Annotated in this window: 106 protein-coding genes and 1 riboswitch (2 of these 107 only partly in view); of the genes, 52 read left to right on the top strand and 54 right to left on the bottom strand. The window is 65.6% G+C overall.

The window, feature by feature from the left end; all coding sequences use genetic code 11:
* From pqqD to pqqA, 4 genes are all read right to left on the bottom strand, one after another.
* On the bottom strand, nucleotides 1-125 hold the beginning of the coding sequence (pqqD, locus tag BBTA_RS29525) for a pyrroloquinoline quinone biosynthesis peptide chaperone PqqD (protein ID WP_012046167.1). 184 nt of this gene lie to the left of the window's left edge; 125 of the gene's 309 nt are visible here — the first part of the coding sequence; the start codon lies at nucleotides 123-125; its stop codon lies off the left edge, out of view.
* A gap of 245 nt (nucleotides 126-370) precedes the next feature.
* A complete protein-coding gene (gene pqqC, locus BBTA_RS29520) occupies nucleotides 371-1126 on the bottom strand; it encodes a pyrroloquinoline-quinone synthase PqqC (RefSeq protein WP_012046166.1) in 756 nt (251 codons plus the stop codon).
* Nucleotides 1127-1146: 20 nt separating this feature from the next.
* Complete coding sequence (gene pqqB / locus BBTA_RS29515; RefSeq protein WP_012046165.1) at nucleotides 1147-2076, bottom strand: pyrroloquinoline quinone biosynthesis protein PqqB; 930 nt, start codon at nucleotides 2074-2076, stop codon at nucleotides 1147-1149.
* Nucleotides 2077-2366: 290 nt separating this feature from the next.
* Nucleotides 2367-2447: a pyrroloquinoline quinone precursor peptide PqqA gene (gene pqqA, locus BBTA_RS39215; protein WP_012029362.1), complete on the bottom strand. Its 81-nt coding sequence runs from the start codon at nucleotides 2445-2447 to the stop codon at nucleotides 2367-2369.
* Nucleotides 2448-2752: 305 nt separating this feature from the next.
* Between pqqA and BBTA_RS29510 the strand changes: the two genes are divergently transcribed.
* On the top strand, nucleotides 2753-3010 hold the full coding sequence (locus BBTA_RS29510; RefSeq protein WP_006614239.1) for a hypothetical protein: 258 nt from the start codon (nucleotides 2753-2755) through the stop codon (nucleotides 3008-3010).
* Nucleotides 3011-3107: 97 nt separating this feature from the next.
* On the opposite strand, the gene BBTA_RS29505 is transcribed toward BBTA_RS29510, so the two are convergent.
* Nucleotides 3108-3542, bottom strand: coding sequence for a group III truncated hemoglobin (locus BBTA_RS29505; RefSeq protein ID WP_012046164.1), 435 nt, complete (start codon nucleotides 3540-3542; stop codon nucleotides 3108-3110).
* Between the two features lie 250 nt (nucleotides 3543-3792).
* Nucleotides 3793-4896 carry a beta-propeller fold lactonase family protein gene (locus BBTA_RS29500; protein ID WP_012046163.1) on the bottom strand — a complete coding sequence of 368 codons (1104 nt, stop codon included), beginning with the start codon at nucleotides 4894-4896 and terminating at the stop codon, nucleotides 3793-3795.
* Between the two features lie 366 nt (nucleotides 4897-5262).
* On the opposite strand from BBTA_RS29500, the gene BBTA_RS29495 reads away from it, so the two are divergent.
* From BBTA_RS29495 to BBTA_RS29470, 6 genes are all read left to right on the top strand, one after another.
* Nucleotides 5263-6657: an amidase family protein gene (locus BBTA_RS29495; RefSeq protein WP_012046162.1), complete on the top strand. Its 1395-nt coding sequence runs from the start codon at nucleotides 5263-5265 to the stop codon at nucleotides 6655-6657.
* A 3-nt stretch (nucleotides 6658-6660) separates the two neighbouring features.
* A complete protein-coding gene (locus BBTA_RS29490; RefSeq protein WP_012046161.1) occupies nucleotides 6661-7149 on the top strand; it encodes a glutathione peroxidase in 489 nt (162 codons plus the stop codon).
* Nucleotides 7146-7394, top strand: a complete 249-nt coding sequence (locus BBTA_RS29485) for a DUF3297 family protein (RefSeq protein WP_012046160.1) — start codon at nucleotides 7146-7148, stop codon at nucleotides 7392-7394. The genes BBTA_RS29490 and BBTA_RS29485 overlap by 4 nt, the downstream gene beginning before the upstream one ends.
* Nucleotides 7395-7886: 492 nt before the next feature.
* Nucleotides 7887-8942 (top strand): hypothetical protein, encoded by a 1056-nt coding sequence (locus tag BBTA_RS29480; protein ID WP_012046159.1) that lies wholly within the window; start codon nucleotides 7887-7889, stop codon nucleotides 8940-8942.
* 217 nt (nucleotides 8943-9159) lie between these two features.
* Complete coding sequence (locus BBTA_RS29475; protein ID WP_244424196.1) at nucleotides 9160-9687, top strand: DUF2269 domain-containing protein; 528 nt, start codon at nucleotides 9160-9162, stop codon at nucleotides 9685-9687.
* Nucleotides 9688-10197: 510 nt separating this feature from the next.
* The gene (locus BBTA_RS29470; protein WP_012046157.1) at nucleotides 10198-10608 is read left to right on the top strand and encodes an SRPBCC family protein; all 411 of its coding nucleotides are present in this window, start codon (nucleotides 10198-10200) and stop codon (nucleotides 10606-10608) included.
* Nucleotides 10609-11505: 897 nt separating this feature from the next.
* Here BBTA_RS29470 and BBTA_RS29465 read toward each other — a convergent pair.
* Nucleotides 11506-12855 (bottom strand): malonyl-CoA decarboxylase, encoded by a 1350-nt coding sequence (locus BBTA_RS29465; RefSeq protein WP_012046156.1) that lies wholly within the window; start codon nucleotides 12853-12855, stop codon nucleotides 11506-11508.
* Nucleotides 12856-12988: 133 nt separating this feature from the next.
* Nucleotides 12989-13795, bottom strand: coding sequence for a helix-turn-helix transcriptional regulator (locus BBTA_RS29460; protein WP_012046155.1), 807 nt, complete (start codon nucleotides 13793-13795; stop codon nucleotides 12989-12991).
* A 62-nt stretch (nucleotides 13796-13857) separates the two neighbouring features.
* Here BBTA_RS29460 and BBTA_RS29455 point away from each other — a divergent pair, with 62 nt between their 5' ends.
* The 4 genes from BBTA_RS29455 to BBTA_RS29440 all read left to right on the top strand — a co-directional run bounded on the left by BBTA_RS29455 (nucleotide 13858) and on the right by BBTA_RS29440 (nucleotide 17466).
* The gene (locus BBTA_RS29455; RefSeq protein WP_012046154.1) at nucleotides 13858-15051 is read left to right on the top strand and encodes an MFS transporter; all 1194 of its coding nucleotides are present in this window, start codon (nucleotides 13858-13860) and stop codon (nucleotides 15049-15051) included.
* A gap of 328 nt (nucleotides 15052-15379) precedes the next feature.
* Nucleotides 15380-16117, top strand: coding sequence for a hypothetical protein (locus tag BBTA_RS29450; RefSeq protein WP_012046153.1), 738 nt, complete (start codon nucleotides 15380-15382; stop codon nucleotides 16115-16117).
* Nucleotides 16118-16268: 151 nt separating this feature from the next.
* Nucleotides 16269-16502, top strand: coding sequence for a hypothetical protein (locus BBTA_RS29445; protein ID WP_012046152.1), 234 nt, complete (start codon nucleotides 16269-16271; stop codon nucleotides 16500-16502).
* 166 nt (nucleotides 16503-16668) lie between these two features.
* Entirely contained in the window at nucleotides 16669-17466 is a 798-nt protein-coding gene (locus BBTA_RS29440; RefSeq protein ID WP_012046151.1) for a transporter substrate-binding domain-containing protein, read from the top strand.
* A gap of 77 nt (nucleotides 17467-17543) precedes the next feature.
* Here the strand turns inward: BBTA_RS29440 and BBTA_RS29435 are convergent, their stop codons facing one another.
* From BBTA_RS29435 to BBTA_RS29425, 3 genes are all read right to left on the bottom strand, one after another.
* Nucleotides 17544-18338, bottom strand: a complete 795-nt coding sequence (locus tag BBTA_RS29435) for a substrate-binding domain-containing protein (protein ID WP_012046150.1) — start codon at nucleotides 18336-18338, stop codon at nucleotides 17544-17546.
* A gap of 203 nt (nucleotides 18339-18541) precedes the next feature.
* On the bottom strand, nucleotides 18542-20029 hold the full coding sequence (locus BBTA_RS29430; RefSeq protein WP_012046149.1) for an NAD(P)/FAD-dependent oxidoreductase: 1488 nt from the start codon (nucleotides 20027-20029) through the stop codon (nucleotides 18542-18544).
* Nucleotides 20030-20338: 309 nt separating this feature from the next.
* A complete protein-coding gene (locus BBTA_RS29425) occupies nucleotides 20339-20788 on the bottom strand; it encodes a cupin domain-containing protein (RefSeq protein WP_012046148.1) in 450 nt (149 codons plus the stop codon).
* Nucleotides 20789-20920: 132 nt separating this feature from the next.
* Between BBTA_RS29425 and BBTA_RS29420 the strand changes: the two genes are divergently transcribed.
* Nucleotides 20921-21964 (top strand): AraC family transcriptional regulator, encoded by a 1044-nt coding sequence (locus BBTA_RS29420; RefSeq protein ID WP_012046147.1) that lies wholly within the window; start codon nucleotides 20921-20923, stop codon nucleotides 21962-21964.
* Here BBTA_RS29420 and BBTA_RS29415 read toward each other — a convergent pair.
* Nucleotides 21954-23174 (bottom strand): polyhydroxyalkanoate depolymerase, encoded by a 1221-nt coding sequence (locus BBTA_RS29415; RefSeq protein WP_012046146.1) that lies wholly within the window; start codon nucleotides 23172-23174, stop codon nucleotides 21954-21956. The two genes, BBTA_RS29420 and BBTA_RS29415, sit on opposite strands and share 11 nt — an antisense overlap.
* 207 nt (nucleotides 23175-23381) lie before the next feature.
* Here BBTA_RS29415 and BBTA_RS29410 point away from each other — a divergent pair, with 207 nt between their 5' ends.
* Nucleotides 23382-24035, top strand: coding sequence for a glutathione S-transferase family protein (locus BBTA_RS29410; RefSeq protein ID WP_012046145.1), 654 nt, complete (start codon nucleotides 23382-23384; stop codon nucleotides 24033-24035).
* 506 nt (nucleotides 24036-24541) lie between these two features.
* Here BBTA_RS29410 and BBTA_RS29405 read toward each other — a convergent pair.
* Nucleotides 24542-24823: a hypothetical protein gene (locus tag BBTA_RS29405; protein ID WP_012046144.1), complete on the bottom strand. Its 282-nt coding sequence runs from the start codon at nucleotides 24821-24823 to the stop codon at nucleotides 24542-24544.
* Between the two features lie 135 nt (nucleotides 24824-24958).
* Between BBTA_RS29405 and BBTA_RS29400 the strand changes: the two genes are divergently transcribed.
* The 5 genes from BBTA_RS29400 (at nucleotide 24959) to BBTA_RS29380 (ending at nucleotide 29780) form a co-directional block, all read left to right on the top strand.
* The gene (locus BBTA_RS29400) at nucleotides 24959-25321 is read left to right on the top strand and encodes a hypothetical protein (protein WP_012046143.1); all 363 of its coding nucleotides are present in this window, start codon (nucleotides 24959-24961) and stop codon (nucleotides 25319-25321) included.
* Nucleotides 25322-25400: 79 nt separating this feature from the next.
* Entirely contained in the window at nucleotides 25401-26240 is an 840-nt protein-coding gene (locus BBTA_RS29395; RefSeq protein ID WP_012046142.1) for an AraC family transcriptional regulator, read from the top strand.
* Nucleotides 26241-26413: 173 nt separating this feature from the next.
* A complete protein-coding gene (locus BBTA_RS29390; protein ID WP_012046141.1) occupies nucleotides 26414-27340 on the top strand; it encodes an SMP-30/gluconolactonase/LRE family protein in 927 nt (308 codons plus the stop codon).
* Between the two features lie 148 nt (nucleotides 27341-27488).
* Nucleotides 27489-28082 (top strand): GNAT family N-acetyltransferase, encoded by a 594-nt coding sequence (locus BBTA_RS29385; RefSeq protein WP_012046140.1) that lies wholly within the window; start codon nucleotides 27489-27491, stop codon nucleotides 28080-28082.
* A 63-nt stretch (nucleotides 28083-28145) separates the two neighbouring features.
* Nucleotides 28146-29780, top strand: coding sequence for a GMC family oxidoreductase (locus tag BBTA_RS29380; RefSeq protein WP_012046139.1), 1635 nt, complete (start codon nucleotides 28146-28148; stop codon nucleotides 29778-29780).
* Nucleotides 29781-29863: 83 nt separating this feature from the next.
* On the opposite strand, the gene BBTA_RS29375 is transcribed toward BBTA_RS29380, so the two are convergent.
* A complete protein-coding gene (locus BBTA_RS29375; RefSeq protein ID WP_012046138.1) occupies nucleotides 29864-31009 on the bottom strand; it encodes an ABC transporter substrate-binding protein in 1146 nt (381 codons plus the stop codon).
* Between the two features lie 177 nt (nucleotides 31010-31186).
* On the opposite strand from BBTA_RS29375, the gene BBTA_RS29370 reads away from it, so the two are divergent.
* Together BBTA_RS29370 and BBTA_RS29365 are read left to right on the top strand one after the other, a co-directional pair.
* Nucleotides 31187-31975 carry a helix-turn-helix transcriptional regulator gene (locus BBTA_RS29370; RefSeq protein WP_012046137.1) on the top strand — a complete coding sequence of 263 codons (789 nt, stop codon included), beginning with the start codon at nucleotides 31187-31189 and terminating at the stop codon, nucleotides 31973-31975.
* Nucleotides 31976-32061: 86 nt separating this feature from the next.
* A complete protein-coding gene (locus BBTA_RS29365; RefSeq protein WP_012046136.1) occupies nucleotides 32062-33240 on the top strand; it encodes a cytochrome P450 in 1179 nt (392 codons plus the stop codon).
* 44 nt (nucleotides 33241-33284) lie between these two features.
* On the opposite strand, the gene BBTA_RS29360 is transcribed toward BBTA_RS29365, so the two are convergent.
* Nucleotides 33285-34964 (bottom strand): PAS domain-containing methyl-accepting chemotaxis protein, encoded by a 1680-nt coding sequence (locus BBTA_RS29360; RefSeq protein WP_012046135.1) that lies wholly within the window; start codon nucleotides 34962-34964, stop codon nucleotides 33285-33287.
* Between the two features lie 322 nt (nucleotides 34965-35286).
* On the opposite strand from BBTA_RS29360, the gene BBTA_RS29355 reads away from it, so the two are divergent.
* The gene (locus BBTA_RS29355; protein ID WP_041751662.1) at nucleotides 35287-36402 is read left to right on the top strand and encodes a helix-turn-helix transcriptional regulator; all 1116 of its coding nucleotides are present in this window, start codon (nucleotides 35287-35289) and stop codon (nucleotides 36400-36402) included.
* 848 nt (nucleotides 36403-37250) lie between these two features.
* On the opposite strand, the gene BBTA_RS29350 is transcribed toward BBTA_RS29355, so the two are convergent.
* The gene (locus tag BBTA_RS29350; RefSeq protein WP_012046133.1) at nucleotides 37251-38723 is read right to left on the bottom strand and encodes an ATP-binding protein; all 1473 of its coding nucleotides are present in this window, start codon (nucleotides 38721-38723) and stop codon (nucleotides 37251-37253) included.
* Nucleotides 38724-39119: 396 nt separating this feature from the next.
* On the opposite strand from BBTA_RS29350, the gene BBTA_RS29345 reads away from it, so the two are divergent.
* Nucleotides 39120-41249 carry a phosphocholine-specific phospholipase C gene (locus BBTA_RS29345; RefSeq protein WP_012046132.1) on the top strand — a complete coding sequence of 710 codons (2130 nt, stop codon included), beginning with the start codon at nucleotides 39120-39122 and terminating at the stop codon, nucleotides 41247-41249.
* A 45-nt stretch (nucleotides 41250-41294) separates the two neighbouring features.
* Here BBTA_RS29345 and BBTA_RS29340 read toward each other — a convergent pair whose 3' ends face one another.
* Complete coding sequence (locus BBTA_RS29340; RefSeq protein ID WP_012046131.1) at nucleotides 41295-42809, bottom strand: ATP-binding protein; 1515 nt, start codon at nucleotides 42807-42809, stop codon at nucleotides 41295-41297.
* Between the two features lie 233 nt (nucleotides 42810-43042).
* Here BBTA_RS29340 and BBTA_RS29335 point away from each other — a divergent pair, with 233 nt between their 5' ends.
* Entirely contained in the window at nucleotides 43043-46732 is a 3690-nt protein-coding gene (locus tag BBTA_RS29335) for a PAS domain-containing protein (protein WP_049795409.1), read from the top strand.
* Complete coding sequence (locus BBTA_RS29330) at nucleotides 46725-47090, top strand: response regulator (RefSeq protein WP_012046129.1); 366 nt, start codon at nucleotides 46725-46727, stop codon at nucleotides 47088-47090. The genes BBTA_RS29335 and BBTA_RS29330 overlap by 8 nt, the downstream gene beginning before the upstream one ends.
* A 62-nt stretch (nucleotides 47091-47152) precedes the next feature.
* Here the strand turns inward: BBTA_RS29330 and BBTA_RS29325 are convergent, their stop codons facing one another.
* The gene (locus tag BBTA_RS29325) at nucleotides 47153-47995 is read right to left on the bottom strand and encodes a MoxR family ATPase (RefSeq protein WP_012046128.1); all 843 of its coding nucleotides are present in this window, start codon (nucleotides 47993-47995) and stop codon (nucleotides 47153-47155) included.
* Nucleotides 47996-48104: 109 nt separating this feature from the next.
* A complete protein-coding gene (locus BBTA_RS29320) occupies nucleotides 48105-48350 on the bottom strand; it encodes a GlsB/YeaQ/YmgE family stress response membrane protein (protein WP_012046127.1) in 246 nt (81 codons plus the stop codon).
* Between the two features lie 117 nt (nucleotides 48351-48467).
* Here BBTA_RS29320 and BBTA_RS29315 point away from each other — a divergent pair, with 117 nt between their 5' ends.
* The 3 genes from BBTA_RS29315 to sseA all read left to right on the top strand — a co-directional run bounded on the left by BBTA_RS29315 (nucleotide 48468) and on the right by sseA (nucleotide 51129).
* Nucleotides 48468-49643 carry a VWA domain-containing protein gene (locus BBTA_RS29315; RefSeq protein WP_012046126.1) on the top strand — a complete coding sequence of 392 codons (1176 nt, stop codon included), beginning with the start codon at nucleotides 48468-48470 and terminating at the stop codon, nucleotides 49641-49643.
* Between the two features lie 91 nt (nucleotides 49644-49734).
* Complete coding sequence (locus BBTA_RS29310; protein ID WP_012046125.1) at nucleotides 49735-50148, top strand: rhodanese-like domain-containing protein; 414 nt, start codon at nucleotides 49735-49737, stop codon at nucleotides 50146-50148.
* Nucleotides 50149-50271: 123 nt separating this feature from the next.
* Complete coding sequence (sseA, locus tag BBTA_RS29305) at nucleotides 50272-51129, top strand: 3-mercaptopyruvate sulfurtransferase (protein ID WP_012046124.1); 858 nt, start codon at nucleotides 50272-50274, stop codon at nucleotides 51127-51129.
* A gap of 6 nt (nucleotides 51130-51135) precedes the next feature.
* Here the strand turns inward: sseA and BBTA_RS29300 are convergent, their stop codons facing one another.
* Nucleotides 51136-52143, bottom strand: a complete 1008-nt coding sequence (locus BBTA_RS29300) for a hypothetical protein (protein WP_012046123.1) — start codon at nucleotides 52141-52143, stop codon at nucleotides 51136-51138.
* Nucleotides 52144-52507: 364 nt separating this feature from the next.
* On the opposite strand from BBTA_RS29300, the gene BBTA_RS29295 reads away from it, so the two are divergent.
* Nucleotides 52508-53728, top strand: coding sequence for a L,D-transpeptidase (locus tag BBTA_RS29295; RefSeq protein WP_041750962.1), 1221 nt, complete (start codon nucleotides 52508-52510; stop codon nucleotides 53726-53728).
* Between the two features lie 75 nt (nucleotides 53729-53803).
* On the opposite strand, the gene BBTA_RS29290 is transcribed toward BBTA_RS29295, so the two are convergent.
* Together BBTA_RS29290 and BBTA_RS29285 are read right to left on the bottom strand one after the other, a co-directional pair.
* Nucleotides 53804-54766 (bottom strand): D-2-hydroxyacid dehydrogenase family protein, encoded by a 963-nt coding sequence (locus BBTA_RS29290; RefSeq protein ID WP_012046121.1) that lies wholly within the window; start codon nucleotides 54764-54766, stop codon nucleotides 53804-53806.
* Nucleotides 54767-54882: 116 nt separating this feature from the next.
* Entirely contained in the window at nucleotides 54883-55101 is a 219-nt protein-coding gene (locus BBTA_RS29285; protein WP_012046120.1) for a hypothetical protein, read from the bottom strand.
* Between the two features lie 304 nt (nucleotides 55102-55405).
* Between BBTA_RS29285 and ettA the strand changes: the two genes are divergently transcribed.
* Both ettA and BBTA_RS29275 read left to right on the top strand, forming a co-directional pair.
* Nucleotides 55406-57055 (top strand): energy-dependent translational throttle protein EttA, encoded by a 1650-nt coding sequence (gene ettA, locus BBTA_RS29280; protein ID WP_012046119.1) that lies wholly within the window; start codon nucleotides 55406-55408, stop codon nucleotides 57053-57055.
* 140 nt (nucleotides 57056-57195) lie between these two features.
* The gene (locus BBTA_RS29275; protein ID WP_012046118.1) at nucleotides 57196-57777 is read left to right on the top strand and encodes a TIGR00645 family protein; all 582 of its coding nucleotides are present in this window, start codon (nucleotides 57196-57198) and stop codon (nucleotides 57775-57777) included.
* On the opposite strand, the gene BBTA_RS41455 is transcribed toward BBTA_RS29275, so the two are convergent.
* Complete coding sequence (locus BBTA_RS41455) at nucleotides 57774-58076, bottom strand: hypothetical protein (protein ID WP_244424189.1); 303 nt, start codon at nucleotides 58074-58076, stop codon at nucleotides 57774-57776. The genes BBTA_RS29275 and BBTA_RS41455 overlap by 4 nt on opposite strands.
* Nucleotides 58077-58332: 256 nt before the next feature.
* On the opposite strand from BBTA_RS41455, the gene BBTA_RS29265 reads away from it, so the two are divergent.
* Nucleotides 58333-59559, top strand: coding sequence for a lytic murein transglycosylase (locus tag BBTA_RS29265; protein ID WP_201767740.1), 1227 nt, complete (start codon nucleotides 58333-58335; stop codon nucleotides 59557-59559).
* A gap of 101 nt (nucleotides 59560-59660) precedes the next feature.
* On the opposite strand, the gene BBTA_RS29260 is transcribed toward BBTA_RS29265, so the two are convergent.
* Nucleotides 59661-59942 (bottom strand): hypothetical protein, encoded by a 282-nt coding sequence (locus BBTA_RS29260; RefSeq protein WP_012046116.1) that lies wholly within the window; start codon nucleotides 59940-59942, stop codon nucleotides 59661-59663.
* A 219-nt stretch (nucleotides 59943-60161) separates the two neighbouring features.
* Nucleotides 60162-60500, bottom strand: coding sequence for a hypothetical protein (locus BBTA_RS29255; RefSeq protein WP_012046115.1), 339 nt, complete (start codon nucleotides 60498-60500; stop codon nucleotides 60162-60164).
* 166 nt (nucleotides 60501-60666) lie between these two features.
* On the opposite strand from BBTA_RS29255, the gene BBTA_RS29250 reads away from it, so the two are divergent.
* From BBTA_RS29250 to bfr, 3 genes are all read left to right on the top strand, one after another.
* A complete protein-coding gene (locus BBTA_RS29250) occupies nucleotides 60667-60939 on the top strand; it encodes a hypothetical protein (RefSeq protein ID WP_012046114.1) in 273 nt (90 codons plus the stop codon).
* Nucleotides 60940-61118: 179 nt separating this feature from the next.
* Nucleotides 61119-61397: a bacterioferritin-associated ferredoxin gene (locus tag BBTA_RS29245; RefSeq protein WP_012046113.1), complete on the top strand. Its 279-nt coding sequence runs from the start codon at nucleotides 61119-61121 to the stop codon at nucleotides 61395-61397.
* Nucleotides 61398-61516: 119 nt separating this feature from the next.
* Entirely contained in the window at nucleotides 61517-62002 is a 486-nt protein-coding gene (gene bfr, locus BBTA_RS29240) for a bacterioferritin (protein WP_008964970.1), read from the top strand.
* A 94-nt stretch (nucleotides 62003-62096) separates the two neighbouring features.
* On the opposite strand, the gene BBTA_RS29235 is transcribed toward bfr, so the two are convergent.
* From BBTA_RS29235 to BBTA_RS29210, 6 genes are all read right to left on the bottom strand, one after another.
* On the bottom strand, nucleotides 62097-62408 hold the full coding sequence (locus tag BBTA_RS29235; protein WP_012046112.1) for a DUF3240 family protein: 312 nt from the start codon (nucleotides 62406-62408) through the stop codon (nucleotides 62097-62099).
* On the bottom strand, nucleotides 62405-65482 hold the full coding sequence (locus BBTA_RS29230; protein WP_012046111.1) for an efflux RND transporter permease subunit: 3078 nt from the start codon (nucleotides 65480-65482) through the stop codon (nucleotides 62405-62407). The genes BBTA_RS29235 and BBTA_RS29230 overlap by 4 nt, the downstream gene beginning before the upstream one ends.
* Nucleotides 65479-66606, bottom strand: coding sequence for an efflux RND transporter periplasmic adaptor subunit (locus tag BBTA_RS29225; RefSeq protein WP_012046110.1), 1128 nt, complete (start codon nucleotides 66604-66606; stop codon nucleotides 65479-65481). The genes BBTA_RS29230 and BBTA_RS29225 overlap by 4 nt, the downstream gene beginning before the upstream one ends.
* Nucleotides 66607-66772: 166 nt before the next feature.
* Nucleotides 66773-67378: a pyridoxamine 5'-phosphate oxidase family protein gene (locus tag BBTA_RS29220; RefSeq protein WP_012046109.1), complete on the bottom strand. Its 606-nt coding sequence runs from the start codon at nucleotides 67376-67378 to the stop codon at nucleotides 66773-66775.
* 30 nt (nucleotides 67379-67408) lie between these two features.
* Nucleotides 67409-67762: a hypothetical protein gene (locus BBTA_RS29215; protein WP_012046108.1), complete on the bottom strand. Its 354-nt coding sequence runs from the start codon at nucleotides 67760-67762 to the stop codon at nucleotides 67409-67411.
* Nucleotides 67763-67781: 19 nt separating this feature from the next.
* A complete protein-coding gene (locus BBTA_RS29210) occupies nucleotides 67782-68873 on the bottom strand; it encodes an alpha/beta fold hydrolase (RefSeq protein ID WP_012046107.1) in 1092 nt (363 codons plus the stop codon).
* A gap of 97 nt (nucleotides 68874-68970) precedes the next feature.
* Between BBTA_RS29210 and BBTA_RS29205 the strand changes: the two genes are divergently transcribed.
* A complete protein-coding gene (locus BBTA_RS29205) occupies nucleotides 68971-69240 on the top strand; it encodes a DUF2277 domain-containing protein (protein WP_012046106.1) in 270 nt (89 codons plus the stop codon).
* Between the two features lie 44 nt (nucleotides 69241-69284).
* On the opposite strand, the gene BBTA_RS29200 is transcribed toward BBTA_RS29205, so the two are convergent.
* Both BBTA_RS29200 and BBTA_RS29195 read right to left on the bottom strand, forming a co-directional pair.
* Nucleotides 69285-69827: a collagen-like protein gene (locus BBTA_RS29200; RefSeq protein ID WP_012046105.1), complete on the bottom strand. Its 543-nt coding sequence runs from the start codon at nucleotides 69825-69827 to the stop codon at nucleotides 69285-69287.
* A gap of 162 nt (nucleotides 69828-69989) precedes the next feature.
* The gene (locus BBTA_RS29195; RefSeq protein WP_041750961.1) at nucleotides 69990-70259 is read right to left on the bottom strand and encodes a helix-turn-helix domain-containing protein; all 270 of its coding nucleotides are present in this window, start codon (nucleotides 70257-70259) and stop codon (nucleotides 69990-69992) included.
* A gap of 407 nt (nucleotides 70260-70666) precedes the next feature.
* Here BBTA_RS29195 and BBTA_RS29190 point away from each other — a divergent pair, with 407 nt between their 5' ends.
* Nucleotides 70667-71107 carry a hypothetical protein gene (locus BBTA_RS29190; protein WP_012046104.1) on the top strand — a complete coding sequence of 147 codons (441 nt, stop codon included), beginning with the start codon at nucleotides 70667-70669 and terminating at the stop codon, nucleotides 71105-71107.
* Between the two features lie 165 nt (nucleotides 71108-71272).
* Here BBTA_RS29190 and BBTA_RS29185 read toward each other — a convergent pair whose 3' ends face one another.
* Nucleotides 71273-71773, bottom strand: coding sequence for a mismatch-specific DNA-glycosylase (locus BBTA_RS29185; protein WP_012046103.1), 501 nt, complete (start codon nucleotides 71771-71773; stop codon nucleotides 71273-71275).
* 113 nt (nucleotides 71774-71886) lie between these two features.
* On the opposite strand from BBTA_RS29185, the gene BBTA_RS29180 reads away from it, so the two are divergent.
* The gene (locus BBTA_RS29180) at nucleotides 71887-72510 is read left to right on the top strand and encodes a glutathione S-transferase family protein (protein ID WP_012046102.1); all 624 of its coding nucleotides are present in this window, start codon (nucleotides 71887-71889) and stop codon (nucleotides 72508-72510) included.
* A gap of 30 nt (nucleotides 72511-72540) precedes the next feature.
* Here BBTA_RS29180 and BBTA_RS29175 read toward each other — a convergent pair whose 3' ends face one another.
* The 9 genes from BBTA_RS29175 to BBTA_RS40945 form a co-directional block, all read right to left on the bottom strand.
* Nucleotides 72541-72810, bottom strand: coding sequence for a hypothetical protein (locus BBTA_RS29175; protein ID WP_012046101.1), 270 nt, complete (start codon nucleotides 72808-72810; stop codon nucleotides 72541-72543).
* Nucleotides 72811-73008: 198 nt separating this feature from the next.
* Nucleotides 73009-73266 (bottom strand): hypothetical protein, encoded by a 258-nt coding sequence (locus BBTA_RS29170; RefSeq protein WP_012046100.1) that lies wholly within the window; start codon nucleotides 73264-73266, stop codon nucleotides 73009-73011.
* A gap of 367 nt (nucleotides 73267-73633) precedes the next feature.
* The gene (locus BBTA_RS29165) at nucleotides 73634-74020 is read right to left on the bottom strand and encodes a RidA family protein (protein WP_012046099.1); all 387 of its coding nucleotides are present in this window, start codon (nucleotides 74018-74020) and stop codon (nucleotides 73634-73636) included.
* A gap of 169 nt (nucleotides 74021-74189) precedes the next feature.
* On the bottom strand, nucleotides 74190-76091 hold the full coding sequence (gene thiC, locus BBTA_RS29160; RefSeq protein ID WP_012046098.1) for a phosphomethylpyrimidine synthase ThiC: 1902 nt from the start codon (nucleotides 76089-76091) through the stop codon (nucleotides 74190-74192).
* 143 nt (nucleotides 76092-76234) lie between these two features.
* On the bottom strand, nucleotides 76235-76843 hold the full coding sequence (locus BBTA_RS29155) for a thiamine phosphate synthase (RefSeq protein ID WP_012046097.1): 609 nt from the start codon (nucleotides 76841-76843) through the stop codon (nucleotides 76235-76237).
* Nucleotides 76830-77612 carry a thiazole synthase gene (locus BBTA_RS29150; RefSeq protein WP_012046096.1) on the bottom strand — a complete coding sequence of 261 codons (783 nt, stop codon included), beginning with the start codon at nucleotides 77610-77612 and terminating at the stop codon, nucleotides 76830-76832. Before BBTA_RS29150 ends, BBTA_RS29155 begins: the two co-directional genes overlap by 14 nt.
* Nucleotides 77613-77946: 334 nt before the next feature.
* On the bottom strand, nucleotides 77947-78144 hold the full coding sequence (thiS, locus tag BBTA_RS29145; RefSeq protein ID WP_012046095.1) for a sulfur carrier protein ThiS: 198 nt from the start codon (nucleotides 78142-78144) through the stop codon (nucleotides 77947-77949).
* A complete protein-coding gene (locus BBTA_RS29140) occupies nucleotides 78135-79151 on the bottom strand; it encodes an FAD-dependent oxidoreductase (RefSeq protein ID WP_012046094.1) in 1017 nt (338 codons plus the stop codon). The genes thiS and BBTA_RS29140 overlap by 10 nt, the downstream gene beginning before the upstream one ends.
* Nucleotides 79139-79249: riboswitch (TPP riboswitch) on the bottom strand. (Overlaps the previous gene by 13 nt.)
* A gap of 78 nt (nucleotides 79250-79327) precedes the next feature.
* Nucleotides 79328-80161, bottom strand: coding sequence for a transglycosylase SLT domain-containing protein (locus BBTA_RS40945; protein WP_012046093.1), 834 nt, complete (start codon nucleotides 80159-80161; stop codon nucleotides 79328-79330).
* 207 nt (nucleotides 80162-80368) lie between these two features.
* Here BBTA_RS40945 and BBTA_RS29130 point away from each other — a divergent pair, with 207 nt between their 5' ends.
* From BBTA_RS29130 to BBTA_RS29120, 3 genes are all read left to right on the top strand, one after another.
* Nucleotides 80369-81850: a hypothetical protein gene (locus BBTA_RS29130; protein ID WP_012046092.1), complete on the top strand. Its 1482-nt coding sequence runs from the start codon at nucleotides 80369-80371 to the stop codon at nucleotides 81848-81850.
* Between the two features lie 145 nt (nucleotides 81851-81995).
* Entirely contained in the window at nucleotides 81996-82247 is a 252-nt protein-coding gene (locus BBTA_RS29125; RefSeq protein ID WP_012046091.1) for a hypothetical protein, read from the top strand.
* A 325-nt stretch (nucleotides 82248-82572) separates the two neighbouring features.
* Entirely contained in the window at nucleotides 82573-83109 is a 537-nt protein-coding gene (locus BBTA_RS29120) for a PRC-barrel domain-containing protein (RefSeq protein ID WP_012046090.1), read from the top strand.
* Between the two features lie 63 nt (nucleotides 83110-83172).
* On the opposite strand, the gene BBTA_RS29115 is transcribed toward BBTA_RS29120, so the two are convergent.
* From BBTA_RS29115 to BBTA_RS29095, 5 genes are all read right to left on the bottom strand, one after another.
* The gene (locus BBTA_RS29115; RefSeq protein WP_012046089.1) at nucleotides 83173-84576 is read right to left on the bottom strand and encodes an ATP-binding protein; all 1404 of its coding nucleotides are present in this window, start codon (nucleotides 84574-84576) and stop codon (nucleotides 83173-83175) included.
* A 23-nt stretch (nucleotides 84577-84599) separates the two neighbouring features.
* Nucleotides 84600-85340, bottom strand: a complete 741-nt coding sequence (locus BBTA_RS29110) for a response regulator (RefSeq protein WP_012046088.1) — start codon at nucleotides 85338-85340, stop codon at nucleotides 84600-84602.
* Between the two features lie 424 nt (nucleotides 85341-85764).
* Nucleotides 85765-86976 (bottom strand): ABC transporter substrate-binding protein, encoded by a 1212-nt coding sequence (locus BBTA_RS29105; RefSeq protein ID WP_012046087.1) that lies wholly within the window; start codon nucleotides 86974-86976, stop codon nucleotides 85765-85767.
* Between the two features lie 104 nt (nucleotides 86977-87080).
* Nucleotides 87081-88715, bottom strand: coding sequence for a DUF4403 family protein (locus BBTA_RS29100; RefSeq protein WP_012046086.1), 1635 nt, complete (start codon nucleotides 88713-88715; stop codon nucleotides 87081-87083).
* A 283-nt stretch (nucleotides 88716-88998) separates the two neighbouring features.
* A complete protein-coding gene (locus BBTA_RS29095) occupies nucleotides 88999-89694 on the bottom strand; it encodes a L,D-transpeptidase (RefSeq protein ID WP_012046085.1) in 696 nt (231 codons plus the stop codon).
* A gap of 355 nt (nucleotides 89695-90049) precedes the next feature.
* Here BBTA_RS29095 and BBTA_RS29090 point away from each other — a divergent pair, with 355 nt between their 5' ends.
* The 3 genes from BBTA_RS29090 to BBTA_RS29080 all read left to right on the top strand — a co-directional run bounded on the left by BBTA_RS29090 (nucleotide 90050) and on the right by BBTA_RS29080 (nucleotide 92622).
* Nucleotides 90050-91105, top strand: coding sequence for a glycosyltransferase family 1 protein (locus BBTA_RS29090; RefSeq protein ID WP_012046084.1), 1056 nt, complete (start codon nucleotides 90050-90052; stop codon nucleotides 91103-91105).
* A 51-nt stretch (nucleotides 91106-91156) separates the two neighbouring features.
* Entirely contained in the window at nucleotides 91157-91846 is a 690-nt protein-coding gene (locus tag BBTA_RS29085; RefSeq protein ID WP_085972643.1) for a class I SAM-dependent methyltransferase, read from the top strand.
* Nucleotides 91847-91989: 143 nt separating this feature from the next.
* Nucleotides 91990-92622, top strand: a complete 633-nt coding sequence (locus tag BBTA_RS29080) for a hypothetical protein (RefSeq protein ID WP_012046082.1) — start codon at nucleotides 91990-91992, stop codon at nucleotides 92620-92622.
* A gap of 458 nt (nucleotides 92623-93080) precedes the next feature.
* Here the strand turns inward: BBTA_RS29080 and BBTA_RS29075 are convergent, their stop codons facing one another.
* Nucleotides 93081-94745: an aminotransferase class III-fold pyridoxal phosphate-dependent enzyme gene (locus BBTA_RS29075; RefSeq protein ID WP_012046081.1), complete on the bottom strand. Its 1665-nt coding sequence runs from the start codon at nucleotides 94743-94745 to the stop codon at nucleotides 93081-93083.
* Nucleotides 94746-94780: 35 nt separating this feature from the next.
* On the opposite strand from BBTA_RS29075, the gene asd reads away from it, so the two are divergent.
* From asd to BBTA_RS29045, 6 genes are all read left to right on the top strand, one after another.
* Nucleotides 94781-95662, top strand: coding sequence for an archaetidylserine decarboxylase (asd, locus tag BBTA_RS29070; RefSeq protein WP_012046080.1), 882 nt, complete (start codon nucleotides 94781-94783; stop codon nucleotides 95660-95662).
* Nucleotides 95663-95770: 108 nt separating this feature from the next.
* Nucleotides 95771-96757 carry an NUDIX hydrolase gene (locus BBTA_RS29065; protein ID WP_041750960.1) on the top strand — a complete coding sequence of 329 codons (987 nt, stop codon included), beginning with the start codon at nucleotides 95771-95773 and terminating at the stop codon, nucleotides 96755-96757.
* 154 nt (nucleotides 96758-96911) lie between these two features.
* Complete coding sequence (locus BBTA_RS29060) at nucleotides 96912-97421, top strand: (2Fe-2S)-binding protein (RefSeq protein WP_012046078.1); 510 nt, start codon at nucleotides 96912-96914, stop codon at nucleotides 97419-97421.
* The gene (locus BBTA_RS29055; RefSeq protein ID WP_012046077.1) at nucleotides 97418-98434 is read left to right on the top strand and encodes a xanthine dehydrogenase family protein subunit M; all 1017 of its coding nucleotides are present in this window, start codon (nucleotides 97418-97420) and stop codon (nucleotides 98432-98434) included. The genes BBTA_RS29060 and BBTA_RS29055 overlap by 4 nt, the downstream gene beginning before the upstream one ends.
* A gap of 4 nt (nucleotides 98435-98438) precedes the next feature.
* The gene (locus tag BBTA_RS29050) at nucleotides 98439-100643 is read left to right on the top strand and encodes a xanthine dehydrogenase family protein molybdopterin-binding subunit (protein WP_012046076.1); all 2205 of its coding nucleotides are present in this window, start codon (nucleotides 98439-98441) and stop codon (nucleotides 100641-100643) included.
* A 386-nt stretch (nucleotides 100644-101029) separates the two neighbouring features.
* On the top strand, nucleotides 101030-101926 hold the full coding sequence (locus tag BBTA_RS29045) for a DUF3313 domain-containing protein (protein WP_012046075.1): 897 nt from the start codon (nucleotides 101030-101032) through the stop codon (nucleotides 101924-101926).
* 98 nt (nucleotides 101927-102024) lie between these two features.
* On the opposite strand, the gene BBTA_RS29040 is transcribed toward BBTA_RS29045, so the two are convergent.
* Genes BBTA_RS29040 through BBTA_RS29030 form a run of 3 tightly spaced genes read right to left on the bottom strand, consistent with a single transcriptional unit; the run spans nucleotide 102025 to nucleotide 106789 of the window.
* Nucleotides 102025-103986, bottom strand: a complete 1962-nt coding sequence (locus BBTA_RS29040; protein ID WP_172241538.1) for a MacB family efflux pump subunit — start codon at nucleotides 103984-103986, stop codon at nucleotides 102025-102027.
* The gene (locus tag BBTA_RS29035) at nucleotides 103986-105278 is read right to left on the bottom strand and encodes an efflux RND transporter periplasmic adaptor subunit (RefSeq protein WP_012046073.1); all 1293 of its coding nucleotides are present in this window, start codon (nucleotides 105276-105278) and stop codon (nucleotides 103986-103988) included. Before BBTA_RS29035 ends, BBTA_RS29040 begins: the two co-directional genes overlap by 1 nt.
* Entirely contained in the window at nucleotides 105275-106789 is a 1515-nt protein-coding gene (locus BBTA_RS29030; RefSeq protein WP_012046072.1) for an efflux transporter outer membrane subunit, read from the bottom strand. Before BBTA_RS29030 ends, BBTA_RS29035 begins: the two co-directional genes overlap by 4 nt.
* A gap of 229 nt (nucleotides 106790-107018) precedes the next feature.
* On the opposite strand from BBTA_RS29030, the gene BBTA_RS29025 reads away from it, so the two are divergent.
* Together BBTA_RS29025 and BBTA_RS29020 are read left to right on the top strand one after the other, a co-directional pair.
* Nucleotides 107019-107786 (top strand): response regulator, encoded by a 768-nt coding sequence (locus BBTA_RS29025; RefSeq protein ID WP_012046071.1) that lies wholly within the window; start codon nucleotides 107019-107021, stop codon nucleotides 107784-107786.
* Nucleotides 107776-109152, top strand: coding sequence for an ATP-binding protein (locus BBTA_RS29020; RefSeq protein WP_012046070.1), 1377 nt, complete (start codon nucleotides 107776-107778; stop codon nucleotides 109150-109152). Before BBTA_RS29025 ends, BBTA_RS29020 begins: the two co-directional genes overlap by 11 nt.
* Before the next feature lie 124 nt (nucleotides 109153-109276).
* Here the strand turns inward: BBTA_RS29020 and BBTA_RS29015 are convergent, their stop codons facing one another.
* Both BBTA_RS29015 and BBTA_RS29010 read right to left on the bottom strand, forming a co-directional pair.
* The gene (locus BBTA_RS29015) at nucleotides 109277-110065 is read right to left on the bottom strand and encodes a DUF2147 domain-containing protein (protein WP_012046069.1); all 789 of its coding nucleotides are present in this window, start codon (nucleotides 110063-110065) and stop codon (nucleotides 109277-109279) included.
* A 172-nt stretch (nucleotides 110066-110237) separates the two neighbouring features.
* A complete protein-coding gene (locus BBTA_RS29010; RefSeq protein WP_041750959.1) occupies nucleotides 110238-110447 on the bottom strand; it encodes a hypothetical protein in 210 nt (69 codons plus the stop codon).
* A gap of 65 nt (nucleotides 110448-110512) precedes the next feature.
* Between BBTA_RS29010 and BBTA_RS29005 the strand changes: the two genes are divergently transcribed.
* Nucleotides 110513-111655, top strand: partial view of an extensin family protein gene (locus BBTA_RS29005; RefSeq protein ID WP_041750958.1) — the 5' portion only. It continues 51 nt past the right edge of the window; the window shows 1143 of its 1194 coding nt (coding positions 1-1143); it begins with the start codon at nucleotides 110513-110515; its stop codon lies beyond the right edge, outside the window.

Raw genomic sequence — 111655 nt, 5'->3', positions numbered from 1 at the left:
GGCGCCAGCACCCGCTCCGGCGCCAGGATCACCCAGACCTGGCGCGTCTCGTCGAATTTCAGCTTGGTATGCCGCGGCAGTACCACGCGGCTGGTCTCGGCAACTTGGATGTGACGCGGGGCCATGGCGGGTCTCTAGCCGATAACGGTTGCGTTCTGTCCGATGCTGCAGCATCGGCGGTGCCCACTCTCCCCTGGACGGGGAGGGTCGCCGCGCATCGCTCGCGATGCGCGGCGGGGTGGGGTGATCTCTCCATTCACACCGCGGCTGGTGGCTTCACCCCACCCCGCCTCGCGCTTCGCGCGAGCCGACCCTCCCCCTCCAGGGGAGGGTGGCACCGGTGCTGTTGAGAGAGCCGCGAAGACCACGATCACCCCTCCTTCGGCACGAAGGCGCCGGGCGGGATGTGGCCTTCGACATAGGCGTGATACAGCGCGTCGAGCTGCACCCACAGCACGTTGGTCTTGAAGATCAGCGCGTTGCACACCGCGGCGCGCTGCTCCGGCGTGGTCGCATGCTCCTTGACGTAATGCAGTGCGAAATTCGCATCGCGCGGCGCCTGGGTGAGGCGGCGCTTGAAGTAGCTCATCGTGTCGTGATTGACGAAGCTGTAATGCTCCAACATCCCGGAGATGCGCTCCTCGTGGATGCTCGGGGCGAACAGCTCGGTCAGCGATGAGGCGATCGCCTCCAGCGGCGAGCGGTCGCGGCAGAAATGCACATAGGCCTCCACCGCGAAGCGCGTCGCCGGCAGGATGCCTTCGGTGGATTCCACATAGGCCGTGTCGAGGCCGAGGCCCTCGGTCAGCTTCAGCCAGCGCTCGATGCCGCCCTCGCTGCCGACATCGCCGTCATGATCCTCGATGCGGTGCCGCCATTCCAGCCGCGTGGCGCGGTCGCGGAAGCGGGTCATGACCATCGCGTCCTTCAGCGGGATCGTCGATTGGTAGTAGTAGCGATTGAGCGCCCAGGCCTGCACCTGGCCCTTGTTCAGCTTGCCGCTGTGCAGCAGCTTATGGAACGGGTGGTGATTGTGATAGCGCGTTGCGCCGATGTGGCGCAGCGCCGCTTCCAGTTCCGCAGCATTGTTCAGCGTCACGCCGCGTCCGATCGACAGCGCCGTCATTCCGCTCAGATTGACCTCACTCACAATACGATCTCCATCCCTTCAGCGGGGATTTCCCATCCCTCGCGTTCCAACGTTTGCCGCTCGGGTGAGGCGTGCAGCCACGCCGGATTGGAGTTGTTGATGTGCAGGAAGATCTTCCTGCCGATCCCGAGGTCCGCCAGCTGCTTGATCGCGCCGCTTTCTCCGGACATCGCGATATGTCCCATGCTCTGCCCGGTCTTGTTGCCGAGTCCGGCCTGGATCATCTCGTCGTCGCGCCACACCGTGCCATCGAACAGCACCAGCGGCGCGCCCTTCAATTTCATTCTCAGCTCATGGTCGACGTCGGCGCAGGCGGCAATGACGTAGCAATATTGCCCGCTGTCGAGGTCGGCGATCCTCAGCCCCAGCGTGTCGCCGGCCGATGCGCTGCCGCCCGGGTGCTGCTTGTCACGCAGATACCAGGCGCTGGTGCCGGACACCGCGAAGGCGGTGACCTCGAGGCCGGACGGCGCGCCGTCCTGCAGCAGCGGCCGGAACGGAACATCGATGACGATCGGAACGCGCTTGACCGTCTCGTCCTTCAGCACATCGAAGATGTTGTTCGAACGCAGGATCGCAAGCACCTTGGGGTGCGCATGGATCGAGAAAGGTGAGCTTTCGCGCATCGACAGCAGCCCGGTGATCGCGTCGATCTCGCCATTGGTCAGGATCACGCCGGCGATCGGGCTGTGGCGCAGCGCGCCCGGCTTCGGATGCAGCTGCGGCGTCGAGGTGACCTGCTGGCGCAGGTCGGGCGAGGCGTTGATCAGGAACCAGTTGGCGCCATCGGCGCTGACGGCGACTGACGCCTGGCTGTTGCGGATCTCGGGATGTGAGGTGCGCGCGGCACGGCACACCGCGCAGCCACAATTCCATTGCGGGACTCCGCCGCCCGCGGCGGCGCCCAGGACGACGAGGCGAAGCATGAGCCGTCTCCTGGATCTCAGCTCTGGTGACGCACGCGATTACCAGCGGCAGGACGACCAGCAGTCAAAGTGACGCAAGTCTGGGTGAAGCGGGGCACGACGCAGCAAGCAAAGCGCGAGCAGGTGGATAGCGTAGCAAGCGACACAGCAAAGCCAGCTGGCGAAGCAGCAAAGGAGCGACGAGGGTGGACATCGGACCTGCGTAGGGGCTGGCTCATACGCGATCACGGATGCCCACCCTCTGGCGCCGACGTCCTGGTCGGGCGGGACCTGGACGTCACACCCGCGAATTATTTGCGAGCCGCGCAGGCATACATGTTGATTTCCATGCCAACCGGCACTTCAACGATCTTCGGTGCTTTCCAGGCCATTGTCCTCTCCTTCAAGACGGGACGGTTATCGTCCTCAGATTTAAACTACCGTGCCACGAAAAGTTCGCCAGTGGAATTTTCTGTTTTGAGCCTTTCAGGCCTGTTTATTGCAGTGCGAAGCCGCAGATGCGAATTGCAACCGTTTTCACCGCAACGGGTCGTGAAAACAACGGATTCGTGATCGATGGCTTCGCAATGCGGTTCAGTTCAGCCCCTAGCTTCAAGGGTCTGAGCTGCCTGGATAAAGCAGATGTGAGACGTTCGAGCCTTCAAAATCCCAGCGCGCGCCCCATTGGAAACTGACGATGCCTAGATATTTCTTCAACACACGGATCGGCGAGGAACTGGTCTCCGACACCGACGGTGAAGTGCTACGCAATCCCGACCGCGCCTGGGAAGTGGCGCGCGACATGATCAAGGAACTGCTCCGCACCGAAGGTGGCAATGCTGCCCTGATGACGGCGGTCATCGAGGTCACCGATGAGGATGGCGAGATCGTGCTGGAGTTTCCGTTCTCCGAGGCCATCTTCAACATGACCGCGCAATCGATGACGCGGCATTGAGCGCCGATGGACCTGCGCCAGGCGTGGCATTGCCTGCCGTCGGTCGCTCATATGGATGTCGGTCACATGGATGACGGCGTGCGGCAGCCGGGCCGCGTCAGACCGAATGACGGGGCCGCATCAGCTCGCCGCGCGTGCTGGCGATCCCCATCTCGAAACTGTCGGCGATCCGCCGCGCGCGGATGATGAAGAGGTCGGCGAGATCCGGCGCGAACAGCTCGCGCGCCGTCGCCTCGAACAGCTGCAGCCAGCGATCGAAATGCGCGCCTTGCAGTGACAAGGCCAGATGCGGCCGCATCGGTGCGCCATTGTAGCGGCCGGTCTTCAAGAACATCGACGACCAGAAATCGCTGATCCGGTCGATATGCTCGTCCCAGTCCGCCACCGCGCGGTTGAAGATCGGCCCGATCAGCGCGTCCTCGCGCGCGCGGCCGTAGAAGGTCTCGACCAGCAGCCGGATGGAGGCGTCGTCGAGTTCCGGATGTTGAACCGCGAGAGGATGGCGGTCGGTCTGGGCAGCAGGGCTATTCATGTCGCTGGATATAGGCGCTAACCGCGCCGATGGGAATGTCGGGGCTTGCCCGGCCTCATGGGTCTCCCGGCGATGCGAAGCGTCGTCCGGAGACGCGCCGAGGACGGCGCTCCTCACCATGAGGGTGAACATCCGCGATGCGGCCAATGAATATCGCTGCGAACTCCGCCCTCATCCTGAGGAGCCCGCCCTAGGCGGGCGTCTCGAAGGATGGCCGCGGTGAAGGTGTCGCTTCAATAGCTGTCGCCGATTACGGCAGGCTGACGAACTCCACCCAATTCGGCTTCTTGCCGACGGCATATGATTTGATCTTCTCCAGCGCGCCGCTGGCGGCATCGATGCGATAGACGGTCATGCCGTTCGACACCTCGCCCACGGCGGCAAGATAGCGCCCGCCGGGATCGATGGCGAAGCCGCGCGGCTGCGTCTCCGTCGGCACGCTGCCGATCGAGGTCAGCCGGCCGCTGGCCGCATCGACCTTGAAGGCGGCGAGCGTGTTCGAGCCGCGCTCGGAGGCGTACAGGAACTGGCCGTCAGGCGTGAGGTGAAGATCGGCCGCCCAGGGCTTGCCGGTGAAGCCGGCGGGCAGGGTGGAGAGCCGCTGCTGCTCGCTCCAAAGGCCCTTGTCGGCGTCATAGCCATAGACCGCGAGATCGGCGTTGAGCTCGTGCAGCAGATAGATGAACTTGCCGTTCGGGTGGAAGATGAAGTGGCGCGGTCCCGACTTCTCCGGCGTCCTGACCGTCAGCGCCTCCTTGGCCGTCAGCGTGCCCGTGGCCGCATCGAAGGCGAAGCCGAGCACTTGGTCGGAGCCCAGATTGGTCGCGAACACGAAGCGGTTGTCGGGCGAGGGCAGGAAGGCGTGGGCGTTGAGCCCGGTCGGGATCACCTGGCTCGGCGCCGCCACGACCCCGCTGGCCTGGACCGGATTCACCGCCACCTTGTTGCCGCCATAGGAGGCGCTGAACAGCACCTTGCCGGTGCGGTCGAAGGCGATGTTGGCCATGCTGTCGGCGAGCGGTCCGTTGCCGAGATGGCTGAGCTGGCCGGTCTTGGCGTCGATCGCAAAGCTCTCCGCGAGGTAAGGCTGCGCGCGCACGCCGGCGATCAGCACCGTCTTGTCCGGGCTGACCGCGAGCGGGGTCGACGACCCCGGCTTCTCGACGCCGACGAAGGCGGCCGTCTGCACCGGCACCATCTCGCCGGTCATCGCGTCGAACTTGAAGACGCTGATGTCGTTGCTGTCGGCATTGCCGACATAGGCGTAGGTCTCGGCGGAGGCCGCGCGCGGCGCCAGCGTTGCTGCAGCGGCGAGAACGAACGTTGCGGCCATGATGGTGCCCGATCTGATCATCTGGTTTCCTCCGTTTATGATGTTGTTGCTTGAGGTCTTAAAGTCGTTTGCGAAGCTTGGCCAAGCTTGTTTCCGGATCGATCGATGCAGGATCGGTATTGATCGCCGGCGCGACTTTCGCCTTTGAATGCGACGCCAACTCATGTCTCCGTCATGCCCGGGCTCCGTCCCGGGCATCCACGTCGGTCAGCGAGCGCGGCTCAACGTGGATGGCGGGGACAGGCCCGGCCATGACGAGGGGGAGAGAGCGAGCAGCAACCAGACCTATGCGCTTTGCCGCATAGGCTGTCCCGGAGTGCCGCGCCGCGACGGCTTTCTCCCCGCCGTTCCGCGCGCTAAGAACGCGGGGTCACCACGGAGTTCCCCATGACCGATCTCTGGCGCCTGCCGGCTGCCGATCTCGCCGCCCTCATCAAGTCGAAACAGGTTTCCGCCCGCGATGCCGCGACCGCGGCGCTGGCGCGGCTCGACCAGGTCAATCATCAGATCAACGCCGTGATCGACCATCGTCCTGAGGACGTCCTGCAGCAGGCCGACGCGATCGACGCACGGCTCGCGCGCGGCGAGGATCCGGGGCCGCTCGCCGGCGTGCCGGTGACGATCAAGGTCAATGTCGACCAGACAGGCTACGCCACCACCAACGGCCTCAATCTGCAGAAGGACGCGATCGCGTCCGCGCACAATCCGGTCGTCAACAACTTCGTCAAGGCCGGCGCCGTGCTGCTCGGCCGCACCAACACGCCGGCGGTGTCCTATCGCTGGTTCACCAGCAATCTCATCCATGGCCACACCAAGAACCCGCGCGATCCCGGCATCACCCCGGGCGGCTCCTCGGGGGGCGCAGGCTCCGCGACGGCCGCCGGCATCGGCCATATCGGCCACGGCACGGATATCGCCGGCTCGGTGCGCTATCCGGCCTATGCCTGCGGCATCCACGGCCTGCGTCCGACCGTCGGCCGCATCCCCGCCTTCAATACCTGTCTCCCCGAGCGCCCGATCGGCCCCCAGATCAGCGCCGTCTCCGGCCCGCTCGCCCGCACCATCAACGACGTCAGGATCGCGCTTGCGGCGATGTCGGCGCGCGACGTCCGCGATATCTGGTGGATGCCGGTGCCGCTGGAAGGCCCTGATCTGCCGAAGCGCGTCACGCTCTGCGTCAACCCGGACGGGCTGAATCCGGTGCCGGAGGTCGTCGCCGCGCTGCGCGATGCTGCCAAGCGCCTGGAGGTCGCCGGCTGGACCGTGGACGAAATCAAGGACACGCCGCCGATGCAGGAGGCCGCGCTGCTGCAAACCCGGTTGTGGCTCGGCGACGGCTACGAGGCCCAGCTCGCGGCGGCCGAGAAGGAGGGCGATCCCGGCGCGCTGGCCTGCCTGCGCGGAGTCAGTGACAAGGTGCATCCGTTCGACCTGTCGCAGACGCTCGCGCGCCGCGCCGCGCTGACCCGGCAGTGGCTGACGTTCATGGAGCAGCATCCGCTGCTGCTGATGCCGGTCTCCGGCATGCTGCCCTTCGCCGATCAGCTCGACCGCAAGGACGAGGAGTCGTTCAAGCAGGTCTGGCACGCGCAGCTGACGCAGATCGCGATTCCGTTCTTCGGCCTGCCGGGCCTGACGGTCTCGACCGGCATGGTCGGCCGCGTGCCCGTCGGCGTGCAGCTCGTCGGCCAGCGCTTTCGCGAGGACATGTGCCTCGCCGCCGGCGAAGCCATCGAGGCGGGCGGCACGCCGCCATCGCCGATCGATCCGGTGGCAGCCTGAGCCATGGCGAGTCCAACGGCCAGCATCTACGATTTCACCGCCGCCTCGCTCACGGGCGAGGAGGTGCCGCTGAAGCGCTTCGCGGGACAGGTGCTCCTGATCGTCAACACCGCGAGCGCGTGCGGCTTCACGCCGCAATATCGCGGCCTGGAGGCGTTGCACCGCGCCTATGCGGACAGGGGCTTTGCCGTGCTCGGATTTCCCTGTAACCAGTTCGGCGCCCAGGAGCCCGGCACGGCCGAGGAGATCGGTGCGTTCTGCTCGACGAAGTACGATGTCACCTTCCCGCTGTTTGCGAAGATCGACGTCAACGGCGCGGAGGCGCATCCGCTCTACAAGTTCCTGAAGGGCGAGAAGACCGGCCTCTTGGGCTCGGCGATCAAATGGAATTTCACCAAATTCCTGGTCGATCGCCAAGGCAATGTGGTGTCGCGCCATGCGCCGACCACCACGCCCGAGGCGTTGAAGAAAGAGATCGAGGCACTGCTGTGAGCGACAACGAGACCTTCACCTTCCCCGACCGCCTCTCGGTCGATCCGAAGAGCCCCTATTACAATGCGGAGATCCTGTCGCGCGACGTCGGCATCCGCTTCAAGGGCGCCGAGAAGACCAATGTCGAGGAATACTGCATCAGCGAAGGCTGGATCCGCGTCGCCGCCGGCGCCGCCAAGGACCGCCACGGCAACCCGCTGACCATCAAGGTGCACGGCCCGGTGGAGCCGTATTTCAAGGATTGAGGGGCGGGGCGTGTCCGCCGCCTGTCTGATTGTTTCGGAAGCCTGCTTCTCCACACCGTCATCGCGAGCGAAGCGACGCGTTCCAGGGCCGCACAAGGCCTCTGGATTGCTTCATTCCGCTCGCAATGACGCGGAAGGAGCCCGTTCCACCCCAACTGTCATCGTCCGCGAAAGCGAAAGCGGACGATCCAGTATTCCAGAGACGGCAGTGACGGATCGCGAGGCCGCAGCGTACTGGATTCGCCGCTTTCGCGAGGAATGACGGCGGAGGGTGGGGCAGGCCGCTGTGCCATGCTGGTCTTGGCAGGTTACCCCACGTCCAGCCACCGCAAACAACTTTGAGCGTTGTTCATAATTATCTTGAACGTCGCTCAAGCTCCGCTACACTCACCCTTATCCGCCACGTCGGCACCGGTTCGCGACGCGCAGCGCCCCAGGCGTTGCCGCGACAGACCGCGCGTACGTCAGGCGGAGTGGCAAAGGATGATGACGATGTCCTATTCGGAACGAGATCTGCGCGCCGCCGCCGGAGCCGGCGTGATCGCACCTGACGAGTTGCAGCGGTTGCTGACCTACCTCGAGCAACAGGCGAAGGCGGGTCCCACGCCCCGCGCCACATTCGATGCCGCGCATCTGCTCTGGTACGCGGGCGCGCTGATCGTGATCGGCGCCATGGGCCTGTTCTCGACGGTGGCGTTCTCGCAGATGGGCGGCCGCGCGCTGACCGCCTGCGCGCTCGCTTATGCCGCAGCCTTCGGCTTCGCCGGCAACCACCTCTGGCGCCGCGATCTGCGCGTCCCCGGCGGCCTGCTGATCGCGATTGCGGTGTCGATGGCGCCGCTCGCCGTCTACGGCGTGCAGGAGGAGTTCGGCTGGTGGGGCAAATTCGGCAAGCCCGGCACGGTCCAGGACTTCTACGTCTGGATCAAGGGCAGCTGGCTGTTCATGGAAATCGCGACTATCGCGGCCGGCAGCATCGCGCTGCGCTTCTACCGCGTGCCCTTCATCGTCGCGATTATCTCGGTCGCGCTGTGGTTCATGTCGATGGACCTCTCGCCCTGGATCTTCAACCTTGGCCATATCGACTGGGAGATGCGCCGCATCGTGTCGATCTGGTTCGGCCTCGGCATGCTCGTTCTCGCCTGGATCGTCGACACCACCAGCGACCGCCGCGACCTCGGCTTCTGGCTGCACCTGTTCGGCCTGCTGGCCTTCTGGGGCGGCATCAGCGCCACCGAAGGCGCCACCGAGCTCGGCAAGGCGATCTACTGCCTGATGAACGTCGGCCTGCTGCTAATCGCCGTCATCATCGTCCGCCGCGCCTACGCCGTGTTCGGCACCATCGGCATCACCATGTATCTCGGCCATCTCGCCGACGTCGTCTTCAAGAACTCGCTGCTGTTCCCGTTCGCGCTGTCGCTGATCGGCGTCGCGGTGGTCGCGGCCGGGCTGGCGTATCACCGGAAGCAGAAGGCGATTGCGGAGTGGCTGGCCGCGAAGCTGCCGGCGGCGGTGCTGCGGCTGCGGCCGCAGGGCGGAGCCGGGTAAGGAAGCGGTGCGACAACCGGTGCGGTCGTCCTCGCATGCGCCTCTTGATGACGCCCGCATCCGCAAGGCTCTGCTGGAGCCCTCACGAGGCGCGCGCCCGCTGCGCGTCTCGAACCATCAGGTGCAAGCCATGGGCTGCGGCGATCGAGGGGCGGGGCACGCATCGCTCAGCCCGTCCGGGAGCTCCGCAATCTTGTCATTCCCTCATGGCCATTGCATGTTCGCCCGCCTGGGCAAGCTGGCCGCAACACGCGATCGAACATGGGGTCAACGCCGGGTCATGCTTTATGAAACGCTGACACTGATCCACATCATCAGCTCTACGGTTCTGTTCGGCGGGGGTGTTTTCGCCGGCGTGCTCGGGACGATCGTCTATGGTTCTCACAAGACCAGATGGATCGCGGAATTCGGGCCTGCTATCGTCAAGGTCGAGCTCTATCTGACCGTCTTCGCGGCGCTGACTCAGGTGGTCACGGGATTTTGGATGGCCTCGATCGCGGACTACCCGCTTTCAAGCGGCTGGCTCGGTTGGGCTTTGATGCTGCTCTGCATCGCGGGCGTCTGCTGGATCTTTGGCGCGTGGCTGCAGCACCGCATGGTCGCTCTTTCGAGCAAGGCCGTTGAGACGAACTCGGGATTGCCCACTGAGTATCACAAGCTGTTCAAGGGCTGGACCTTCCTTGGCCTTCCCTCGACGACGGCCATGATCGGCATCTTCTATCTGATGGTGTTCAAGCCGGCTTGATCGCTTTGAATCCCGGAGGTGATGGTCGATCTCTGTGGCGTGCCGAAGCCCGCGTATCGCGGGTGGAGGTGAGCGGTAAGAGGCTGTGCTTTCGCGACAGCCACTGGCCGATGCTATCGCATTTCAGTGCACCAAACCTTACGTGTGATGAGGTGGCCAAAGGGAGTCTATGCAGTGTGCGAATCGCGAATTTAGTTTAGCCGCCTCTCGAGCATGCCCCAGTCGCTGTGAATGCTTCCCGGCGTGAAACTGAGGCCAAGGAAGCCGAGCGCCAGCGCTGCGTAGCCAGGGGACGGCAGCGCCCAGCGCGCCGCCCGCCAGGGCTGCGACGGCGATCACGGATGCGCGTGCCGCGTCCCCCACCGAAGATCCTCCCACCTGGAACTCTCACCGCCTGCAAGATTTGTCAGGTCCGTTTGTCGGGGTCCGCCAATCTGTATCGTCCTTGGATCGCCGCCGCCGCTTGCACACAGGCAGTGAGCCCTCACAATCGAACCAGGAGCAACATCCATGCGGATTACCGTCCAAACCACCGTCGCAGCCCCCATCGCCCAGGTCTGGCGAGCCTATACGACGCCGGCCGACATCGTGAAGTGGAACGCCGCGTCCGACGACTGGCATACGACCAAGGCCACGGTCGATCTCAGAGAAGGCGGCGCTTTCTCGTCGCGCATGGAGGCCAAGGACGGCAGCATGGGCTTCGACTTCGCCGGCACCTACACGAAGATCGTGGAACACAAGCTAATCGCCTACGCCTTCGGCGACCGCAAGGCCGAGGTTCATTTTGAGCCCGGCTCGAACGGCGTCGTCGTTCGCGTGGTCTTCGATCCGGAAACGATGCACCCGGTCGAGCAGCAGCAGCAAGGCTGGCAGGCCATTCTCGACAATTTCAAACGGCACGTGGAGGCGAAGACGTCGTGAATTTGCTGTTGCACGGCGTCTCGATGGGGCGTCGTGAACGGCCTGAATCTTCGGCTTGACAAATTCTGAAAATCAGCAATACTGCGCGCGTCCTGCCTCATCACACAAGGGGCGTACGCGTCGTCACGAACGTCGGGGCAGGGATGCGGTGGCCGTGAGGATGTCGGCAGACGACCGGCGTCGGCACGGACGGAGAAGTCGTGTGGTCCTGACCTCTCGACGCTGAGGTCAAGCCCGTGGTCGTTGCTTGACGGCACGCGCGGGCGATGGGGGCAAAAGAGCCGATCCCCAGGGAGAGCACGAAGGACACCGTTCAAACCATCGCGCAGGGAAGGCCGGATGCACCGGTCGTACCTGTGGTTCCTGCCCCGTGCATTTTCTCACGCACGGGGGCCATGGGTTGCGGCCAGCACCCGGTCTTCCCTGCGCCCTCTGTTTCGATCGGAGGGACATGAGTGATGCAGCACTCGGGCGTGAAGCGCCGCGAGAGCGCGGTCGCACGTCCCCCAGCTGTTTGAGATGTGAAAGCGGTTCCCCCACAGTGTCGTCCCGGGCAAGCCGTGCCGCGCTGCGCGCGTCACAGCGCCGGCCCGGGACCCATATGCCGCGGCGGATGTGGCGTGCGAGCAGGTCATGACGAGCCTGCCTCGAATGACTTCCGGGGGGTATGGATCCCGGCGTTCGCCGGGGATGACGACGGTGTTCTTGGCGTCGGCACAGTCTCTCACCAGCGTCATTGCGAGCGAAGCAATCCAGAGTCGCGCACGTAACTCTGGATTGCTTCGTCGCTTCGCTCCTCGCAATGACGGAGTTTGGAGCGGGCGGCTTGCCCCGGAGGCAATAGGCTTGAAGTCGACGCGACGATGACGGGCGCGATTGATAGCGCCCGCGCTTCACCTACGACGACAACCTCATGTCCAGCAGTCGCCGGCCCTCGCCGCGCAGCAGCTTCTTCACGGCGCTGGAGGCGACAACCTCGCCGTCATTGGCATAGGCCTCGTGGTTCTTCTCGATGTCCTCGAGACGATAGAGGTAGTTCACCATGACAGTCGCCGACTCGCGCTGGCCCTTGGCGGAGAGGTCGCCGAGCCAGTTGATGCGCTCGAGGCGCGCGCCGTTGCCGAGATGGAAGCGGGCGACGGGATCGATCAGCCTGCCCTTCGCCGTGCGCGCCTTGAGGAAGTAATGCGCGGCAAGCGGCTCGATCACGGTGCGCAGCTCGGCGGTCATCTCGGCGTCTTCGATCCAGCGCGGCTCGTTCAGGAGCTTGAGCACGTTGCGATCCTCTTCGGTCGCATCGCTGGTGGATTTCAGCCAGCCCATGAAGCCCGGCACCGGCGACAAGGTGACGAAGGTGTCGAGCTTCGGCAGCTCGCGGCGCAGCTCCTCGACGACCTGCTTGATCAGGAAGTTGCCGAACGAGATGCCGCCGAGGCCGCGCTGGGTGTTGGAGATCGAATAGAACACCGCGGTGCGGGCGCGATCGGCCGGCACCGGCGGGCGGTCGACCGCGAGCAGCGGCGCGATCGCGCCGGGGATGGCTTCCGTCAGCGCGATCTCGACGAAGATCAGCGGCGCATCCGGCATCGCCGGATGGAAGAACGCGTAGCAGCGGCGATCGACCGGATCGATGCGGCGGCGCAGATCATCCCAGTCATGGATTTCGTGCACCGCCTCGTAGCGGATGATCTGCTCCAAGATGTTCGCCGGCGTCGACCAGTCGATCTTGCGCAGCACGAGAAACCCCCTGTTGAACCACGAACTCAAGAGATGCACGATGTCGCGATCGAGCGCGGCGAGTTCCGGATTCGCCTTCAGGATATCCAGGAGATCGGTGCGCATCGCGACCAGTTCGGGCGTGCCGCCCGGCGCGCGGTTGAGGCGGCGGATCAGCTCCTGCCGCCGCGGCTCCGAGGCGAAATGCAGCGCGCTCGCGCCTTCGTCCGAGGGCGCCGCGCGCCAATCCTCGATCGCCTTGGCGAGCCTGGTCTTGTCGGGACCGAAATCGTGCACCAAAGCGGTGAAGAACGCCTTGCGACCCTCGGCATCGAGATCGTGATAGCCGTCGAGCACGTCGCGGGCCATCGCCGTGCCCGAGGCTTCGCCGGCGCCGGACACCAGCGCCTCGCACAGCTCCGCGAGACTCGTCGCATCGTGCTTGTCGACCGGGGCGCTGCCGCCGCGCAGCAGCGTCCGGCCGCGCTCGGAAATCGTGGTGATCAGGTCAGTGAAAAACGCGTTGGCCATCTGGTCTCAGTCGAATCCCCGCACAGCGATGGCGGTCATGTTACATGGATTTATGGCAAAGATGGCGACATTCAACCATAACAAATCGTCAACGCCGTCGTCACCGCGCGCATGCGCCCATGATGCGCGCAGGTCATGCGCCGGACTGCTCGGCGAAGTCTGTCGGCGTCCGGCCGGTCACCTGCCGGAACGCATGCGAGAACGCCGGCACGCTGGCATAGCCGAGATCGGCGGCGAGCTGCTTGACGGACAGATGACGGTCGGTCGACAGGCGCTCGATCGCGGCGGCGATCCGGGCGCGCTGGCACCACGCCTTGAAACTCAGCCGCGTCTCCGCCGCGAACAGCCGCGACAGAGTGCGGGCCGAGCTCCCGACCATGCTCGCCAGGGTCGCGAGATCCTCCTCGGTCGCGGGCGAGGCGAGGACGAGCAGGGCGGCACGCCGCGCGCGCGGATCCTGCGGCAGGGGGATGAAGGTCGAGGAATCCTCGGCGCGGCGCAGTTCGAGCAGCGCCAGCCGCACCAGCAGCGCGGCGCGCTCGGCGCCGCCGTCGGGAGCGAACAGCGCCAGGATCGCCTGATGCAGCAGCGGCGACACCTGCACCACGAACTCGCGGTCGAGCCGCAGACCGCGTGCCGCCTGCCTGAGCCAGTCGAGCTCGAAATAGAGCGTGCGCATCTGGCTGTCGGCCAGCATATCGATGGCGTGGGCATGGCGTGCGGGAACCCAGACCGCGCGATCGGGCGGCACCAGCCAGCGGCCCTGCGGCGTCGTCACCTGCATCGTGCCGCGCGATGCGTAGATCAGCTGCGACTCGCGGTGCATGTGCGGATCGAGCCGCGCGCCCTTGTGATAGAGGCGTGCGATCAGGTGGACGCCGGGCTCGGTCGTCATTCGGTCGGCGCCGAGCGCCTTCAATGGCGTGTCCACGATGGTCATTGGCGCCTTCTCGTTGGGGCGAGCCAGTATAACCGATTTGTCCGGGAATCGAGGATCTGCGCATGAACAACCCCCGCCGCGTGATCGGCTTCGTCAACGCCGCCCATTTCGTCGACCATTACGCGATGCTGATCTTCGCGGCTGCAGTCATCATCATGGGGCCGGCGCTCGGCATGGCCTATGCGGAGCTGCTGCCCTATGCGACGCCCGGCTTTGTCGCCTTCGGCGCCGGCGCGCTTCTCACCGGCTGGCTCGGCGACCGCTGGAGCCGGCGGCACATGATGCTGATCTTCTATCTCGGCATCGGCCTGTCGATGATCTCGGTCGGCCTGGTACAGACGCCCTGGCAGCTCGGCGCGGCGCTGTTCGCCATCGGCCTGTTCGCCTCGATCTATCATCCGGTGGGAACCGCGATGCTCGTCTCGTATGCCGACCGGCTCGGCCGCGACATGGGGCTGAACGGCGTTTTCGGCAATCTCGGCGTGGCGTCGTCGGCGCTGGTCACGGGTGTCGTGGGGCAATATCTCGGCTGGCGCTTCGCGTTCATCGTGCCCGGAGTCATCACGGTCGGCCTCGGCATGGCCTTTGCGATGCTGGTCGCGCATGAGGACCGCAGGGGTTCGAAGCAGGCGGCGGCGCAGGCCCGCGTCGCGCGCGATCAGATGTGGCGCGTGGTGCTGGCGCTGTTGCTGGTGGTGGTGGCGATCTCCACGACCTTCAACGCGATCACCGTGGCGCTGCCAAAGCTGTTTGCGGAACGGCTGGCTGGGCTGACGCAGAGCCCGGCGCTGCTCGGATTGATCGCGGCTTGCGTCTACGTGTTCGGCGCGCTGACGCAGTATACGATCGGGCGATTGCTCGATCGTCACACGTTGAAGGCTGTCGCGCTGCCGCTGTCGCTGGTGCTGGCGCCGCTGCTGTATCTCGCCGCCGATGCCCGCGACTGGACGCTGATCCTGGCCTCGATCGGTATCGTGATGGGCGCGTTCGGCCAGGTCACCGTCAACGACGCGATGGTCGGCAAATACACTGCGGAAGAGTGGCGTTCGCGCGCTTATGCTGTGCGCTATTTCGTCGGCTTCACCGCGGCCGGCGCCTCGGTCGGCCTGGTCGCCTGGCTGTATGAGCGCGGCGGCTTCGTCACCATGCTGCAGGCCTTCGCCGCGCTGGCCCTGGTCGCGATCGTCGCCGCCCTGATCCTGCCGCCGGAGCTTCCGGCGGCGCAGCCGGCCTTGCGCGTGTCGCCGGCGGAATGAGGATGCGGTGCGGCACTGGGCTCACTCCGCAGGCTGCACGGTGATCGCCTGGCCTCGCGCCGGTCGTAAGCCGCTAAGCAGCAACGGCAGCGCAACACGCATGTGCCCCGAGAAAGCAGGGCTGGTGCCGATCCGCCCAAAATGTCACAATTGCCATGCGCCCGTCGCCGCCGCAGCTTGCGCCACCGGTGGGGCGGGTACCTGTCAGAACAGACGCGCATACTAACATCATTATTAGTCGCAGGCCTGCCCGTTTAGTCGTGACCTAAGGATTAAACCCAATGTCATTGAGGATCGACGGATGATCAATCGTCACGGATGGACTCGCGTGCTCGGCCTGGCGGCCGCAGCGGGCGTTGTCGCGACGCCGGCGCTCGCGCAGACCGACGCGCAGCGCAGCGCGATCAAATCGGCTTGCCGCTCGGACTACATGGCGAAATGCGCGAGCGTTCCGCCCGGTGGCGCCGCGGCCTTCCAATGCCTGCAGAAGAACATCGCGGGTCTGTCGGGCCCTTGTCAGACCGCCGTCAAGGCGCTCGAACCCGCCGCGGAGGCGAAGCCTCCTGCCGACGTCAAGCCTGCTGCCGAGGCCAAGCCGGCGTCCGCGCCGGTCGTGAGCAAGCCGTCGGAAACCGAAGCAAGCAGGCCCGCTGTCGAAACGGCCAGACCTGTCACGCAACCGGTGACGCCGGCCCAGCCCGCGCAGCCCGTCACGGCCACCAGATCCGAGCCGCCGTCGAAGCCCGCCGCAAAGCCAGAGCCGACCACGCCCGGCGGATCGGCGGCGAAGCCCACGGCGACCGCGCCCGGGAATACACGCCCGGCGGCGGTGCCGCCAGCGACGACTCCCGCCGCCGCGGCAGCCGTACCGGCCATGGTGCTGCGGCCGCTTCGGCCGCTGGAGGAATTGCGGATCATGAGGGCGGCGTGTGGCGCGGATGCGCGCGCATTTTGCAGTGGTATTGCGGCTGGCGGCGGCCGCGTTGCGCAGTGCCTGGCCGCCAATGCCGGCGCGCTATCGGCCGGGTGCCGGGGGATGCTGGCCGAATTCGCCGCCAACCGGTAGCGGAGGAGGTCGCCGGCAGCGCGGTTGACCCATGCGCAACACCATCCAGCCGTTTCGATCCACCCAATTTGTTACAGTTGCCAAGCCCCGCCACCCCGGCAAATCTCCGGCGGATATTTGACCTATCAATGACGACGATCGGGAGTTCGACATGCGCACCATTTTCTCACGTATCGCTTTTTCCAGTCTGTGCGGCCTGTTCGTCCTGACATTGCTGCCGTTCGTATCAATGTCGGATGCCCATGCCGTGGTGTGCGCGCGCGGCGTCGTCCGTGCCGGCTGTGCCGGTGCGGCCGGCGCCGTTGTCGTGCGGAAGCCGCCGGTTGCCGCCGTTGCTTGCCGGACCGTGGTGGTGAACGGCGTCAGGGTTCGGCGCTGCGTTTAAGCCGGGTTTAATCGGTTTTCGATATGGGCTAATTCGAAACGGACATGACGACGCGCAAGTTTTGCGCGTCGCGTGATGCTTTGCCTAAGCAAAGTAAGCTGTATTTAACATTGCTCCCCGCAAGGTGCCGCCCGGATCCACCTATGCAATTCGATGGGAGAGGGCCATGTTGAAGTGGCACTGGCTGCGCAATGCAGCGCTGATCGCTGCGGTATTTGCGTTGTTCAGCAACGGCGCTGATGCGGCCAGTTTGAAGGAGGAGATCGCGCCGACCGGCAAGCTGCGCGTGGCTGTGGCGGTGGGCCCGGCGGGCGGGGCGTTCTGGTGCGTCAAATCCGACAGTGGATATACGGGGGTGCCTGTTGAACTGGGCAAGGCGATGGCCGCCCAGGCCGGCGTGCCGGTCGAGTTCGTCGAACATCCGAACGCGAACGCGATCGTCGAGGATGCCGCACAGGGCGCCTGGGATGTCACCTTCATTCCCAAGGACGCCGAGCGTGAGAGCAAGCTCTCATTCGGCCCCGTCTACGACTCCGTCGATACGACGTTCATCATCCGCGCCGGGCTCGACATTCCGAACATCGCTGCACTCGACCAGGCCGGCCATGAGGTTGCCGCGATCAACGACACGACCGTACTGCGGGCGACGAAGGGGTTGATGAAAAAGGCGACGGTGACCGGGTTCAAATCCTACGACGAGGTCCACGCGCTGCTGTCGGCCGGCGAGATCGATGCGCTGGCGCTGGCCCGCGATCAACTCACGATCCTTGCCAAGCAAATCCCGGGCACCAAGGTGCTCAGCGACACCTTCAAGAAGACGGACACGGCCGTCGCGGTCCCGCTCAAACACCCGCAATCGCAGGCCTTCGTGACCAAGTTCATGACGGACGCAAAAGCAAATGGTCTGCTCAAGAAGGCCTACGGCGCCAACAATCTGAGCGAATCGACGCTGTTCACGCAGTGAGCATCCCCGCCGGACCGGGCTCATCGTCCAGATTGCGCTCTCCCTGCCCCCAGCAGGGAGAGACAGCAAATGATAGCTCAGTTCGGCGCTTTCCTCACGATCGGATCGAGCCCGCTCTCCACGATGGTCTTGCGCGCATCCGGTGAGCTCAGGAACTTGATCAGCGCCTTGCCCGCCTCCGGCTCCCTGGCGTTGGTGGCGATGCCCGCCGAGAACACGGTGATCTTCTGCAGGCCCGCCGGCAGCGGTCCGACGATGTCGATGCCCTTCACCGGCTTCAGCTCGCTGATCTGCTGAAAGCCGATTTCGGCTTCGCCCTGGGCCACGATCTCGCCGACCGGGGTCGCCGGTATCATCCGCGCTTTGCCCTTCATCTCCTCCCGGATGCCGAGCTTGTCGAACATCTCGGTGGAGACGTAGACGCCGCTGGCGCTGTCCGAATAAGCGATGGTCTTGGCGGCGATCAGCATGCGCTTGACGGCATCGGCGTTCGAAATGTCGGGATGTGGGGTGCCCGACTTCACTGCGACACCGATCGGCGAGTTGGCGAGCTCGACAAGACTGTCGGGCATCACCTTGCCCTTGGTGGTGAGGTCGCTGAGCGCATAGCCGACCATGATCAAGACATCGGCCGGCTCGCCGCGCTCGAGGCGGACCGGTATCGCATTCGCCGTCGTCCCCATCGATGGCCCATAGGCGATATCGACCTTGTGGCCAGAGCGCCGCTCGAACTCCGGCACCAGCGACTTGAAGGCGGCGGTCATGCCGCCGGAGATCATGACGTGGATCTCCGCAGCCTGGGTCGCGGTGGACAGCAGGATCGCGGCCGAGAGGGTGAGACCGAACAAGCGCAGGCGGGTCGAGAAGGTCATGGTAGGCTCCGGGGCAGACGGCTGGCGGCCGAGGGCGCCCTGGATAGCTCGGCTGCGGCGAGAAGGCTAGATGCCGGGCCGACGGGCGTCCGGCGCGGGCCGGACGCGAGGCGGCGGCAGGATGGGCCGTCGTTCAGCAATCAGTCCTGGGCGTGGCATCGCCATGGTTGCCATGTGGCGGGCGTCATCCGCCATCCCGCGGTTCAGCCGGCCTGGTAGACGGGGGCGGAGGCCAGGAAGTCACCATAGGCGTCCGCGTCGGGAGGCGTGAACATCTCAGCCAGGGCACTTCTCTTCCTGCGCGTCGCGCCGATATCGGCGAGCAGCTCGTCGAAATGCTTGAAGTGATACGGCGCGACGCATAGCCCGCCATACACGCCCGCCGCCGGCCGTTCGACCCGCTTGAAGCGCAGCATCATCTCGATGTTGTCGCGCATCTCGCGATCGCTCGGCTGCCGGGCCAGCTGCCTGTCGGCGTAACGCACCAGCCAATGGGCCGCCATGTCGGCGCAGAGCACGGTGCAGAAGCTCGAATTGAAGCCGACAAAGCCCATGTCGGGGAGGTCGGGATTGGCGATCAGCCGATAGAGTCGGTACTGTCCGTCCGGATCGACAAGCTTGGCGCGATCAGTGTCCGACAAGAAGGGAACGCCGAGCTTGTAGCCGATGGCAAGGATGGCGACGTCCGCCGCGATCCGCTCGCCGCCGCTCGCCACGATCGTGTTCGGCTCGTAGTGATCGAACGTTCCGAGCACCGCCTTGATGCGGCCATCGGCGACCATCGGATAGAAGTCAGGGGTCGCGATCGGCACCGAGCAGTTGACGCCGTCCTCGATCCTCTCCTTCGGCACCATGTTGCATTTGCCGAGCTTCAGCTGTGCCTTGAGCAGGCTCTCGAGGCCACGCCAATTGGCCCAGACGAATGGCTTCGCCAACATATGTGCGAGCCGCGAGAGCGGGCCGATGCCCCAACTCGCGAACATCTGCTCCTGTGCGCGAATGTACAGGATGCGCTTGAAGTTGATCAGACCGCCGATGAAATAGGGAATGCGCCAGACCGGCTCACGAAACACGATCGTCACCGAACGCGCGCCCGAGCGTACCGCGTTGACCGCGATGTCAGTGGCGGATTTCGAGCCGCCGAGCACGACGATGTTGCGGCCCTTGGCGAGGGTGGCGTCATTGTATTTCGAGGAGTGCATGATCGCGCCGCCGGCGGCCTTGAACTGATCCTCGCCCGGAAGCGACAGCGTTTGCGGCTCGTTGAACTGCCCGGTGCAGACGGCCACGAAATCGAAATCTTCGCGCCGCGCGCCATCTCCGGTCTCAAGATCGAGCGTCCAGCCCGGTTTTCCGTCGGCGCGGCGCTGCATCGACCGGACGGTGGTGTTCAGCCGCGTCAGGCGCGTCAGATCGTTGCTCCTCGCATAGTCGGCCAGGTAGGCGTAGACCTGCGGCCCCTTCGGCCATTCCGGATAGGCATCGGGCATCGCCTTGTCGGTGTAGCGATAGAGCTCCTTGGGGCTTTGGGTCTGGACGTCGGGATAGGAGCGGGCCGGCTCCCAGACGCCGCCGAGATCGGCGCTTCGTTCGATGATGGTGACGTCGTGGCCGCGCGCCTTGAACGCCTTTGCCGCTGCGAGGCCGGAGACGCCGGCACCGATCACGCAGACATTCTTTCGAGCAATCATGAGATCTCCTGCTGGCATGAGCATAGCCGCGTGCGGGCAGCGTTCGTCTGCCGCGCGAGACTCGCCCGTTGAAAGGAATGAGCTGACGTTGGTCGCCCGGCGCGACCAAGCATGCGGCGCCGATGCCGGCCTCACCCCGGGAGGTCGGCGCCGAAACGAGAGCGAGACTGAGCTCGCCGATGACACGCCGTGCGGACCGCCGCTGCGATCATCCGCTTGGGCAGGTCGCACCGGTCACGCCCGATCGATGAAGCCTTCTGCGACCGCTCGATCTGTTACGTTCGCGATGTTCGCAGCCGCCGCGGCTGATTAGTCATTGGCCTCCGGCGGCAGGAAGTTGACCTCATGCTCGGCCGAAATCCGCACCACCTCAGCCGGATCGGCGAGATTGTCCAGCATGTTGAAGAGCGCCTCGAGCTTCTGCATCGGCGACACCCAGAACAGCGCGCGCGCCGGCTTGTCGGATTTGTTGAAGTAGCCATGAGGAATGCCGCGCGGCATCCGCACCAGATCCCCAGCATGCGCCTTGACCCAGACGCCATCGAGCTTGAGGTCGAGCACGCCCTCCTGCACCAGGATGAATTCGTCCTGTGTCGGATGGACGTGAACCGGCACGAACTGACCGGGCTCGCTGTTGGTCTCGAACGCGAAGGTGGAGTCGGTGACGGCTTTGGGGAAGTAGAGCTGACCGAGGATGTTCCAGGTCTTGCCGGCATAGCCGGTGCCGGCGCGCGTGATGCCCTTTTCGAGTGTGATCATGCTGTGTCTCCTTCCTGCACACGCATGAAGGATCTGGCGGCCGCAGCGATGTGTCTATCCAGAAAACGAATCCCTCGACGCCAGCTGCTAATTATTATAGGTTTCAAATGAATTCGACGGGCGATGTAGGTCATGACTGCAGATGCCGCCTCTGATCGCAGTTTGAGCCTGGCTGCGCAGCCGCCGCGGCTTGCGGCCTATGGCCGTGTTGCAACGCACGATGTCGATGAAGCGGCTGAACAAATAGGTCGCATTTTCTGTCCGCACGGGCTCCAGCCGCAGGCAGATGCTGCGTGCGATTTCGTCGCGCTGCATAATTGCGCGGCATTCGACGGCTTTTCCATCAACTACGTCGCCTATGGCGGAGTGGTGACCATCGATCCCGGCTGCCTCGACCGCTTCTTCCTGATCCAACTGCCGCTGGCCGGCGCGGCGCGGGTTTTCACCGCCGCGAACGAGGTCGCGACGGCACCGGAGCACAGAGCCTCCCTGTTGTCGCCGACCTTGCCGACCCGGATGATCTGGAACGATTGCTCCCAGCTGATCCTTCTGCTCGACCGGCCATTGGTCGAGCAGCGGGCCGCGGCGCTGTCGGGGCGCGCGGTGCAGCCGGTCGAGTTCGACCCCTCGGTCGAACTGTCGGCCGCTCACGGTGCGCGGCTGCGGGCGCATATGGTTGAGCTTGCCGACCTTGCTGAACGTCTGGGCGCTGAGCGCAAGCTGCCGGCGGCCGCTGCCGCCAATTGGCGCGAAACGCTCTTGAATATCCTGTTCGACCAGCCGAGCGCAGGGCTATCGGAGGCGATCAGGCTCCATTCGGGTCAGGTCGACACGCTGCCGCGGGCCGTCCGCACCGCTCGCGATCTGCTCGATGCGCATGCGGCCGAGCCGCTCGATTTGGCGCACCTGGCGGCATCTGCCGGGCTCGGCATTCGCGCGCTGCAAGGCGGCTTCCGTCGCCATTTCGGCATGTCGATCTCCGACATGCTGCTCGACATCCGGCTGGCCCGGCTCAACGCGCAGTTGCTGTCAGCCGCGCCGGACGCGCGCATCATCGACATGGCCTTCGAGCTCGGCTTCACCCATCTCGGCCGCATGGCCGGCGCCTATCGCAGCAAGTTCGGTGAAACGCCCTCAGCGACGCTGCAACGCAGCCGCGGGCGGCTTACGAATTGACGTGAACGAAGTCGCGCAGCAGCGGATAGATCTCGTTATTCCATTTCTTGCCGCTGAACACGCCATAATGCCCGACGCCGGCCTGCATGTGATGTATGCGGCGATAGGCGCGCACATTGGTGCAGATGTCCTGCGCGGCCAGCGTCTGGCCAATCGCACAGATGTCGTCGCGCTCGCCTTCGACCGTCATCAGGCCGATGCGCCGGACGGCCTTCGGATCGACAGGGCGGCCGCGGTGCATCAGTTTGCCCTGCGGCAACAGATGCTCCTGGAACACGTCACGGACCGTCTCGATATAGAACTCCGCCGGCAGGTCCATGACGGCAAAATATTCATCGTAGAATGTCTTGATGATCTCGGCCTTCTCCACCTCGCCCTTGGCAAGGTGGTTGGCCAGGTCCATGTGCTGCTTCACATGGCGTTCGAGATTCATCGACACGAAGGCGGTGAGCTGCACGAAGCCAGGATAGACCTTCCTGAAGGCACCCCTGCACTGGAAGGGCACGTAGTGAATTAGATTGTCCTCGAACCAGCCGATCGGCTTGCTTTTGGCGAACTCGTTGACCTTGGTGGGCTGGATCCGCGTATCGATCGGTCCGGCCATCAAGGTGAGGGTCGCAGGGCGTGAAGGGTGGTTGTCCTCGCACATCACGGCGGTCGCCGCGAGGGCCGAGACGGACGGCTGGCAGATCGCGATCATGTGGGGGCGTGGCCCGAGCTGGCCGAGGAAGCTGATCAGATGATCGGTATAATCCTCCAGTCCGAACCTGCCATGGTCGCGGGGGATGTCGCGCGGATTGTGCCAGTCGGTGATGTAGACGTCGTGGTCCTGCAGCAGGGTCTTGACGGTGCCCCGCAGCAATGTGGCGAAATGGCCCGACATCGGCGCCACCAGCAGGACGCGCGGCTGCTCCGGCGCGGCGTCCTTCTTGAAGTGCAAGAGCGAGCCGAACGGGGTCTTGAACGTCACTTCTTCCGTGACGGCCACCTCGCGATTGCCGACCATGACGCTGTCGATGCCATAGGCGGGGCGGGCGTAGGTCAGGGCTGAACGGGAGATCAATTCAAGCGCCGCCGACAGCCGCCGCATCGCGCGGCTGGAGAGGCCCGACGGGATCAGGTTGAGATAGCGCAACGCAGCCGCGGCGCCCTGGCGCCAGGGTTCGGTCAGGTCCATGTGGTTCTGGTAGGCTTGGTAAAGCAGCGCCATCGGCTTCCGACCCGTCACTCTGGCTGACATATGCAGTATCGGATGCAATATCGGAGCCAGAGCCGGAGAGTCTTGCCTCAAAAATTGGCATGTCGCTTGCTGTGTGAAATCACTGGAGTATCGGGCTCCGGCCCGATCGCCCAAGGCGGCGGGCGGACCGGCGTCACAGGGCGACTGAACGACACGCGACAGAGAGGGCAGGGCGACATGGCCAAGGCGACATTGACCATCAGCAGCAAGAATTATTCATCATGGTCGCTGCGCGGTTGGCTGCTGGCCAAGTTTGCCGGCCTCGACTTTGATGAGGTGATTGTCGGTCCGGACGATGCGTCGGCGCGGGCTGAGATCTTGCTGCTGTCCTCCTCGATCTTGGTGCCGTGCCTCAGGCATGAGGGCGCCACGATCTGGGATACGCTGGCGATCGGGGAATATCTCAACGAGATCTTCCCGGGCGCGGGCCTGCTGCCGGCCGATCGCATCCAGCGCGCGCATTGCCGCTCGATCTCAGGTGAAGTCCATTCCGGCTTCACCACGTTGCGGGCCTCGCTGCCGGTCAATCTCAAGGGGCACTTTCCCGGCTTCAAGGTCTGGACCCGTGCGCAAGCCGATATCGACCGCATCTGGGCGATCTGGCGCGACTGCCTGGAGAAGTCGGGCGGACCGTTTCTGTTCGGCGCGCGCGGCATGGCCGATGCGATGTATGCGCCCGTGGTGACGCGCTTCGTCACCTATGACGTGAAGCTCGAACCGCAGCTGAAGGCCTATGCCGATCTCATCATGGCGATGCCCGAGATGCGCGAATGGATCGCGGCCGCGAAGGCGGAGCCCGAGGAGATCGAGGAGCTCGAGGTCGAATATTAGGCTGGCAATCGGCGGCTGCCGGGCGATGAGCCGAGCGCAAGTGGCCGATCGGCAGGAGCGTGAGCGGCGACAAGAAACATCGTGCTGCCTCCGCCGTATCCGCCGCATCCGTTAAGAGTCGAGCCGCCGCGTCGCTTCGTTGCCGGCACTGCGCTTCAGGATGTGGTAGGTGGCGACGCATGTCGGTCCATATCTTGCCGTGAACAGGAGACGTACCTGGCGATTCGGCTGATTCGGGCGCGATTTGTTCCGGTCGCGTTCCCGAGGTTAAGGTTCGCGTATACCGCGTCACATTTTGAAACAGCTGTTGCTTGAACGCGGCCGGCGCGTGTGAGCGCAGCCGCAATCGAATCAGCACTGTTCGGAGCGTCGATGGTGCAAGGAATGTGTCGTTGCGTTTCAGCTGCGGATGGCTCAGCGCCTGGCCTCGCTACGAGGCTCAACCCGTCAAGCTTGCGGGGATCGGCCCTGAGCGAGCTCAGGGCGATCCGCTCGGCGCGATACGATCAATAAGACGAAGCAGAAGACGTGCGCATGGCGGCGAAGGCCGGCTGCGAGCGTCGCCCGCTGCGGTCGTCAAAACGCGTGCGCGGAAAGCGCCAGCCGATCACGGTCGCCTCGAGGGCGCCGCCGGATTCCTTATTGTGCCATTTGCCATCGATGTAGAAACAGGGAAACGGCAGTTGATAGGTGCCGCTGTGATCTTCGCACAGCACCTCGACGCTTTGTCCCGGCGGCGGTTCTCCGCTGCCGTCAAATTGCGCCAGCCGTTTTTCGCGCGTAGCCATTCTGTGCATCTCCCTAAAAACGGGTCCCAGCGCCGAACCTCAATGCGCGATTGAGGTCTGAGTATGGTATCGTCGATAAATCAGCGCCAGTTCCACGCAAAATCATGTGTTTGGCGAGCCAATGAGGAAATTGTGATGAGGGTTTTCGTTGTCGTATCTGCGCTGACATTGTGGGCCACCGGCTGCATCGCACATGCGCAAGATATTCCGGGCATCGAGATCTGCACGGCGGAGAAGGCGATGGATCGCCGGACATCCTGTCTGCAGAGCAATATCGATTTCCTGCAGAAGACGATGACGAAGCAGTCGCTCGCGCATCAACAGAAGCTCGACGCCGCGGATCGCCAGATCCAGGCGCTGAAGGCGGCGCTGATTTCGCAGCAGGGCGCGATCGAGGAGTTGAAGTCGGCGCAGGCCAAGCTTGCCGACGAATTGAAGAAGAAGGCCGATGCGCCGGCCGCGAAGGATGCAACGCCGGCCAAGCCGAGCGGAAAATAGTTGGGCACGCAGAGCAAGAACGATCAAGCCGACCGAATCGTTCTCACGCACGATCGGCGGCTTCGTCAGGAGGACGGACGTGCTCACCAGCCCGGCCCAGAAGGCGCTCTGGTATATCGAGAGTCATCTGTCGGCGCCGCTGTCACTGGACGATATCGCGGCCATGGCCGGTGTCTCTCGCTTCCACATCGTGCGCGCCTTCGCCGCCGCGACTGGCGTCTCGGTGATCCGCTACGTCAGGCTCCGCCGTCTCAGCGAGGCGGCGCGGGCGCTGGCCAGCGGCGCGCCTGATATTCTCGGTCTCGCTCTCGAAGCCGATTACGGTTCCCACGAAGCCTTCACACGTGCGTTCCGCGACCAGTTCGGCGTGACGCCCGAAAAGGTCCGCGCCAGCGCCAGCCTCGATGGTCTCGCACTGCAGGAACCGGTCTTGATGGATCAGACGCCGCGGAGTGATCTTGCCGCGCCGCGCTTCGTCGCCGCCGGGCCGCTGCTCGTCGCCGGCGTCGGCGATCGCTTCAGCGTCGACAACGGCGCCGGCATTCCGGCCTTGTGGCGCCGCTTTCACCAGCTCGTCGCCGATATCCCGGCGCGCCGCGGCACAGTGGCTTATGGCGCCTGCTGCAATGGCGACGATGCCGGCAATTTCGACTACATCGCCGGTGTCGAGGTGGCTGATTTTTCCGACCTGCCGCGCAGCTTCGGCCGCGTGCGGGTGCCGGCGGCGACGTTCGCCGTCTTCACGCACGCCGGTCATATCTCCTCCATCCGCCGCACCGTGCACACGATCTGGAATCGGTGGCTGCCGCAGTCGGGCTGTCAGGTCGCGGACGCCCCGAATTTCGAGCGCTACGATCAGCGCTTCGATCCGCGCAGCGGCGAGGGCGGTCTCGAGATCTGGCTGCCGGTGATCCGCTGAGCGCCGCGCGCGCTGGCCGACTTGCGTCGACACGCTGCGAGCCTGCGTTGGAGCAAGTCTGCCCTGCGGCGACGAAGCGCGCCGCTTGCTTGGCAAGATGCGGCGGCTTTGCGATAACGTCCTGCATAATAACAATGCGCCGCGGCGCGGCGTGACGAGCGGGAGGCCGTCCGATGTCCAACATGCGTGTGCTCGCCACCGATCTCGAATTCCCCGAAGGTCCCGTGGTGATGCCCGACGGCTCGGTGGTGCTGGTCGAGATCCGCGGCCGGCGCCTGACCCGGGTGTTTCCCGATGGCCGCAAGGAGGTCGTGGCGCAGATTCCGGGCGGGCCGAATGGCGCAGCGCTCGGGCCGGACGGCAAGATCTACATCTGCAACAATGGCGGCTTCTCCTGGATCCCGACCGGCAAGATGATCATGCCTGGTCCGCAGCCCGAGGATTATCTCGGCGGCTCGATCCAGCGCGTCGATCTGCAGAGCGGCAAAATCGAGACCGTGGTGAGTCGCTGCGGCGAGCACGGGCTGCGCGGCCCCAACGACCTCGTGTTCGACCGCCACGGCGGGCTATGGTTCTCCGATCTCGGCAAGCGCCGCGCGCGCGACATGGATGTCGGCGCCTTCTATTATCTCAAGCCCGGCATAAGTGAGATCGTCGAGGCCGTGCACGGCATCCTGCCGGCCAACGGCATCGGCCTGTCGCCGGACGAGAAGACCGTCTATATCGCGGAGACTCCGACGGCGCGGCTCTGGGCGTATGACCTCGCCGAGCCCGGCATGGTCAAGCCGCGCGAGGTGATCTATCGCGGCGAGCGCGGCCGTCCGATTGCCGGCCTGGGCGGCTACGAGATGTTCGATTCGCTCGCGGTGGAGGCCAACGGCAATGTCTGCGTGGCGACGCTGATCTCCGGCTGCATCAGCGTGATCGCGCCGGACGGCACCCTGGTCGAGCAGGTGGCGACCGGCGACCGCGTCACCACCAACATCGCCTTCGGCGGCCCTGAGTTGAAGACCGCCTACATCACGCTGTCCGGAAAGGGCGAACTGGTGGCGATGGACTGGCCGCGCCCGGGCCTGCCGCTGAATTTTCTGAACAAGTGACGCTTGGCATGATAGTGCCGTCATTGCGAGCGTCAGCGAAGCAATCCAGGAGCCCCGCACGCGACTCTGGATTGCTTCCGCCGTTGCCCTTCGGGCTATGGCGGACACGTCGTCGCTTGCGCTCCTCGCAATGACGGATTTTGCTGACATGCCCTTTCTCGAACCGGTCACCCTGCGCGGCCCACACGCCAGCCTCGTGCCGCTGTCGCCTGACCACCACGACGCGCTGGTCGAGGCCGTCAGCGACGGCGAATTGTGGAACCTGTGGTACACCGCAGTTCCGAAACCCGAGACCATGGCCAAGGAGATCGAGCGCCGGCTCGGCCTGTTCGCCACGGGAAGCATGCTGCCGTTCACGGTGCTCGACGCGGATGGCCGCGTGGCCGGGATGACCACTTACATGAATGTCGATGCCGCCAATCGCCGGGTGGAGATCGGCTCGACCTGGTATGCGAAGCGGGTGCAGCGCAGCGCGCTCAACACCCAATGCAAGCGGCTCTTGCTGGCGCATGCTTTCGAGGTGATGGACTGCATCGCGGTCGAGTTCCGGACGCATTTCTTCAACCATCAGAGCCGCCGCGCCATCGAGCGGCTCGGGGCCAAGCAGGACGGCATCCTGCGCAGCCACCAGATCGCGCCGAACGGCACGCTGCGGGATACCGTCGTCTACAGCATCATCGCCGCCGAATGGCCGACGGTGCGGGCCCATCTCGACTACCAATTGCATGACAAGCCGCGCTGATCGCGCTATGGCCGCTTGCCGCGCTGAGCGGCTGATGATGACGAGACCGGGACGACAGACGAGATGGATACGTTCGACTATGTGATCGTGGGCGCCGGCTCGGCCGGCTGCGTGCTGGCCAGCCGCCTCAGCGAGGACCCGTCGGTCACGGTATGCGTGCTGGAGGCGGGGCCGCGCGACTGGCACCCCTACATCCATCTGCCGGCCGGCTTCATCAAGACCTTCTACATGAAGAGCATCAATTGGGGCTACCAGCAGGAGCCGGGGCCCTACACCAATGGCCGCAGCATCTATGCGCCGCGCGGCAAGACGCTCGGCGGCTCGTCCTCGATCAACGGCCATGTCTACAACCGCGGCCAGCGTCAGGATTTCGACACCTGGGCGCAGATGGGCAATCGCGGCTGGAGCTATTCCGACGTGCTGTCGCACTTCAAGCGGATGGAGAAGCGCATCGGCGCCGGCGACGAGCAATATCGCGGCCGCGACGGCAGCCTGCACGTGACCACGATGGAGTGGAAGGACACGCTGTGCGAGGCCTTCATGGATGGCGCTGTGTCGCTCGGCATCCCGCGCAACCCCGATTATAACGGCGCCATCCAGGAGGGCGTGTCCTACGTCCAGCGCACCATCCAGAACGGCCGCCGCGTCTCCTCCGCGACGGCGTTCCTGCGTCCGGCCAGCAAGCGGCCGAATGTCGAGATCCGCACCCACGCCCATGCCACCGGCGTGATGCTCGAGGGCAAGCGCGCGGTCGGTGTGCGCTATAGCCGCGGCGGGCGTGGCGGCGTGCCGGTCGAGGTGCGCGCGCGGAAAGAGGTGATCCTGTGCGGCGGCGCCTACAACTCACCGCAGTTGCTGCAGCTGTCCGGCATCGGCGCGCCGGAGCTGTTGCAGGAGCACGGCATCGAGGTGCGCCATGCGCTCCGAAGCGTCGGTGAAGGCCTGCAGGATCATTATGCGCCGCGCACGGTCGCGCGGGTCAAGAACATCAAGACCATCAACGAACTCGCGCGCGGCCTCAATTTGTGGGGCGAGGCGCTGAAATGGGCGCTGACGCGGCGGGGCATTCTGTCGCTGTCGCCGACCATGGTCTATTGCTTCTGGCACTCCGGTGAGACCGCCGAGAGCTCCGATCTGCAGCTCACCTTCACGCCGGCGAGCTACAAAGAGGGCGTGCAGGGCCAGCTCGAGGACGAGCCCGGCATGACCGTCGCCTCGTGGCAGCAGCGCCCGGAGAGCCGCGGCTATGTGCGGATCCGCTCTGCCGATCCGTTCGCCCAGCCGATCATCCAGACCAACTATCTGACCGCCGAGCTCGACCGCCGCGTCATCGTCGCCGGCATGAAGCTGGCGCGCCGGCTGCTGGCGTCGGCCCCGCTCGCGCCGTACTACGCCTATGAGGACTTCCCCGGACCCAAGGTGCAAAGCGACGACGAACTCCTCGCCGCCGCGATCCAGCGCGCCACCACCACTTTCCATCCCGGCTGCTCCTGCCGCATGGGGCCTGCGGAGTCCACCTGGGCCACGGTCGACGACCAGCTCCGCGTCCACGGCCTGCAGGGCCTGCGCGTCGCCGACGCCTCCATCATGCCGCGCATGATCTCCGCCAACCTGAATGCGGCGACATTGATGATCGGCGACAAGGCGGCGGATCTGATCCTGGGCAAGGCCGACGCGGGGGAGAGGCTGTCGGCGTAGTTGGGCGCCCCACACTCTGCACTTGCTTGGAGTCGAGCTCACTGCACGTGCGGCAGGCGGCGGTCACGCGCGGCGTGCGCAAACTACTTCACAAGTCTGAAGCGCCCGCCCTCGACCTTGATCAGGAATGCCGAGCGTTCGTCATAGCCGTTGTGGTCGGTCGGGCTCATGTTGGAGAGGCCGTTGTTGAGATAGACGTCCTTGCCGCGCTCCAGCTCGTCGCGCAGGGCGGTGCGGAAGTCCGCGGTGCCGGGCCTGGCGGCCTCCAGCGCGCCGGGGATCGCGCCCTTGAGCAGCGTCACCGTGTCCCACAGATGCGCGGCAAAGATGTTCGGTCTGTCGCCATTGGCGGCCTGGTAGGCGGCGACGAACGCATCGTTGGCGCGGCGGAACGGATCCTCGGCGGCGAGATCGTCGGCGATCGAGAACGCCTCGCCGGCGAAGATCGCGCCCTCGACATTCTCTTTGCCGAGCTTGATGAACTCCTGCGTCGCCACGCCATGGGTCTGGAAGATCTTGCCGGCATAGCCGCGTTCGCGCAGCGCCTGCTGCGGCAGCACGGCCGGCGTGCCGGCGGAGGCAATGAACACCGCGTCCGGATTGGTGGCGATCACCTTGAGCGCCTGGCCCATCGCGCTGGTGTCGCCGCGCGCATAGACCTCGTGGGTGGTCACGGTGAGGCCGAGCTTCGGCGCGAGCTTCGTGACCTCCTGATAGTAGCCCTCGCCATAGCCGTCGGAGACGCCGATGAAGCCGAGCGTCTTCACCCCGCTCTTGGCGATGTATTTGAGCATCGCCGCCGCCATGATGTCGTCATTGGGCACGACCTTGAACGCCCATTTGCGCTTGTCGTCCATCGGCTGCACGATTGCGGTCGAGGCCGCCAGCGACAGCAGCGGCGTCCTGCTTTCCAGCGCGACGTCGAGCATCGGCATGGTGACCGGGGTCAGCGACGAGCCGATGATGACGTCGACGCCATCCTGGATGACCAGGCGCCGCGCGTTCTGCAGGCCCTTGACGCTGTCGGACTCGTCGTCGAGCGCGATGTAGACGATCTTCTCGCCGCCGATCTCCTTCGGCAGCGCGGCGACCGCCTTGATCTGCGGCTGTCCCAGCGCCGAGCCGGGCCCGGTCGCGGACACCACGATACCGACCTTGATGTCGGCCCGCGCCGGCGCGGCGAGCATCATCGTCAAGGCCATGCCCAGCACAGCGACAGCGGCTCTCATCGTGTTTCCTCCCCGTTCGGCGTGTCCGGCACGTTGCTTGGCCGAGACTTCGAGCTCCGCAGCCTAGCCGCGGGGCCGTCCCGCGTCTGTCCCCATGGTTGGTGACGGCGGCCGGCGCTTCCAGGCGCGGCGGGTTGCTGCTAGGCTCGAACAAACAGAACATCCGGGAGGAACAGCATGGAGGCCATCAGGCCCGGTGTCGATGCGACGGGCGCCGTCAGCGCCATGGTGCTCGCCATCGGCCAGCCGTCGTTTCCAGACGTCCTGATCGACAGCCTGCGCACGATCGCCGGCGTCGGCCATTGCATGGTGTTCACCTTCGCCGACCAGCGCACGGCGCGCTGCCTGCTCAGCACCGGCAACATCGCGATCGGACCCGACCTCGGCGCCGCCTATTCGGAGCATTTCCACACCGCCGATCCGAACCGCGAGGCGATCTTCCAGCGCGCGAAAGCTCAACACATCCTGCTGCCGAACTTCGCGCGCCGGATGTATCCGCGCGGCTATCGCAAACTGTTCTTCGAGGATTCCGAGATCGTCGACAAGGCGGCCACCGCGATCTGGGTCGGCGATCACTGCACCTATGTGAACTTCTACCGCACGGCGGCGCAGGGCGGCTTTGCCGCCGACGAGCGGCAGCGCATCACGGCGGTCGCCCCGGTCGTCGCCGCCATCGTCGCGCGCCATTGCCAGGAGCACGCCGCCGTCGCGGACCCGGCCGACAAGCTCGCCTCGCTGTTTGCTGCCGGCGGGCCGCTATCGGTGCTGACGGCGCGCGAGAAGGACGTCTGCCGCCGCATCCTGGACGGCTTCAGCTCGGAGGCGATCGCCGGAGAGCTGGGCATCGCCCTGAACTCGGTCTTCACCTACCGCAAGCGCGCCTATGAGAAGCTCGGCATCGCCTCGCAGAACGAGCTGTTCGCGATTGCGCTGCGGCTGATGACCGCGCCACGGCCGCTGAACTGAACGCCGCTGCAGGCTGTCACCCATCACCGGGACAGACGCCGCCTGCGCGCGCGGCTAGCTTGCCCTTGTCTGACCGGAGGCCGAGCGTGAGCACCGCACCGCATTTCGACATCGATCCCGCCGCGTTCTGGGCCGACCCCTATCCGGCCCTGGCGCGGATGCGCCGGGAGGCGCCGATCGCCTTCGTGCCGCAGCTTGGCAGCACGCTGCTGTGTCGGCGCGACGACATCTTCGTCTCGGAAAAGCAGATCGAGGTGTTCAGCTCGCATCAGCCGCAGGGGCTGATGAACCGGCTGATGGGCCACAACATGATGCGCAAGGATGGCGCCGCGCATTTGGCCGAACGTCAGGCGATCGCGCCCGCGGTGTCGCCACGCGCCGTGCGGGTGCACTGGCTGACACAGTTCCAGGCCCATGCCGACCGGCTGATCGACGCGCTCGACCCCGCCGCCGACGTCGACCTCGTCCGCGACTTTGCGTTGCCGTTCTCGGCCGAGTGCCTGAAGCTGATCACCGGCCTCACCAACATGCGCTTCGAGGACATGAATGCCTGGTCGCAGGCGATGATCGACGGTATCGCCAACTACACCGGCGACCCCGCGGTCGAGGCGCGCTGCAATGCCGCCACGGCCGGCATCGATGCCGCGATCGACGATATGCTGCCGGTGCTGGAGAAGACCCCCAACCAGAGCCTGCTCGGCGTGATGCTCGCTGCGGGCATGCCGATGGACAGCATCCGCGCCAACATCAAGCTCGCCATTTCAGGCGGCCAGAACGAGCCGCGCGACGCGATCGCCGGCACGGTCTGGGCGCTGCTGACTCATCCCGAGCAACTGGCGCTGGCTGTCCATGGCGAGGTGCGCTGGCTGCAGGTGTTCGAGGAATATGCGCGCTGGATCTCGCCGATCGGCATGTCGCCGCGGCGCATCGCCAAACCCTGGACGATCCGCGATGTCGCGTTCGCGCCGGAGGAGCGGGTGTTTCTGATGTTCGGCTCCGCCAACCGCGACGAGGCGCATTTCACCGCCCCCGATCGCTTCGACATCCGCCGCGACGTCTCCAAGAGCATCGCCTTCGGCGCCGGCCCGCATTTCTGCGCCGGTGCTTGGGCGTCGCGCGCGATGATCGCCGACGTCGCGCTTCCGACCCTGTTCAGGCGGCTGAACAACCTGCGGCTCCGCGACGACGAGCCTGTGCGGATCGGCGGCTGGGCCTTCCGCGGCTTGCTCAATCTGCCGGTGAAATGGGAGGCGACGCAGGATTGATCCTCGCCGCCGTCCCGGCCGGGGAACACAATGGTCTGGCTGCTTTACGCCCGGCCTGCGGCGATCGCCTGCGCCTCGGCGGCGGCGCGCTGCATGCTGGACGACATCTCGCCGGTGACGGTGCTCTGCTCCTCGACGGCGGCGGCGGTCGAGGTGACATATTCGCTGACGTTCTGGATCTCGGCCTTGATTGCGTTCAGCGCGTTCACGACCTCGCTGGAAATTCCGTTCAGCCCGGCGATCTCTGCGCCGATCTTGTCGGTGGCGGCCTTGGCCTGCGTGGCCAGATTCTTCACCTCCGAGGCCACCACGGCAAAGCCGCGGCCGGCATCACCCGCGCGCGCCGATTCGATCGTCGCATTGAGCGCCAGCAGATTGATCTGCCCGGTGATGTTGCCGATCAGTTCGACGATTCCGCTCATCGCCTGTGTCGCCTCGCTCAGGCGTTTGGCCTGGGAGTCGGCGGAGGCGACCCGGTCAGCGGCTCCAATCGCGGTCTCGCGCGATTTCGTCATGGCTTCCGAGATTTCGCGCACTGAGGCATTCAGCTCCTCGGCACCGGCGGCGACCGACTCCATCATGCCGCGGACACGCTCATTGCCCATCCGCACCAGCACCTGCCTGGTGACATCGGTGGCGTATTTCACGACCTTGAACGGTCTGCCATTAAGGTCGAGGATGGGATTGTAGGAGGCCTGAATCCAGACCTCGCGACCGCCTTTGCCGATCCGCTTATATTCTGCCGCCTGATATTCTCCGCGGTTCAGGGCGGCCCAGAAATTGCGATAGGCCTGGCTGTCCCGCTCCGACGGATCGACGAACATCGAATGATTGCGGCCCTTGATCTCGGACAGCGTATAGCCGAGCGCCTGCAGGAAATTGTCGTTGGCGTTGATGACGGTGCCGTCGAGCTCGAACTCGATCACGGCCTGCGATTTGCTGATGGCGGCGATCTGGCCGGCGAGATCGGCATTCCGGAGCTTCTGGGCGGTCACGTCGGTGGCGAACTTGACGACCTTGAAGGGCTTTCCGTTCTGGTCGAACACCGGATTATAGGACGCCTGGATCCAGACCTCTTTACCGCCCTTGCCGATCCGCTTGTATTCCGCAGCCTGGTATTCGCCACGGTTCAGCTTGGCCCAGAACTCGCGATAGGCGGCACTGTCGCGCTCCTCCGGCGCAACGAATATGCTGTGATGCTTGCCTTGAATCTCCGGCAGGCTGTAGCCCAGCGCATTCAAAAAATTGTCGTTGGCGGTCACGATGGTGCCGTCCATGTTGAATTCGATCACGGCCTGCGATCGGCTGATGGCCGCGACCTGGGCGCCAAAGTCGAGGTTCTGCAGCCGCACGCTGGCGTCGGACCATTCGACGACGGTTCCGGCGCGGGTTCCATCCGGGTGTCTCAGCGGCTGCGCGATCAGATCGAACATCCATTTGCCGATCTTGATCGTGGCCCGGTGCTCGGAGGCGAGCGCCTGCAACATGTGCCGCTGGTGCGAAGGGTCCTTGTGGAACACGTCGATATTGGTGCCGATGAGACCGTCGACACGGAAGTTCGGCAGCTGCGTCTTGAGATCGGCCTCGGCTTCGCGCAACAGTTCCATCACCGCCTCGTTCATGTAGACGATGTTGAGCTTGTCGTCAGCGACCATCACCTTTGCGGTGATTGCGTTTGCGGCGAGGGCGGCCAGGGCTGCAGCGTTGTTCTTGCGGCCGAACATGGGTGTCTCCTGTGACAACGATCACGTCAGCGATGTGCAGGTGCTCGAGGATCACGAAGGTGCTGTAATCCGGAGACGCGCTGACAGCGATCGCTTCTGAAAGCGATGCCCCCGTAAAATCCCGGGGCTTTGTTCAATCTAGCAGGTCTTCAGTAAGATTCGGTTAGGCGGCAATGTGCAGCGGCTGTTCTGATTGTGCAGGAATGACCTCGTCGCGTCCGCCTGGAGTGATCACGTGTCGCAGGGCCGAATTGCCTTGGATCAAGATCGAGAGGCTCCTCGCCGCTAGGCTCAATCGAATTTGGATGCTATCGGCTTCGATATGCCAGGGAAGGACATTGCCGAAATCATCGCGATTCCGAGGCTGTTTCTGGATAGCCTCGGTATCGGCATCTCGGTCGTCGACAGTGCGACGGGACATATCCGGTTTGCCAATGCGGAATGCTGCCGGATCGTCGGATACACGCTGGAGCAGCTCAGGACCGGCGGGCTGACCTTCTTCGAGCTGACGCATCCGGAGGACCGGGAGCGCAACCGGCTGCAGCATGAAAAACTGCTCGCGGGCGAGGTTGCGACCTATCAGCTCGACAAGCGCTACCTCCGACAGGACGGAAGCGTCGTGTGGGCGCGCGTGATCGTCAATCCCATCCAGGACGCTGCGGACAATGTGAGATGGTTCTGCGCCGTGGTCGAAGATATCACGGCGACCAGGATCCTGGAGGAGCAGCTTGCCGCCGCGGAGAAGCTGGCGGGGCTGTCGACGTTCAACCTGATCGTCGAGGCAGACGACTCCAAGGGAGAGTTTCCGCCGACGTCGTTATCGTCGCTGAGCGACATGTTGTGCCACGTGCATCCCGAGGACCGGAACGGGCTCGAGCAGGCCATCCATCGTGCCATCTCGAAGCGAACCGGCTACACCCGCGACTACCGGGTGCTTGGTGAAGACGGAACGATGCGCTGGGTCCGTGGCATGGGGACCTGTGTCTACAGCCCGTCGGACGGACGAACGCACCTGGTCGGCTCGACCATCGACGTCACCGCGGATCACCTCGCGCGTGACAGCGACATTCCCATGCCTATTCGCAGGATCCTGGAGCACATCGAGTCGAACTGGAGTCAGAAGATATCGATCGAGCAGCTCGCGACTCGTTACGGCGTCAGCCCTCGCACGGTCTACCAGCACTTTGCGAAGAGCGGCATGTCGTTGGCCGAGAAGATCAAGCTGACGCGACTCCAACACGCGCGCCGCATGTTGTACGACGCGAAAGCGGGTGACACGGTGACGTCGATCGCCCTGCGATGCGGCTTCAGCAATCCGGGGCATTTCGCCAGGGAGTATCGAAAGATCTATGGTGAGACGCCATCGGAAAGTCTGCGGCGGGCGTCATTGCCGCCGGTGGCGCGGGGGGAAGCCGCATCTGCTTCGCCCAGCCGCTAAGCGCCGGGCCATCGTCGCTGCTCCCGACGTTGGCGGTGTGCGGGCGTGAAGCGCCCGACGGGCAATCTCCGCATGCGGGTCATGCGCGAAATGTCCGTCGAGTTAGTTTGCCGCGGTCGAGTCCGCTTGTGCTGTCGGGCAAATCGGGCTGATGGTCTTGCCCAACCCGCCTCGAGCAGAGGGACGGACGCGTCGTCACGAACGTGGAGGCGGGCTGCGATGGACGTGACGGCTGCGCCGGACGAGCGCAGGCGTGACGGACGGCAAAGTCGTATGGGTGCGCCCCGAAGGCGCATCTTATCAGTGGAGGCAGGTTCCACACGGACAATTGTCGATTGGTCGGTTAGCTGACGAGCGGTTCAACCGGGCGACTGGTGGGACCGGAGCCTCGTGACGAAGGCCGCGACATGGCGGCTGAGATCCCGTGGGCCGTAACGCGAGTAAAGCCTGAGCAGGCCTCGAAAGTAGCGATGCGAACGCCGACCCTCCCCACACGAGGGGAAGGCAGCACGAACAGGCAAGCAATCGACGCGCGCTCCTGTTCGGTTCGCCGGGATAACCCGTACATACGGTGGTGTGGGAGGGGCGGAGTCGCGAGACTCCCCCTATCCCGATTCAGCCGAGGTCCGGCTCTCCCCACGCCCTCTCATTGGTCAGGAGGGCAAGATCGCGGCATCACCCGGGCATCACATGTCGCGGCACGAAAGACGCTTGTCTCTCACACGTGATGATGAGGCCGAAGGTGCCGATCATTTGCTCCGCTGTCGTCCGCGCGCTGCGCGCTTGTCCGGGGCGACAGCGCGTGTATGGCGCTTGCCGTGACAGACCGAACTCCACTTCATCGACGCCTACGCTTCCAGCGCCGTGCGGATCATGCGCGCGAGATCGGCGCTGAGATACGGCTTGGCGAGCAGCAGCACGTCGGCATCGAGACGCCCGTGATGCACGATCGCATTTTCCGTGTAGCCCGACGTGTACAGCACCTTCAGCCCGGGCCGCCGCTTCTCGGCCTCGAGCGCGAGCTGGCGGCCGTTCATGCCGCCGGGTATGATCACGTCGGTGAACAAGAGGTCGATGCGCTCGGGATTGTCGATCAGCGCAAGGCCTTCCACGGCATTGCTGGCCGAAAGGGTGCGATAGCCCAGCCGCCGCACCTGCGCGACGACATAGTCGCGCACCAATGCGTCGTCCTCGACCACCAGGATGGTCTCGTCGCCCCGCGCGACGGCGGGCCGTCCGGTGTCGGCCACCGGCAGCACGGGCGCCTCGGCCGCCCGCGGCAGATAGAGCTTGACGGTCGTGCCATGGTCCGGCTCGCTGTAGATCTTGACGTGACCGTTGGACTGTTTGACGAAGCCGTACACCATGCTGAGCCCGAGGCCCGATCCCTTGCCCGCGTCCTTGGTGGTGAAGAACGGCTCGAACACCTTGTCCATCAGCGCCGGCGGAATGCCCTGGCCGGTGTCGCTGACCGCGATCATCACGTAGTTCCCGGGCTTCACGTCGTTGTTGAGACGGGCATAGTCCTCGTCCAGGACGACGTTCTTGGTTTCCAAGGTCAGCTTGCCGCCATCGGGCATGGCATCGCGCGCATTCAGCGCGAGATTGAGAATCGCGGTGGAGAGCTGGCTCGGGTCGATCAGCGCCGGGGCGCTGTCATGCGCCAGCATGGATTCGATTTCGATCTGCTCGCCAAGGGTCGGACGCAGCAGGCGGGCGGCGTCGACCACCAGCGCATTGATGTCGGTTGCCCGCGGCTGCAGCGGCTGCCGGCGCGAGAATGCCAGGAGATGCCGGGTGAGGTCGGCGCCGCGCTCGGCGGCGGCGCTGATCATGTTGGCGATGCTGGCGAGCTGCGGCCGGTCCTTGACCGCATCGGCGAGAATCTCGATCGTCCCGGTGATGACGGTCAGGATATTGTTGAAATCGTGCGCCACCCCACCGGTGAGCTGGCCGATCGCCTCCATCTTCTGCGCCTGGCGGACCTGGGCCTCGTTGGCCTCGATTTCCTGGAAACGCCGCACCATCGCCTCGGCGGCGCGGCGCTGCCGGATCTCTTCTTCGAGCTGGTCATAGGCCTTTTGCAACGTGATGCGGGTCGGCAGCACCAGCAATTGCGGCAACATCTTGAGCATCGTGGCGATGACGCCGAACGACATCAGCGCCTGCAGCGCATCGACCGCGGTCTCCACGGGCGACACCGGGACCCACAGGCCGACAAGGGCCACCAGCCGGCCAACACCGCAGATCGCCGCGTAGCCGGCGAGGCCGGCGACGACGATCCGGAACATCACATCGCGCCAGCGCCGCCACACGAACAGGCCGATCACGAAGGCGATGGTGAAGAAGGTGCAGGCGATGACGGCATGGGAGAAGGCTTGCAGCCAGATCGATCCCGGTTCGCCCAGTACGCGCGCCGTCAGCGGCGTGAACGTCGGCATGTGCAGACCATCCTCAACAAAGCAGGGCGCCGAACCGCTCGCCAACCGGGCTCGTCACCGCCCCAAACCAAACGGATCATTCAGCTTTTCGGCTCTGGCGCAAGGGCAATGGCGGGGGGTGGACGACGGCCGGCCAGGCCGCGGCAGGCAAGGGCGAGCGCCGCTCCCGCAGCAACTGTCAAAACCCTGCAACACATCCTTAACCAAGCGGTCACGCCGCTGTTAACGCGCCGACCTAAGTCGCTCGACATCGTCATCACCAGGGGAGTGAACGAGATGTCGAACACGATCGCGCATAACCGGCGCGAGTTCTTGCGGCTGCTGGGTGCGTCGGCCGCCACTGCGGCGCTCAGCCAGAGCATCGAGCGGGCCCATGCCATTCCGGCCTTCAATCGCCATGGCAGCATCGAGGACGTCAAGCACATCGTGGTGCTGATGCAGGAGAACCGCGCGTTCGACCATTATTTCGGCGCGATGCGTGGCGTGCGTGGCTTCAACGATCCGCGCGCCGTCAAGCTGCCGAATGGCAATCCGGTCTGGCAGCAGCCGAACGGCACCGGATCGGTCATGCCGTTCCGGGTCGACAATGCCGGTTCGGTCTATGTCGAGGACGTCGCCCATGGCTGGAACGACGGCCAGAAGGCCTGGAACAACGGCAATTACGACAAGTGGATCGCCAATAAGGGCACCACGACGATGACCTGCATGAACCGGCAGGATCTGCCCTGGCACTACGCACTCGCCGACGCATTCACGATCTGCGATCAGTATTTCTGCTCGGTGATGGGACCGACCGATCCGAACCGCTATTATTTGTGGACCGGCTGGGACGGCAATGACGGCAAGAATGGCGGTCCGGTCATCACCAATGCCGAGGCGGGTTACGACTGGACCACGTTCCCGGAGCGGCTCGAGAAGGCCGGCATCTCCTGGAAGGTCTATCAGGACATCGGCACGGGGCTGGATGCCGCCGGCTCCTGGGGCTGGACGGCGAATCCGTGGATCGGCAATTACGGCGACAATTCGCTGCTGTACTTCCACCAATATCAGAACGCGCAGCCGGGCAGCCCGCTGTATGAGAAGGCGCTGCGTGGCAGCAACATCGCCAAGGGCGGCACGTTCGAGAATCTGTTCGACGGGCTGCGCAACGATGTGCGCAACGGCACGCTGCCGCAGGTGTCGTGGATCGCAGCCCCCGAGGCGTTCAGCGAGCATCCGAACTGGCTGCCGGGGCCGGGCGCCTGGTACATTTCCAAGGTGCTGGACATCCTGACCTCGAATCCGGAGCTGTGGAGCAAGACCGTGCTGCTCATCAACTACGATGAGGGCGGCGGCTTCTTCGATCACGTCGTCGGTCCGTATCCGGCGATGTCGCAGGCCTGGGGACAGTCGACCGTCGACGTCAGCACCGATCTGTTCGCCGGTGACGGCAGTCATGTCGCGGGTCCCTACGGCCTGGGCGTGCGTGTGCCGATGATGGTGGTGTCGCCGTGGTCGCGCGGTGGCTATGTGTGCTCGCAGGTGTTCGACCACACCTCGGTGATCCGCTTCATCGAGCGCCGCTTCCATCACAAGGCGCGCGATCTGTTCGAGACCAACATCCCGGCGTGGCGCCGCGCCGTCTGCGGCGATCTCACCTCGGCATTCAACTTCACCTCGCCGAACGAGGGCCTCGCGCCGCTGCCGAGCACGGCCGGCTACAAGCCGCCGGTGGCCGACATCACCTCGGGCACCCGCTTCGACGACTATCACCCGGTGCCGCCGGCCAAGCAGGCGCTGCCGCAGCAGGAGCCGGGCATTCGCCCGGCGCGCCCACTGCCTTACGATCTCCGTGTCGACGGCGATGCCGACGCGGCGCAGAAGAAGTTCGGAATCCGCTTCGTCAATCCGGGGCAGGCGGGCGTCTGCTTCCAGGTCCGCTCCGGCAACACCGCGACCGGTCCGTGGAGCTACACGGTCGAGGCCGGCAAGTCGCTGTATGGCGTCTGGGACCTCGCGGCGAGCGCCGGACAGTATGACCTGTCGGTGTACGGGCCGAACGGCTTCTTCCGCCACTTCAAGGGCGGTGTTGCCAGCACGGCCGCGCTGGTTGATGTCGACACCGTTCATCTCTGCGATTGGGAGTATGGTGACGGCGCCCGCAGCCTGGCGATCGCGCTGACCAACAAGGGCGCGAGCTGCGTGGTGACGCTGACCGACAATTACACCGGACGCAGCGAACGGCACCGCCTGCAGCGTGGCCAGCGGCTGGAGACGCAGATCGGTCTGCACCAGACCCATGGCTGGTATGACCTTGCGGTGACCACCGACAGCGATGCCAACTTCAACTGGCAGCTCGCGGGTCACGTCGAGAATGGCCGCCCGAGCATCAGCGATCCGGCGATGGGCCGGATCGCCGCGACCTGATCGGCGACGACATCGGGATGCGCCCGGAGCGATCCGGGCGCATCCTCACGACGAGGCGACGAGGCCTTCGGCGGCCGGATCGTCGGCGGCATTGGGATCGCCGGGCGCTGTTGCCCAGGCGAGCTCGACCAGAGTGACGATGCGGCGGCCGGCGCCGTCGAGCTGGCAGACGATGAGGCCCTGGTCCTCGATATAGGTCAGCAGGCGCTGGGCCCGGCGCAGCGAATGCGAGCCATAGGCGCGGGCGATCGCGGCGTCGCTCGGGCACGGGCGGCCGTCCTTGGCAGCGCGGGCGATCATCATGAAAACGCCCTGCATGTCCTCAGGCAGCAGCGAGGCGCGCAAGGTGACGTCCTGCCAGCCGGCGTCGTCGGCCGTTTCGTCGCCGCCGAGGCCGGCGCGGGCGCGGGTCAGCATGCGGCGGAAGTCATTGAGATCGGGCACGGCGGTGCCGAGTCCCTCGATGCGGCAGCGGACGACGAATTCCTGGTAGAGTACGCCGACGGCGCGGAAGCCGGCGTCGGGCTCGGCCAGCACCGCGCGCAGCACGCGCTCGACGCGGGCCCGGCGCTCGGCGAGCTCCTCCTCGCTGACCTCCGGGGCCGGCGGCTCGGGCCGGAACTCGAGCGCGGCGGACTTCGCCGCGATCAGCTGGTCGAGCAGCTCGGGCTGCGGCTTGCGCTGCGGACGCGCGGTGGTCTCGGGCGGCGGCGCCGCCAGGATGACGGCGCGGGCGTCCTCGAGCGAGGCCTCCGGCAGCGGCGTCAGCCGCGGCGTCGCGTTGCGCGGCTTGGTCTCGGTCGGGCCGATGCGCAGGCCGAGCGGCCGGCGTGACAGTGCGGGACCGAGCGCCATGAACTGGCCGCGCTCGAGGTCGCGGAACGCCTCGGCCTGGCGCCGCTCCATGCCGAGCAGGTCGGCGGCGCGGGCCATGTCGATGTCGAGGAAGGTGCGGCCCATCAGGAAGTTCGAGGCCTCGGCCGCGACGTTCTTGGCGAGCTTGGCCAGCCGCTGCGTCGCGATCACCCCGGCCAGCCCGCGCTTGCGGCCGCGGCACATCAGGTTGGTCATGGCGCCGAGCGAGGCCTTGCGCGCCTCGTCGGAGACCTCGCCGGCCACCGCGGGGGCGAACAGCTGGGCTTCGTCGACGACGACCAGCATCGGGTACCAATGGTCCCGACCGATCTCGAACAGGCCGTTGAGGAAGGCCGCAGCGCGCCGCATCTGGTTTTCCGCGTCAAGACCTTCGAGGTTGAGCACGGTCGAGACGCGATGAATGCGCGCCCGCTCGCCGGCCACCTGCAGCGCGCGCTCGGTGTGGTCCTCGGCCTCGATCACGAGATGGCCGAAGCGCTCGGCCAAGGTGACGAAATCGCCTTCGGGATCGATGATGGTCTGCTGCACCCAGGGCGCGCTCTGTTCCAGCAACCGGCGCAGCAGGTGCGACTTGCCGGAGCCGGAATTGCCTTGGACGAGGAGGCGGGTCGCCAGCAGTTCCTCGAGGTCCAGGGCGGCAGGCGATCCCGCCGCCGTCTGCCCCATCTCGATCGCAATGGTCATGTGCCCCGACTCAAACGCGCATCTCGCGGACGGGCCGCATAACAAGCCCGAGCCAGCCCGTCGAGCCGCAGCAGCGGGTTGTCCCGTATTCGATGGTGCCTGTGGATGGTTCCCGAACCGGGAACTTCTTGAAGCCGAGCGAGTTCGATGATGAACGGATTGTTGGTGGCGGAGAGCGCCCGCTTGGCGTGCTGCTGCGGTTCGCGCTACGCTGCGGCTGAAAGGGGCACCGTGTGAACGAGCATCCGGGCGCCGGGCGCGCCGCGTTTCGGCCGAGCGTGCCCGGAGCAGATTTCCTTCAGGGAGGCGGCGAGATGGGCGCGCTGATGCGCGTCCATGACTGGTCCCGAACGCCGCTCGGCCTGCCGGAGTTCTGGCCCCAATCGCTGCGGACCACCGTCAGCACCTGCCTCGACTGTGCGTTCCCGATCCTGATCTGGTGGGGACCCGAGCTCGTCATGCTCTACAACGACGAGTACCGTCCGATCCTCGGCTCGCAGAAACATCCCGCCGCGCTCGGCGCTCCCGGCCGTGCGGTATGGCCCGAGATCTGGGAGGTCATCGGCCCGATGCTGCGGCAGGTGATCGCCCGCGGCGAGGCGACCCGCTCGCGCGATTTGCCGCTGTTCATGGACCGCCACGGCTACCTCGAGGAGACCTACTTCTCGTTCTCTTATTCGCCGATTCGCGATGAGAGCGGCGGCGTCGGTGGGATTTTCACGCCAGTCATCGAGACCACTGCCAAAGTGGTGGGCGAGCGCCGCATGCGGACCTTGCGCGACCTGGCAGCACGCGGGCGCGCCGACAGCCTGCAAGAGGCTGGTCAAGGGGTCGCCGAGGTTCTTGCGGAGAACCGGCATGATGTCCCCTTTGCGCTGATCTATCAGCCGAGCGAGGATGGACACTCTGCGCGGCTGCTCGGCGCCGCCGGTGTGCAGCCCGGCAGCAGCATGGCTCCGTGGCAGATTGATCTCGCGGCCGCAGACGGCTCGCCATGGCCGATCCGCGCCGCCTTGGGCGCCGCGGCGCCGATCCGCGTCGCGCTCGATCATGCGACCATGTCTGTCCCCGCCGGCGTCTGGCCAGAGCCGCCGCAACTGGCGCTGGCCTTGCCGGTCGCGACCGGGCGCGAGCGCGCCACCGCGGTTCTGATCTGCGGCGTCAATCCGCGCCGTGCGCTCGACGCCGAGCATCAGAGCTTCTTTGAGTTGATGGCCACGCAGCTCGCCAGCTCGTTTGCCGAGACGCTCGCCTACGAAGAGGAGCGGCGTCGCGCGAAGGCGCTCGCCGAGATCGATCGGGCGAAGACCGAGTTCTTTGCCAATGTCAGCCACGAGTTTCGCACCCCGCTGACGCTGATGCTGGGGCCGCTCGAGGATGTCCTGACGCGATCCCCGGCACTCTCGCTGGAGGATCGAGAGCGACTGGAGGTCGCTCAGCGTAATGCGCTGCGCCTGCTCAAGCTGGTCAACACGCTGTTGGATTTCTCCCGTATCGAGGCCGGCCGAGCGCAGGGAGCCTATGCGCCGACCGACCTCGCACGCTTGACTGCCGATCTGGCCGGCGTGTTCCGCTCGGCGGTCGAGAGCGCTGGCCTGAAGCTGATCGTCGATTGTCCGCCATTGCCGGAGCCGGCCTATGTCGATCGGGAGATGTGGGAGAAGATTGTCCTCAATCTGCTCTCTAACGCGTTCAAGTTCACCTCTTCAGGCGAGATCGAGGTCAGGCTGATTGTTTCCCAAGGCAATTTCGAGCTCAGCATCCGGGACACCGGGACCGGGATTCCGCAAGATGAGCTGCCGAAGCTGTTCGAGCGCTTCCATCGTGTCGCGGATGCCCGCGGCCGCACGCATGAAGGATCGGGGATCGGCCTCGCGCTGGTGCAGGAGCTCGCAAGATTGCATGCCGGGTCGGTCGATGTGACGAGTTCGCTCGGGCAGGGCAGCACGTTCACGGTCCGCATCCCCTGCGGCAAGAGTCATCTGCCGGCCGAACAGATCAAGGCGGCGCCGAACACCGGGCCGCTCGGCGCGCAGCCATTCATCGAGGAGGCCTTGCGCTGGCTGCCGGATGCGTCGCCCCTCGAGGCTCATGTCGTTGCCGATGTCGTCCAGAATGTGCCCTTGCAGGACCGCACCGGGGCTCGCGCACGCATTCTTCTCGCCGACGACAATGCCGATATGCGGGACTACGTTCGCCGGCTGCTCGAAGCGCGTTACGAGGTCGAGACGGTCGGGGACGGCGAGGCGGCGCTTGCCGCCATGGCCCGCGCCAAGCCTGATCTCGTTCTGTCGGATGTGATGATGCCGCGGATCGATGGCATGCAACTGCTCGCTCGCGTGCGCGCCGATCCCAAGGTCAGCACCGTTCCGATCATCCTGTTGTCCGCGCGCGCGGGCGAAGAGAGCCGCGTCGAGGGCATGCAGGCCGGCGCGGACGATTATCTGATCAAACCGTTCAGCGCCAGCGAGCTCCTCGCCCGCGTCGAGGCGCATCTCAAGATGGCGCAGCTTCGCGCCGAGGCGACTGAAAGCCTGCGTGCCAGCGCGGAGCTCTTTCGTGCCTTCGTGACCGCCAGCTCGGACATCGTCTATCGGATGAGTCCGGACGGGACGGAGATGCGCTATCTGCAGGGCAAGGATTTCGTTCCTCACACCCTGGCTCCGAGCCAACGCTGGCTCGCGAAATACATTCATCCCGATGATCAGGCGCAGATGATGGCGGCGATCGCACGCGCGATCGAGGCGAAGAGCATCTTCGAGCTGGAGCATCGCATCATACGGGCCGACGGCACGCTGGGGTGGGCGCATTCGCGCGCCATCCCGATGCTCGACGGCAGCGGCGATATCGTCGAGTGGTTCGGCACCGCGCGTGAGATCACCGAACAGAAGCAGGCCGAGCATGAGCTGCGCAAGAGCGAGGAGCGCCTGCGCAGCGCAGTGGAAGTCGGGCGGCTCGGCCTGTGGGATTGGAACGTCACCACCGGCGAGGTCTACTGGTCGGATGAGCACTTCCGCATGGAAGGCTACGGCGTCGGCGAGGTCACGCCGAGCTATGACGCCTGGACGGCGCGGATCCATCCCGCGGACCGCCCCGCGGCCGAGGCCGCGCTGCGTCAGGCGATGCAGACGCGCCAGGAGTTTGTCAGCGAGTTTCGCGTCGTGCATCCGGACGGAGTTATTCGCTACCTGTATGGACGCGGGCGCTTCTTCTACGACGAGGCCGGGCAGCCGATCCGCATGACCGGCGCGATGGTCGACATGACGGAGCGGCGCGAATGGGAGGAACGGCAGAAGGTGCTGGTCGCCGAACTGCAGCATCGCACGCGCAATCTTCTGGGCGTCGTTCGCTCGACGGCGGACAAGACCGCGCGTGCCAGCACCGATTTGTCCGATTTTCGGGTCCGCTTCCGCGATCGACTCGAGGCTTTGTCGCGCGTCCAGGGCTTGCTGTCCCGCCTCGGGGAGCACGATCGGGTCGCCTTCGATGATCTGATCCGCACTGAGCTCTCGGCTGTTGCCGGCGGATCCGAGCGGATCGTGCTCGACGGACCCGCTGGCGTTCGGCTGCGCTCATCCACCGTGCAGATGCTCGCAATGGCGCTGCATGAGCTCGCGACCAATGCCGTCAAATATGGTGCGCTCGCGCAACCTGCGGGCCGGCTTTCGGTGCAATGGTCGCTGGAGCGCAACGGCACCGATGGAAAACCGTGGCTCAATATTGCGTGGCGGGAAAGCGGCGTCGACATGCCGCCACGTGGCGCCGGACCCGTCGGCACGGGACAGGGGCGCGAACTGATCGAGCAGGCGTTGCCCTATCAGCTCAGCGCGAGAACCTCCTACACATTCGCGTCCGACGGGGTCTGCTGCACGATTTCGATCCCTGTTTCGCTCAGCACGCTGGAGCTCGATGAGCATGCTTGAACGCCCGCTGCGTGATCGCATCATCCTCGTCGTCGAGGACGAATATATGCTGGCTGACGAACTGCGCTGCGAAATCGGCGATGCCGGCGCAACGGTGCTCGGGCCGGTCGGAACCGTCGCGGATGCGCTCGCGCTTGCCAAGCGTGAGGCGCGGATCGATGGGGCCGTGCTCGACGTGAATCTGCGCGGCGAGATGGCGTTCCCGGTTGCCGATCTGCTGATCCAGCGGGGCGTCCCCTTCATATTCACGACGGGATATGATGAGTCCGTCATTCCCGACCGCTTCGCGAACATTCTCCGCTGCGAGAAGCCGATCGCGGTCGACGGCATCATTCGCGCGCTCGGACGCATGGCCTGAAGGCGGGCAGAGAGGGGACGATCCGCTCCGCCCGAGTCTTTTCCGCCTGCTCTGACGCGCGGTCAAACCTCGCGCCGGCTCAGAAATGCCAAGCGCTCGAACAGATGCACGTCCTGCTCGTTTTTCAGGAGCGCGCCGTGCAGCGGCGGGATCAGCTTGCGCGGATCGCGCTCGCGCAGCTGCTCGGGCCCGATGTCCTCGTTCAGCAGCAGCTTGAGCCAGTCGAGCAGCTCGGAGGTTGACGGCTTCTTCTTCAGGCCGGGCACGTCGCGAACCTCGAAGAAGATGCGCAAGGCTTCCTCGACCAGCCGCTTCTTGATGTTCGGGAAGTGCACATCGACGATGCGCCCCATCGTGTCGGCATCGGGGAATTTGATGTAGTGGAAGAAGCAGCGGCGCAGAAACGCGTCCGGCAGTTCCTTCTCGTTGTTCGAGGTGATGATCACGATCGGGCGCAGCCTGGCCTTGATGGTCTCGCCGGTCTCGTAGACGTGGAATTCCATCCGGTCGAGCTCGAGCAAGAGGTCGTTCGGAAACTCGATATCGGCCTTGTCGATCTCGTCGATCAAGAGCACCGGGCGTTGCTCGGCGGTGAACGCCTCCCACAGCTTGCCGCGCTTGATGTAGTTCTTGATGTCCGACACGCGGCTGTCGCCGAGCTGGCTGTCGCGCAGGCGCGACACCGCGTCGTATTCATACAGGCCTTGCTGGGCTTTCGTCGTCGACTTGATATGCCAGGTGAGCAGCGGCGCGTTGACCGCCTTGGCGACTTCCTCGGCCAGCACCGTCTTGCCGGTCCCCGGCTCCCCCTTCACCAGGAGCGGGCGCTCGAGCACGATCGCCGCGTTGACGGCTACTTTGAGGTCGTCGGTGGCGACGTAATCCTGAGTGCCGGTAAATTTCATCGCGCCTCGCTTGTCATCCAAAGCTTATTGTTGAACTTGTGTTGAGTGGCTACGCGGCTTTGCCGCCGCGCAGCTTTGATATGATGGCTGCCATTGCAAGCGGAAATAATCAAGCGCGCCGGATCAGAGAGAGGATCACGAGCACGATCACGGCACCGATCGTGGCGTCCAGGATCGCCCCCAGCGTGCCGCTGGCGAGCGTGATATGCAGCGCCGGCAGCACGTAGCCTGCCACCAGTGCGCCGATGATGCCGACGACGATATTGCCGATCAGGCCGAAGCCGGCGCCGCGGACGATCAGGCCGGCCAGCCAACCCGCGATCGCGCCGATGATCAGCGCGGCAATGATACTCATGAAAGCCCCCATTCCACCTGTTGTTCCACGGATTGTAGAGCAAAAACCCGGCGGGTCCAGGCCGCAGGCGTCGGGGCGGCCCTTGACGCGCCCTCCCGGCCGGGCGATCTAATGGGCATGTTCCTGCAATTCTTCACAGCGCTGCGCGACGCGCAGGTCCCGGTCTCCTTGCGTGAGTATCTCACGCTGATGGAGGCCATCGACGCCGATCTCGCTGAGCATTCGGTCGAGAATTTCTATTATCTCTCGCGCACGGCCCTGGTGAAGGACGAGCGCAATCTCGACAAGTTCGATCGCGTGTTCGGCTCCGTCTTCAAGGGGCTGGAGAACCTGCTGGACGCGATGGAGAAGGCGGAAATCCCCGAGGAGTGGCTGAAGAAGCTGGCCGAGAAATACCTGACCGAGGAAGAGAAGAAAGAGATCGAGGCCATGGGCTGGGACAAGCTCATGGAGACGCTGAGGAAGCGCCTGGAAGAGCAGAAGGGGCGGCATCAGGGCGGCAACAAGTGGATCGGCACGGCCGGGACCTCGCCCTTCGGCGCCTATGGCTACAATCCCGAAGGTGTTCGGATCGGCCAGGAGAAGAACCGCAACAACCGGGCCGTCAAGGTCTGGGACCGGCGCGAGTTCAAGGATCTCGACGGGAATGTCGAGCTTGGTATCCGCAACATCAAGGTGGCGCTGCGCCGGCTGCGCAAATTCGCCCGAACCGGCGCGCCGGATGAACTCGATCTCGACACCACGATCCGCGAAACCGCCAACCACGGCTATCTCGACGTGCATCTGCGGCCCGAGCGGCGCAATGCGGTGAAGGTGCTGGTGTTCTTCGACATCGGCGGCTCGATGGATTCGCACATCGCCCAGGTCGAAGAGCTGTTCTCGGCGGCGAAGAGCGAATTCAAGCACATGGAATATTTCTACTTCCACAATTGCCTTTATGAAGGCGTTTGGAAGCAGAACAAGCGGCGTTTCACCGACCGCACGCCGACCTGGGACGTGCTGCACAAATATCCGCACGACTACAAGGTGGTGTTCGTCGGCGATGCCTCGATGTCGCCTTACGAGATCATGGTCCCCGGCGGCTCGGTCGAGCATGTCAACGAGGAGCCGGGCTCGGTGTGGCTCGATCGCGTGATCCGCACCTATCCGCACACGGTGTGGCTCAATCCGGTCGCCCAGAAGCACTGGGACTATTCGGAGTCCACCACCATCATTCGCCGCATCTTCTCGGAGCGGATGTATCCGATCACGATCGAGGGATTGGAAGCGGCGATGAAGGAGCTGGTGCGGTAGAATCAGGTTCTGCTGGCCCAGGCATTGCCAGCATTCCGGCGGGCGACAGCGGCCGAACCCGTAAAGCTTGAGATTGTTCAGGAAGAAGCTCATGCCCCAGACCATTACCCGCGGCATCAAGGTACTGCTCGACGAAGCCAATGCCGAGATTGCCACGCTCTCGGCGGCCGAAGCCATCGAAGCCGCCAAGCGCGACGATGTCGTGATCGTCGATATCCGCGACCCGCGCGAGATCGAGCGTGACGGCCGGATCCCCGGCGCATTTTCCTGCACCCGCGGCATGCTGGAATTCTGGATCGATCCGCAGAGCCCCTATGCCAAGCCGATCTTCCAGCAGGACAAGACCTTCATTTTCCATTGCGCGGGCGGCCTGCGCTCGGCGCTGGCGGCCAAGACTGCGCAGGATATGGGCCTGAAGCCGGTCGCCCACATTGGCGGCGGCTTCGCCGCCTGGCGTGAGGCGGGCGGACCGGTCGAGGCGTGGGCGCCGAAGAAGAAGGATTGAACGCCAGGGACGCGCGCGAGGTCTTGACCCGTGTGTCCATCGCCTGAACAAAGCGCTTGAACAAGATGCGTCGCCGGATCAGGTCCGGCCTCGCCGCATTGAAGTGACGTTGGAGCCCAGGCCATGACCATCCCCAATGACCCTCTCGTCTCGACCGATTGGCTCGCGGCGCATCTCGGCGATCCCAGGGTCAAGGTGCTCGACGCGACCTTCAAATTGCCCGGCGTGCTGCCGCTGCCGAAGGACGACTATCTCAAGGCCCACATCCCCGGCGCCGTGTTCTTCGATGTCGACGAGGTCTCGGACCATGCCAACCCGCTGCCGCATATGTATCCGAGCGCCGAGCAGTTCGGCCGTGATGCCGCCCGGCTCGGTGTCAGCAATGGCGACATCGTGGTGGTCTATGACGCCGGCGGCTGGGTCGCCGCGCCGCGCGCCTGGTGGATGTTCCTGTCGTTCGGCCACGCGGATGTGCGCGTCCTGGATGGTGGCCTGAAGAAGTGGATCGCCGAGGGGCGGCCGATCGACAGCGGCCAGGTCACGCCTACGCTCGGCACCTACAACGCGCGCTTCGACGCGGCGCGGGTGCGGAGGATCGAGCAAATGGTCGCCAATCTGGCGGAGCGCGCAGAGCAGGTGATCGATGCGCGGCCGGCGCCGCGCTTTGCCGGCGCGGTGGCCGAGCCGCGGCCGGGCCTGCGGTCCGGCCATATTCCGGGCAGCCGCAATCTGCCCTATGCCGAGCTGTTCGACGCGGCCACCGGCGTGATGAAGCCGCTCGACCAGCTGCGGAGCGCTTTCGGCGCGGCTGGGGTGGACCTGGCGAAGCCGATCGTCACGTCTTGCGGCTCTGGCGTGTCGGCCGCCGTGCTGACCTTGGCGCTGTACCGTCTCGGCATACGCGACACCGCGCTCTATGACGGATCCTGGTCTGAATGGGGCGCCGAGAACGGCCCGCCGGTAGTCACCGGCCCGGCCTGAGATCTCTTATCGCGTCCGCGGCGCCACGGCCTGCTGTCCTGCCGCCTGCTGTCCGAAAGTCTGCGGTTGACCGAATGGCGGTTGACCGAAGCCCGGCTGTTGCTGGAACGGATCGGGGAATTGCGCCTGCTGGGCGGCGGCCTGCCGGGCCGCTCGGGCGTGCTCCGCGATGCGCCGTTGCTTGGCCCGGCGCGCGGCCATCTGCTTCTCGCGGGCCTGACGCTTCTTCATGATGCTTCGGCGCAGCTGGACGCTCGCGACCTTGACCGAGGCCCGATGCTCGCCGGCTGCTGGCCTCTCCTGGCGGGTGGGCTGTTCACCGAGCGCTGCGAGCTTGGCCGCGATCGGATCATCGGCAGGCGTTGCTGGCGCGGGCGCGGGAACGGCCGGCGTTGTGATCGCCGGATCAGCGCTGGCGAGGACCTGGGGGGATGATGTCGGCGCGGCCACGGCGTCGGTCGGAACGGCCGGGGCTGCTTGCGGAGTCGTGTCCAATCGCGGCTTGTCCGCGAGCTTTTCGACGGCCGCGACCGTCCTCGCAGCGTCGTCGGCCATGCCGCGATCCGGCGCTGCGCTCTCGATGCGATCAACCGGTGTGGTCAACGTCTTCGGCAGGACCGTCGCAGCGGTCGTATCGACCGTCTCCGCGGGCAAGGAGGGCGTCGGCAATGCAGGTGATTCGGCGGTCGTGGTCACCTCGACTGTCTCCGCGGCCGGCGGCACGCTCGGCTGTTCGGCCGGCAGCACTGCCGTTGCGGGCGTATCGGTGACCGTGGCAGGCGGCGTCTGCGGTTGCGGTGGGAGCGGGTCGACCCGCAGCACGGCCAGAACCGGAGCGGGTTCGGCCGGCGGCAGGAACGTCGTGAAGCCCGACGCCTGAGTCGCATGCCATGACGAGTTGCTGGCAAACTGCTCGTGGGCGGCGCGCAACAGGGCCGCCGCGCCCATGCCGAAGATGGTAAGAGAGATGGAGCAGACGATCGCGGCGACAAGGAAACGGAAGCCGGGAAGCATTGACGAAAACTCTCGCCGCGGCAGCGGGGAGCCGCCGAGACCTTCGAGCCAGTGGGGAACGCGGTGATCACAGGGAATGCCGCGTTCGCGACGGGGCCGGCTTCTGCCGTGCATCGCGAATCAGGCTAGGTTCACAATACCGCAAGCGTTCCGGCTCGCTCGTCAAATCGAGGCATCTGTGGGGCTCGCGGCGGCTTCGTTGCACTTTTTCAGCGGCGTGAGACTTCCGTGCAACGACGGAGACATGATCACAAATCGCCGAACTGGGACCGACTTGGCCCAAAATGTCTTGAATGCGCCGCTATCTTCGGCCATTTGGCAAAGCAGATGACCCAATCGGCGGCTTGGGGATACTGCAAGGGCAATGATGATCAGACAAATCCTGACGGTTTGCGCGGTCGCGGCAGCGGGCGCGACGGCAACGACGTTTGCTGGGGCGCAGCAGGTCTATCAGACTGCACCTGGTGCCTATTCGCCCGCGCCGACCCCTTACCCGGCTGACAGCCGCGGCCGTGGTCCGGATTTCGACGCGCTCGACGACGAGGACATGCCCGGCAATTCGGCCGCGCTGCCACCGCCCGGCCCGGTTCTGTCGCCGGATGATCCGCGCTATGGTCGTCCCGCCAATGCGCCGGTCTATGGTGCGGCCCCGAACGGTCCGATCCTGTCGCCCGACGATCCGCGTTATGGACGGCCGGCCAGCGCGCCGGTTTATAGCGCGGCTCCGACCGGCCCGGTGATGTCTCCGGATGATCCGCGTTACGGTCGCCCGGCCGGCCCGCCGCCGGTAATCTATGGCGATCGTCCCGCGTCCGCTCAGCAGGCATATGGCACCTATGGCAATGGCGCCCCCGGTGGCGATGCCGGTGCGCCGCGCCCGCCAGGTGCCGTGAGCGGGGCGGTCACGGGGACCGTGCAGGCTCCGGCGGGTGATCGGCCGTTGACCGTGGCGGCCCTGCCGCCCGAGGAGCAGCCGGATGCCGCGCCTGCGCCGCTGCCCGCTAATCTGCGCCGCCAGGAGGTCGACTTCGTCACCAAGGAGCCGCCGGGAACCATCGTCGTCGATACCCCCAACACCTACCTCTATCTGGTGCTCGGGAATGGCCGCGCGATGCGCTACGGCGTCCGTGTCGGCCGTGAAGGCTTCACCTGGACCGGCGTGCAGAAGATCACCAAGAAGACCGAGTGGCCAGACTGGTATCCGCCGAGCGAGATGATCGAGCGCCAGCCTTATCTGCCGCGCTTCATGGCCGGTGGCCCGGGCAATCCGCTCGGCGCCCGCGCGATGTATCTCGGTTCGACCGTGTACCGCATCCATGGCACCAACCAGCCGTCGACGATCGGCAAGTTCGTGTCGTCGGGCTGCATCGGCATGCTCAACGATGACGTCTCCGACCTGTTCGATCGCGTCAAGGTCGGCACCCGCGTGGTCGTCATGCCCGGTGGACCGCCGCCGGGCTCGGCCAAGAACATGGCGGCCGCCGCCGCAGGTCCGGCGCAGGCTCCGGTCCAGGCCCAGGCCGCCGTGCCGGGCAACCAGCCGACCACCGTTCAGCCGTTGCCGCCGCCGGTGACGATCCGCTGAGATCGCTTCCAGAACTGACGAAAGCACCCTCCGCTCGGAGGGTGTTTTGCTTTGGGGCGCTGGGCGCGGCTGAGGTCAGGCGAGCCGGCGCGGCGGCTCGGCCCCGCCGAGCCAGGCGGCGATGCATTCAACCATCTGGCTGTAATGAGCCCGAAAGCTCTCTTCCGTGACATAGCCGAGATGCGGCGTGAGCACGACGTTGTCGAGCCCGCGCAGCGGGTGCGGCACCGGAAGCGGTTCCACCGTGAATACGTCGAGCGCTGCACCCGCGATGCGCTTGTCACGCAGGGCCTGGAGCAGGGCCGCCTCGTCCACGATCGGCGCGCGCGACGTGTTGACGAGATAGGCACTCGGTTTCATCCGGGCGATGTCCGCTGCGCCGACCAGTCCGCGGGAGCGGTCGCTGAGCACGACGTGGATGGTGATGATGTCGGCGGTTGCGAACAACGCCTCCTTCGTGGCGTAGCCGACGCCGGCCTCCTGGCAGCGTTCGGGCGTCAGGTTCGGGCTCCATGCCATCACGTTCATGCCGAACGCCTTGGCGAGCCCCGCGACCTTGCTGCCGAGCTTGCCAAGTCCGACGATCCCGAGCGTCTTGCCCTCAATCTCGACGCCGCCGAGCGCCTGCCAAGCTGCGCCAGCATGCATGCGCGCGTTTTCCTGGCCGATCTTGCGGGTCAGTTCCAGGATCAGGCCCATCGTCAGCGGCGCGGTGGGGTCGCGGCCATATTGGGTGCCGCAGACCACGATGCTGCGGCCCTTGGCGGCGTCCATGTCGATGGCGGCATTGCGCATGCCCGAGGTGATCAGGAGCTTCAGCTTCGGCAGGCGTTCGATCAGCGCGCGCGGGAACGGCGTTCGTTCACGCATCGCGCAGACGATCTCGATGTCTGCGAGCGCGCCGGCGGCGGCATCCTCGCTGCCGAAGGGATGTGTGAAGGCCGTCACGTCCACTTTGTCGGCGAGCCGGCGCCAATCCGCCAGCGCGAGAGCCTTGTCGTAATAGTCGTCGAGAATTGCACAGCGCAGCCGAGTCATCGTCAGGTCCATTCATCGGGACAACGGCGTGATCGGTGAACGCCGTCAGAATGGACATGCTTGCGCGCAAAGCGCCGAGGGCGCAAGGCGCGCCCCGCGCCCGCGGGCGCGACAGCTCAGTCGAGGTCGGTCTTGAGACGGAACGCGGCGTCGCTGCCATATTTGGCGCGCCAAGCCGGCCCCGGACCGCGCATATAGTGCAGTTCCGGCCGGTATGGATTGAAGGCGCGGGCGACGAATTCACGAAGGAAGCCCCGGACGTCGTCCAGGAGACGGGAGCGGTTTCGGCGTTCTGCCGCGGAAGCGGACAGGGAGGCTGACGTGAAGGTGGCCATGACGGGCTCTCGCTGTTGTCGTCTCGGGCTTTTGCCGATTGGGCGCGCGGTTCTTGCGCGCCGAGACCGAGTGTCCCGCCGAATTAATTAAAAGATGGTTGCAATTGTCGTGATCGGCCGCACACATGGTGTTGAACCCGTAATCGACCGTGGGCCAAAGGCGGGGACGGCCGCGCTTCGAGCGCAATTCTCCCGGTGATCGCTGCGACCAAGGCTGCCTCGCCGGTTGCCCTTTGGGGACCGCGCGGTTACATCAGCGGCAACCATTTTCCGAAAAATCCGGCAGTTTTCCGAGGGACACGCGATGGCGCGCCAGTTCGTCTACTTCATGCAGGGTCTGTCCAAGACCTACCCGACCCGCAAGGTGCTCGATAACATCCATCTGTCCTTCTATCCCGACGCCAAGATCGGCGTGCTCGGTGTCAACGGCTCGGGTAAGTCGACCCTGCTCAAGATCATGGCAGGGATCGACAAGGAGTACACCGGCGAGGCCTGGGTCGCCGAAGGCGCCCGCGTCGGCTATCTTGAGCAGGAGCCGCAGCTCGATCCCAAGCTCTCGGTGCGCGAGAACGTCATGCAGGGCGTCGCCAAGCAGAAGGCGATCCTCGATCGCTACAACGAGCTGGCGATGAACTATTCCGAGGAAACCGCCGACGAAATGACCAAGCTGCAGGACGAGATCGAGGCCCAGGGCCTGTGGGATCTCGACAGCAAGGTCGACCAGGCGATGGACGCGCTGCGCTGTCCGGCCGACGACGCCGATGTCAGCAAGCTCTCCGGCGGTGAGCGCCGCCGCGTCGCGCTGTGCCGGCTGCTGCTCGATCAGCCCGAGCTGCTGCTGCTCGACGAGCCGACCAACCATCTTGACGCCGAATCGGTGTCCTGGCTGGAAGGCCACCTGCGCAACTATCCCGGCGCGATCCTGATCGTCACCCACGACCGCTACTTCCTCGACAACGTCACCAGCTGGATCCTCGAGCTCGATCGCGGCAAGGGCATTCCCTACGAGGGCAACTACTCGTCCTGGCTACAGCAGAAGCAGAAACGGCTGGAGCAGGAGGGGCGCGAGGAGGCGGCGCATCAGCGCACCCTGGCCCGCGAGCAGGAGTGGATCGCGGCCTCGCCGAAGGCCCGCCAGGCCAAGTCCAAGGCGCGCTACCAGCGCTACGAAGAGCTGCTCAAGAAGGCCAGCGAGAAGCAGACCCAGACCGCGCAGATCATCATTCCCGTGGCTGAGCGCCTCGGCAACAACGTCATCGATTTCGAAGGCCTGACCAAGAGCTTCGGGGATCGCCTGCTGATCGACAATCTCACCTTCAAGCTGCCGCCGGGCGGCATCGTCGGTGTCATCGGCCCGAACGGTGCCGGCAAGACCACGCTGTTCCGCATGATCACCGGGCAGGAGAAGCCGGACGCCGGCACCATTACCGTCGGCGAGACCGTGCATCTCGGCTATGTCGACCAGTCGCGCGATGCGCTCGACGGCAACAAGACGGTGTGGGAGGAGATCTCCGGCGGCAACGAGCTGATCCTGCTCGGCAAGAAGGAAGTGAACTCGCGCGGCTATTGCTCGTCCTTCAACTTCAAGGGCGCCGACCAGCAGAAGAAGGTCGGCGCGCTCTCCGGCGGTGAGCGCAATCGCGTGCATCTCGCGAAGATGCTGAAGTCGGGCGCCAACGTCCTGCTGCTCGACGAGCCGACCAACGATCTCGATGTCGACACCTTGCGCGCGCTCGAAGAGGCGCTGGAGGATTTCGCCGGCTGCGCCGTCATCATCAGCCACGATCGCTGGTTCCTCGACCGTATCGCGACCCACATGCTGGCCTTCGAGGGCGACAGCCATGTCGAATGGTTCGAAGGCAACTTCCAGGACTATGAGAAGGACAAGATGCGCCGACTCGGCCAGGACAGCGTCATCCCGCACCGGGTCAAGTACAAGAAGCTGACGCGCTGATCGTCAGGATATCGCGAGGCGCGACGCTGTCTCTTGCGAGACAAAGCGTCGCGCCCTGGCTGCGACCCGTTGTCGCTTTTCCGCGTGCTGCGATTGCGTAGATAAGTGGTCCGCAATCCCTCAGCCGCGAGATTCTTCACATGTCTTCCTCCGACGCGCCCCTGTCCTCCAAGGGCGGAGCGCTGCGCCCCATTCCCATGCTGATCTTCGGCTCGCGCTGGCTGCAGCTGCCGCTCTATGTCGGGCTGATCATCGCGCAGGGCGTCTATGTCGTGCTCTTCCTGAAGGAGCTCTGGCACCTGTTCGCCCACGCCTTCGACTTCTCCGAGCAGCAGATCATGCTGGCCGTGCTCGGTTTGATCGACGTCGTCATGATCTCGAACCTGCTCGTGATGGTGATCGTCGGCGGCTACGAGACCTTCGTGTCACGGCTCAATCTGCAGGGCCATCCCGACGAGCCGGAATGGCTCAGCCACGTCAATGCCAGCGTGCTGAAGATCAAGCTGGCGATGGCGATCATCGGCATCTCGTCGATCCATCTGCTGCGGACGTTCATCGAGGCGGGCGCGCTGTCATCGGGCAAGTCGACCTACACCGAGACCGGCGTGATGTGGCAGACCATCATCCATACGGTGTTCATCCTGTCCGCGATCGGCATCGCCATGGTCGACAAATTGTCGAATGCCGCGATCGAGGACGCGAAGCAGGCGGCGGGGCATTAGGCAGGGCTTCGCATGCGCAACCGGTGTCGCAAATCACCATGTCGATCAAGGAAGCGCCGCGCGCGCGGCGGCGCGTCGTGAAGGAACTGCCGGGGATCGCGCAGCCAAACCCCGTCGACCTGACGCGAACCGGATTCCGAGATCAGGATCTCGGTTGGCAGATCGGCAAGCGACGCCTGCCAGCCCGGGAAGAGGCGGCGAGCACGCCGGAACATCAGTACCAGCAGCGCGTCTTCGGTGGTCAGGCCGTCATAGTCGAAGGCGTTGTGCTCGTTCGCGACAAAAATGTGATTTCCCACATGGCCCGGGGCCGGCCTGATCCATCTCGCACGAATCCCAGGTCCGGATAGCGTTCGAGGACTGCGTAAGCCAGAATGTGGCAGGCACCGTTGGCGAAAAACTGGCGATCCGGTCGATGCCGGCGCCGGATCGGATCCAGTTTAACGTTGGCCTGGGGGAGGAACATTGACCGTCGCTCCTGATTCGACGACCTTCTGATCGACACGGTCTCGGATGGATGGTTGCGCGAGGCGCGCGCGGAGGCAAGCTGCAGTGATGATGAAGAGCCGCCTTGTCTGGTGCGCCGTCCTCTTACTCGGGATGTTCCAGCCGGCCCGCGCCGGCGACGCCGCCTTCACGCAGTTCATCGCCTCGCTCTGGCCCGAAGCCAAGGAGCAGGGTGTCTCGCGCGCGGCATTCGAAACCGAGACGCGCGGGCTGGAGCCCGACTACAAGCTCCCGGACCTGCTGCTGCCTGGCCGCCCTGCGACAGGGGCTCCCGCCCAGGCCGAATTCGTGCAGGTGCCGGCCGACTACATCAAGGAAGCCTCGATCGCGCGGCTGGCTGCGCACGGCCAGAAGCTGATCCAGCAATATCGTCCGGCGCTCGCCGAGATCGAGCGCCGCTTCGGCGTGCCCGGTCCGATCGTGCTTGCCATCTGGGGCCGCGAGACCGATTTCGGCCGCTATGCGCTGCCCTATGACGCGCTGCGCGTGCTGGCGACCCAGGCCTATGTCGGCCGGCGCAAGGACCAGTATCGCACCGAGTTCATCATGGCGTTGAAGATGCTGAGCGATGGTGTCGTGACGCGCCGCGACCTCAGGGCGTCATGGGGGGGCGCGGTTGGCCTGACCCAGTTTCTGCCGTCGGAGTACTACAAGCACGGCGTCGATCTCGACGGCGACGGCAAGGTCGATCTCTGGCACTCCGTGCCGGATGCGCTGGGCTCGGCGGCAAAACAGCTCGCCAACAAGGGGTGGCAAAGCGGACTGCGCTGGGCCTATGAGGTCAAGCCGCCGGCCAATGTCGATTGCACCATGGGCGTGCCGGAAGTGAAGAAACCGATCGGCGATTGGTTGCGGGCCGGCTTCGTTCCGGTACGCGGCCAGCGGTTGAGCGCCGCCGAGCAGCAACAGCCGGCGTCGCTGCTGCAGCCCGAGGGCATCTACGGTCCGGCGTTCCTGACGACGGCGAACTACTTTGTCATCAAGGAGTACAATTTCTCCGATCTCTACGTGCTATTCGTCGGCCATCTCGCCGACCGCATGAGCAGCCAGGCTGGGTTTGCGACGCCGTGGTCGGCGTCCCAACAGCTGCGGAGCAAGGATGTCGAGGCGATGCAGAAGGGGCTCACGCGATTGGGCCTCTATGCGGACAAGCTCGACGGCAAGGCGGGCATGCAGACCCGCGCCGCGCTCGGCACATTCCAGAAGAGGGCCGGCCTGAGGGTCGATTGCTGGCCGAGCGAAACGGTGTTGCAGGCGATCAACGCCGCGCGCTGACGGCCGTCGCGAAGGCTGGACACCGAAGAGGCTGGACGTCGGCAGCAAAAAGCCCGGCCATGGGGCCGGGCTGGTGCCGCATCGAAATGCGTCGTCAGGAATCAGTAGCAGACACGAACCGGGCGAGACACCCAGCCATAGCCGTCCCAATAGCGCTCACGGCGCCACACGCACGGCGGCGGAGCCGGCGGGGGAGCTTCGACATAGACCGGGCCGCCATAGGCCGGACGGCTGGAAGCGATCGCTCCGCCGATCAGGGCGCCGCCGATCAGACCGGCAGCTACGCCCGCGCCAACGTCGCCGGCCTTTGCGGCCGGGGCGGTCACGGACAGCGAGCCGGCGATTGTCGCAACCGCAACCAATGCGGTCAGGATCTTCTTCATGTTCCGAGATCTCCTGGAGGAGCGCCCCTGAAGGCGCCCGGTTGGTGATTTGCACGCTCGACGAAGGGCCATCAGCGACGTGAGAAAACACGACAACTCGTCAACCCTTCGTAAACTCTCTCCGACGTCATGCGACGGAAAAACGGTTTTTTGTGGCCGACCGGGCCACGGCTATCCGAAATTCCAGTGCAAGGTCATGGAATTAATGAAGGTGAACGATCACTCGCACACCCGCACGCGGCGAATCCGCCAGCCATAGCCGTCCCAGAAGCGCTGGCGCTGCCAATAGCACTCATAACCGGGGTCGGCGACGTAGGCCGGGCCACCGTAATACGAGTAGCCGGGTCCGTAAGAGTAGCCGGGAGAATAGGTGTAGCCGGGCCCGTAGTAATAGGGATTGCTGCCCGCTGCGATTGCACCGCCAATCAGGGCGCCGCCGATCAGCCCCGCCGCTACGCCGGCCGCCACGCGACCATTGCGCGCTTCAGCAGGAGCAGGAGCCAACGCTGCGGTCGACAGCGTCGCGACGGCGGCCAGGGCCGCAAGTGTCTTCTTCATGACCTCACCTTTCTCACTCGGTCGGCAGGTGGCGCATCAGGCCACACACCAGATTCACATATCCCGCTTGAATGATCAATGAACGGGCTCGTCCAGTTGGACGACCCATATTCGGAATGCGTTCAATGTTGCATTGCACAAAATTTCTCGGTGGGGCAAGACGGCCATGACCACCCCGATTGCCATCGCCATGGCCGTCTGCCTGACCTCGGCCCTCGGTTACGTGCTGCTGGTGCGGGCCGATCGGCGCCGGGATGCGCGCCGCTCGCCTGCCGACAATGATACCCGACGCGACTCCGGCGTGTCGGACAGCGGCACCGACGGCTCCGGTCTGTCGAGCTGGTTCTTCAATACCTCGACCGATGCCATGGGAAATCCAATCGATGGCGGAGGCGACAGCGGCGGTGGAGATGGCGGCGGCGATGGAGGAGGGGATTGAGCCTGGCGCTGCCTCGTCCATCAATATCTTTGCCAGTTTGATCTGCGGCAAGTCGCATCATTGGATCCATTCTAGGTTGATCGTGAGATTGGAATAGCTTCAAAAGCGCCGTTTTCCCTTTGCGCGGCTAGGGGCGGATGACTATCGATAACTGACCAACGAGGATTGGCCGGTTTCTCATGATTGTTTGTTCCTGCAACGTCATCAGTGATCACGACATCCGCCAGGCGGTGAAGTCGGCGGACGAAACGCCGCGGAGCCCCAAGCAGGTCTATGGCTGCCTTGGCTGCAGCGCGGAATGCGGACGGTGTGCACGCACGATCAAGAGCATCATTGATGAGGCGCTGGGGCCCTGCGCGCGCGCCTGCCAGACAGGCTGCCAGCATGGTCATGGGCACGCTTCCGTGCAGGCCGCCGATGACGACCTTCAAAGCCGCTTCGCCTTGGCTGCCTGCTGATCCGCATTTGCCCGTAAACGCGGCTGTTTCGCTCTGAAAATGCGCATGAACAGAGTCGTCTCCGCACTCCGAACCTGTTATTGAGCGCCTGCGGCCTCTAACTTTTTCGGAGCTTATCTATGCAGGGCGACCCAAAGGTCATCGAATATCTCAACAAGGGATTGCGCAGCGAGCTGACTGCCATCAACCAGTATTGGCTGCACTATCGCCTGCTGAACAACTGGGGCCTTCTGGAGATGGCCAAGGTCTGGCGCAAGGAATCCATCGAGGAGATGGAGCACGCCGACAAGTTCACCGACCGCATCCTGTTTCTCGACGGTTTCCCGAACATGCAGGTGCTCGATCCGCTGCGCATCGGCCAGAACGTCAAGGAGATCATCGAATGCGATCTCGCCGCCGAGATCGCCGCGCGGACGCTGTACCAGGAGGCCGCAACCTATTGTCACGGGGTGAAGGACTACGTCTCGCGCGACCTGTTCGAACAGTTGATGAAGGACGAGGAGCATCACATCGATTTCCTCGAAACTCAGCTCGATCTGATCGGCCGCATCGGCCTCGAACTTTACACCCAGAAGCATGTGGGTGGGCTCGAAAGCGAGCACTGATCTCCGCCCTCCGGCGCTTGCTCTTGGCGCTGGTCGATTCAGGGCCGAACACGCCTGGCCCCGAATCGACCACTCCGGAGAGGGCCGGAACGGCTTAGTCGAGGACGCCGAAAGTCTTCACCGGGACAACCCAATAGATGAGCTTCGTTCCGGCGAACGCGCTCTTGAGCCGCTCCAGCAGCTGCTCGAAGTCTTTGTCCTGTAGCACGATCTGCACTGCGACTTCGTCGGCATGTCCCTTGACCCGCTCCGCAGCGCTGCGCAGCCGGATGCGTGTGCCATGCCCGGCGACCTCGGAGGCCGTGAAGCCGGTGACCAGATCGGTTTGCTCGGCGATATAGTCGAACAGCTCGCCGCGCAGCTCGTACGGGGCAATCAGCGTCAGGCAGACGGATTGGCTGGTCATCTCGCCTCCTTGGACGGCCCGCCGTATCGACGATACAGAATCGGCAGCAGGATCAGCGTGAGCAGGGTGGAGGACAGCAGTCCACCGATCACGACGATGGCCAGGGGACGCTGAACCTCGGATCCCGGCCCGGAGGCAAACAACAGAGGAACCAGTCCGAGCGCGGTGATGCTCGCCGTCATCAGCACCGGCCGAAGCCTGCGCTTGGCGCCCTCAACGACGATGAGGTGCTCCGCCAGCCCCTGCGTGCGAAGCTGGTTGAAGTGAGAGACCAGCACGACGCCGTTGAGAACGGCGATTCCGAGCAGTGCGATGAAGCCGACCGAGGCCGGCACCGACAGATATTCGCCGGTCGAGACCAGTGCGAACACGCCGCCGATCAGGGCGAAGGGAATGTTGATGAGCACCAGCAGGGCCTGGCGAACGGAGCCGAAGGTGGTGAAGAGCAGCACGAAGATCAGCCCGATCGCGACCGGCACGACGACGGACAGGCGCGCGGCGGCGCGTTGCTGGTTCTCGAACTGCCCGCCCCAGGTCAGCCGATAGCCCGCCGGGAGCTGCAGCTCGGCGGCCACTTTCTGCTGGGCCGCCTGAACGAAGCCGACCATGTCGCGGCCGCGGACATTGCTGCGCACCACGCTCATGCGATTGCCGTCCTCGCGGTCGATCTTCACCGGCCCGTCGACCCGCTGAATGCGCGCGACCTGCGACAGGGCGACATGCTGTCCGGCAGCCAGCGTGAGCGGCAGCATTGCCAGCAGGGTCGGAGCCTCGCGCGTCGCTTCGCTGCCGCGTACCAGGATCGGGGTGCGGCGGCCGCTTTCCAGCGCGGTGCCGATCGTCCGTCCCTCGATCTGAGTGCGCAAGGAGGTGGCGATGGAGTCGACGGTGAGACCGAGGCGGCCGGCTTCCAGCCGGTTGACCGTGACCGTGTAGTACTGCGCCCCCTCGTTCAGCGTCGTATAGACGTCCTCCGCGCCATCGATGCCCGACAGGATCGTCGAAAGCCTGGCGGCGATGTCGTTGAGTTGGGCGATGTCGGGACCGAAGATCTTCACGGCCACGTCGCCGCGGACGCCGCTGATCATCTCCTGGACGCGCATGTCGATCGGCTGGGTGAAGCTCAGCGAGATGCCTGGAAAATCGCTGAGCACATCGCGAAGCTTCTGCAGCAGGGCTTCGCGGTTTTCGCTCTGCCGCTGCTCCGCCGGCTTGAGCACCAGGAAGGTGTCGGTCTGATTGGGGCCCATGGGATCCAGGCCGAGCTCGTCGGAGCCGGTGCGCGCGATGATCCCGGCGACATCGGGCACCTTCATCAAGGCGGCCTGCAGCCGGGCATTGATGGCGAGCGATTCATCGAGGTTGACGGAGGGGAGGGTTTCGACGCTCACGATGACGTCGCCTTCGTCCATGGTCGGCATGAAGGTCTTGCCGAGCCGAGTATAGCCGTACCCGGCGGCGACGAGACAAAGCATCGCGGCGAGGATGACCTTGCGCTCATTGCCGAGCGCCCATCCGAGCGCCGGCGCGTAGACCCGCTGGGCTGCGCGGATCAGCAGCGGATCATGGTGGGACGCCGATGTGAGCGCGAAGGAGGTGGCGACGGGGATCACGGTCAGTGCGAGCAGCAGCGACGCCGCCAGCGCGAAGATGATGGCCAGCGCGACCGGGATGAACAGCTTGCCCTCGAGGCCCTGCAAGGTCAGCAGCGGCACGAACACGATGATGATGATCAGGACGCCGGAGGCCACCGGCTGCAGGACCTCGCAGACGGAGCGGAACACGATGTGGACCAAGGGCGCGTTTCGGCTCTGATCATGCTTGCCGAGATTGCCGACGATGTTCTCGACCACGACCACCAGCGCATCGATCAGCATGCCGATCGCGATGGCGAGCCCGCCGAGACTCATCAGGTTGGCCGACATTCCGACGGCCCGCATCACCAGCAGCGCCATCGCGATGGCGAGCGGGAGGCTCAGCGCGATCACGAGCGAGGCGCGCCAATTGCCGAGGAACAGCAGCAGCAGCACGACGACCAGGACCGTGGCCTCGCCGAGCGCCCGCACGACGGTGCCGACGGCGCGGTTGACCAGCTTGCTGCGGTCATAGAACACGTTGATGCTGACGCTGGCCGGCAGCGACGGCTTCAACTCCTCGAGCCGGTCGCGCACGTCGCGCACCAATTGGCCGGCATTGGCGCCGCGCAGCCCCAGCACGAGGCCCTCCACGGTCTCGCCCTTGCCGTCGGCCGTGACCGCGCCATAGCGGGTCAGCGCCCCGATCCGCACCCGGGCGACGTCGCTGACGCGAATCGGGATGCCATCCCTCGTATCCACGACGATGGCCTTGATGTCGTCGATGCCGCGGATGCTGCCCTCGATGCGCACCAGCGCACTGTCTTCACCCTGGTTGACGCGGCCGGCGCCGTCGTTGCGGCTGTTGGCCTCGATCGCCTTGCGAAACAGCTCGTAGGAGATGCCGCGCGCGGCCAGCGCATCCGTCCGGGGAACGATCTCGAAGGCCCGGACCTGGCCGCCCAGCGCGTTGACATCGGCCACGCCGGGCACGGTGCGGAGCGCGGGCCGGATCACCCAGTCGAGCAGGCTCCGCCGCTCCGCGAGCGACAGCTCCGGACTGTCGATCGTGAACATGAACATCTCGCCGAGCGGGCTCGTGATCGGCGCAAGCCCGCCGCTCACGCCGTCGGGGAAGTCGCGCGAGATGTTCGAGAGCCGTTCCGACACCTGATTGCGCGCCCAGTAGATGTCGGTGCCCTCCTCGAAATCGACCGTGATGTCGGCCAGCGCATATTTCGTGGTGGAGCGCAGGATCCTCTTGTTCGGCAGGCCGAGCAGTTCGAGCTCGATCGGTACGGTGACGCGCTGCTCGACCTCCTCCGGCGTGAGACCGGGCGCCTTCATGATGATCTTGACCTGAACCGGCGAGACGTCAGGGAAAGCATCGATCGGCAGGCTCGGCAGGAACACGGCGGCGGCGCCGATCAGCAGCAGTACGCTCAGGAGGACGAACAGCCGTTGCGACAGCGCGAAGGCGACGAGGCGCTGCAGCATCATTGCCCCAGCCGCAGGAGAATGCCGCGCAGCGCCGAAATGCCGCCGACGGCGACGTCGTTCTGCTCGGTGATCGGACCTGATACGACGACGTGATCCTGATCCTCGGCGAGCAGCGTCACCGGAACCTGCCGGAAGCCGCCCTCGATCGCGACGAAGATCGAGGTCTGCTCGCCGCGCCGGACGAGGCCGCTATACGGAATCTCCCAGGCGCTCTCTCCGGCGGAGATGAAGCCGATGCGCGCGGCTGCAGTCTGCCCGGAATGCAATTCGCCATTGTTCGGAATCTCGGCCCGGACGAGGATCGTCTGGGTGGCGGCGTCCGTCGTCTCGGACACCAGGATGACGCGGCCCGGAGTCGGATAGCCGTCGATCTCGACCTTGGCGCCGATCTTGATTGCACCGATATTCGTGGCCGGAATCGCAATCTCGACCCAGAGCGGCGACAGCCGTGCGAGCTTCACCAGCGGTGCGGACTGCTCCATCCGCTGGCCGGGCGACACCGCGATCTCGACCACGGAAGCGGCCTGGGGCGCGTTCACCGTCAAGGTGGCGCTGATCGCCGCCTCGTTGGTCAGCCGCGCAATCGCGTCGTCGGAGAGACCGCTGAGATGCAACATCTGCCGTCGCTCCGCGACCACGATGCTGGCCTGGCGTGCTTCGGCCTGGCTCGATTCCAGCACGCGCTGCGGCACCGCCTTGCCGTCGAACAGATCGGCGTTCCGCTTCAACTGCTGGGCGGCGAGAACCTCCTGGGCCAGCGCATGTAGATATTCGCGTTGCAGCGAGACGAAGCTCGGACTCTCCAATGTCAGCAGCGGTTGTCCGGTGGTGACGCGGTCACCGCGCCCGACCGCCAGATTCGTGACCATGCCGGCCACCGGCGCGCTGACGACCCAGAGCTGAGGTGTGGGGATGACGATCTGTGCCGGATAGGGCAGCGTCTTGTCGGTCGGACTCGGGACGGGATGCGTGACGCGGATGCCGAGATTGCGTGCCTGCTCGGCGGTGAGCTTCACATCCTCGGCCACCGCTCTGGCGGGTGACGTCCCGAGTGCCAACAGGACAAGCGCGCTCGCGATCAGGGCGCGCGGCAAATAACAGGCAACACGGAAGGGCGTTGGCATTGCGAAGATCGTTTTCCAGTTCGGAGAATGACATAATCATAGCTGATTTCTGCCATTTCCGCGACTGTCGACCTGCGTCAAGGCATGCGCGCCTTTGCGCGCATGTGCATCATAGAAGAGCGTTCATGACTCCTCGCTGACGCCCACATGCAAACAGATCGCATTCTCAAAGCTGCTCGCGCCAGCGGGCGTCGGTGACGTGCTGAGGCTCGGGCGTGCCGAGCCGGGTCTGATCATGAATGATCTCACTGATGCTCGGCATGGCGGAGCGGGCGACCTGAGCCTCCTGCGACCAGAGCTTGGAGCGCATGATCGCCTTGCCGCAATGGAAGTAGACCTCCTGCACGCCGATCACGAGCACGGAGCGCGGCGGCTTGCCGAACTCCTCGAGCCGCGCGAGCAGGGCAGGCTCGGTGGATAGCGCGGCCGTGCCGCTGACCCGCAGGGTTTCGTTGAGTCCCGGTACAAAGAAGATCAGCTGCACCAGGCCGGATCCTTCCGACACGTTCCTGAGACTGTCGAGTCTGTTGTTGCCGGGGCGGTCCGGCATCATCAGACGATCGTCGCCATCGATATGGACGAACCCCGGATGACCACCGCGCGGCGAAGCGTCGACGCTGCCATCCTTCCCCGCGCTTGCGATCACGCAGAACGGCGACAAGGCGATGAACTTCCGACTGTGAACGTCCAGCGCCGGCCGGACCTTCGCGATCACACGCTCGTTCGGGCTCGGATAGATCGCGGCGAGGTTCGGGTGGGTGAGGTCGTTCAAAGCGCTTCTCCTTGGATGCGGGGGCGGCTCTCAGACGGCGTCGGCCGGCACGAAGCAGCTGATGATGATGTCGCCGCGATGGTGGACGTACCACACCACGGCCTCGCCGACCGGATTGCCGCGGTCGCGGATGATGGCGCGCTCCGGCACCGCCATCCAGCGTCCCTCGATCGGCACCCAATAGGTGCCGTCGCGGACATCATAGGTCGTGCGGTGGCCGTCGGAGATGTCGCAGCATGGCACGCCGTTGGGCGCGATCACGCTCTTGAACCAGGCGCGGATATCGGGCGGAACGTTCTCGAACTGGCCATTGTCGAAGGCGAAGGCGACGCCCGCAGCGGCGAGCGACCCCATTGTGAGAGCGGCCAGCACGATCCTGCGCATTCGTCGTTCCCTCTCGCTATCAGCCGCCCCGCTGCGGTGCGCTCGCCAGCAGCTCGCGCAGCGGCTGCGCGTAGAATTTGGCGTTGCCGGTGGTGAGATGGCCGCGCGTCTCGGCCGAGGCCGGGATCAGCAGCAGCTTGCCATTGGCGATGCGCTTCATTGCCTCGCCGGTGACGCCGGTCTCCGGCGGATTGCGCTCGTCGTCGGCGGAGTTGATCAGCATTACGGTCGCCTTGATTTTCCCGAGATCCGCCGACGGATTATAGTCGTGCGAGGACTCCCATTGATAGATGAAGTCATTGGCGTCGGTGGGAACAGCCTGCGCCAGGCGCTCCTCCACCATCTTGTCGGCCAGGGCTGCGGTCGGTGCCGCGAGCTGATAGGCGATGGTGCCGCCGGCGGTAGCGGTGGCATAGGCCGTGACGGCGTACTTCATCATGCGCGGCTGGGTCGTGTAGTTGCCGCCGCTATAGTCGGGATCGTTGCGGATGGTCTCCAGCATGATCCGGCGCAGCATCCAGTTGCGCGCCGCCATCTCGGTCGGCTGCGATGCCATCGGCACGGCGATATCCATGAAGTCGGGATAGCGCGTTGCCCAGACCCAGCTGTGCATGCCGCCCATCGAATTGCCGATGACGAGGCGTAGATGCTTGATGCCGAGACCTTCGGTCAGCAGCCGGTGTTGTGCATCGACCATGTCGGCATAGTCATAGGCCGGAAAGCCGGTCTTCAACCCATCGGATGGCTTGGATGATTTGCCGTGCCCGATGCTGTCGGGGATGATGATGTAGTACTTCGTCGCGTCGAGCGGCTGATCCTTGCCGAACAGCTCGCCGGCGAACGGCGCCACCAGCATGCTGGCGCCCGAGCCGCCGGTGCCGTGCAGCACCAGCACCGGCTGTCCGGTCGGCTCGCCCACGGTGGTGTAGTGCAGCTTCAGTTCCGGCAGTGTCTCGCCGGTGTGGAATTTGAAATCCTTGACGACGAAGTCCGCCTGTTTCGGGGCCGGATAGTCCGCGGCCTCGGCCGGGTCGCAACAGGCGACGAAAGCAGCAAGGACGGCGACACAGGGTCGAAGCGTGATTGGTCGAAACACCAGTTGTCGAAGCATGAATTCCCCCGGATCATGCGCGACTCTTGGCGGCCGCGTCGGAGACATGTTAGCACGTCCGGCGACCTGGTTCAGCACCGGATTGATGAGACCTGTCATGTGCCGCAACATCAAGACGCTGTTCAATTTCGAGCCACCGGCGACGGAGGCCGAAATTCAAGCCTCGGCCTTGCAGTTCGTGCGCAAGCTGTCCGGCTTCAACACGCCGTCGCAGGCCAACGAAGCCGCCTTCGCACGTGCGGTGGAGGAGGTGGCCGACGCGGCCCGGCGGCTGTTGAGCTCGCTGCAGACCCAGGCTCCGCCGCGCGATCGCGAGATCGAGGCTGCCAAGGCGCGCGAGCGTTCGGCCGCCAGATTCGGCCGCTGAGTTCGGCCCAAGCCGGGCGGCCGCGCCAGGGCGGGCCGCGACGCTCAGAACGCCTCGTCCTCCGCGTCCGGCTCGTCGGCGTGCATCTCGTGCTTCTTCTTTTTTTTGTGCTTCTTCTTTTTCTTCTTTTTCGGCACGTCGATCTCGTGGGGATCGTCGTCCTCGAAGGCCTCGTCCAGCGCGTCGTCATGCTGGACGGCGGCGAAGATGTCGCGCACGGCGAGTTGCGCGGCCTCGCGCTCATGCGCCTCGCGGTCACGCGTGCGCTTGTAATCCTCATAGGCCTCGAAGATCTGCTCCAGCCAGGGCATCAGCTGGTCGATGGTCGGCAGCGTGCCGGGCGGTCCCTGTTCGCCGCGCGGGCCTTGCGGTCCCTGCGGCCCTGCAGGCCCCTGGGGCCCGGGTTTGCCTGGCGGACCAGCCTCGCCACGCGGTCCTTGCGGGCCGGGTTTGCCCTGTGGTCCTGCTTTGCCGTCAGGACCGGGCTTGCCGCGCTGGCCATCCGGTCCGCGCTTCCCAGGCTGCCCCTGCGGGCCACGTGGACCCGCTGGGCCCTGCAGGCCGCGTCCGGCCGGATTCTTCGCCACTACCGCAACTCCGCTACGATCATTTGATTCGCAGCGAAGGGTAACAGAGCCACAACAACCGCAGCAATTGCAGCAGAGCCGCGAGGCCGATCGATCAACATCAATCGGCACCGCGTCCTGATGAGTTCCATGCGAAGGGATTTCGCATGGTCCACCGTCGTCTCAGGCCGTATAGGCCGGGACCGCAATGCCCTCGGCGGTGTAGCCGCGGATCTTGTTCCGCAGGGTACGAACCGGCATCCCGAGCAGCCTGGCGGCGTGGGTGCGATTGCCGTTGCAGCGCGCCAGGGTCTGAACGATGAGCTCGCGCTCGATGTCTGACAGCGGCGTGCCGATCAACAGCGGCAGAACCTCCGTCGCGGAGGGCGACGGCGGCATAACGAGTGGAACGAGTGACGGACTTGCGGCATCGGCTGACAACTCTTGTGACATAACTCCTCCCGATCAACGCCCGCACCGGATGAAAACGGTGCGAAAACATCGAGACCAACTAAACATCCAGCCCGTAAATCACCGTGGTCGGACAAGGTTAACGGGTCCTTAACGCAACATCGTAGCGGCCGCCTGGGGCTGAAATACCCCTAAAGCGCCATGGTTTTGCGCGGGTCTCGACCCATTTCGCCTCCCGGCGTGCCTGTGCGCCCGGCGGCGCGGGTCGCCCGGATCGCCGGGCCGGCCGCGCGGGGGCGAAGTGGCGGCATTTCGAACACACAAGCGGCGCCATATGCTTGGCGCCGCGCAAAGGGCTAAATTCGGCCCGATCGATTCGATTGGTGGGGCGCGATTGTCACATGTGGCTATCGAATGACCTCGACTTCACGTCACTGGAGATTTGATCCATGAAAATTGCGTCCTTCCTTCGCGGTATGCTGGTGGCACTGACGGCCGCAGCCGGCGCCGTTCTGCCCACCACCGCGCATGCGGATGGCGGCTTCATCACGCTGACCATCTACAAGGCGGGATGGATCATCGGCGGCTCCGGCGGCAGTGGCATGTTGCATTTCCATGGCCGAGCCTATCCGCTGTCGACCGGTGGCCTCGATTGGGGGCTTGTGTTCGGCGGCTCGCGCACGGTGCTGCGCGGTCGCGTCAGCAACATCTGGCGTCCGTCCGATGTCGAGGGCGTCTATGGCGCCGCCGGTGCGGGCCTTGCCGTCGGCCGCGGCGTGCGTGGCATCGTGCTGACCAATCAGAAGGGCGCGGTGCTCGAACTCTCGGGCGAGCAGATCGGGCTGTTGGCCAATGTCGATCTGTCGGGCCTCGCGATCACGATCAGGTAGTTGCGGCATCCTTCGACCAAACAACAATCGTCGTCGCCCGGCTTGACCGGGCGATGACAGCCGAACGCCACAGCCGTTCGGCTGGTCCTTCCGCAGTCTGATGCGCCGGCTTGTCGGCCGCCATCACGTCCAGCGCGGCTCATCTCCCTTGTCCAGGATCATGCGCTAGCCCGACGCGACGTGCTCGGCCAGATCCTGCCACGGCTGCAAGGTCCACGCACCGGACGCGGCGCCGGAGGGCGAGGCGAGCACGAACGCCGTCGGGAAGTCATCCTGCTCGGATTGGCGCCCCAGGGCGATCGCGCCGGTCGGCTTGCGGTAGAACAGGCTCGCCGCCTTCTTGCTGGTGAAGGCGATGGTGCGCGGCCGATGACGCCGGATCTTTGCCGCAAAGCCCGCGACATCGACGCCGGCCTTCAGCGCCACATGGTCCATGCCCGCACCCTGCTTGCAGAGGTCAGTGAAGCCGATGCCGAGCGACAGCAGCGCCGGAAATTCGTGCGGTCGATACAGCCGCGGCGTCAGGCCGACCGCGAACAGCGTCGGCCAGAAACGGTTGCCGGGATGCGCGTAATAATGCCCGGTCGCGGCCGAGCGGGCGCTCGCGGCGGTGCCGACGAAAACGAGGCGGAGGCCGGGCTTGAGCTGATCGGGCAGGCGGTCCATGGGCGGGATCTGTCGCATTATTGCGGGATCAGCAACAAGCCATTGATGCCGCGTTGCGTTGTAGGTGTCATGGCCTCGGCTTAGACCTTGCGGCGGAACGACGGGAGCCCTGCATGACCCAACGCCGCCTCTATCACTTCGCTTTGTCCGGCCATGCACATCGTGCGCGGCTGATGTTGCATCTGCTCGGCCTCGACTGCGACTATGTCGAGGTCGACCTCAGCGGCGGCGCGCATAAGCGGCCGGATTTTCTGGCGCTCAATCCGTTCGGCCAGGTGCCGGTGCTGGTCGAGGGCGATGCCGTGATCCCCGACTCCAATGCCATCCTGGTCTATCTCGCGCGCCGCTATGATGAGTCCGGCCGCTGGCTGCCGCGCGATCCGCTCGGCCAGGCCCAGGTGCAGCGCTGGCTGTCCGCCGCAGCAGGGCCGCTCGCCTTCGGAGCGGCCGCGGCACGGGTGGCGACCCTGTTCGGCGCTCCGCTCGACATCGCGAGGGCGCATCAGCTCGCGAACGGCCTGTTCGCGGTCATGGAGCAGGAGCTGGGCCGCCGGCCGTTCCTTGTCGGCGACGTGCCGACCATCGCCGACATCGCCCATTACAGCTACACGGCGCATGCGCCCGAGGGCGGCATCGCGCTGGCGCCTTACCCCCATGTGACGGCGTGGCTGGCGCGGATCGCCGCGCTGCCGGGCTTCGTGCCGATGCAAGCGAGCCCGGTTGCCGGCCCAGCCTGAGCGCAGCCGGCGGCCACGGCTCCGCCCCGCTTACAGGAAGCAGCGGCGCTCGTCGCGCAGCTTGAGCTGGATGTTGGTGGCCTCGACGAAGGTCGGCACCGGCTTGGAGACGATCTTGTAGCTCGAGGGCCATTCCAGCGGCTTCGACTGCAGCTCGGTGTTCCAGATCTGGCAGATGCCGGTGTTCTCCCAGCGGATCACGTAATAGCCGGTCTTGGCGGCTGGCGCGGCCAGGGCCGGGGTTGCGAGCGAGGCGGCCGTCAGGGCCGCGGCGGCAGCGAGAGTGGTCAAGCGACGCATCGTCAATCTCCTGAAACAAACCGACCAGATCATCATGGCTGCAGCCGCGGCCACGATGCAGCCGCGGCAGCCACCGCGAAGTGGTGCGACAAAAGGGCGGGCCGCGCAAGGCGGGACCGCGATCCGTTCACAGCGATGTCGGCCTACGCGCGGCGAGGGCGGGTGCCCGGTGACCAGCACCAGCGCGCTGGCGGCGCCTCACAGCGTGCAGCGGCCCTGCCGACGCAGCCTGACCTGCAGGTTGACCGCCTCATTGAAGGTCGGCACCGGGCGGCTGACGATCTTGTAGCCCGACGGCCAACGGATCGGCTTGAACGTGAACGCCTCGCTCCAGACCTGGCAGATCCCGGTGTTGTCCCAGCGAAGGATGTAATAGCCGGCCTGTGCCGGGGTGGAGGCAAAAGCAGAAGCGGCAGCAAGGCCGCCGACAATACAAGCGGTGGTGAAACGCGACATCGACAACTCCGGCAACAAGCAGGCCCCGATGGGGCGGGCCCTGTGTGGGTGCTCGGTGGTTCCTTTTGAAGGCGCCGATGGCGGTTTTGTGCGGCAAATGCGCGCGAACCGCCACACCTCGCCGCAGCGTGGCCGCGCCGCATCAGGGCTGTGCTAAGTTGCGCGTCAGCGCGTCGGGTTCAAACGATTGCCCTGCCTGAGCTGTAAAGAGGGGTAGCGCCGAGAGAAAGCCTCGCCGCAGATGGTCTTTGTGCAGATGGTCTTTGTAGGGGCGCGTAACACAGCGCGGCGTAGGGTGGGTGACGCGAACGTCCCTCCATCATCTGTCAGTTTGGCGCCTTTGTCGATCGCCGTCCGCTAACCCATCCTACGGTTTTGCGACCGCGGCGACACCCTCGATCTCGATCAACATCTTCGGATCGGGCAGCGCGACGACGACACAGGTCGTCCGCGCCGGATACGGCGCTGGTCCGAACGCCGCGGCATAGAGCCGGTTCATGGTCGCGACATCAGCCGCGCGCGTCAGCAGCACGTTGACCTTGACGAGATCGCGAAGGCCAGCGCCGCCTTCGGTCAGCACGCGCGTGAAGTTGGTCACGATGTTGGCGAACTGCGCCTCGAACTCATCGGGCAGGTTGCCGTGGGCGTCGAAGCCGGGGATGCCGGAGATGAACAGGAGGTCGCCGATCCGCGTGCCGAACGACAGCGGCGGAGCTTTGACGTGCGGTGGGGCGGGGATGTGGTGGATGGGCATGTGGCCTCCGTCGATTACTTCATTCAGATCAAGCTGAAGCGGGTCTGCGACGATGTGAAGTTCTGAAGCAAACAGCTAAGGTCATCAAACAAGAAGCCGGGCTTGCGCCCGGCTTGATAGATGGCCGGGTCTGCGCCCGGCAATGACGATGGAGAGAGCGGGGCGGGCGTCAGGACAACGCCTTGTTGCTCTCCTTCACTTTGTCAGCATCGAGATACACGCTGCCGCCCATTTCCTTGAACTTGGCGCTCATCTGGGCCATGCCGTCTTCGATGGTGCCGCTGATGGTCACGCCGACGGTGGTCGGATCGTTCAGCGTGGCGGCGTAGTCGCGGACGTCCTGGGTGATCTTCATCGAGCAGAATTTCGGGCCGCACATCGAGCAGAAATGCGCGACCTTGTGGGCTTCCTTGGGCAGGGTCTCGTCGTGGAAGCTCTTGGCCGTGTCCGGGTCGAGACCGAGGTTGAACTGGTCGGTCCAGCGGAACTCGAAGCGGGCGCGGGACAGCGCATCGTCGCGCAGCTGCGCGGCGGGATGGCCCTTGGCGAGATCGGCGGCGTGGGCGGCGATCTTGTAGGTGATGACGCCGGTCTTGACGTCGTTGCGATCGGGCAGACCGAGATGCTCCTTCGGCGTCACGTAGCACAGCATCGCGCAGCCGAACCAGCCGATCATGGCGGCGCCGATGCCTGACGTGATGTGGTCGTAGCCGGGTGCGATGTCCGTCGTCAGCGGCCCGAGCGTATAGAACGGCGCCTCGCCGCACTCCTTGAGCTGCTTGTCCATGTTGATCTTGATCTTGTGCATCGGCACGTGGCCGGGGCCCTCGATCATGACCTGGCAGCCCTTGTCCCAGGCGATCTTGGTGAGCTCGCCGAGCGTCTCCAGCTCCGCGAACTGCGCGCGGTCGTTAGCGTCCGCGATCGAGCCGGGGCGCAGGCCGTCGCCGAGCGAGAACGAGACGTCATACTTGCGCATGATGTCGCAGATCTCGTCGAAATGCGTGTAGAGGAAGCTCTCCTTGTGATGCGCGAGGCACCACTTGGCCATGATCGAGCCGCCGCGCGAGACGATGCCGGTGACGCGTGACGCGGTGAGGTGGATGTATTGCAGCCGCACGCCGGCATGGATGGTGAAGTAGTCGACGCCCTGTTCGCACTGCTCGATCAGCGTGTCCTTGTAGAGCTCCCAGGTCAGCTTGACCGGATCGCCGTTGCACTTCTCCAGCGCCTGGTAGATCGGCACCGTGCCGATCGGCACCGGCGAGTTGCGCAGGATCCATTCGCGGGTGGTGTGGATGTTGCGGCCGGTCGAGAGGTCCATCACCGTGTCGGCGCCCCAGCGGATCGCCCACACCATCTTGTCCACTTCCTCCTCGACGGACGAGGTCACCGCCGAGTTGCCGATATTGGCGTTGATCTTGGTGAGAAAGTTGCGGCCGATGATCATCGGCTCCAATTCGGCGTGGTTGATGTTGCAGGGGATGATGGCCCGTCCCCGCGCGATCTCGGAGCGCACGAACTCCGGCGTGATGAAGGCGGGGACCTCGGCGCCAAAACTCTCGCCGTCGGCGAGCGCGGCTTCGGCGCGTTCCAGCTGCTGCTTGCGGCCAAGATTCTCGCGCTCGGCGACGTAGATCATCTCCTTGGTGATGATGCCGGCGCGGGCGAATTCGAGCTGGGTGATCTTGTGACCGTCGAGGCCGCGCAGCGGCTTGTGATGCGCGATGAAGGCTTTCGCCGCCTTGTCGGCGCCGACATTGCCGTTGTCCTCCGGCTTGATGTCGCGCCCCTCATACTCCTCGACGCCACCGCGTTCGAGCACCCAGGCCGTGCGGTTGCGCGGCAGGCCGGCATTGACGTCGATGGTGACGGAGGGATCGGTGTAGGGGCCCGACGTGTCGTACACCGGCAGGTTCGGCTCGCCGGCGGCCTCGGAGAGGATGATCTCGCGCAGCGGCACGCGCAAATCGGGCGCGGAGTCCGGCGCCGCATAGATCTTGCGCGAGGAGGGCAGCGGACCGGTGGTCACGGCGGGCAGTGTCGTGTCGGGATTGGAGCGGATGTTCATGGGATCCTCCTTCTCAATTGTCGTTGTCGGAGTGAATGGCGGACGTCATTGCGAGGCGCGTGAGCGAGGAAGTCATCGAGAGCGGCACGCGCGGCCCTGGATTGCTTCGCTGCGCTCGCAATGACGGTGGAGATCGCGGAGCATCAGGCCAGCTCCTTCGTTGCGTCGAGCCAGGCGCGGACGCGGGCGTCTGGGTCAGCGTTCTGGGTGACGTCGGAGACGACGGCGATCGAGTCGGCACCGGCGGCAAAGATCTCGGCTGCCTGCTCGAGCTTGATGCCGCCGATCGCGACCAGCGGGATATTGCCGACGCGCTGTTTCCAGACGCTGATCTTCGGGATGCCCTGCGGGGCGAAGCGCATCGCTTTCAAGGTGGTCGGGAAGATCGGCCCCAGCGCGACATAATCGGGTTCGGCCGCGAGCGCATTCTCCAGCTCGGCATCGTCATGGGTGGAGAGGCCGAGCGTGAGGCCAGCCTGCTTGATCGCCCTGACGTCGGCGTCCGCCAGATCCTCCTGGCCGAGATGGAGATGTTCGGCACCGGCAACGATCGCGGCGCGCCAATAGTCGTTGACGATCAGCTTCGTCGCCGTGCCCTTGGTGATCTCGAGCGCGTCGGTGACGATCTGCAGCGCCTCGCCATCATTGAGATCCTTGGCGCGCAATTGCACTGTGCCGACGCCGAGCTTGGTCAGGCGCTCGACCCAGGCAAGGCTGTCGACGACGGGATAGAAGCGATCAGGATACGGCATGCCAGAACGGTGTCCCAACGACAGGGGTGGAGGGCGAGGCGAAGTCGCGGGCGTCCATCAGCCCGGCCTCGTAGGCGGTACGGCCGGCATCACAGCCGAGCCTGAAGGCGCGGGCCATCGCCACCGGGTCGGCAGCCTTGGCCACCGCAGTGTTGAGCAGCACCGCGTCATAGCCGAGCTCGAGCGCTTCGGCCGCGTGAGAGGGAGCGCCGAGGCCGGCGTCGACGACGAGCGTGATGTCGGGCAGGCGGTCGCGCAGCAGCTTCAGCGCATCGCGATTGATGATGCCTTTCGCGCTGCCGATCGGTGCCGCCCACGGCATCACGACCTTGCAGCCGGCATCGACCAGCCGCGTCGCGACCGAGAGATCCTCGGTGCAATAAGGGAAGACCTCGAAGCCGTCCTTGATCAGGATCGTCGCCGCCTCCACCAGGCCGACGACGTCCGGCTGCAGGGTGTCGTTGTCGGCGATGACTTCGAGCTTGATCCACGACGTGCCGAACAATTCGCGCGCGAGCTTGGCGGTGGTGACGGCCTCGCGGACGCTGCGGCAGCCGGCGGTGTTCGGTAGCACCGTGACGTTGAGCTCGCGGATCAGCTTCCAGAACGCATCGCCCGATTTGCCGCCGGCGGCCTCACGGCGCAGCGACACCGTGACGATCTCGGCCCCGGAGGCGCGGATCGCGTCCTGCATGATGGCCGGCGACGGGTAGAGCGCGGTGCCGATCAGCAGGCGGGAGGTGAAGGTCTTGTCGTAGAAGGTGGGCATTAATTGTCTCCGTCGTTGCGGACGGTGGTTGCCACAATGGAAGCTGCCACCCCTGCGAAAGCGGGGATCCAGTATTCCAGAGGCCGTGCGGTCAGGCCGAAAGGGCGCGGTGGATTGGATCGCCCGGTCAAGCCGGGCGATGGCAGTTGGGGGTGGAGCGCGACCTCTCTTCCCACGTCGTCCCGGCGAAAGCCGGAAGCCATGCCGTGCGATATCGCGCAGGGGCACGGTGGGAGAGATCGGGTGTCCTCACGGCCGCCGGTGGCTATGGGTCCCCGCCTTCGCGGGGACGACAGCGGAGTATCACGAACGAGCGAGCAATCCACGGCCATCATCACCCTCCCTGCCGGGGGGTGATGATCTCGATCTCGTCGCCGGCCTTCAGCGGCGTCTCGGACCAGCGGCTCTTGGGCACCACGTCGTAGTTCAGCGCGATGGCAAAATGGCTGCCTTCATAGTCGAGCTCGGACAGCAGCGCGGCGACATCGGTCGAACTGATGTCACGGGCCTCGCCATTGACGGTCACGCGCATCGCATCACCTCATTGTCGATCTGGCCATGCGCGACGTAGTTCAAGGTCGCCTGCGCCAGGGCCGGCGCGATCAGGAAGCCGTGGCGATAGAGGCCGTTGACGCGGATCTCACGCTCGCTCGTCACGGTGATGCGCGGCAGATTGTCCGGATAGGCCGGCCGCAGCCCCGAGCCGAATTCGAGGATGCGCGCCTCGCCGAACGCCGGATGCACCGAATAGGCGGCGCCGAGCAGCTCCAGCGCCGAGCGCAGGGACACGCCGGTGTCCTCGGCCTCCAGCGAGGTCGCGCCCAGCATGAACAGGTTGTCGGCGCGCGGGATCAGATAGAGCGGCCAGCGCGGATGCATCAGCCGGACCGGCCGCGCCAGCTGCACCTCGGCGGTTTCGATCAGGATCATCTCGCCCTTGACGCCGCGCAGCTCCGGCTCGGCGTCGCGTGCATCGAGGCCGCGGCAGTCGATCACGAGACCGTCGAGATCGGACGCCGTGACGTTGCTGTTGAACAGCACGCGGCCGCCGGCCTCGATGATGCGCTGGTGCAGCTTCGGCAGCACGCGGCGCGGTTCGACATGGCCTTCGGTCGGATAGAATAGCCCCTCGCGGAAGCGGCCCTCCAGCGACGGCTCCAGCGTTGCGAGCTGCGCCGCGTCGAGGCGTTCATAGCCGGAGGTGCGGCGGGCGAAACGGTCGTAATCGGCGCGGTCGCGCGCATGCGCGATCACCAGCGAGCCGTTGAACGGCGTCTCCGGCAGCTCGCGCCGCCACAGCGCGAGCGAGGCGAGGCCGAGCCGGCTGATCACAGGTTCTGAAATCTCGCTCTCGCAATAGGGAGCCAGCATGCCGCCGGCCCAGTGACTGGTGGAGAGCATCAGGTCGGCGTCGCTGCGTTCATGCAGCGTGACGGCGTGGCCGGCGCGCGCGAACAACAGCGCCTGCCAGGCGCCGGCAATGCCCGCGCCGATGATGGATACGGGACGATCCCCGCCTGTCGTGGTTGTCTGCTGCATCCCTGTCCCTTCGCCGGCATGACCCGGATCAGGTTCAAAGGGTCACCGCATCACGTGCGGTATCTCAGCTCCCCCTCGGAGCTCCCCTCGGAACGCGCTTAAAATAGACCGATACGGTCCCGTGTCAACGGAGTGTCACGGAAAGACAGGTCCGATCGCCGAGGAACCTATTGCGTTCAATGCGCGCGGGCGTGACGGACAGGGGTGATTTTCGGCGTGATGTCGAGCGGGGCGGCGACGCGCTCGGGCCGGGCGAATGGCCGCGCATCGGCGAGACGCTGCCGCTTGGCCTCCTCATAATAGCCCTTGGCGAAATAGGCCACGGCGCGGTCGTGATCGCCGCGGGCGGCGCGATAGGCGCCAGCGAGGTATTTCACGCCATAGGTGAGGTTGGTGTTCGGATCGTGCAGGCCGGCCGCGTCGCCGGTGTAGCCGAGGCCGCGCGCGGTGCCGAGCTTGATCTGCATCAGGCCGATGCAGCCGCAACGGCCGACCAGGTCCTTTTGATATTTGCTCTCGCGCACGATCACGCGGTGGATCAGCGCCTCGGGAACGTCGTTGGCGGCAGCGTGGACGGCGACCAGCGCATCGATATGCGGATGGCCGGTGTTCATGTGCTTGGGCTTGACGTCCGCCGCCTTGCGATCGGTCTCGCGGGGCTCGGCCGCCGGGGTGTCGACCGGCACCGCCTCGGCCTCGGCCGCCGGAGCGGCCGCATTGGCGTCGACCGGCTGCGAATTGTCGGCGCCGCTCACCGCTTCGATCGCCTCGACTTCGCGCGCGGCCTTGGTGACGGCGCTGTGCGCGGCGAGCTCCTTGATCCCGTCCGGGCGGACATGGGCCAGCTTGACGGCCGTGCTGGCCTTCGCGCCCGTCTTGCCGATCTTGGCCTTCGCCGCCGAAGCGGGGGCCGCATCCTCGGCAGCCAAATCTTCCGCAGCCATGGCCGCCGGCAGGTGGCCGGCCATCGCAAGGCCTGCGATCCAGGCCGTCAGCACGAGACGTTTCATGTGTCAGGATCCCCCGGGAACCACGCGCGTGCCAAGCAGCCCCCCGGCACACGTTTAACACTTTACGCACCGTAATTGGCGCGATCGCCGGGCGATAATGTGGCAGAATTGGGGCGGGACTGCCGGCGGCCGCGGCGCCACGGTTTACTCCGAATTAGACGGGGCGTGCTTGGCTGGCCGAAAGCTCCGAGCCAGGTCCATGCCGCGATGACGCTGTCCGTCACCCACACCGAAGCGACCATCCGGCCGTCACGCGCGCTGTTGCCGCTGTGGGTCGGCGCCGGCGTCTATGCGCTGCTGCTGATCTCCGGCAACCGTCTGCTCAACGATCCGGACACGCTGTGGCAGATCACCGTGGGGCAGTGGATCCTCGATCACCGCGCGGTGCCCGAGGTCGACGTCTACTCCTTCACCATGCGCGGCGCGCCCTGGATCTCGACGCAATGGCTGGCGCAGGTCGGCTATGCCGCGGCCTACCGGCTCGCCGGCTGGACCGGCCCGGTGGTGCTGGCGGCGTCGGCGATCGCGCTGGCCTTCGCACTGTTCGCGCGTGCCCTCGGCCGGCATCTGCGCGACAGCACGATGCTGGTGTTCGTCGTCGCCGCGTTCCTGCTCTGCCTGCCGCATCTGCTGGCGCGGCCGCATGTGCTGGCGTTTCCGATCCTGGTGGCCTGGATGGCGGGATTGATCGACGCCGCCGATCGCAAGGCGGCGCCGCCTCTGGCGCTGGTGCTCCTGATCGCGCTGTGGGCCAATCTTCACGGCGGCTTCGTGTTCGGCCTGTTCTTCATGGCGCCCGCTGCGCTTGATGCGGTGGTCAATGCCGAGCCGCCGCTTCGCCGCGCGCTGGCATTGCGCTGGATGGCGTTCGCCGCGCTCGCTGTGGCCGCGAGCTGCTGCACGCCCTATGGCTGGAACGCGCTGCTCGCGGCGCAGAAGATCCTGTCGCTCGGTCAGGCACTGCCGCTGATCGTCGAATGGAAGGCGGCGGACTTCCAGGGCCTCGGGCCGTTCGAGATCTGCCTGCTGCTGGCAATCGGCTTTGCGCTGTATCATGGGCTCAAGCTGCCACCGGTCCGCATCCTGATGCTGCTCGGCCTGCTGCACATGGCGCTGGCCCAGGCGCGTGCTGCCGAGATCCTGGCGTTGGTCGGACCGCTGGTGATCGCCGCGCCGCTGGCGCGGCAGTTGGACCCGTTGCCCGCCGCCCCCGCGGGGGCGCGGGCAGCGCTGACATCGGCCGTGGTGCTCGCGCTCGGCGCCGGCACATTGGCGTCCTTGTCGGTCCTGACCTTCGCGCCGAACATGCGCGGCACGCCGGTGGCGGCCGTGACCGAGCTCAAGAAGCTCAATCTGACGCGCGTGCTGAACGACTATGATTTCGGCGGCTATCTGATCTCGACCGGAATAGCTCCGTTCATCGACGGCCGCACCGAGCTCTATGGCGAGACGTTCTTCGTCGATCACAACGCCGCATCAGGCCTGATGGAGCCGGACAATCTGTTCCGGCTGCTCAAGGACTACGACATCGAGGCGACCTTGCTGCGCACCCAGAGCGCGGCGACCAAGCTGCTCGACCATGTCGATGGCTGGCAAAAAGTCTATGCCGATGATATCGCCACCATTCATCTGCGCAAAGCGGGCGCCCGTCACACCGCGGAACCGCCGGTCGATTCCGGCAGGAATTGATTCAATCCTGATGATCTGCACGTGAGGTCCGATGTCGCGCGGCATCTCGGCGCGTGCAAATCAGGCAGTGCTCGACTATCATGACCGTGTCCGTTCGACAGCAAGCCTGACTCATTCAAGAAACTGAACAGAGAGGGAGCGCGTCATGGCCGTGAAGGCAACCGACACCACCGCCGATCGTTTCAGCAACAACAGGCAGGCCGACATCCGCGTCCTGGACCTGCCGCGCAACAATCCCTGCGCCCAATGCGGCGAGCCGATCGCGCTGCCGTCCTGGGTCGAAAAGGATGGGCGGCGCACCGCCTTTCTCTGGCGTTGCCGCCTCTGCGACTATCGCTATGAGACCATCGCGTTCTATGCCGAGGCCGTCGATCAGGACGACGCGCTGGCCGCCTAATCAGGCCCAGCGAGCTCGCTGCCTTTTGTCGCGGCGGGCGCACATCACTCAGTCTCGCGGATCGATGGATGCGGCCGGACGGCTTGAGCCGTCCGGCCATCCGCGTTGATATCCGCAAGCCTGCACTGATGTCTCGGCAGATCCGGGCGCGACACGCGACGACATCGCGGGCGTCTTGATGCGATTTGCCGGAACCGTCACTCAGGCACAGTTCGGCGCTGCACTGAGACCGCTTGTCGCGCAGCATGACGAAATCGGAGTTCCCGCGGAACGGTGACTGTCCGCTGCAGTTCTCTCGTCACCATTCACTGAGAGGAGACACCACATGATGATGAAGACTGTTGCGGCCGGCCTGGCCGGTTCCCTGCTGCTCGCGACCGCTGCCTTTGCTGCGGAGAGCACCACCACCACGACCAGCACCACGACCACCGCCAATACCACGGCGGCGTCGTACCAGGGCGATTGGCGCAGCTCCAAGCTGGTGGGCGTGAAAGTCTACAACAACAACAACGAGAATGTCGGCTCGATTGACGACCTGCTCGTCGACAAGAGCGGCAACGTCAAGGGCGTCGTGATCGGCGTCGGCGGCTTTCTCGGCATGGGCGAGCACCTCGTCGCGGTCTCGTTCGACCAGGTGAAGTTCTCGGATCAGCCGGTGCAGTCCAACACCGCCTCCAACGCTCCGGCCTCCGGCACGACCTCCTCGACCACGCCGCCGGCGACCACGACGACGGGGGCTGCCACCGGTACGTCGTCCTCGTCGATGAGCTCTTCGAAGAACCGCTGGTATCCCGACCACGCGATGATCAACGCGACCAAGGACCAGCTGAAGTCGATGCCCGAGTTCAAGTACTCGGAGTAAGAGAACAGCGATCGATACGCTGTGTCGCGGCGCGCCCGGTTCATCCGGGCGCGTTCGCGCATGTCAGGCTGCAGGGCGCAGGCTGCTGCGGCTCAGCGGCAGCTCGATGCGTGCGATCAGTCCGCAGGGGTGTCGGTCGTGCAGCGACAACTCGCCGCCATGGGCCTGAACGATCGCCTTGGCGATCGACAGTCCGAGCCCGAAGCCGGTGGCCTCGTCCATGTTGCGGGCATCGTCGCCGCGCACGAAGGGTTCGAGCATATCCGGCTTGAGGGCATCCGCGATGCCCGGGCCGTCATCCTCGACGTCGATGGTCAGGCGATTGCCCGAGACCGTCAGCCTGATCACGATCTCCTTGCCATATTTCGCGGCGTTCTCGACCAGGTTCGTGACCGAGCGCATCAGATCGTCAGGCCGCACGGTGGCCATGGCGTGGATCGGACCGACATAGCTGACCTGATGGCCGACATCGGCGAACTGATCGGCGACGAGTTGCAGGATGCTGGCAATATCGACCAGCGTCATCGGCTCGAGCTTGCGGCCGTTGCGCAGGAACGACAGCACCGATCCCAGCATTGTATGCATCTGGTCGAGGTCGGCCAGCATGCGGCTGCGCTGCAGCTCATCCTCGACGAACTCGCAGCGCAAACGCATCCGGGTCAGGGGCGTGCGCAGATCATGGCTGATTGCCGCGAGCATCTTGGTCCGGTCGTTCATCAGCGCGGTGATGCGCTGCCGCATCCGGTTCAGCGCGCGCGCCAATGAACGGATTTCTTCCGGCCCGCGTTCGGGCAGCGCGGGCGCATCACCATCGAGGCTGAAATTCTCCGCGGCCCTTGCGAAGCTCGACAGCGGCGATGTCAGCGCGCGCGCGGCCCAGAGGCCGAGCAAGGTCGTGCTGATCAGTGCGAACAGGATGGTCGTCAACCATGGAGCGCCCCAGAACGGTGGCCGCCGCGGCCGGTCAGGAGTCTTGGCCGTGATCAGGTCACCGTCGGGCAGTGCGACGACGACACGCCGCGTGCCCGATCCGGGTGGCGACATGAAGATCCGGTAGCCGGGGCCGAGGCCGCGAAAGCCGCCGGGTCCGGGAGGTCTGCCGTCAGGTCCGTGGTGGGGTTCGAAGCCTGGTCCGCCCGCGCTCGGCGCGCCTTCCGCGCCTGGCTCGGGCGCTCGTCCGGGGTCGGTCGGTAGCGGACCGGAATGAGGTTTGATGTCGAACTCGGGATAGGCACGAACGATATCGGCCATCAGCCGTGGGCGGTCGTCGGCGGGGGCCCGACCGAGAATGCGGATGGCGGTCGCAAGCTGGAACGGACCTGCCTCGCTCTCACCCTCGGGCTGCTCTGCCCGATAGATCAGGAATGTTGCGGTGATGATCGCATGCAGCGCAACGATCGAGATCGCCACCAGAGCCGTGATCTGGCCACGGATGCCCTTCAGGTTGAGAAAGCCGAACGACATCATCCGCCATCATCCGATCCGAGCGGTCAGTGGTTCTGCGGCGCCGTCACCACCTCGACGACAGGCGTGAACATGTAGCCGCCGGACCGCACCGTCTTGATCATGGTGGCCTCCTGCGGATCCGGCTCGATCTTGCGGCGGATGCGGCTGACCAGCACGTCGATGGAGCGTTCGAACGAGCCGGCGCTGCGGCCCTGCGTCAGGTCGAGCAGGCTGTCGCGCGACAGCACGCGCCCCGGCCGTTCGCAGAAGGTGCGCAACAGATCGAACTCGGCGCTGGTCATGGCGACGCGTGCGCCTTCGGGATTGCGCAGCTCGCGCAGCCGGAAATCGATCCGCCAGCCGAGGAAGCTCAGCGCGGTCGCGCCCTCGGTTGCGCTTGCGGTCATCGCGGCGGCCTGCCGGCGCAGCACGGCATTGATCCGGGCGAGTAGCTCGCGCGGATTGAACGGCTTCGGCAGATAGTCGTCAGCGCCCATTTCCAGCCCGAGAATGCGGTCGACATCCTCGCCCCGCGCAGTGAGCATGATGATCGGCACCTGCGATTCGGCGCGTAGCTTGCGGCAGAGGGTCAGGCCGTCCTCGCCCGGCAACATCACGTCGAGGATCAACAGGTCGATCCGGTGATCGCCCATGATGCGGGTCATCTCGCGGCCGTCGGTCGCGGTCGTGACATTGCAGGAATTGTTGCGCAGATATTTCGCGATCAGCGTCCGCGTTTCGCGGTCGTCCTCGACGACAAGGATGTGTGGTTGTGTCTGGGCCATACCGTCAATTGACCTAGAATCGCGGCGTTTTGCGAAGAATTTTGTTACGTAATGTTTCCTGGCGGCAATGTCAGGCAAGCCAGTGAAACGTCTCTCCTACCTGTTGCTGCTTTCATCAGGGCCCGTCAAGCTCAGGGTGAAGAAGCGCGCCAACCGTGGCTTCAGGTCGTTGCCGACGGTTGATGCATCAGGCTACCGTGGGCAGCACGGCTTGCGTTGGTAGCGGTGCTCGGGGGCGGCTTGGAATGCTTCAAAAAAGCAACGCGCCAGGCTTGGCCAGGCGCGCTGTCAGGAACGAGTTGGCAGGCCGTCGTCCGAGATGACCATGATGTGTTTCAACAGAACCGCATCCTGATCTTATCTCTTTGTTTGAGCATGATCTTTTCGGAAAACCGGTTTCCACTTTTCCGGATCATGCTCCCATTCACTTCACCAGCGGGCAGCCGCCTTTGTCGAGCGGACGGAACGCCTCGTCGCCCGGCACGGTCGCGATCAGCTTGTAGAGGTCCCAGTCGCCCTTCGACTCCTCCGGCTTCTTGACCTCGAACAGATACATGTCGTGCACCATGCGGCCGTCGATGCGGATCTTGCCGTTCTTGGCGAAGAAATCGTTCACCGGCGTCGCGCGCATCTGCTCCATCACCTTCGGCGCCTCGTCGGTGCCGATGGCCTCGATCGCCTTGAGGTAATGCATCGTCGCCGAATAGAGCCCGGCCTGGATCATGGTCGGCATGTGCCCGACCTTGTCGTTGAAGCGCTTGGAGAAGGCGCGGGTCTCGTCGTTCATGTCCCAATAGAACGCATCGGTGACGATCAGTCCGGCGGTCGATTTGATGCCGAGGGAGTGAACGTCGGTGATCTCCATCAAGAGCGCGATCATCTTCTGGCCGCTCTGCGCCAGGCCGAATTCCGCCGCCTGCTTGAGCGCGTTCTGCGTATCGCCGCCGGCGTTGGCGAGACCCACCACCTTGGCCTTGGACGCCTGGGCCTGCAGCACGAAGGAGGAGAAGTCCGACGAGTTCAGCGGATGGCGCACGTCGCCGAGCACCTTGCCCCCGGCCTCCTTCACGACATTGGCGGCGTCACGCTCCAGAGCCTGGCCGAACGCGTAATCGGCGGTGATGAAGAACCAGGTGTCCTCGCCGCGCTTGACCATCGCCTTGCCCGCCACGTTCGACAGCGCGTAGGTGTCATAGGTCCAGTGCACCGTGTTGGGCGAGCATTGGCTGCCGGTGATGTCGGATGAACCGCCGCCGGAATTGATGTGGATCTTGTTCTTCTCGCGGGTCAGCGCCGAGATCGGCAGCGCGACCGAGGAGGTTGGCACGTCGAAGATGGCATCGACCTTCTCATTGTCATACCAGTTGCGGGCGATGTTGACGCCGACATCCGGCTTGTTCTGGTGATCGGCCGAGACGACTTCGACCTTCTTGCCCTTGACCTTGCCGCCATAGTCCTCGACCGCCATCTGCACGGCCACCAGCGAGCCCTTGCCGGTCGCGTCCGCATAGAGGCTGGACATGTCGGTGAGCACGCCGATCTTGACGACATCGTCCGAGATCGTCTGGGCCTGAGCGGTTCCGCAGAGGGCCGCGAGCGCGAGGGCTGCGGCGACGGCTTGCGCCGAAGGTTTCATGTTTCTCTCCCGAGATTGTTGTTGTTGGCGGGCGCAGTTCTAGCTGTCTTGACTGCGTCCTGCAAAGCGAGGCCGCGCATGGGACCGTTGCGAAAGGTTTCAGCTCACAGCCCTGGCAGCGCGTTGACACGCACCGTCATCGTCCCTTCGGCCGAGCCGATGACGCGCAGCGTTGTGGCGTCGAAGGCAATGTCGGTCAAAGCGAGATTGTTGATGTCGGTATCGACCCTGACGCCGTTCTCGTTCTTGTGCAGTTCGGCCATCGCGGCGGCGACCTTCTCACGAAGATTGTCGGCGAACGGCTTGAGATCGATCACCGAGCGCTCCAGCAAGGCACGCTGCAGATGCGGGACCGCAGCGCGCGCGGCGGCGCCGAGCAGGCCGAAGGCCGCATCCGATTCCACAGCCAGCTGCAGGTCGGACAGGCGCAGGATCTGCTGCGCCTGGTCGACCATCGGGCGGCCCCAGATATGGACGGTCGCCTCGGCCCCGAACCCGAAGAAGCTTTCCTTCTCCTTGCCCTTGACCTGGAGCGAGATCAGCAGCCGGTTACCGGAGGGGACCACGGTCGCATGCTTCACGGTGACGGCGACCGGGCCGGAGCCGTCTTCCGGAAACGTCCGCCCGGCGAGTTGCGAATCGACGAGCTTGTTGAGTTCGGTGAAGGGCACGTCGATCGGAACCGCGACATTGATGCCGCCGGCCGTGGGCGGCACGATCGTGATCTTTTCCGGGAACGGGCATTCCGGCTTGGTCTGCGCCGGCGTCACCCGTGTTTCGGCTTCGATCCCGATCGTGGCCGTGACGGCATTGGCGTCGATCACGGGTTGCGCGGCCAGCGCCCGGGTCGGCTTGATCTCGAGCCAGACGGCCGGCAGGCCGGGCGCGGTGCCCTGCAGCGGGACCGAGCGACACGCGCGCTCCCATTGGATCTGCGCGTTCCGCCGCAGGGTCGGGTCCTTGCGCAGCCGTTCGCTGAGCACGCCGAGCTGATCATTGACGTTCTTGTCGATGATCGGCTTCATCTGCGCCGGCACGTTGAGGCGCGCCCCGGCAACGGTCAAAGCCGTATCGCCCAGGTTGACCTGGGCGGCGAAGTTGGGCTCGACATACCAGGACGCGGCCAGCCGGGGGCGCATCGCGATCATGACATTGCCCTTGATGTCGGCGGTCGCGTTGAGGTTCTTGATATTGACCCCGATCTGTTTGGCGGCGTCCGATCCAAGCAGCCCGCCGATGGCGTCTCCCAGGGCCCCGGTGGTCTTGGCCGACAACGAGCCCGTGACGTTGAGTCGGCCCGACAGCGGCGTCGCGAGCGACAGTGTATCCTGGGCACCGGTTGCGGCGATGGCGCCGCGCGACACGTTCCAGCCGATATCGGCATTCTGCAGCAGCTGCGTGACCGGATTCTCGGCCTTGCCCGAGAAATTGCGCGGCGTCGCCTTTTCGGCGGCGTCGCGGATGGCGCCGAGCGAGACCGACACCGGCGCCATGATGATCGAGTTGCGGGTCGCGGGCGGCAATGGCGGCAACGCGGCCAATGGCGGTGCGGGGGTGGTGCTTGAGAACAGAAAGACTTCCGCGACGATGATGCCGATGAGAACGAGCGCCGCGAGCCCGGCCGCACCGAACAGGATGATTCGCAGCGGCGGCGGCGAGCGTCGCAGCGGCGGCTGCGATTTCGGAGCCAGCGGATGCGGCTTGTTCTGCCAGTCCGGACGCGGCGTCGGAAGCTTCATGTCGTATCCACGGACTCCAGCGGTGGCGATCCCGGCGCGCTCCGGCAACGGCGCGATCGCGGTTAATGCAAGGTTGCCAAGCTTACAGGGCCAAACGCAGGCGCGCCAGGGCAGCCGGACGCGCTGCCCGCCATCATTCGGTCGCGATGGTGAATGGCGCAAGCGGCGCCAGACGGCGCATCAGACCAGCGCGCAAAAAAAGACCGCCTGAGGCGCGGGGCCCGGGCGGTCCAAGTCTGGGAGGAAGGGGAAGATGAGAAGTGAACGATTGCAGGCGTGACGATCAGCGGGTGATGCGGCCGAGATCGGCGCGACGGTCCATCGGCAGCACGATCACCTTGGCGCCGACATTGACGCGCGCATAGAGGTCGATGACGTCCTGATTGGTCAGACGGATGCAGCCCGAGGACACATGCGTGCCGATCGTTGCCGGCTGGTTGGTGCCGTGGATGCGATAGATCGTGCCGCCGAGATACATGGCGCGGGCGCCCAGCGGATTGCCCGGTCCGCCGGCCATGTGACGCGGCAGATAGGGCTGGCGGGCAATCATTTCCGGTGGCGGCGTCCAGTCCGGCCATTCGGCCTTCCTGGTGACCGATTGGGTGCCGGACCAGGTGAAGCCATCACGGCCGACGCCGATGCCGTAGCGCATCGCCTGGCCGTTGCCGAGCACGTAGTACAGATAGGTGTTGGGCGTATCGATGATGACGGTGCCTGGCGCTTCGCGGGTCGCGTAGTTCACCACCTGGCGGCGCAGGCGGGCCGGCAACTCATAAGCTGTTGCGTCGTCCTCGCTGGGCGCGAGAGTCTGCGGTTCGGCTACCGGCGGCTCGAAGCTCGCAACCGGCGGCAGCAGGAAAGGAAACGGGAGCGGGGCCGGCGAGGCGGCCTGTGTCGGCGTGGCCGTCACGATGGTCGCCGTCATCAGTGCGCCGGCGAGGATGCGGAAATGCGAACGGAATATGCCTGAGGTGAACATCAATGTCCCCTGTTTGATCGCGCGTGCGCCGCTGCCGTTACGCCGGTCAGCGGATTTGAAATCAGTCGCCTGTCATCAGCTTTGGCGCAGCTTGATCGGCGCCTTATGCTGCAACTCATAAGGGAGAAAAGTTTCGTTGCGTTTTCGTAGCAGGTGCAAAACGGCTTCGTCGGCTTAACCGTTTGTTTCATGACGGTTTCACGACAGCAGCTGCGCCGCGGGGGCCACGGACATCGCGGAAAACGGCCGGGAGCGGCAAAAAGAACCTTCGACAGTTCGATGACGTCACACGCCTGAAATAAGAATGTCGGAATTTGCGGATGTTCAGAATCGCTGCAACTTTCCGGATCGACTTATGCGGATCTTAATCGCAACCGACGCCTGGCACCCGCAGGTCAATGGCGTGGTGCGCACGCTCACGTCGCTGTCGCGCGCGGCCGCGGGCCTCGGCGCCGATATCACCTTCCTCACGCCGGAGGGGTTTCCGTCATTCGGCGTGCCGACCTATCCGGGCCTGCGGCTTGCGATTCCCAAGTTCAGCGAAATCGCTCGCCGCATCGAGGCCGCAGCGCCCGATGCAATTCATATCGCGACTGAAGGCACGATCGGCTGGGCCGTGCGCCGCTATTGCCTGCGCCATGGCTTGCCATTCACGACGTCCTACACGACGCGCTTCCCGGAATATGTGTCGGTGCGCACCGGCATTCCCGACGCGGTCGGCTACTGGGTGATGCGCCGCTTTCACGATGCTGCCGCCATGACCATGGTGGCGACCAATTCGCTGAAGCAGGACCTGGCCTCGCGCGGCTTCAAGAAGCTCGGCTTCTGGACCCGCGGCGTCGACACCAAGCTGTTCAATCCGGACGAGCCGGCCGCGCTCGACCTGCCGCGTCCGGTGTTCATGACGGTCGGCCGCGTCGCGGTCGAGAAGAACCTGGAAGCGTTCCTGTCGCTCGATCTGCCGGGCTCGAAGGTCGTGGTCGGCGGCGGTCCGCAGAAGGCCGAGCTGGAGCGCCGTTTTCCGAAGGCGCATTTCCTCGGCGAGAAGACCGGCAAGGACCTGACCGGGCATATGGCGGCCGCCGACGTCTTTGTGTTTCCGAGCCTGACCGATACTTTCGGCGTGGTGCAGCTCGAATCGCTGGCCTGTGGCACGCCGGTGGCGGCGTTCCCGGTCACCGGACCGCTCGACGTCATTGCCGATCATCCGATCGGTGCGATCGACTGGGACCTGCGCGCCGCCTGCCTCAAGGCCCTGACCATGTCGCGCGAGACCTGCCGTGCCTTCGCGCTGGATCGCTCCTGGGAGAACAGCGCGCGCCAGTTCATCGGCAATCTCGCCGTGCTGCAGCCGTCCCGTGCCGTGCGTCCCACGCCGGTGCTGGTCGGGCAGAGCGCCGTGCGCGGCTGATAGCCAACATCGCGTCACCACATCAATTGCAAAACAGAGTGAGATGTAACGATGGCAGAAACCATGAAGCTCCGCGGTGCGCAGGAGCTCGATTTCGATCGCGAGCAGGTCGAGCAGGCCTATGATCGCTGGGCGCCGATCTACGACCTCGTCTTCGGCGGCGTGTTCGAGAAGGGCCGCAAGGCCGCGATCAGCGCCACCAACAAGCTCGGCGGGCGCGTGCTCGAGGTCGGTGTCGGCACCGGCATCTCGCTGCCGCTTTATGCCCCGCATGTCCGGGTGTTCGGCACCGACATTTCCGAGGCGATGCTCGGCAAGGCGATGCGCCGCGTCGCCGAGCAGCGGCTGAAGAATGTCGAGGGTCTGGCGGTGATGGATGCCGAGAACCTCGATTTTCCCGATGACTCCTTCGATGTCGTGATGGCGCAATATGTCGTGACCGCCGTGCCGAATCCGGAAGTCGCGCTCGACGAGTTCGCCCGCGTGCTGCGTCCCGGCGGCGAGCTGATCATCCTCACCCGCGTCAGCGCCGATGACGGCCTGCGCCGCGTCATCGAGCAGGCGCTGCAGCCGGTGGTGCGCCGGCTCGGCTTCCGCACCGCCGAGTTCGGCTGGTCGCGCTACATGCGCTGGCTCGCCGGCGCGCAGCGCATGGAGCTGGTCGAGCGCCGCCTGATCCCGCCGCTCGGACACTTCTCGCTGGTGCGCTTCCGCAAGCAGGACCTCGCTGCCGCAGCCTGAGGCGCGGCAGCCTCCCTCCGCGGCGCGCGCTTCTCGGTAGTTCTCGACGTTTTCTTGCGTCCGATCGTGTGACATCTTGATGATGTCACACGATCTACACCGAATCCCTGTACACGACCTGCAACTCATTCTTCGGAGCAACCATGATCAAGCATTTCCTGGAGCAGCTGCGGATCCAGCGCTGGGACGACCATCGCTATTACCACCACAGCCGCATCAATCAGAGCCTGCACTTCGTCAGCGCGCTCAGCTTCCTGATCGCCTATGTGATGATGGTGTTCGATCCGCTGATGTCGGCGCTGATCGGCTGGCTGGTGTCGATGACGTCGCGCCAGGCCGGGCACTTCTTCTTCGAGCCGAAGGGCTATGACCACGTCAATCAGGCGACCCACGAGCACAAGGAAGAGATCAAGGTCGGCTATAATCTGCAGCGCAAGGTCGTGCTGATGTCGATCTGGGCCGCAGCGCCGGTGGTGCTGTATCTGCAGCCGGCCCTGTTCGGCCTGCTGTCGCCCTGGACCACGGCGATGGATTTCGCCCGCGAAACCGCCAAGCTCTGGCTCGTGATCGGCATCGGCGGCCTCGTCTTCCGCACCGTGCAGCTGTTCTTCATCCGCGACGTCGAGACCGGCCTGGTCTGGATGACCAAGATCATCACCGACCCGTTCAACGATTTCATGCAGTATCGCTCGGCACCGCTGGCGCTGCTGCGCGGCGAGCTGATCGATCCGGGCCTGCACCTGATGGGCGAGAATCTCGAAGAGCAGCACGCCTGAGCCGGGCGCTCGACCTGAACTGCGCGATGCCCGGGCCGGTCCCGGGCATCGGTGTTTGTGGGGATGTCTCGATGTTGGACGCAAGCTGTCGCGATGAGCGCGGTGCACGCCCTTCTCCGCTTGCGGAGGAGGGCCGGGGAGGCGGCAGGCTTGCTGTGCTCACCATGCGAGCGCCGGAGGCGACGGCCCCCGCCCGTCGGAGTCTGCAAGCCGGCCGATATGCCCCGCAAGGGCGCGTGGCGATCGCATACGGGGAGAGGGGGCTGTCGCGACGAGCAGTCCCGCTCGAGAGCGATACCGTCATGCCCGGGCTTGTCCCGGGTACCCACGTCGATCCCGCGATGCCGAACAAGGTGGATGACCGGGACAAGCCCGGCCATGACGACGTGGAGACAGTCGGGCGCAAAACGCCGATCGCCGTAGGCCACCGCCCCGCGAAAGCGGGGCAGAGAGCGACCTCAACGTCCGACCACGGCGCCGACCATCTCTTTCAGGATCTGGCGCTTGATCGCCTTGTTGGTGAGGGTGCCGTCGTTCCACCACCAGCCGTCCTGCTTCATCTTCTCCGCCGCCGCGACGAAGCGCTTGGTGACCTCGGCGAAATCGGCGTCGGTGTAGTTCAGGCTGAAGATGAAGCGGCCGGTGCCGACCCAGCTGAGCGCCAGGCCTTCGGCGCGCAGATAGAATTGCAGCATCCAATTGTAGCGCGACGGCACGGTGTACTCGACCAGCCAGATCGACTGCAGATTGGACACGCGCACCGGCAGGTCGCGCGCGCTCAGGGCAGTGTTGAGCTCGCCGGCGCGGCCGTCCCAGGTTTCGTCGAGCCCATCATAGATGGTGCGGAAGTTCGGGCTGTCGAGCCGGCTCAGGAACTCGTCCATTGCCGTCATCACGTAAGGGTGCGAGTTGAAGGTGCCGCGGGCGAAGCAGATGTCGGCCGGCCGGTCGTCGCGGAAGCGGCGCATATAGTCCTTCTTGCCGCAGACCACGCCGATCGGCAGGCCGCCGCCGAGGCTCTTGCCGTAGGTCACCATGTCGGCCTTGACGCCGAAATATTCCTGGGCGCCGCCCGGGGCGAGCCGGAAGCCGAGGAACACCTCGTCGAACAGCAGCACGATGCCCCTGTGGGTGCAGACTTCGCGCAGCTGTTTCAGCCAGGCCGTGTAGGCTTCGCGGTCGTAGCGGCCCTTGCGGGAGGAATCGACCAGCGCGGAATCGCCCGGTGCGTTGCCGTTCGGATGCAGCGCCTGCAGCGGATTGACCAGCACGCAGGCGATGTCGCGCCGTGTGCGCAGGACGTGCAGCGTGCGTTCCGACATTTCGGCCAGCGTGTAGGTCTCGTGCGGCGCGATCGGATTGCCGACGCCGGGCTGCACGTCGCCCCACCAGCCATGATAGGCGCCGGCGAAGCGCACCAGGTGGCTGCGGCCGGTGTGGTAGCGGGCGAGCCGCACCGCCTGCATCACGGCTTCGGTGCCGGACATGTGGAACGAGACCTCGTCCATGCCGGACAGTTCGGTCAGCCGCTTCACATTGTCGGCAACGACCGGATGATACAGGCCGAGCACCGGGCCGAGCGCCTGCGCGCGCCGCTCGGCGGCGGCGATGCACTCCTTGTAGAAGTCGTAGCCGAAGATGTTGACGCCGTAGGAGCCGGTGAGGTCATAGAACTGATTGCCGTCGAGGTCGGTCAGCGTGACGCCGGACGAGGCCTGCATGAACGAGCCGGCGCCGAGTTGCTCCTTGACCAGCCGGCTGTATTGGAACGGCACGCGGTAGGACTGGGTGAATTGCAGGTCGGAGATGCGGCTTGCAGCCTCCGCGGTGAGCGCGCGGCTCTTGGCGAATTTCTCCTGGAACAGCGCGCCGAGGCGGAAGAAGCCGTCCTGGCGCCGGGTGGCGATCTCCCCCGGCGCGCCATCGGAGCGGAAGAAGTCGTCGATTTCGAACTCATAACGCGGGATCAGCCTGGAGATCCGGCGCGACATCTTGGAATGGCCGGCGAGCGAGCGGTGCTTGGCACGCGACAGCTCGATGCGGGCCTTGACCTTCGGGGCGACGGCGGCCGTCACGGCAGCGCCAACCGCCAACGTTACATAAGGAATCGCGTTTTCCATCATGCCCAAAAGCGCTAACCACTCCTGCTGACAGATTCATGACAGTCAAAAGCCTGATCGCCTCCTTCACCCAACAGGAAGACCTCAACTTCCTGCTCACCAACCGCGTGCCGCGCGCCGCGCTGACCCGCTTCATGGGCTGGTTCTCCAAGATCGAGAATCCGCTGGTGAAGGACGCCTCCATCGCGCTGTGGAAGCTGTTCTCCGATCTCGATCTCTCCGAGGCCAAGGAGAGCGAGTTCAAGAGCCTGCATGCCTGCTTCACCCGCGAGCTGAAGCCAGGCCTGCGGCCGTTCGATCCCGATCCCGCGATCGTGACCAGCCCGTCCGACGGCATCATCGGCGCCCATGGCCAGATCCGCGACGGCGAGCTCTATCAGATCAAGGGCGCCCCTTACGCCTTGCGCGACCTCGTTGCGGATCCCGCCGTGGTCGAGACCCATCGCAATGGCTGCTTCGTCACCATCCGGCTGACCTCGAGCATGTATCATCGCTTTCACGCGCCAGCGGACATGACGCTCGAGCATGTCAGCCTGATCCATGGCGATGTCTGGAACGTCAATCCGATCGCGCTGAAGCGCGTCGAGCGGCTGTTCTGCAAGAACGAGCGCGCCGTCATCCGCACCCATCTCGCGACAGGCGAGCCGTTCACCATCGTGCCGGTCGCTGCGATCCTGGTCGCCAGCATCCGCCTGCACGCGCTCGACCGCGTATTGAACGCGCAGACCGAGCGGCCGCTCGCCTACAGCTGCAACAATGTCGTGCGCAAGGGCGACGAACTCGGCTGGTTCGAGCACGGCTCCACCATCATCCTGCTCGCGCCCGGCGACTTCACCTTCTGCCCTGAGATCGCCGAGGGCGCGCGGATTCGCGCCGGCCAACCGCTGTGGCGCAGGCGCGTCGCCGCCGAGGGAATGTAAGATCTGCGCCACCGGCGCTCGATTTCGCCGTTGCGCTTCACTATATGGTTGCGCTCAATTCACGAATCGGGACCGCGGCCCCCGCGATCCCCGGCCACAGGAGAGGCGATGGCGAGAGCGCCCATCATGGCGGCAGGCGGCATTGTGCTGCGGCGGGAGCAACCGCCGCGGGTCGCGGTGGTGCGCCTGCGCAAGCGCGACGAATGGGTGCTGCCCAAGGGCAAGCTCGATGATGGCGAGACGCCGCGCGACGCCGCCAAGCGCGAGGTGCTGGAAGAGACCGGGCACAAGGTGACCGTGCACGAGTTCCTCGGCACCCTGGTTCATGACACCGGCACCCGCTCGAAGGTCGTGCATTATTGGCGCATGGAGGCGTCCGGGGACCAGACGCAGCCGCTGATGGACGACGTTCGCGCCGTCGACTGGCTGCCGCTCGAGGCCGCCGTCGCGCGGCTGTCGCGCGATCACGAGAAGACGTTCCTGGAGACGGTTGGCCCCTATGCGCTTGCCGGCCTGATTCGAAAGGCCAAGGCGAAGCCGGCGCTGGAGCCCAAGGTCGCGGCCGAAAAGGCGCAGGCCGAAAAAGCTGCGGCAGAGAAGGTGCAGGCAGAGAAGGTCGCGGCGGAAAAGCCTGCAACGACCAAGAAGCGCCGCAGCCGCGTTACTCTGCCGTCGCAGGTCCCGGGGCCGCCGTCAGAGCCGGCCGAGGCGATCCCCGAGATCGCGTGCGAACCCGCAGCCGAGATACTGCCTCCGCTGGAGCCCCCTGCGCCGGCCCAGCCCGACACGCCTGCCCCGTTGCAGGTCGAAGCGGAGACCATGCAGCCGGCAACGCCGGAGACCGAGCGCGCGCCGGCGGATCTCGCGCGCGTCGAGGCGGTGGCGGCCGCGATCAAATCGCTGGTGCCCGGCTCTCCTGCGCGGGCCGCCGAGGACGTCCGCGCGAGCGCCGAAGCGCCATCGGACATGCCGAATGCGGACGCGGCGGCAGAGCTGCGCCCGGACACGGCTTCAGCCGTCGCGGATGATCCCAATGGCGGCGCCCGGCGCAGCCTGGCCCAGAAGATGCGGGCCTGGCTCGGCCGCGCCGCCTGAGTGTATCTGGCGAAGCGCTTGATCCACAACGCATCCCGCTGAAGGCCTCCGGTGCGGGCCGCGCGCGCGAATGGCTGCGGTCCGCCGCGCAAAAATTGCTGAGAACCAATCGCGCCATTGCGGGTTGACGCGGGTCCGTCAACGGAGACCCCGCATGAGCCCGCCGCGCGAGAGTGTCGCACCTCTGACCAAACCAGCCCCGCTGTCCGTCACGCTTCGGATCAACGGCGAACGCCGTACGCTGTCTGTTGCGCCCTGGACCACGCTGCTCGACCTGCTGCGCAATCACCTCGATCTCACCGGGACCAAGAAGGGCTGTGACCACGGTCAATGCGGCGCCTGCACGGTTCTGATCGATGGCCGCCGCGCGCTGTCCTGCCTGGCGCTGGCAGTCATGAAGGACGGTGCCGAGATCACCACGATCGAAGGCCTTGCCAAGGGCGACGAACTGCATCCGCTGCAGCAGGCCTTCATCGACCACGATGCCTTTCAATGCGGCTATTGCACGCCGGGCCAGATCTGCTCGGCCGCGGGGCTCATCGCCGAGGGCAGGGCGAACAGCAAGGATGAGATCCGCGAACTGATGAGCGGCAACATCTGCCGTTGCGGCGCCTATCCGAACATCATCAGCGCGATCGAGCAGGCCATGGGAGGCGGCCGATGAACAATTTCGATTACGCGCGCGTGAGCGACGTCGCCGAGGCGGTCAAGCTGAAGGCTGAGACGCCCGATGCAAAGTTCATCGCCGGCGGTACCAATCTGATCGATCTGATGAAGTACCATGTCGAGCAGCCGCGGCGGCTGATCGACATCAGCCGGCTGCCGTTGAATGTGGTGGAGGAGACGAGCGCCGGCGGTGTGCGGATCGGCGCCCTGGTGCCGAACAGCACGCTGGCCTATCACCCGATCGTCGAGAGCCGCTATCCGCTGCTCGCGAGCGCGATCCTGGCCGGGGCCTCGGCGCAGCTGCGCAACATGGCTTCGACCGGCGGCAATCTGCTGCAGCGGACGCGCTGCGCGTATTTCTACGATGTCTCCATGCCCTGCAACAAGCGTAACCCCGGCGCGGGCTGCTCGGCGATCGGCGGGCTCGACCGCAATCACGCGATCCTCGGCGCCAGCCCGGACTGCATCGCGACGCATCCCTCCGACATGTGCGTGGCGCTGGCGGCCCTGGATGCCACGGTGCAGGTGACCGGTGCGCAGGGTGAGCGTGCGATCGCCTTCGCCGACTTTCACCGGCTGCCCGGCGACCGTCCCGATCTCGATAACACTCTGCGGGCCGACGAGATCATCACGGCGATCGAGCTGCCGGCGCAGGGCTTCGCGACCAATCATAGCTATCTCAAGATCCGCGATCGTCTCTCTTATGCGTTTGCGCTGGTCTCGGTCGCCGCGGCGCTCGAGCTCGACGGCGGCCGCATCCGCGAGGTCAGGCTGGCGCTGGGCGGTGTCGCCCATAAGCCCTGGCGCAACGCGGAAGCGGAAGCCGCGCTGCGCGGGCAGGCCCCGGGGGACGACGCGTTCGACCGGGCGGCCGATATGCTGCTCGCGGACGCCGGGGCTCACGCGCACAATGGCTTCAAGATCCCGCTGGCCCGCCGTGCCATCCGGCGCGCGCTGACACAGGCCGCGAACGGCACACCTCAGATCCAATCCACCAAGACGATCCGGTGATCCCATGACAGCTCGCATCGGCTCCGCCACCTCCCGCGTCGATGGCCGCGCCAAGGTCACCGGTGCCGCCAAATATGCCGCCGAATTCGCCGCGCCTGATCTCGCCTACGGAATCGTGGTCAGCGCCACCATTCCGAAGGGGCGCATCACCAGCATCGACGCCAGCCGCGCCCGCACGGTCGGCGGTGTCATCGACGTCATCACCCACACCAACCGTGTCAGGATGGCCGATAAGGACGATGGCTATCGCGACGAGGTCGCGCCCCAGGGCGGCTCACCCTATCGTCCGCTCTACGACGACCGCGTGCATTTCAACTTCCAGCCGGTCGCGCTCGTCGTTGCCGAGGACGAGGACACGGCCCGCTTTGCTGCGACGCTGGTCGATGTCAAGTATCAGGCGGAGGATTTCGCGACCGACTTGCATGCCCGGCGCGAGCAGGCGTTCAAGGTCGACAAGCCGATCAAGCCGCGCGGCGATGCGACCCGTGCCCTCGCCGGCGCACCCGTTCGCCATGATGCCGAATACGGTGTTCCGGTCGAGTACCATAATCCGATGGAGCTGTTCGCCTCCACGGTGCTCTGGCGCGACGGCGGCAAGCTCGTGGTCCATGACAAGACCCAGGGCGTGCAGAACGTGCAGCGCTATGTCTGCGGCGTGTTCGAGCTGAAGGAGGACGACGTCCAGGTGATGTCGCCCTTCGTCGGCGGCGCGTTCGGATCCGGCCTGCGGCCGCAATATCAGGTCGTGCTCGCCGCGATGGCCGCGCTCAAGCTGAAGCGCGCGGTGCGCGTCGTGCTCAGCCGCGCCCAGATGTACGGTCTGTGCTATCGCCCGGCGACCATCGAGCGATTGGCGATCGGCGCCAACCGGGACGGCGGGCTGACGGCGCTGACGCATGAGGCGATCGCGATGACGTCACAGCTCGAGGCGTTTTCGCGCAACGACATCGGCTGGGGCGACGTGCTCTATACGTCCGAGACCTCGCGCGCGACGCATCGGCTGGCCAGGCTCGACGTCCCGACGCCGGGCGACATGCGCGCGCCGGGCGCGGCCAGCGGCGTGTACGGGCTGGAATGCGCGATGGACGAACTCGCGGTTGCGCTGAAGATGGACCCGCTGGCGTTGCGGCTGCGCTGCTACTCCGACCGCGACCAGGACAAGAACCTGCCGTTCTCCAGCAAGCGGCTGCGCGAGTGCTATCAGCAGGGGGCCGAAGCCTTCGGCTGGTCCAAGCGCGGCCCGGAGCCGCGCTCCATGCGGGAGGGACGTGAATTGGTCGGCTGGGGCATGGCGAGCGGTGCCTGGGAGGCGATGCAGATGCCGTTCGCGTCGCGCATCGTGATGACGGCCAACGGCCATGTCGAGGTCGCGAGCGCGACGTCCGACATCGGCACCGGCACCTACACGATCATGGCGCAGGTCGCTGCCGACATGCTCGGCGTGCCGCTCGACAGCATCACCGTGAAGCTCGGCGACTCCACTCTGCCAAAGGCGCCGGTCGAGGGCGGTTCCTGGACCGCGGCCTCGATCTCGCACGCGATCGTCAATGCGGCCGGTGACATCCGCGCCGAGCTGTTGACGATCGCGCAAGCCATGCCGGGTTCGCCGCTGCTGGGGCTCACGGCGGACGAGGTGACGCTGGCCGATGGTGCCGTTGTCGCGATTGCCGATCGCAGCCGGTCGGTTGCGATGGCGGACGTCATGCGCCATGGCGGCATGGATCGCATCGAGAAGGAGCGCGGCTCGGAATTCAAGGAGGACGACAAGCACGCCCACAACACCCACGCGGCGATCTTCGCCGAGGTCAAGATCGACGAAGAGCTTGGCGTCGTCAGGGTGACGCGCATCGTCAACGCGGTTGCCGCCGGCCGGATCCTCAACACCAAGACGGCGTCGAGCCAGATCATGGGCGGCGTGGTCATGGGCATCGGCATGGCGCTGCATGAAGAGGCCAGGATCGACCATCGCTTCGGGCGCATCATGAACGCCAATATCGCCGAGTATCACATGCCGGTGAATGCCGATGTTCACGACATCCAGGTGATCTTTGTCGAGGAAGAGGATCGCATCATCAACAAGATGGGCATCAAGGGCCTCGGCGAGATCGGCATCGTCGGCGTCCCCGCCGCCATCGCCAACGCGGTCTATCACGCCACCGGCAAGCGCGTGCGCGACCTGCCGATCACGTTGGACAAGCTGCTGGGGTGATCCGCCGGGACAAGCATTCTCACAAGCCCTCAGAGGATCAAGCGGTCGAGCCGAGGCACGCGGTGAGCTTCGCGAACGGTTGAGCCTCTCCCGTTGTGGACCACGAGGGGAGAGGGGACATCGGCGCTGTCGCTGCGTGGCTCGTCTCGATGAGTTGTGCTGCCGATCAGCCCGATAGAAGATCGTTCTCGGCAGATGGGCTTCTGCATCGAATCTTGCCTGTCGCGACAACGCCATGCTCGCGACACGCGCGCCGCACTCTCTCCGCGGTTCGCGCCGTTTCGTAACATCTCTCCACGCTTCCGCCCTATGCTGTCCGAATTGTCGGATGAGAACGATGCGCCGTCCGCAGAGGCGGACATGAGAGGCGTGAAGGCGGTCCGGGCATGGTCGAGGTCGACATCGCGTGTTGGGTGAGATCGTACACGCCGGCCGCTGCTCGCGTGACCATGCTCTGCACGGCCCTGGGCCTGGCCGGTTGCGCGACCGCGCCGATGACGCAGAGTGGGGCGCTCGCGTCCTATCAGACGCTGTCCGAATCCAACGGCGTTCTCGCCAAGTCCGTGCTGAACGTCGACAAGGACGCGGTGCTCGCGGCCTCGACCATCCGCATCATGCCGACGTCGTTTTCCGGACAGGCCAACGAGGTTCTGAGCGACGAGCAGCGCCGGCTGGTCGCCAATGCCGTCGATCGCGCGCTGTGCCTCAATCTGAGCGAACGTTTCACGGTCGTCGCTCCATATGAGAAGGCCGACCTGACGACGCGCACTTTCATCACCCAGGCGACGGCGACCGACCCGGTCGCGGCGGGGGCGTCCAAGGTCGTCTCGGCCGTGCCCGGTGCGCTCGGCGTTCCCGTGCCGGTGCCGCGGCTGCCGATCGGCCTCGGCAGTCTCACGGTCGAAGCCGAGGCGGTCGACCGCAAGGGACGTCAGCAGGCTGCGATGGTGTGGGCGCGTGGCGCCAATTCGTTCACCAATTCGCCGGTGCTGTCACAGGCCGGCGACGCCTACGATCTGGCTGCCTCGTTCAGCGCCGATTTCGGCCAGATGCTGGTGACCGGCGAGACGCCGTTCGGCAAGGCGCCGAAGCTGCCGTCGATCCAACGGATCGGCGCCGCGTTGGGAGGAAAGCCAAGGCACGCGGCGTGCGAGGCGTTCGGCCGCGATCCCGGCTTGATCGGCATGGTCGCCAACCGGCTCGGCGCGCCGCCCGAATGGGTCGACAAGGGCGCGGTCGCTCAGGACGCCGCAACGAACACGCAGATGGCCGCAAAACGGTAGCGGCAGCGCGCAGACGGCGGGCGGTTTGAGGCGAACCGCGGAAGACGCAAACCCGACCTCTCCCGGCAAGCGGCAGGGCCACGGGGGCACAGATTGGCCTATTCCCGCGCCAGCGCTGTCGCCGGATCGAGCCGCGACGCGCTGCGTGCGGGCATGTAGCCGAAGCCGATCCCGATCGCCATCGAGATGACCGCGGAGCCGACCATGGCCAGCGGTGAATAGATCAGCTGAAAGCCGACATCGAGTGCATTGAAGATGGAGCCGAAGCCGACTGCGAGCCCGAGGCCCAGCGCGCCGCCCAGCAGGCAGACCAGCACCGCCTCGATCAGAAACTGCATCAGGATGTCGCTGCGGCGGGCACCGACCGCCATGCGTACGCCGATCTCGCCGACGCGCTCCGACACCGACACCAGCATGATGTTCATGACGCCGATGCCGCCGACCAGGAGCGAAATCACGGCGATGGCCGCGACCAGCAGGGTCAGCACCTGCGTGGTGCTCTCGACCGTCTTGCGGATGTCGTCGGTGTTGAGGACAAAGAAATCCTTGGCGTTGTGGCGCGCGGTGAGTAGCGCCGTTGCCGCGCGCTCGGCGGCAGCCATCGGCGTCGCCTCGTCGACGCGCACGCTGATGCTGCGCAGCACCTGGTTGCCGATGAAGCGGGCCTGCACGGTGGTGTAGGGCAGATAGACGATCGGCGTCGAGCTGGAGCCGAAGCCGGCCTGCTGCTGCTTGGTGACGCCGACGACGCGGCAGGGCACCTTGCCGATCAGGACCACGCTGCCGAGCGGGCTCACATCCGGATCCGGAAACAGCGCCTTGCGCGCATTGTCGTCGATCACCGCATCCTGGGCGTAGGACCGCACCGTGTCGGCGTCGAGATAGCTGCCTTCGGCGAGCTCGGTGTTCTTGACGCGGAAATACTGCTCGCCGACGCCCGAGACCTGCGCGCTGACCTCGATGGCGCCGAAACGCAGGGTGCTGGTGGTCGACACCGTCGGCGAGATCGCGTCGACATAGGGCTGTTCTGCCATGACCTTGGCGTCGGCGAGCACCAGGGTTCTGATCTTGTTGGCGCGCGTGTCGCCGAAATCCTTGCCCGGAAAGAACTCCAGCGTGTTGGTGCCGAGCCGGTTGATGTCCTTCAGCACGCGCGCCTGCGAGCCTTTGCCGAGCGCCAGCACCAGCACGACGGAGGCGACGCCGATGATGATCCCGAGCATCGTGAGGAAGGCGCGCATCCGGTGCGCGTTCATGGCGAGCAGCGCCATCCGCGCCGCTTCCCGGAAGCGATCGAGATAGCTGCGCCACCATGACGATGCGGAGGCCGCCGGGACTTCGGCTGCGGTGGTCTGAGCCTGTGTCGGGCCACGCGAATTGAGCCGGTCGGAGATGACGCGGCCATCCTGGATCTCGATGATGCGCCGCGCCCGCTGCGCGACGCCGGCGTCGTGCGTGACGATGATGACCGTGCGCCCGGAGGCGCTGATCTCGTCGAGGATGCGCAGCACCTCCTCGCCGCTGGCGCGATCGAGCGCGCCGGTCGGCTCGTCGGCAAGGATGACGTCGGGATCGTTGACCAGCGCGCGGGCGATCGAGACACGCTGCTGCTGGCCGCCCGAGAGCTGGCCTGGCCGGTGATCGATGCGGCTCCCCATGCCGAGCCGCCGCAGCAGCGCCTCGGCCTTGTGGCGTCGCGCAGCCTGCGTGAGCCCTGAATAGACGGCGGGAACCTCGGCGTTCTGCGCGGCGGTCAGTTCGCCGAGCAGATGGTAGCGCTGAAAGATGAAACCGAAATGCTCGCGGCGCAACGCCGCGAGCTCGTCCGGATCGAGCGAGCTCATCTCGCGGCCGGCGATCCGGTAGCTGCCCGAGGTCGGCCGATCAAGGCAGCCGAGGATGTTCATCAAGGTCGACTTGCCGGAGCCCGACTGGCCGATGATCGCCACCATCTCGCCGCGCGCGATCTGGATGTCGACGCCGCGTAAGGCATGCACCGTGCTGTCGCCGGAGGCATAGCGGCGTCCGACATTCTGCAGGTCGATCAGCAGCTCTGCCATCATGGCCCCCCGGAGGACGCCGGCGGTGGCATCACGGTCTGCTTCGGAGCTTCCTCAGGCGTGGAGATGACGACGCGCTCGCCCTCGCTCAGGCCGGACTTCACCTCGGCCCGGATCTTGTTGTTGAGGCCGATGCGCACGTTGCGCTTCTCCAACGCGCTGGCGCCATTGAGCAGACGGACCGTATAGCTGCCGTCCGGATTGACATTGCCCAGCGCCGAGGACGGGATCGTCGGCACCTTGCGCGCCTCACCGAGCAGGATGTGGACCTCGGCGGTCATGTAGGTCATCAACTGCCCATCCGGATTGGCAACGTTGAAGACGCCGTTGTAATAAATCGCCGAGGACGTGGTGGAGGAGGACGAGCTGCTGCTCGATGTCGTCGTCGATGTCGATGAGAAGCTCGAATCGGTCTTGATCGATTCCGGGGCCGGCTCGATCGAGCCCAGCGTCGCGTGGAAGCGGCGGTCGGGATCGCCGAGGATCGTGAAGTAGACGTTCTGTCCCGGCTTGACCTTGACGACATCGGCCTCGGAGATTTCCACGCGCACGGTCATGGTCTCGACCTGGCCGAGCACGACGATCGTCGGCGCCGACTGCACCGCATTCACGGTCTGGCCCTGTTGGGTCACGATGGAGAGCACGGTGCCGTCGATCGGTGCGGTGATCCTGGTATAAGCGAGGTTCACGCGCGCGGTCTCGATGGCGACCTCGGCCTCGGCGATCTGCGCATCGAGCTGCGCGATCTGGGCCTGCGTCTGCTTCACGGTCGCTTCGGCGCTGTCGTAATCCGCCCGCGAGGACGCCTTCTGCGCCAGCGTGACCTGCTGCCGCGCCATATTGGCCTCGGCAAGCGCCAGCGTGGCGATCTTCTCGTCGCGCTGCGCACGCACGTTGCGCAGCGCCGCCTCATTGGTCCGCAGCGTGTTCTGTTGCGTCAGCGAGTCGATTTCGCCGATCAGGTCACCCGCCTTGATCTTCTGTCCGAGCTCGACATTGAGCGTCACCAGCCGTCCCGAGGCCTGAGCGCCGACCGCGACCAGCTTGACCGGCTTCAAGGTGCCGGTCGCGAGCACGGTCTGCTCGACATCGCCGATCGTGACCGGTGCCGTGACCAGATTGGCGTTGGGATTTCTGCTGTAGCGGGCAACGAGCAGAGCGACCACTGCCAGCGCAACGGCCGCACCGAGGATCAGTCGTGACCAGCGGCGCTGCGGCTTCGGCTTGACAGGCGGCGAGAGGCTGCCGTCGATTGCGGCCGGTCGGGGCATGGGAGGCAGGGGCGCGTTCATGGCGAGGGTTTGATCTCTTCGGAAAAACGCTTCGGTGACCTGGCCACGACAGTCTGCGCCAGATGCGGACCGGTGTTGTCGTCGACAACAATGGGAACGGTGCTGTCGATCGCGCCGGTCCAGCCGCCGCCGAGCGCCTTGGCCAGCGCCACGTAGTCCTTTGCCAGCGTGGCCCGGCTTGCCAGCAGGCTGTCTTCGGCGGTGAATTGCGAGCGCTCGGCATCGAGCACGTCGAGGAAGGTGCTGGAGCCGGTCTCGTACAGCGAGCGCGACAGTCTGGCGGCCTCGCTGTAACGGCGCGCCGATTCCGTCAGGCTGCGGATACGGATGCGCTCCTGGGCGAGGTTGACGATGGCGTTCTCGACATCCTCCAGCGCGCTCAGCACGGCGCTCTGCCAGGCGACATGATATTGGTCACGCTGCGCCTCCGCGACCTCGACCGCAGCCTGCAGCTTGCCGCCATTGAAGATCGGGACGGAGAGGCTCGGCCCGATCGACCAGCCGATCGTCGAATTCTTGCCGAGGTCGCCGAGCTTCAGCGCTGACGTCGAGACGGTGCCGCTGAGGCTGACATCCGGATAGAGCGCCGCGGTTGCCTGGCCGATCTTCGCCGTATATTGCGCAAGCTGACGCTCGGCCTTGCGCACGTCGGGCCGCATCACCAGCACGTCGGCAGGGATGCCCTTGGGCAGCGGCAGACGTGGCGAGGGGATGACCGTGGCGCGCGACAGCCGCAGGCTGAGCGCGGTTGGATCGCGGCCGAGCAGCACGCCGAGCCGGTGCACGGCCTGCTGATAGGAGCTCTCATAGGTCGGTATCGTCGCCTCGGTGCTGGCAGCGAGCGCGTTCGCTTTGGCCGTGTCGACGGCGGACGCCGAACCGGCGTTCTGCTTGCGCTCGGTCAGCGCGGCGGTCTCGCGCTGCGAGGCCGCGGTGCGCTTGGCCAGCGCCACCCGCGCCTGGTAGGCGCGGGCATCGATGTAGTTGGAGGCGACGTCGCCGATCAGGGTGAGCAGCGTCGCGCGCAGATCGTCATCCGCCGCGTCGACGCCATAGGATGCGGCTTCGACCGCGCGGCGATTGGCGCCGAACAGATCGAGCTCCCAGCTCGAATCGAAGCCGGCCTGATATTGGCTGTAGGTGGTCGGGCCGATCGCGACACCGCCCGTCGAGGAACTGGCGCTGCGCGTCTCGGTCGCGGAGCCGGTGCCGCTGATGCTCGGAAACAGGGCGCCGATCGCCTGGCGCTGGGTGGCGCGAGCCTCGCGGATGCGCGCCTTGGCCGAGGCCACGTCGAGATTGCCGCCGACAGCCTCGGTGATCAGCTGGTCGAGCTGCGGATCAGCGAGGTTGTGCCACCATTGCGCGAGCTTCAGCGCTGGCGCCGGGCGGCCGCGGTCGCTGCTCCAGCTGTTCGGCACGCCGAAATCCGGCGTGACGTAGTCCGGGCCGACGGCGCAGCCGGCGAGCAGCGGGGCTGCGAGGCTTAATGCGAGCAGGAGGCGTGTCACGGCGGCTGGCGATCGCGTTCGGAAGCGGGCCGCGCCGGTCGGTCGGCCACGCCGCAGGACTTCCCTGTTGGTTACTTGTTTGATGCCCAAAGCCTTAGGCGGGAAGCCGATTGCGCAGGATTAAGTCGCGTGAAGAAATGTTTCCGCCTTAACAATACAGCTTACTTTCGCCACGATCGGGGGCCGCTTCAGGCTGTTCTTTTGGGCTCAAATCGACCATGTTCCGCACATGATGTCGTCACACAATACCGCCGTGGCCGCCGACGCAAACATACCGGCAGCGGCGCGCATTCTCTGCGTCGAGGACGACCGCGAGATCGCGGCGCTGCTCACCGAGCTGTTGCAGGAGCATGGCTTCGCGCCGCGCTTCGTCGCCTCGGCGGCTGCGATGAACGATGTCCTGCAGCGCGAGCAGGTCGATCTGATCATGCTCGATCTGATGCTGCCCGATGAGGACGGCATGAGCATCTGCCGTCGGCTGCGCCAGGTCTCGACCGTGCCGATCATCATGGTGACCGCCAAGGGCGAGGACATCGACCGCATTCTCGGGCTCGAGCTCGGCGCCGACGACTATGTCGTCAAGCCGTTCAATCCGCGCGAGCTGGTGGCGCGCATCCGCGCGCTGCTGCGCCGCTCGCAATTGCATCCCGCCGTGATCGCGGCGCGGCAGGCGCCGATGACCTTCGACGGCTGGCGCATCGAGCCGGCGACGCGCACATTGTTCGATCCCGACCGCGTCAAGATCACCTTGACCAGCGCCGAGTTCGACATCCTGCTGGCGTTCTGCCGCAATGCCGGTCGCGTGCTGTCGCGCGAGCAGTTGATCGAGCTCGCGCATGGCGGCCAGGCCGGACCGGTCGAGCGCAGCATCGACGTTCACATCAGCCGCATCCGGCAGAAGATCGAGCCCGGCGCCAAGAGCTGGAGCCTGATCAAGACCGTGCGCCTCGGCGGCTACGTCTTCACGCCAAGGGTCGAGACCATCGATGAAGCCTGACAACAAGACGTGCCCACGGGTCGGCCTCACCACGCAGATCGTGACGCTGGCATCGCTGTCGGTGCTGTTCGGCGTGGTGCTGATGATCGCGGCGGCGCTGCTGTTCCTCGATCCCCCCGACGAGCAGGAATCGCCCGCCTATGGCGTCGCGCGGGTGGCCGAGGCGGTGCACTTCGTCCGTGCCGCCAACGATGCCGGGGCGGTGGACAGCAGTCTGTCGAGCCTGCGCAATTCCGGCATCCAGGTCGAGCTGGTGCCGCTGACATCGCTGACCCTGCTGGCCAGGCCGATGCGGAACGTGCCCTGGACGTCGCAACTGGCCCGCCGCCAGCTCAGCGTGCTGCGCGACATCACCTTGCTCCATGGCGTCAGTTACGGCGCCGCGCCGCCGCCGACGCAGATCATCGTCCAGATCGATGGCGAGCGCGCGCTGGTGTTCGACGACGTGCCGCGGCTGGAGTTCTGGTCGATGGTGCTGAAGCCGACCTTTGTGTTCCTGTTCCTCATTCTGATCCTCGGCGTGCTGCTGTCGATCTATGCGGCGCGAGCGATCATCCGGCCGTTGTCGGAGATGGCGCGCGCGGCTGCCGCCTTCGGCCGGTCGCCGGCCGCGCAGGCGCCGCTCAGCGGCCGCGGCCCCAGGGAGATCGCCCAGGTTGCCGAAGCGCTGAACGACATGCAGGCCCGCATCCGCGCATTGCTTGACGACCGCACCCGCATGCTGGCCGCCATCAGCCACGATCTGCGCACGCCGCTGACGCGGCTCCGCCTGCGCTCGGACCGGATCGGGCACGGTGACATGCGCGCGGCGATGTTGCGCGACATCGACCAGGTCAGCCGCATGCTCGACGAGACGCTGGATTATCTGCGCGACGATACCAAGGCCGAGCAGCCGGCGCGGATCGAGCTGTCCAGCCTGTTGGAGACGATCTGCTGCGACTTCGCCGATGTCGGCCACGCCGTCACCTATCAGGGGCCGCAGCGGCTGGTCTGCGAAGGCCGGCCGCGGGCCCTGTCGCGCGCCGTCACCAATGTGGTCGAGAACGCGGTCAAGCATGGCAGCGAGGTGGTGGTGAGCCTGTCGGTCGCGACCGACGGCATGATTGCGATCGAGGTCGCCGACGACGGCCCCGGCATTCCCCAGGCGCTGCAGGCGCGCGCGCTGGAGCCGTTCGTCAAGCTCGACCAGGCGCGCTCGGCCGGCGGGTTCGGTCTCGGCCTGTCGATCGCGCAGGAGATCATGAAGAAGCACGATGGCGGCCTCGCGCTGATGCCCAACGCGCCGCGTGGCCTGCGCGTGCGGCTGTCGCTGCCGCTGCCCGCGGCGCTTTCCGTTGCTCCGGCGATCCCGGCCAAGGTGGCGTGAGCCGCGGCCAATGAAGAAAGGCCCCGCCGGGGGCTGATCCGGCGGGGTCTTGGTATCGCTGACAACGAGGGACGCTGACAACGCGGGACAATGTCAGCCGACACGTCATCAGCTGATCCGTTTCTCAGCTGATCCGCTTCCAGGTCTGCCCGCCGCAGAACAAGCCGCCGAAGGCGCAGCCCTGGACCCGCAGCGTGTTCGGTCCCTTCAGCGCGATCGTGGAGTCGTAGTTGCCGCCGCCGTCCGGATCGTGGATGCGGCCAACCCATTTGCTGTCCTTCGGCTTCATGTTGATCAGGATCTTCTCGCGGGTCTTCTCGGCAAAGCCGCAGATGTTCGTGCCGCAGGGCTCGATCACGACATTGCCCTTGCCGCCTTCGGTGGCCCACAGGCCGAGCGGTGAGTTCGGGTCCGCCGCCGCGGCGGGTGCCGGCTGGCCGGCCGCGGGCGCTACGGCGACGGTGGTTGCGGCCGGCGCCGGCGAGGCCACCGGTGCGGCCGGGGCCGGCGGCGCGGCGTTCGAAGTGACCGGCGCCGCCGGCATCTGCACCGCCGCCGGCGGGGCGAGCGGAGCAGGCGCGGTTGCAACGGGCGCCGCGGTGACGGGCGCAGGCGCGTTGACAACGGGCGGGTTGACCACGGGCGCGGGCGTCGAGGGCGCGGCGGTCGCAGGAGCCGCCGCAGCCGGTGCGGCCGCAGCGGTGCTGCTCGCGGGGGCGTCGTCGTCATCGAACTTGGATTTCAGGCCGCTGAGATCGATGCCGGAGACCTGCAGGCAGGATAGCGACTGGCAGTTGCGGGGCAGGGTGACCCGGATCTTGCGGCCGTCGAGATCGAACGCGATCGAGCTGCCGGCCTGTGCGGCGCTGCTCGCGATCAAGATGGCTGCTGCAGCCAGAAACATGGTCTTCATTGGGGTGAACTCCCTCGGGCAGCGTCGTGAACCTGAGGCAACGCTAGCTGCATGAGGGCCGCGCATCTGTGATGCAGCTCACGGTCGGCATCGGCCGTCAAAGCCGCGTGCATCGCGACGGCAGCCGATCAAGTTCGCGTGTGGCAAGTTCGCGTGTGGCGATGATGGCGCTTCAGAACAGGCCGATCACGATCGCGCCCACGAATGCAAACGCGACATAGGCGATCACCATGCTCAGCCGACCGGCAAGGGTCATGACACGGCTCCCGTTTTTCACGTTCCGCGCTGCTGCAGCGCCCGGCGATGATAGCCGTTCGGCCTCGGCAAAAAAGACAGCGCGGCTGCCGCTTCGCCGCCGATCGCATGTCGCCCGCAGCGGCATGGTTTCCGCGGCGTCAACAGACGACATTGACAGGTCCTTAAGCAAATTGCCGCAAACCTCTGCACATGACGCGCGGAGTTCGTTTGTATCTCGTCGGCTCCATCGTCCTTGTTTCGCTTGCGGGTTGCGGCCGTGGATTTTTCCAGGAGCGCGAACCGTGGCGGGCCGAGGCCGAGATCGCCTGCCTGAAATCCGGCGCCGTGAAAGAGAGCGCCGATATCGTCCGCATCGAGCCGATCTCCGGCCCGGGCATGTGCGGCGCCGATTACCCATTGAAGGTGGCGGCGATCGGCGAGACCAATGCGAGCTATGGTTTTGCCGATGAGAGCCTGCGTCCGCCGGCCGCGATCGGCGGCCAGCCGCGCTGGCCGATCAACCCGCAACAGCCAGCCTATCCACCGCCGGCCACCTATCGGCCGCAGGTGATGCCACAGCCTGTCTATCCGCCATCGAATGCGGCCGCGTCGCCGCCGTCCTATGGCGCGCCCGCTGGTGCGCCGCTGCGGCTCGAGCCGCCCGGGGCGGCGCCGGGCGAGGACGACAGCAATCTTCCTCCCGACGGCGGCGCAGCGCCGCTTTATCGCAACCAGCCTGCGGCTTCACGCGGTCCCTATCAGCAGCAGCCGGACGCGCCGCCGCGGCTCGGCCCGTCGCGCGGTGATGTGGTGGGCGCGGTTGGTCCGGTCGCGGTGAAGCCGACGGCGACGCTGGCTTGTCCGATCGTGTCCGCGCTCGACCGCTGGCTCGCCGAATCGGTCCAGCCCGCGGCGATGCGCTGGTTCGGCATGCGGGTGGTCGAGATCAAGCAGATCTCGGCCTATTCCTGCCGCGGCATGAACGGCAATCCGAGCGCGCATATTTCCGAGCACGCCTTCGGCAATGCGCTCGACATCGCCGCCTTCACCCTGGCGGACGGCCGCCGCATCAGCGTCAAGGATGGCTGGATCGGGCTGCCGGAAGAGCAGGGTTTTCTGCGCGACGTGCAGGGCGGCGCCTGCCAGCAGTTCACCACGGTGCTGGCGCCAGGTTCCAACGTCTATCATTACGACCATATTCATGTGGACCTGATGCGCCGGGCCAGCCGCCGCCTGATCTGCCAGCCGGCGGCGCAATCCGGCGAGGCGGTCGCTTCGCGCGCCCAGCAGCGCCGCTACGGCTATGGCCAGCGCGATCCCGATGTGACCAGCGCGATCCCCCGCAAGGCACCG

Origin of the sequence: Bradyrhizobium sp. BTAi1, assembly GCF_000015165.1 — a bacterium.
Classification (GTDB): Bacteria; Pseudomonadota; Alphaproteobacteria; order Rhizobiales; family Xanthobacteraceae; genus Bradyrhizobium; species Bradyrhizobium denitrificans.
The sequence above is the reverse complement of the archived record's forward strand: the minus strand, read 5'-3'. Positions and strand labels throughout refer to the sequence as shown.

Excerpts from the sequence above, each read along its gene's own strand:
- pqqC (WP_012046166.1), bottom strand. The coding sequence starts at position 1,126 with ATGACGGCGCTGTCGATCGGACGCGGCGTGACGCTGAACAATGCTGCG.
- pqqB (WP_012046165.1), bottom strand. The coding sequence starts at position 2,076 with ATGCTTCGCCTCGTCGTCCTGGGCGCCGCCGCGGGCGGCGGAGTCCCG.
- pqqA (WP_012029362.1), bottom strand. The coding sequence starts at position 2,447 with ATGGCCTGGAAAGCACCGAAGATCGTTGAAGTGCCGGTTGGCATGGAA.
- BBTA_RS29510 (WP_006614239.1), top strand. The coding sequence starts at position 2,753 with ATGCCTAGATATTTCTTCAACACACGGATCGGCGAGGAACTGGTCTCC.
- BBTA_RS29505 (WP_012046164.1), bottom strand. The coding sequence starts at position 3,542 with ATGAATAGCCCTGCTGCCCAGACCGACCGCCATCCTCTCGCGGTTCAA.
- BBTA_RS29500 (WP_012046163.1), bottom strand. The coding sequence starts at position 4,896 with ATGATCAGATCGGGCACCATCATGGCCGCAACGTTCGTTCTCGCCGCT.
- BBTA_RS29495 (WP_012046162.1), top strand. The coding sequence starts at position 5,263 with ATGACCGATCTCTGGCGCCTGCCGGCTGCCGATCTCGCCGCCCTCATC.
- BBTA_RS29490 (WP_012046161.1), top strand. The coding sequence starts at position 6,661 with ATGGCGAGTCCAACGGCCAGCATCTACGATTTCACCGCCGCCTCGCTC.
- BBTA_RS29480 (WP_012046159.1), top strand. The coding sequence starts at position 7,887 with ATGTCCTATTCGGAACGAGATCTGCGCGCCGCCGCCGGAGCCGGCGTG.
- BBTA_RS29475 (WP_244424196.1), top strand. The coding sequence starts at position 9,160 with ATGTTCGCCCGCCTGGGCAAGCTGGCCGCAACACGCGATCGAACATGG.
- BBTA_RS29470 (WP_012046157.1), top strand. The coding sequence starts at position 10,198 with ATGCGGATTACCGTCCAAACCACCGTCGCAGCCCCCATCGCCCAGGTC.
- BBTA_RS29465 (WP_012046156.1), bottom strand. The coding sequence starts at position 12,855 with ATGGCCAACGCGTTTTTCACTGACCTGATCACCACGATTTCCGAGCGC.
- BBTA_RS29460 (WP_012046155.1), bottom strand. The coding sequence starts at position 13,795 with ATGACCATCGTGGACACGCCATTGAAGGCGCTCGGCGCCGACCGAATG.
- BBTA_RS29455 (WP_012046154.1), top strand. The coding sequence starts at position 13,858 with ATGAACAACCCCCGCCGCGTGATCGGCTTCGTCAACGCCGCCCATTTC.
- BBTA_RS29445 (WP_012046152.1), top strand. The coding sequence starts at position 16,269 with ATGCGCACCATTTTCTCACGTATCGCTTTTTCCAGTCTGTGCGGCCTG.
- BBTA_RS29440 (WP_012046151.1), top strand. The coding sequence starts at position 16,669 with ATGTTGAAGTGGCACTGGCTGCGCAATGCAGCGCTGATCGCTGCGGTA.
- BBTA_RS29435 (WP_012046150.1), bottom strand. The coding sequence starts at position 18,338 with ATGACCTTCTCGACCCGCCTGCGCTTGTTCGGTCTCACCCTCTCGGCC.
- BBTA_RS29430 (WP_012046149.1), bottom strand. The coding sequence starts at position 20,029 with ATGATTGCTCGAAAGAATGTCTGCGTGATCGGTGCCGGCGTCTCCGGC.
- BBTA_RS29425 (WP_012046148.1), bottom strand. The coding sequence starts at position 20,788 with ATGATCACACTCGAAAAGGGCATCACGCGCGCCGGCACCGGCTATGCC.
- BBTA_RS29420 (WP_012046147.1), top strand. The coding sequence starts at position 20,921 with ATGACTGCAGATGCCGCCTCTGATCGCAGTTTGAGCCTGGCTGCGCAG.
- BBTA_RS29415 (WP_012046146.1), bottom strand. The coding sequence starts at position 23,174 with ATGGCGCTGCTTTACCAAGCCTACCAGAACCACATGGACCTGACCGAA.
- BBTA_RS29410 (WP_012046145.1), top strand. The coding sequence starts at position 23,382 with ATGGCCAAGGCGACATTGACCATCAGCAGCAAGAATTATTCATCATGG.
- BBTA_RS29405 (WP_012046144.1), bottom strand. The coding sequence starts at position 24,823 with ATGGCTACGCGCGAAAAACGGCTGGCGCAATTTGACGGCAGCGGAGAA.
- BBTA_RS29400 (WP_012046143.1), top strand. The coding sequence starts at position 24,959 with ATGAGGGTTTTCGTTGTCGTATCTGCGCTGACATTGTGGGCCACCGGC.
- BBTA_RS29390 (WP_012046141.1), top strand. The coding sequence starts at position 26,414 with ATGTCCAACATGCGTGTGCTCGCCACCGATCTCGAATTCCCCGAAGGT.
- BBTA_RS29385 (WP_012046140.1), top strand. The coding sequence starts at position 27,489 with ATGCCCTTTCTCGAACCGGTCACCCTGCGCGGCCCACACGCCAGCCTC.
- BBTA_RS29380 (WP_012046139.1), top strand. The coding sequence starts at position 28,146 with ATGGATACGTTCGACTATGTGATCGTGGGCGCCGGCTCGGCCGGCTGC.
- BBTA_RS29375 (WP_012046138.1), bottom strand. The coding sequence starts at position 31,009 with ATGAGAGCCGCTGTCGCTGTGCTGGGCATGGCCTTGACGATGATGCTC.
- BBTA_RS29370 (WP_012046137.1), top strand. The coding sequence starts at position 31,187 with ATGGAGGCCATCAGGCCCGGTGTCGATGCGACGGGCGCCGTCAGCGCC.
- BBTA_RS29360 (WP_012046135.1), bottom strand. The coding sequence starts at position 34,964 with ATGTTCGGCCGCAAGAACAACGCTGCAGCCCTGGCCGCCCTCGCCGCA.
- BBTA_RS29355 (WP_041751662.1), top strand. The coding sequence starts at position 35,287 with ATGCCAGGGAAGGACATTGCCGAAATCATCGCGATTCCGAGGCTGTTT.
- BBTA_RS29345 (WP_012046132.1), top strand. The coding sequence starts at position 39,120 with ATGTCGAACACGATCGCGCATAACCGGCGCGAGTTCTTGCGGCTGCTG.
- BBTA_RS29340 (WP_012046131.1), bottom strand. The coding sequence starts at position 42,809 with ATGACCATTGCGATCGAGATGGGGCAGACGGCGGCGGGATCGCCTGCC.
- BBTA_RS29330 (WP_012046129.1), top strand. The coding sequence starts at position 46,725 with ATGCTTGAACGCCCGCTGCGTGATCGCATCATCCTCGTCGTCGAGGAC.
- BBTA_RS29325 (WP_012046128.1), bottom strand. The coding sequence starts at position 47,995 with ATGAAATTTACCGGCACTCAGGATTACGTCGCCACCGACGACCTCAAA.
- BBTA_RS29320 (WP_012046127.1), bottom strand. The coding sequence starts at position 48,350 with ATGAGTATCATTGCCGCGCTGATCATCGGCGCGATCGCGGGTTGGCTG.
- BBTA_RS29315 (WP_012046126.1), top strand. The coding sequence starts at position 48,468 with ATGTTCCTGCAATTCTTCACAGCGCTGCGCGACGCGCAGGTCCCGGTC.
- BBTA_RS29310 (WP_012046125.1), top strand. The coding sequence starts at position 49,735 with ATGCCCCAGACCATTACCCGCGGCATCAAGGTACTGCTCGACGAAGCC.
- sseA (WP_012046124.1), top strand. The coding sequence starts at position 50,272 with ATGACCATCCCCAATGACCCTCTCGTCTCGACCGATTGGCTCGCGGCG.
- BBTA_RS29300 (WP_012046123.1), bottom strand. The coding sequence starts at position 52,143 with ATGCTTCCCGGCTTCCGTTTCCTTGTCGCCGCGATCGTCTGCTCCATC.
- BBTA_RS29295 (WP_041750962.1), top strand. The coding sequence starts at position 52,508 with ATGATGATCAGACAAATCCTGACGGTTTGCGCGGTCGCGGCAGCGGGC.
- BBTA_RS29290 (WP_012046121.1), bottom strand. The coding sequence starts at position 54,766 with ATGACTCGGCTGCGCTGTGCAATTCTCGACGACTATTACGACAAGGCT.
- BBTA_RS29285 (WP_012046120.1), bottom strand. The coding sequence starts at position 55,101 with ATGGCCACCTTCACGTCAGCCTCCCTGTCCGCTTCCGCGGCAGAACGC.
- ettA (WP_012046119.1), top strand. The coding sequence starts at position 55,406 with ATGGCGCGCCAGTTCGTCTACTTCATGCAGGGTCTGTCCAAGACCTAC.
- BBTA_RS29275 (WP_012046118.1), top strand. The coding sequence starts at position 57,196 with ATGTCTTCCTCCGACGCGCCCCTGTCCTCCAAGGGCGGAGCGCTGCGC.
- BBTA_RS29265 (WP_201767740.1), top strand. The coding sequence starts at position 58,333 with ATGATGAAGAGCCGCCTTGTCTGGTGCGCCGTCCTCTTACTCGGGATG.
- BBTA_RS29260 (WP_012046116.1), bottom strand. The coding sequence starts at position 59,942 with ATGAAGAAGATCCTGACCGCATTGGTTGCGGTTGCGACAATCGCCGGC.
- BBTA_RS29255 (WP_012046115.1), bottom strand. The coding sequence starts at position 60,500 with ATGAAGAAGACACTTGCGGCCCTGGCCGCCGTCGCGACGCTGTCGACC.
- BBTA_RS29250 (WP_012046114.1), top strand. The coding sequence starts at position 60,667 with ATGACCACCCCGATTGCCATCGCCATGGCCGTCTGCCTGACCTCGGCC.
- BBTA_RS29245 (WP_012046113.1), top strand. The coding sequence starts at position 61,119 with ATGATTGTTTGTTCCTGCAACGTCATCAGTGATCACGACATCCGCCAG.
- bfr (WP_008964970.1), top strand. The coding sequence starts at position 61,517 with ATGCAGGGCGACCCAAAGGTCATCGAATATCTCAACAAGGGATTGCGC.
- BBTA_RS29235 (WP_012046112.1), bottom strand. The coding sequence starts at position 62,408 with ATGACCAGCCAATCCGTCTGCCTGACGCTGATTGCCCCGTACGAGCTG.
- BBTA_RS29230 (WP_012046111.1), bottom strand. The coding sequence starts at position 65,482 with ATGATGCTGCAGCGCCTCGTCGCCTTCGCGCTGTCGCAACGGCTGTTC.
- BBTA_RS29225 (WP_012046110.1), bottom strand. The coding sequence starts at position 66,606 with ATGCCAACGCCCTTCCGTGTTGCCTGTTATTTGCCGCGCGCCCTGATC.
- BBTA_RS29215 (WP_012046108.1), bottom strand. The coding sequence starts at position 67,762 with ATGCGCAGGATCGTGCTGGCCGCTCTCACAATGGGGTCGCTCGCCGCT.
- BBTA_RS29210 (WP_012046107.1), bottom strand. The coding sequence starts at position 68,873 with ATGCTTCGACAACTGGTGTTTCGACCAATCACGCTTCGACCCTGTGTC.
- BBTA_RS29205 (WP_012046106.1), top strand. The coding sequence starts at position 68,971 with ATGTGCCGCAACATCAAGACGCTGTTCAATTTCGAGCCACCGGCGACG.
- BBTA_RS29195 (WP_041750961.1), bottom strand. The coding sequence starts at position 70,259 with ATGTCACAAGAGTTGTCAGCCGATGCCGCAAGTCCGTCACTCGTTCCA.
- BBTA_RS29190 (WP_012046104.1), top strand. The coding sequence starts at position 70,667 with ATGAAAATTGCGTCCTTCCTTCGCGGTATGCTGGTGGCACTGACGGCC.
- BBTA_RS29185 (WP_012046103.1), bottom strand. The coding sequence starts at position 71,773 with ATGGACCGCCTGCCCGATCAGCTCAAGCCCGGCCTCCGCCTCGTTTTC.
- BBTA_RS29180 (WP_012046102.1), top strand. The coding sequence starts at position 71,887 with ATGACCCAACGCCGCCTCTATCACTTCGCTTTGTCCGGCCATGCACAT.
- BBTA_RS29175 (WP_012046101.1), bottom strand. The coding sequence starts at position 72,810 with ATGCGTCGCTTGACCACTCTCGCTGCCGCCGCGGCCCTGACGGCCGCC.
- BBTA_RS29170 (WP_012046100.1), bottom strand. The coding sequence starts at position 73,266 with ATGTCGCGTTTCACCACCGCTTGTATTGTCGGCGGCCTTGCTGCCGCT.
- BBTA_RS29165 (WP_012046099.1), bottom strand. The coding sequence starts at position 74,020 with ATGCCCATCCACCACATCCCCGCCCCACCGCACGTCAAAGCTCCGCCG.
- thiC (WP_012046098.1), bottom strand. The coding sequence starts at position 76,091 with ATGAACATCCGCTCCAATCCCGACACGACACTGCCCGCCGTGACCACC.
- BBTA_RS29155 (WP_012046097.1), bottom strand. The coding sequence starts at position 76,843 with ATGCCGTATCCTGATCGCTTCTATCCCGTCGTCGACAGCCTTGCCTGG.
- BBTA_RS29150 (WP_012046096.1), bottom strand. The coding sequence starts at position 77,612 with ATGCCCACCTTCTACGACAAGACCTTCACCTCCCGCCTGCTGATCGGC.
- thiS (WP_012046095.1), bottom strand. The coding sequence starts at position 78,144 with ATGCGCGTGACCGTCAATGGCGAGGCCCGTGACATCAGTTCGACCGAT.
- BBTA_RS29140 (WP_012046094.1), bottom strand. The coding sequence starts at position 79,151 with ATGCAGCAGACAACCACGACAGGCGGGGATCGTCCCGTATCCATCATC.
- BBTA_RS40945 (WP_012046093.1), bottom strand. The coding sequence starts at position 80,161 with ATGAAACGTCTCGTGCTGACGGCCTGGATCGCAGGCCTTGCGATGGCC.
- BBTA_RS29130 (WP_012046092.1), top strand. The coding sequence starts at position 80,369 with ATGACGCTGTCCGTCACCCACACCGAAGCGACCATCCGGCCGTCACGC.
- BBTA_RS29125 (WP_012046091.1), top strand. The coding sequence starts at position 81,996 with ATGGCCGTGAAGGCAACCGACACCACCGCCGATCGTTTCAGCAACAAC.
- BBTA_RS29120 (WP_012046090.1), top strand. The coding sequence starts at position 82,573 with ATGATGATGAAGACTGTTGCGGCCGGCCTGGCCGGTTCCCTGCTGCTC.
- BBTA_RS29115 (WP_012046089.1), bottom strand. The coding sequence starts at position 84,576 with ATGATGTCGTTCGGCTTTCTCAACCTGAAGGGCATCCGTGGCCAGATC.
- BBTA_RS29110 (WP_012046088.1), bottom strand. The coding sequence starts at position 85,340 with ATGGCCCAGACACAACCACACATCCTTGTCGTCGAGGACGACCGCGAA.
- BBTA_RS29105 (WP_012046087.1), bottom strand. The coding sequence starts at position 86,976 with ATGAAACCTTCGGCGCAAGCCGTCGCCGCAGCCCTCGCGCTCGCGGCC.
- BBTA_RS29100 (WP_012046086.1), bottom strand. The coding sequence starts at position 88,715 with ATGAAGCTTCCGACGCCGCGTCCGGACTGGCAGAACAAGCCGCATCCG.
- BBTA_RS29095 (WP_012046085.1), bottom strand. The coding sequence starts at position 89,694 with ATGTTCACCTCAGGCATATTCCGTTCGCATTTCCGCATCCTCGCCGGC.
- BBTA_RS29090 (WP_012046084.1), top strand. The coding sequence starts at position 90,050 with ATGCGGATCTTAATCGCAACCGACGCCTGGCACCCGCAGGTCAATGGC.
- BBTA_RS29085 (WP_085972643.1), top strand. The coding sequence starts at position 91,157 with ATGGCAGAAACCATGAAGCTCCGCGGTGCGCAGGAGCTCGATTTCGAT.
- BBTA_RS29080 (WP_012046082.1), top strand. The coding sequence starts at position 91,990 with ATGATCAAGCATTTCCTGGAGCAGCTGCGGATCCAGCGCTGGGACGAC.
- BBTA_RS29075 (WP_012046081.1), bottom strand. The coding sequence starts at position 94,745 with ATGATGGAAAACGCGATTCCTTATGTAACGTTGGCGGTTGGCGCTGCC.
- asd (WP_012046080.1), top strand. The coding sequence starts at position 94,781 with ATGACAGTCAAAAGCCTGATCGCCTCCTTCACCCAACAGGAAGACCTC.
- BBTA_RS29065 (WP_041750960.1), top strand. The coding sequence starts at position 95,771 with ATGGCGAGAGCGCCCATCATGGCGGCAGGCGGCATTGTGCTGCGGCGG.
- BBTA_RS29060 (WP_012046078.1), top strand. The coding sequence starts at position 96,912 with ATGAGCCCGCCGCGCGAGAGTGTCGCACCTCTGACCAAACCAGCCCCG.
- BBTA_RS29055 (WP_012046077.1), top strand. The coding sequence starts at position 97,418 with ATGAACAATTTCGATTACGCGCGCGTGAGCGACGTCGCCGAGGCGGTC.
- BBTA_RS29050 (WP_012046076.1), top strand. The coding sequence starts at position 98,439 with ATGACAGCTCGCATCGGCTCCGCCACCTCCCGCGTCGATGGCCGCGCC.
- BBTA_RS29045 (WP_012046075.1), top strand. The coding sequence starts at position 101,030 with ATGGTCGAGGTCGACATCGCGTGTTGGGTGAGATCGTACACGCCGGCC.
- BBTA_RS29040 (WP_172241538.1), bottom strand. The coding sequence starts at position 103,986 with ATGGCAGAGCTGCTGATCGACCTGCAGAATGTCGGACGCCGCTATGCC.
- BBTA_RS29035 (WP_012046073.1), bottom strand. The coding sequence starts at position 105,278 with ATGAACGCGCCCCTGCCTCCCATGCCCCGACCGGCCGCAATCGACGGC.
- BBTA_RS29025 (WP_012046071.1), top strand. The coding sequence starts at position 107,019 with ATGATGTCGTCACACAATACCGCCGTGGCCGCCGACGCAAACATACCG.
- BBTA_RS29020 (WP_012046070.1), top strand. The coding sequence starts at position 107,776 with ATGAAGCCTGACAACAAGACGTGCCCACGGGTCGGCCTCACCACGCAG.
- BBTA_RS29015 (WP_012046069.1), bottom strand. The coding sequence starts at position 110,065 with ATGAAGACCATGTTTCTGGCTGCAGCAGCCATCTTGATCGCGAGCAGC.
- BBTA_RS29010 (WP_041750959.1), bottom strand. The coding sequence starts at position 110,447 with ATGCCGCTGCGGGCGACATGCGATCGGCGGCGAAGCGGCAGCCGCGCT.